Below are 115,343 nucleotides of genomic sequence, written 5' to 3' on the forward strand. Positions count from 1 at the left end.
TCCATGGATACACTACCAAGCGCACAAGCCATAAAAAATTCTATTGCACATGTAGACTATAGAAATATAATACTAGACAGTACCAACAGTACTATTTTCCTGAAAAACAAAGGTATGAAAATAGGTTTTGGTTCGATAGGGAAAGGCTATGCTGCAGACAGAGGAAGAGAGCTCCTGCTCAAACACCATGTCGAAGGTGGTATTGTAAATGCATCTGGAGATCTTTCAACATGGGGCACACAACCAAATAAAAAACCATGGCTAATAGGGATACGCAATCCTTTCAAAAGGAATAAAGTTATCAAAGTATTAAAGCTTAAATATGAAGCTGTAGCCACTTCGGGATCCTATGAAAAGTATGCCGAAATAAATGACATCCGCTATTCACATATCATCAATCCCAAAACAGGCTATCCCGTTACAGGATTGACTAGTGTAACTATATATGGGCCATCAGCAGAATTTGCCAATGCCCTGAGTACATCTATAATGGTATTGGGAGCACAAGAAGGACGAAAATTAGTTAGGAAATACCCTAGCTACAAGTACTTGTTTATTACAGATAACGGTACTGTAATAAAATAACGTTAGTAAAAGAGCTACTATAGTAGATACAGTAAAGCTATAAAAACAAAAAACCTATCAGTGTTGATAGGTTTTTGTATTAATCATTATCATGATCTGCAACAGCTAGTGAGAACTTCACTGCTTTCTGCGGATAAGCTGCTATACTTTTTGCACTGTTATTAGCAATTACTTTCTTAACACTAATACGATCTCCGGTTCTAAAATCAGATACTACTAACTGGTAGTCCAATAATAAAGGACCACAAAAATAATTTCCGTCAGCATCTCTTTCTATAACTCCTTGGTATAAACCTTCACGTGTTTCTCTTGCCATTCTTATTAATAATTTTTTTTCAAAGTTACGAAGATTTATTGCTTTATTTCAATTTATCTGCTGCATCCACTTCACGAAGTTCATCATCAAACAAAATTCGTACCGCTGGCGTATACGTATCTTCATATTGTTTGGTTCTACTAGCCCACAAAAAGGCCACTAAAAAGATCAATGCAATAAAGACCGAAAAACCAATTAACATAAATATAATATTCATATTGTATATTCTTTATATTTTCAAAAGGACACCCTTCAACAGCTACTATAAATTTAATTAAAATAAATCGTATGCAGAAAGGACTATATTATCCCTATATCAAACCGCGTTTCCTTCCATACAAACGCGTCATTAAACTTGTAAATGATATAATCGTCACCGTACTAATAGGCATTAATATTGCAGCTACCAAAGGAGACATTGTTCCTTGTACAGCAAAACTAAGGCCAACAACATTGTATAAAATAGAGATTACAAAACTCATCTTAATCACTTTGACCGTATCCTTACTAAAAGCAAAGAATTGTGGTAACTTCTCAAAAGAAACACCATCTAAAATAGCGTCGCATCCTGGCGAAAAATTATTGATATCATCGGATACTGCGATTCCTAGATCTGCCTTTCGCAATGCTCCAGCATCATTGAGGCCATCTCCAAGCATACAAACCTTTTGTCCTACTTTTTGCCATTCTTCAATTTTCAATAGTTTATCACTCGGATTTTGATTAAATAACAGATTGGCACTCGAAGGAAATATTAATTTTAGGGCTTCTGCCCTGCGTTCATTATCGCCAGATATTAAATGTAAGTTATAATCGCTATTCTTAAAAATGTTGAGCACGTCAGAAAGGCCATTTCGCCAAGATTGTTCCATTGTAAATAATCCTTTTATCTGATTATTTATCTTTACATACACAATAGAGCCTTCTACAATTTTCTTTTCTACTTCGACAAAAGATGCAGACCCTATTTGTATAGTATAATCTAAATAGGTAGCTTTTTGTCCTTTTCCAACGTGTTCTTCATAATTTTCAAGAGGTAATGTTGGGCAATCTCCAAGCCACTTTATAATTTCGCGGCTCAATGGATGATTAGAATTACGGCAAACGGCATAAACAAGGTTCTTCTCCATAGGTGACAGCTCACCTTCAAAATACATACTCGAAGCCGTTGGCGAAGTGATGGTTCCTGTTTTATCAAATACCATTGTATCTATAGCTGCCATCTGTTCAATAGCTGCCGTATTCTTTACATACAGTTTATTTTTATCAAAAATACTTAATGCTGCAGACAAGGTAAATGGTGAGCTCAATGCCAAAGCACATGGGCAAGCAATAATAAGTACAGCTGTAAATGCCCCCCAAGCCTTATCTGTATTACCACCGACCATCCAAAACAAAGCTGCTACAAAAGCTATAGAAATCAGTCCTACCGTAAAATATTTACTAATAGTACCTACGAAAGTATCAAAATTCTTATCGTATGATTTGAAACTATCATTGTTCCATAGTTTAGTAAGATAACTTTGGGATACGGCTTTAACTACTTCTAGCTCTATAGCACCTCCTGTCTGACGACCACCCGCATAAACTACCTCTCCCAAAACTTTATCTACCGCTTTACTCTCGCCAGTAACAAAACTAAAATCTACCGCAGCATCCCCTTTTAGCAAAATCGCATCTGCAGGAATAATCTCATTGTTGCGGACCAAAATACGGTCACCAACATTTAAATCCGCAATCTGCGTAGGTTTTTCTTTATCATCTTTCAATACCGTTACAGCGACCGGAAAATATGATCTGTAATCACGCTCAAAAGAAATATGATAATACGTTCGCTGCTGTACCCATTTACCAATTAAGATAAAAAATACTAAACTGCATAAGGTGTCCATAAAACCGGGACCCGTTTGCGTAATAATTTCTACAGCCGAACGAAAGAATAGGACAAAAATCCCTAATGCTAAAGGTACGTCTAGATTCAGGCGTTTTTGCTTCAGACTATACCAAGCCGATTTAAAATAATCCGATGCCGCATAAAATAAAACAGGTATTCCAAAGGCCAAATTCATATAGCCAAAGAAGCTTGAATACTCTCGTTCAAAAGAGCCCATTCCAAAATAATCAGGAAAACTTATCATCATTGAATTACCGAAGCAGAATCCTGCTACCGTAATTTTTGTAATAAGGCTATTCTGATTGTGTTTCTTTCCTTCTTTAATTACATCTTGCAACGTTATTTTGGGATCATAACCTATATTGTGAAGAAGTCCAACAAGTTCACGCAAGGAAAGCTCCTGCTTGTTAAATGTAATACTAGCCTGTTTTTTCATAAAATCAACTCGCGATGATTTTACGGCTGGAGCTAATTTATATAAGTTCTCTAATAACCAAATACATGAACTACAATGAATAGCAGGCACATAAAAAGTGATTACTGCCATTTCTTCGTCTTGATAATCAACCAATTTGGCTATGATATTGGGTTCATCCAAATAGCTTAAATCTTCTTTTTGAGATTTTTGAGATTTCCCCGGATGTGTATTGTATTTATAATAGCTTGCTAAATTATTTTCATTCAAAATTTGATAAACCGTTTGACATCCTAAACAACAGAATTTGTGCTCTTGTAGAACATACGAGGAATCCTCAATTTTGTCTCCGCAATGATAGCAATTTGTTGCAATTTTCAACGATGAACTAGTAGCCATAATATATCAATTAAATTGCTTGACTAAATAAATTGCTGCGTTCTTTAGTCTTTTGTAGACGCTCATCAAATACCATACATACATTGCGTAAAAATGATCTACCTACTTCTGTTATTTGAATGATATTACCTTCTTTAGTCACTAGTTTGTCTTCAATTAACGGTATCAAGCGTTCGCATATCTTTGAGTTTAAGGAAAAATCTTTCTTCAATATTACTTTTCCACGGCACATCATATCCAAAATATATTGGCGTATTACTAAATCTTCCTCATGTAATAAATGACCTTTGAATACCGGTAACTTACCTTCATTAATTAAAGCATGGTACTCCTCTACAGTTTTCACATTTTGACCAAATGCAGACCAAGCATCTGAAATAGAAGATACCCCAAGGCCGATCATCAGCGGTGTATACCGATCTGCATAGCCCATAAAATTACGGTGAAGAGTCCCATCTTCAGAAGCCGTAAATAAAGCATCTTGAATCTTTGCGAAGTGATCCATCCCTACATCACGATACCCTGCTGCTTGTATCATTTCTTTACCCAATTTATACAGTTTCAATTTATCTTCGCCTTCGGGCAAATCGTGCTCTGTAAAGCCGCGCTGACCAGGTTTGATCCAAGGCACATGCGCATAACTATAGAAAGAAATACGATCAGGCGATAGAGCTAAAGACAATTCAAACGTAGTGTAAATTGTATTCATCGTTTGCTTAGGTAAACCATAAATAAGGTCAAAATTTATGGAATCATAACCTATTTCGCGAGCTGCGTGCATGACAAGTTCAACATCCTCGACGGTTTGACGACGGTTTATCACTTTTTGTACTTGATCATCAAAATCTTGAATACCTAGACTTAATCTTCTAAATCCTAAATCAAACAATGTTTGCAGATGCTCTTTTGTTGTATTTGCGGGATGTGCCTCGAAAGAAAATGAAGCGTTATCAGTTTTCTCATTTCCTAATAAAATGCCATCTATCAAGCGCTCTAAATTTGCAGGGGCAAAAAAAGTAGGCGTACCACCACCGAGATGGATTTCACTAATTTTGATAGCACCATTACCCAATGTTTTTTTATACATATCCCATTCCTTTAACAAGGAAGAGATATAAGGATCTTCTACCTGATGATTTTTGGTGATTCTAGTATTACAACCACAATAAGTACACAGACTCTCACAGTATGGGAGGTGAATATAAATACTTATTCCTTTATCTTTAGAGGAGTTATAACGCTCTAGGACGCGAAATTTCCATTCTTTCTCTGTAAAAAAATCATTCTCCCAAAAAGGAACTGTCGGATAACTTGTGTAGCGTGGAGCGGCAACATTATATTTAGTAATCAAAGAATTTAGCTGCATAATACGTTATTTTAGATCTTCTTTTTTAGCACATTGAAAGGCACAATGACAAGATTGGCCTAGACAATCACCTTTTTCCCAATTATTCAAATTCGCAATCGTCTGATGAGCGATACTTTCTAATGAATCATCTTCTAAAGGAGTATTAGCAAGGTGTAACTGTAACTTACCGGCATATTCTATATCAATATGATTTAGAGTTCTAGAACGACTGATGATTTTTTTTACGCCAACGGCTGCTAGCAAGTCTAATATATCTTTAGTAAGAATATCACGATCTGATACAATAATAACCTCTTTACCTTCAGCATATTGAATAGTACTAGCATCCAAAGGGTTAGATATCAATGTAAAATCATGAACCTTAGCATTTGCCTTAGCTAATGATTTCTTCTCAAAATCTAAAATATTATAAGCGACTACTTTCATAAATAGCTGAATCGTAATTATTGTTCCAAAACTATCTCAATTAGGAGGAAATATCTATGTAGACTATCAAATTAATATGTGACATAAATCACAACTGCCATAAAAAGCAAAAAGACAGTTACTAGAACTGTCTTTTTGCTTTTTATTGCTTTACATTTTTGAGTTTTTCTATGGAATAGATCCGAATAGCATTCCCTTCTTTGACGATTAGTTTTTCGTCCTTAAAGTCTGCTAACATCCGGCTAATGGTTTCATTTGCTGTACCTGCCAGTGCGGCTAGATCATCTCTAGAAATACGAATTAATACCTCATCCTGGTTTGGATTCTCGACAGATTTTAGCGCTACATTGACCAACGTATTAGCTACTCTTTTGCGAACCGAATCATAAGCGAATCCAAGCATCTGCTCTTCCTTTTCCTTAATATTGCCAGACAATAGTTTTATAAACTTCGTTGCAATAGCCGGTTTCTTATACATCAATTCAAAAAATTTATCCTTCGCTATTAAGGCAATTTCAGAATCTTCTAGCGCACCAGCATTATCTGTATATTTTTCATTCAGCAAGACCGATTCATAACCAAAGAACAAATCATCAATATGAATGCCTGTGGAGAGCTCACGTCCATCTTGATAATAAAGAAAAGTACGAATCTTGCCCTTCATCACATAATATATAAATAAAGGACTATCCCCCTCTTCATAGATCAATTGCTTCTTTTTGAATGTTTTTATCCGCGCTTCTTTTAGGAGATCTTTCAGCAAGTAGTTCTGCTCCTCTTCATCTAAAAACAGACTAGGTGCTGTGGAAGGAATTACCGATTGAAAACTATCTCTCTTTTTTAAACGACTCTCTATAGCATTTAATAATTCAATATCATCAAAGGGCTTCACTAGGTAATCATCTGCCCCCATTTCCATTGCTTTACGCATGTCCGAACGCTCAGATTTGGCCGTTAAAAATATAAAGGTAATATGACGTGTAGCCTCATACTTATTAAGCATATACAATACCCCATAACCATCCAGCTCTGGCATCATAATATCACATAGAATAAGATCAGGAACATGCTTAATAGCTAGCTCTACACCGATTTTTCCATTTTCTGCAGTAATAACCTCATAGTCTCCAGTGAGGTTCAATATTTCTGCTGTCCCCTCTCGAATCTCAAAATTATCTTCAATGATGAGTATCCTTCGTTTATTCATAATAGGATGTATGTTTTATTTCTTAAAAGTCATCTTAAACAGCGTTCCTTCATTCACCGCCGAGTGATATACCATTTCACCTCCCATCAGAGAGATGTACCTTTTCACTATATTAAGCCCCAGTCCCGTTCCCGGAATATTACCTATATTATGTGCTCTAAAAAAAGGCTCGAAAAGGTTTTTTTGATCTTCTTCAGGAATCCCAATACCATTATCCTTCACACAAATAGTACATTCATCCCCATTTATCTCCGTTGTAAACTCTATAAAAGTATCTTCACCTGAATATTTTACCGCGTTGGAAATAAGATTAATAATACTACTTTTCAACAGATGAGCATCTAATTCAAATTCAGCCTCAGAGCCAGTATGTTGATATACAATATGTTGATTTTTCTTACAAATCATCTGCATCTCCTCAGATATTTCTTCCCCAAGATGCACTAGATTTATTAACTTCTTATTTACGACGACAACACCAGTATCTAACTTTTCTAAAGATAAAAAGTCATTAAGAATACCATTCAACAATTGAACGGCACTTTTGATCCTTCCGGTATGCTTTACGACAGATTCAAAATCAGCTTTTTCGGTATACTTATTGATTAGAGAAGCTGATAATTGAACGGAACTAAGCGGAGTTCGAAATTCATGTGAAGCCATCGATACAAAGCGTGATTTCAACTGGTTCAATTCACGCTCCTTTTCTAAAGAGTTACTTACCTCAGCTTTTGCAAATTCCAATTCCGACACTAATTTTATTAAGTCTTTCGTACGCTTACGAACGATCTCTTCCAATTCTAACGTATGACTTAACAATTTGTCTTCCGCTTGCTTCTCTTTGGTCAAATCATGTATAAACCCTGTAAATACAGACCTATTATCATAATATACCTCACTTACGGCCAAGCGAAAGGGAAAAGTACTGCCATCCTTTTTGCGTCCTAATACTTCTCTACCTTCCCCAATAATTTTCTTTTCACCCGTTTCTTTATACTTAGCGATATAGCCATCATGACGACTGCTATCAGGCTCTGGCATTAGCATAGAAATATTATTCCCTACGACATCATCTAAACTATATTCGAATAATACTAATGCCGCAGGATTCATAGATTCAATTATTCCACGGCTATCGATAGTAATAATACCATCAATAGCCGTGTCAATCATTGCCGCTAATAGTTTGGACGATTCTAGACTCATAAATAACTACTTAACAAGTTTTTTATATTTCACACGTTTAGGACCGACGTCGCCTAATCTCTTTTTACGGTTTTCTTCATATTCGGAATAGTTACCTTCAAAGAAATACACTTGAGAATCACCTTCAAAAGCTAAGATATGTGTACAAATACGATCTAAGAACCATCTATCGTGGGAAATAATAACAGCACAACCGCCGAAATTCTCTACCCCTTCTTCCAAGGCACGCAATGTATTAACATCTATATCATTGGTAGGCTCATCTAATAATAATACATTGGATGCTTTTTTCAAGGTAATAGCAAGATGAACACGGTTGCGCTCACCACCAGACAATACACCAACTTTTTTCTGCTGATCACCACCATTGAAATTAAATTTAGAAACATAGGCTCTAGAATTGATAGTCTTATTTCCTAAGATCAAATTATCATTACCGCCTGTGATATTTTCCCATACAGATTTCTCAGGATCCAAATCATCATGCATCTGATCTACATAACCCAATACCACAGTCTCACCTACACGGAAAGATCCTGTATCAGGTTGCTCTTGGCCCGTAATCAAACGAAACAAAGTAGTCTTGCCGACACCATTGGGACCGATGATACCTACAATACCTGCTGGAGGTAGAGAGAAGCTTAAATTTTCGAATAAAATACGATCTCCATATGCTTTAGATATATTTTCCGCCTCAATAACGACATTTCCTAAACGCGGTCCTGGCGGAATAAATAATTCTAAGTTATCTTCTCTTTCTTTAGTTTCTTCCGAAGCTAATTTCTCGTAGTTGTGCAGACGAGCTTTAGATTTAGCGTGACGTGCTTTAGGAGCCATGCGCACCCATTCCAACTCACGCTCTAAAGTTTTTTGACGCTTTGTCTCTTGCTTTTCTTCTTGTGCTAGACGTTTTGCTTTTTGATCCAACCAAGAAGAGTAATTTCCTTTCCATGGAATACCTTCACCTCTATCTAATTCTAAGATCCAGCCTGCCACATTGTCTAAGAAATATCTATCGTGGGTAACGGCGATAACGGTACCTTTATATTGTTGCAAATGTTGCTCTAACCAGTCTATTGACTCCGCATCCAAGTGGTTGGTAGGTTCATCCAATAATAACACATCAGGTTCTTGCAGTAACAAGCGACACATCGCTACGCGGCGACGCTCACCTCCTGACAAATTGGCAATCAAAGCATCCGGCTCTGGACAGCGTAAAGCATCCATTGCTCTTTCCAATTTAGAATCTAATTCCCAAGCATTTGTTGCATCTATTTTATCTTGTAGTTCACCTTGACGAGCCAACAACTTGTCCATCTCATCAGCGTTTTCATACACCTCAGGTAAGCCAAATTTTTCATTTATCTCTTCATACTCTTTCAAGATAGCCGTGATTTCTGCGACACCTTCTTCTACAATCTCTTTGACTGTCTTTTCGGGATCCAAAATAGGCTCTTGCGCCAAATATCCTACTGAGTACCCAGGAGAGAACACCACTTCACCTTGAAATGATTTATCTAATCCGGCGATAATCTTCAACAAGGAAGATTTACCAGATCCATTCAATCCTATCACACCTATTTTCGCACCGTAAAAGAAAGAAAGGTAAATATTTTTTAAAACTTGTTTTTGAGGGGGGTAAATTTTATTTACTCCCGCCATTGAAAAGATTATTTTTTCGTCTGACATATTGTGTCGGCTAACAATTAATACTTATTTATATATGTTAACAAATATATCAATTAGAAGCCTAAATAAAAAGCTATTGAAGACAACAAAAGGTAATTCCTTTACAGTAAATTGTAATTTCAACTGTCAATTTGACGAATAATAGATATGGCTTGATTGTTGATAAATAATAGTAAAATATAAGACGGGATAATTATTTATTTCATACATTTATATCATCCGTCATATTTTAATTTAAAGAAAGGTAATTACATGGAAGCAAAATTCTCACCAAGAGTAAAAGACGTTATCTCCTACAGTAGAGAAGAAGCATTACGACTTCGTCACGACTATATAGGGACAGAACACTTATTACTTGGGCTTATTAGAGAAGGTGATGGTGTGGCAATAAAAATTCTTAGAAATTTAAATATAGATACCAGTGCAATCAGACAATCTATTGAGGATGCTGTAAAAGGCTCTTCAGTGTCTCGATCACCTGTAGGATCCGTTCCTCTTACTAAACAAGCTGAAAAAGTATTAAAGATCACCTATTTAGAGGCGAAAATTTTTAAAAGTGATATCATCGGCACAGAGCATCTTTTACTTGCAATCCTTCGTGATGAAGATAATATTGCTTCGCAGATATTACAACAATATAACATCTCTTATGATCTCTTCAAAAATGAAGTAGAACAGAGTAAGACAGGTATTACGGGGGACGTGGGTGGATCGCCAGCTTCTGATGACGATTATGCTGAAGAAGACAATTTTTCAGCTCCAAAGAAGGTTTCAGATATTAAATCAAAAACTCCTGTTTTGGATAATTTTGGGCGTGATCTTACACGTGCTGCTGAAGATGGAAAATTAGACCCTATCGTAGGGCGCGAAAAAGAAATTGAGCGTGTTTCTCAGATATTATCACGTCGCAAGAAAAACAACCCTATTTTAATCGGAGAGCCTGGTGTTGGTAAATCTGCTATAGCGGAAGGTTTAGCCTTGCGTATTGTTCAGCGTAAAGTTTCACGTGTACTCTTCAACAAGCGTGTCGTTACATTAGATCTAGCTTCATTAGTAGCAGGCACAAAATACCGTGGACAGTTTGAAGAACGTATGAAAGCTGTCATGAATGAATTAGAGAAATCACCTGATGTGATTCTATTCATTGATGAGATTCACACCATTGTTGGTGCTGGAGGAGCTTCAGGTTCTTTAGATGCTTCCAATATGTTCAAACCAGCATTGGCACGAGGTGAAATACAATGTATTGGTGCTACAACATTAGATGAGTACCGTCAATTTATTGAAAAAGATGGTGCATTAGATCGTCGTTTCCAAAAGGTAATCATTGAACCAGCTTCACATGATGAAACATTGGAAATATTAAATCGTATAAAAGATAAATACGAAGAACACCATAATGTTAATTATACTCCTGAAGCACTAGAGGCTTGTGTAACATTAACTACAAGATATATAACGGATCGATTCTTACCAGATAAAGCGATCGATGCTTTGGATGAAGCCGGCTCACGTGTACACTTAACTAATATTCATGTTCCTCAAACGATCATCGAAATCGAAGAGAAAATTGAAGAAGTAAAATTAGAGAAAAACAAAGTTGTTCGTTCCCAAAAATATGAGGAAGCAGCAAAACTTCGTGACACAGAGAAAAAGCTATTAGAAGAACTCGATAGGGAAAAAACAGCGTGGGAAACAGAGACTAAATCTAAACGTTATACGGTAACAGCGGATAATGTTGCCGAAGTAGTATCCATGATGACAGGTATACCTATCCAACGCGTAAACCAAACAGATAGTCAAAAACTATTGAATATGGGAGATGCGATGAAAGGACGTATCATTGGACAGGACGACGCTGTAGGCAAATTAGTGAAAGCTATTCAACGTACCCGTGCAGGCCTTAAAGATCCTAAAAAACCAATTGGTTCCTTTATTTTCTTAGGACCTACCGGTGTTGGTAAGACCGAATTGGCTAAGGAATTAGCACGTTTCATGTTCCATTCAGAGGATTCATTGATCCAAGTGGATATGAGTGAATATATGGAAAAATTTGCGGTATCACGTTTAGTAGGAGCGCCTCCAGGATATGTAGGTTATGAAGAAGGTGGTCAATTGACGGAAAAAGTACGTCGCAAGCCATATTCTGTAGTTCTATTGGATGAAATTGAAAAAGCCCATCCAGATGTATTCAATCTACTGTTACAAGTATTAGAGGAAGGACAGTTGACAGATTCATTGGGTCGTAAAGTAGATTTTAGAAATACAATCATCATTATGACATCAAATATTGGTGTTCGCCAGTTGAAAGAATTTGGTCAGGGAGTTGGTTTCACAACGACGGCTAAAGAGAATCAAACAGAGTCACATTCTAGAGGCGTCATCGAGACTGCCTTGAAACGTGCCTTTGCACCTGAATTTTTAAACCGTATTGACGATGTCATTGTTTTCAATTCATTAACGAAAGAGAATATTTTCAAAATCATCGATATCGAATTAAAATCTTTGTTTGGACGTATTGAAGCTTTAGGTCATTCTATTACATTGACAGATAAAGCCAAAAACTATATCGCTGAAAAAGGTTTTGACACTAATTTTGGAGCACGTCCACTTAAACGTTCTATCCAAAAATACCTTGAAGATCCTATTGCTGAAGAAATCTTAAAAGGTGAATTGAAATCTAAAGATATTATTACAATAGATTTAGATGAAGAGAAAAAGGAAATTATCGTTAAAGGTGAAAGCCCTGCAGCATCTGAAGATTCTGTTTCTACGGATGTAAGTGACGAAAAAGAGAAATAATTTCATTCTTTATATCAATAAAAAAGAGGCTGTCCATTTTGAGACAGCCTCTTTTTATTGATATAAAATTTAACTTTTATGGCAACTTAGAAAAATTAACCTTTGGTGCTTTCTTTGTATTATTAAAAGTAAACACAGTACCCGGTTTTTCAACCTCATTAAAGAAACCACCCATCTTTAGGAAATATCCTGTCGACGTAGTCCCACCAGTAGCATCTACACGCTGATTGGCATTATATGTAGCATCAACAGTTAGTTTAGCACTTTCTACTTTTTTCCATGCCCCATCATAAACCCATTGATTATTAAAGTTCACTTGGCGTGTCAAATAGCCTTGATTGGGGTTAAAATTTTCTAAGAAACTATGAAATCTTGTCAAATACGTATTGGTCTTCGGCCTTTTAAAACTAGCGATCAATTTCCACGTTTTCATTTCAGGAGCCAAAAACCAAGCGGTATAAATAGTACTACCATTGCCATCAGGCTTACCTTTTAACAAAAATTTATACGATTGACCAGCTTTCCAATTATAGCGTAAGTAACTCTGCCCACCCGAGCCTTCATTACCAAACTCACCAGTATGTACATCTGTACCTTTTTTCAATAAATGTATTTTCTCATCATCAGGAATCGCTTTCGGATCGTCTGTATGGAAAGGACTCCATACCGAGAATAATATACGTCTTTCGGTAGATGAATTTACTTGTATCCCAAAATATCCTTCTCCAAAGCCATTAGCCATAAAATATGAACCTATTTGATCCTCTCCTTCTGGTACTAATACTTCATTATAATAGTAAGTAATATCAGATTTAGTAGGTACAGTATAGCCTAAATGACATGATGGTCCTCTTCTAGCCCAATAATAATAGCTTGGATCATTCGAATAGATAATACCAGCTTCTACAGCAGTCCCCGAAACAACGATATCCGTAATCTCAGCACTACCAGCTACAGCTGTTAGATCCACATGGTAATAGCCTGCAGATTTAATGTCGAAATCACCCAAAGGTAAAGTTTCCGTAGTCTTGGTAAAATTAACAACCTTGGTTTGATTCATAAAACCAACCTTTACACTAGCCCCATTTGAGGATCTACCTTTTACACTTACTGTCAAAGTACCATGACCTAGTACTTTAAAATAGACATTAGTACTATTTTTTGTACGTTCAGAGATCGTTGCAAAATCCTTTCCTATTGTGGACCTGCCTGCAGTATGACCAATTTCAAAAGCATTGCCTATGAGTGGTATAGTATATATTTTTTCAGGGTTAGAATCAGCAGCGTATCCTACTGAAATATGCATTAGACATAATGCGGTAAATACATATAAATAAAATAATCTTTTCATAAAATAACAGTTTAAGTATCAAATGTAATAGAAATAAAATAGAGATCTATAGCAAACTCATGAAGCAAACGATTGCCCCACAGATTTGTTACTAACGAAAAAATCCAATTTCTTACGAAATTGGATTTACAATATTTATATATTATCCGTTAAAAACCTACAGATTTCAAATTAAGCCCGGTTCTCTCTTCCAACCCAAACATCAAGTTCATATTTTGAACTGCTTGGCCCGAAGCACCTTTTAATAAATTATCTGTAGCATTAAGAATCAACAATTTGCTTCCGTGCTTCTCCAAATGAATAATAGACTTATTAGTATTAACCACTTGTTTTAAATCAATATTGGCTTTAGATACAGTAGTAAACGGATGCGAAGCATAAAATGTAGTATACAAATCATAAGCTTCATCTTCTGTCAAGTCAGTATCAACATAAATCGCTGAAAATATACCTCGCGTAAAATCACCACGTTGGGGAATAAAGTTAATTTTCTCAGCAGCTCTTTCTAATAGAGAACCTCCTTCAGTCGGAAGAAAACCTGATTGCAATTGATCCAATGACTCTGAAATCTCCTGCAAATGCTGATGCTCAAAAGACTTATATGCGGACTGATTATTATTGCGCCATGAGAAGTGAGACGTCGCTGTAGGCTTTTGCCCTGCGCCCGTCGATCCTGTTGTCGCATTGATATGAATCTGATTTGGCAACAATCCTTTGGATGCTAAAGGCAATAATGCCAATTGAATATTCGTCGCAAAACATCCTGGATTTGCAATATACTGCGCGGATTTGATAGCTTCACGATTCAGCTCCGGTAATCCATATACGAATTGTTTCCCTTGATATGCTGTATTAGCACGTAAACGATAATCTTGTGATAAATCAATAATTTTTACGGAAGGATCTACAGGATTAGCATCCAAAAACTTGCGCGCATCACCATGACCAACACACAAAAATAAAACATCAATATTAGAATGAAAATCGGATGAAAACTCTAAATCTGTGTCACCAAACAAATCGTTATGTACATCGTATAACTTATTGCCTGCATTGGAGGCCGAATTAGCAAATACAATCTCCACATTGGGATGATAGATGAGTACACGCAGCAATTCACCACCTGTATACCCTGCTGAACCAACTATTCCTACTTTAATCTTGCTCATAATATTTTTAAGGTTTATAAAAAACGTCATTTTGAGGAATTCAAAATGACGTTTAAGTTATATATTAAAACTACAAATTAGCCTTTATTGTTTACTTTATGCCAAATGTTAGTTTGATTACCAAAGATTTTAGAGAATCCTTTTACATCATCTCCTGTATATCCTTCGTTCATCTCACCGTAGCTACCGAATTTATTATTCATCAAATCGTGTTCTGACTCAACACCTACTACTACAAATCTGTATGGGTGCAATTCAACAATAACACGTCCCGTAACCATCTCTTGAGCGGACGTCAAGAATGCTTCAATATCACGCATTACAGGGTCATGCATTTGACCTTCATGCATCCAGTTACCATAGAAAGCAGCGATCTGGTCTTTCCATGACAATTGCCATTTTGTTAATGTATGTTTCTCTAAAGTATGGTGTGCTTTTACCAAAATAATTGGGCCTGCAGCCTCAAAACCTACACGACCTTTGATACCGATGATCGTATCTCCAACGTGGATATCACGGCCGATACCATATGGTTGTGCGATGTCTTGCAACTGTTGAATAACTTTCACAGCACCAATTTTTTCACCATTTAAACCCACAGGCTCACCTTTTTCGAAATCTATAGTAATCGTTTGCGGCTCCGTAGAAGTTGCTGGCGTAGGCCATGCTGACTCTGGCAAATACTGATTTGAAGTCAATGTTTCAGCACCACCTACAGAAGTACCCCAAAGTCCTTTATTGATAGAATATTTAGCTTTTTCAGCACTATAAGGGAAACCATGTTTACCTAAGTAATCAATTTCAGCCTCACGAGACAATTTCAAGTCACGAATTGGGGTAATAATTTCAACACCTGGAATCAAGGTATTGAAAATCATATCAAAACGAACTTGATCATTACCAGCACCCGTAGAACCATGTGCTACACATTGAGCGCCAATCTTCTTAGCATAATTAGCGATTGCTGTAGCTTGTACAACGCGTTCCGCAGAAACGGATAATGGGTAAGTAGCATTTTTCAATACGTTACCGAAGATCAAATATTTAATAGTATCGCGGTAGTAGTCTTCAGTCTCGTCAATCGTAGTATGTGACTTCACGCCTAATTCGTAAGCGCGAGCTTCGATATTTTTAATTTCTTCATCAGAAAAACCACCAGTATTTACAACTACAGAATGTACTTCTAAACCTAAATCTTTGGATAAATGAATACAACAGAAAGATGTATCCAAACCACCACTAAATGCTAAAACTACTTTTTTCATTATTTTGATGCTATATATTAAATATTTAGAGCTCTTATTTTAAGCTTAACAAATTTACAAATTAAATTTCTTTTACTGTCTTCGCAGCGTCAGGAAGTACAGCAGCTACAATTTTCTTTGTAGACTTCCACAATTTTGCCTCAATACGTTTTAGCAAAGATTGCTTTTTGGAGATCCGTTCCAGACGCTCTTTAGCCTCCGCACGACGCTGAATTTTCTCTTTCAATTCGCGTTCCTTTTCTACAGGATCCCACAACATTGCAGTACACATACAGTTTTTACGCTCTTTGCTGACGAGAATATCAAAATTTATACAACTTTGGCATCCTTTCCAAAATTCTTCATCTTGGGTAAGCTCGGAGTAAGTAACTGGTTCGTAGCCCAAATCGGAGTTAATTTTCATGACCGCTAAGCCTGTCGTCAAACCGAAAATTTTCGACTTAGGGTATTTTTCACGTGAAAGCTCAAAGACGCGTTTTTTGATTGCTTTTGCCAATCCTACTTTACGAAAGTGCGGATTTACAATCAACCCCGAGTTAGCGACATAATCACCGTGTCCCCAAGTTTCGATATAGCAAAAACCAGCCCATCTACCGTCTTTATGCAAAGCAATAACGGCTTTACCTTCCTCCATTTTTTTCGCTACGTACTCTGGTTTACGTCTTGCGATCCCTGTTCCGCGCGCTTTGGCGGACTCAAACATTTCATTACAAATGTTCTCTGCATAACCTATGTGGTTTGCAGTAGCAGGAATAATTAAAAAATCTGAAATTGTCATCTAAGATGTCGACCTAATAATTAATACACTTTCGTGTGATAAAACTAATAACTAATGATTAAGAAATTCATCGAGCTAGATGAATTCTTTGTGAGTGGAAGTAACCTGCCTCTCGAAATCAAGCTCGAGGCAGAATAGGTCGTCGAAATCGCAGAATTGGACAATTTAAACGATTATGACCAGACAACAGCATACTAACAAACTTATTGAAAGTCTGCATTTTGCTATATATATATTCTGTTCTGTAATTCATTTAAATCTTAAATGTTTCTTTCTTAAATCTAACAGCGCAAAAGTATAAAATTTATTTTTTCTTTTATGCAATTTTAGTGTAGTTTTTTTTAAAAATAGATTATACTATTCCATTACCTACGAAAAACTATTAATAAGACATAAAAAACGTTGAAATGTTTAAAATTGTTAGTATTTGATTGGGAAGACCTACTTCCAATACGCATTAATAATGAAGACATAGCATCACAAAAGTCTCATAATAATGATTCTCATTTTGTTAATCTTATTAAATAGACTAATTTTGGCGAATAATTTAATTGACAAATAATATCATGGTAGGACCAAGCATAATCTTCTATTTAATTTTCGCAATTCCATACATCTTCGTTATGTATTGGTTAGTAAAACAAGATAAACAAAAATATGTTTGGGGTATTTCTATTGTTACCATCTTAGCGGTCATTGCTATATACGTATCTCAAAAAGCGAGTAAAAATGCTATAGAGAACTATAAGCAACACCAAATAGATGCTCGTGAACAAGAAGCAGACAACATAAAATAATATTATATATACGGAAAAGTCCTTTATAAATATACCCCGAGAAGTAATTAAACTATCGGGGCATATATATTGTTCTTAAGCTCTTTTTTTTTAATTGATTTTCTCTCCAATTAAATTAATATGGAGGATAAAATCATCTTCAATAGCGCCATCTCCTAATCCAGAGAATATACTTCCCGATTTATATGTGACATCATATTTTGTACGATTAACTTTGACTTCTAAAGCCTTCGCTATGACAGCATCTTTCGTATAAGTAATATCTGCAGGGAACGACAAATCATGTGTAATACCTTTAATCGTCATTTTTCCCTTTACAAGATTACCAGAAACACTCGTTATTACAAATGAAGCTGTAGGGAACTTATCTACAGCAAAGAAATCATCATTTTTCAAGTGCTGAATTAATTTTGCTGGAGCTTTATCAGATGAAATACTCTTCGTATTCATTACAATTTCTCCAGATACCAATTGTTGCTTGCTAAAGTTTAACTTACCACGCTCTAAAGCAATCGTTCCTTCTGTAAGACCACCTACAATCTTCTTGCCCGACCATTTGACGGTTGATTTGGCTGTATTAATTTTAAATTGTTCTGTATTCTGTGCGAATACTACAGTACCTATAAATAACAGTAAAACTGTCAATAAATTCCTAATCATTAATCTGTTATCCCTTCTAATTTTAATATAAACGCGTATTCTAAAGCCTTATCCTTTAGGTAATCAAATCGCCCTGAGGCACCACCATGACCAAAGTCCATGTCAGTTTTTAATAAAATCACATTGTCACCTTTCTTCGTAGCACGTAATTTAGCGACCCACTTAGCGGGTTCAAAATATTGAACTTGACTATCATGCAAACCAGTAGTAACCAATAAGTTGGGATACTCCTTAGCCTCAATATTCTCATACGGAGAGTACGATTTCATATATTCATAGGCCTCCTTATTGTTAGGATTGCCCCACTCGTCATATTCGTTTGTTGTCAATGGAATCGTTTCATCCAACATCGTATTAACGACATCGACAAATGGCACTGCCGATATCACACCATTCCACAACTCAGGTGCCATATTAATAACTGCCCCCATCAACAAACCACCCGCACTACCACCATTGGCGTACAAATGCCCCTGACTGGTGTATTTGTTTTCGATTAGGTATTTGCCACAATCAATAAAATCGGTGAACGTATTAATCTTCTTCATCATTTTACCATCCTCATACCATTGGCGTCCCATCTCTTCTCCCCCACGAATATGTGCTATAGCATATACAAAACCTCTATCCAACAACGCTAACCGTGCAGTACTAAATGTAGGATCCATCGATGCCCCATACGAACCATAAGCATATAAAAACAATGGTGCAGAGCCATCTTTGTTGGTTCCCTTTTTATAGACTAAAGAAATTGGCACTTTGGTACCATCAGTAGCGGTAGCAAAAGTACGCTCAGTAATATATTCCTCTTGGTTATATCCACCCAATACTTCCTGTTGCTTTAATAAAGTCTTCTCTTTGGAATTCATATTATAATCAAAAGTGGACGATGGTGTTACCATTGAAGTATAACCATAGCGTACCACATCAGTATCATACTCTTCATTAACCGAAGGATATACCGTAAATGCGGCCTCACCAAAATCTAGATCATGGGTAGACTTATCCTTCAAATTAAGAATAGATAGATTCGTCAGACCATTCTTACGCTCAGAAATAACTACGAAATCCTTAAACTCATCAATCCCTTGTACCAATACATCTTTACGGTGTGGAATAAATTCTTTCCAATTTTCTTTTGTCGTTTTATTCAAAGGTGTTTCTACGACTTTAAAGTTTTGTGCGTTGTCATTGGTTACGACCAAGAATCTATCTTCTAAAGGAACGACAGAATATAACACATCTTTCAATCGCGGTTGAAAAACCTTAAAAGTACCATTAGGATCATTAGCGTCCAAATACAGCGTTTCAGAACTTAAAGTCCCTTGTGATTCAATAAATATATATTTATTATTTTTGGATTTACCAACACCAATATAGTTTGTATTATCCTTTTCATCGTAAACCGTAACATCAAGATCTTCACTTGTTCCTAAGGTATGACGTTTGATTTTTTCAGACAATAAAGTAATCGGATTTTTGGCGGTATAAAAAATAGTCTTATTATCTGCCGCCCATGTCGCACTACCTTCAGTACGTGAAATTCTATCTTTCAGAATTTCTCCTGTTTCCAGATTCCTAACCTGTATCACATATTCACGGCGTGATACGGTATCTACACTATAAGCCATCAATTTGTTATCTGGACTAATAGAATATCCGCCTAAGGCAAAGTAAGGTAATCCTTCAGCCATCTTATCAACATCTAATAGCACCTCTTCAGGAGCATTTAAATCCCCTTTTTTACGACATATCTTATAATACTGCTTCCCCTCCTCCGTCTTATTATAATAGTAATAACCATTCTTGAAGTAAGGAACAGACTCATCTTTTTCTTTGATACGAGATTTCATCTCTTCAAATAAGCGAGCTTGCAATGGCTCGGTACTTTTCATCATCGTTGCAGTGTAAGCATTCTCTGCCTCTAAATACTTAATAACATTTGTTGAATCATCACCTTTTTTAAAATAATCATTCATCCAATAGTAATTATCTACAACGGTATCACCATGAATGATACGCGTATAAGGTTTTACATCAGCTATTGGAGGAGTGGCATCTGGCCATACTACGCTCATTTTTTCTCTTTTTTGTGCACACGAAGACACAATTACGCCTAATATTATCATGTAATTAAACTTTTTCCCTCTCATACTAGTCTATTCGAATTAAGATCATGATTAGTTAATTAAAGAATAAAGCTATGCAAATAAACCGTTACATAGCTAATTTTAGCTAAATTTAACGCAACAAAAAGTAGAGTAACCTTATATTTGTTAATTAAATTCATACTATGTTTAAATCTAAAGTAGCAATAGCTTTACTAGCAATCAGTATATTACCATTCTCCGGATTTTCCCAATCTACAGGAGATAAAGCCCCTGCCAACTGGTATAATCTAGATTATAAAACCGATAAAGTAATGGGCATAAGCACTGAAAAAGCTTATGATTTATTAAAAGGCAAAAAATCAACTCCTGTAATAGTTGCTGTAATTGATGGTGGTGTAGATGTCAACCATGAAGATCTCAAAGATGTTTTATGGATTAATGAAAAAGAAAATACCAAAAGCAGTAAAGATGGTAATAATAACGGCTATATAGGTGACAAATACGGTTGGAATTTTATCGGCAATGCCAATGGAGAGAATGTCAATTATGACAATCTTGAGGTAACAAGACAAATTGCGCTATTTGAACCTAAATATCAATCGGTACTCCCAAGCACTAAATTATCTGCTAAGGAAAGAAGAGAATTTGTAGCTTACCAAAAAATGGTTGCCGACTATGCAACTAAGATGGAAGAGGCACAATTTGGTGAACTAAACTATTTGAAGCTTAAAGAAAATGTAGATAAAATAATAAAAGCTATAGCTAAAGAACCAAAAGATATTACCAAGAAAGATTTAGATGACTATCAAGCTAATAGTGACTCCGAGAAATTAGCCTTGCGTGTAGCAAAAAAAGAAGCTGATAAAACGAGTTTCAATGACTTCTATAAAGATATTATAGAGGCTACCGAATATTTTACCGCACAGACAAAGTATCACTTAAATAAGGATTATGATTCCAGAGTAATCGTTGGTGACGACTATAATGATGCTTCCGAACGCTATTATGGCAATCCTGATGTAAAAGGGCCTGACGCTAGCCATGGTACACATGTGGCAGGGATCATTGCTGCTAAGCGTAATAATGGCATCGGTATCAATGGCGTCGCTGACAATGCAAAAATCATGTCTATCCGCGTAGTGCCCAATGGCGATGAAAGAGATAAAGATGTAGCTAATGGTATACGTTATGCTGTAGACAATGGTGCTAAGGTAATAAATATGAGCTTTGGGAAAGGCTATGTTTATAATAAAGCAACAGTAGATGAAGCGGTAAAATATGCTATGGAGAATGATGTATTATTAATCCATGCTGCAGGCAATGACGGCAATGACATTGATATTACCCCAAATTTTCCTACAAAATATTTTACAGATGAAGATGACGCCATAACTGGAGAAGCTCCCAATTGGATTACTGTAGGTGCTACATCATGGAAATTGGACGATGGATTATTAGCCGATTTTTCTAACTATGGTTACAAATCTGTAGATGTATTCGCGCCAGGTGTAGAAATTTATTCTACAATGCCAGAAAATGAATATAAAGTTCAACAAGGAACAAGTATGGCCGCACCTGTAGTAGCTGGATTAGCTGCAATATTGCGTTCGTATTATCCTGAGCTAACTGCCAAAGAGGTGAAAGACATCATACTCAATTCAGTAACTAAAGTAGATAAGAAAGTGAAAATCAAAAAAGAAGGATCTACAAAAAAGGTATATTTAGATGAAATATCGGTAAGCGGAGGTATAGTGAATGCCTATAACGCGATCGTAGAAGCTAATAAATATATAGCTAATAAAAAATAAAAAAATGTTAAATATCTATAATAATAATTTTTATTTTTCGTTAACTAATTAAAAGCTAATATAAAATAAAGATTGCTTATGGTAGAAAACTTTACTCCAGTTGACGAAAATGCTTATAAAAGTGATTTAAATGAAGGAATAACAATAGTTGACAAACAGTTTGAAGAAAAAATCAAACTTAGTGTACAAAGCTTAGCCAAAGAGCCCAGTCAAAAAACTATAGATAATATACTTCAATATTCAAAGTCATACAATAAGTAATAACGAAAAAAAGGTCTTCAAAATTTAGAAGACCTTTTTTTATATTCATAAAAAAAGAGCCATCCAACTGGATAGCTCCTTTATATTTAAATAGGATATTAAATATTTTTAGAGAAATTACTTTTTGCTTCCGAAACCTAAGATTCCAAAAACAGTCTTGAAAGCAATGAAAGATGCTACTAAAATAGCAACATTAGCTATTGTAGAAAACAATAAAGTATATTGGTTTAATGCTGTAACCTCATCTGGTACAAATCTAATAAATACACCGATTAAACCGATTACGATAGCAACCGTCAAAGTCACATAATAATGCGTTTCGTTTGCGTTGTTATCAGTAGTTTTTGGTTGTCTATCTGCTGCTCTATTTTCCATGTTAATTAATTGCTATATTTTTCTTCAACAAATGTACAAAGTATATCTACATTTTAAAAATTTTTTACATTTTAAAACTATAGATTTTAGTCTACTCCTAATTATTTTATTATCATTGTGCCAAATTACATATGAAAGCGACACTATTAGTAATCATCACATTAATATATTCTTCATTTGCTTTTGGGCAAGAAGCAGATTTTCAAATCAACAATTTCGAAATAAAAGAAAGCTTAACTTCCAATAGCAAAATTGCTATAATAGCGACGGATTCGTTAGATCAAGCCAAAGAACATATTAATGGCACTTATAAATTTACAATCAACGGTTTCGAGCAAAATTTAGCCTTTCACGGCGGTGTAGCTACGCCTATCCATCCTATCGAAGGTTCTACATTTGTATATTTTAAGCACAAAAATCAAGACAAATCAACAGGTAAGCTTTACTTTTTATACAAAAAAGATACTGAAATTACACCGATCAAAATCAATGGATTACTACTGATTATTATCCCTGCCATACTTTTATTAATAGCATACACATTCAAGCGATTGTTAAGTACCTTTGTGGTATTGGCTATTGTATATGGATATTTTTCTTTCAGTAAAGGATTGTCTGTAGGACATATTCTAGAAAGTGCTTATGAGATAGTAAAAAAAATAATTTAAAAAGGCAATCCAATTCCAAAATTGTACTGAATAAAATTATATCTATCAGGCTTGTGACTATCATAATAAGCATCCTTAAATTCTTTGGCATCAAAGAAATGCTTAATGACCCATTGGTCCTTGCCACTAAACTGCGGGTCTTTTAATTTCAATCCTGCATCTAGTCGCATGGTAAAATAATCCATATCAAAACGCAGCCCAAATCCTGTTCCAATGGCAATCTGTGAAAAGAATTTATTGAATTCTAAAGCACCATTTTGATTTAAGGGATTATCCCTCAATCGCCATATATTTCCCATATCTACAAAGGTAGCTCCATTCAATTTTGCGCCCAAAAAGTTATTAACCATGCGGAATCTATACTCTACATTGGTCTCCAATTTAATCTCTCCCAATTGATCTAGATTACGTAAATTTAAACGCAACTGTTCAGATTGTATACTACTTCTATTATAATTACCTGGCCCCAATGTTCGTGCTTGCCAAGCTCTAATACCATTCATTCCACCTGCAAAGAAGCTTTTTTCAAAGATCAATAATTCGGAGTTATTGCCATAAGGAACAGCCAAACCACCATTAAATCGGAATACAAACTGTCTATTACCTCCTAGATATCTATACAAACGATAATCCACCTCCCCTTTTACATATTGTAAATAAGGAACTTTTAATAACGTTTTTTGATTATCAGCATTTGTTTTGAAATTGAAGAGATGGCTCAATACGCCCAATGTATTTCCACTGACATCCACTGTCCCGCGTATAAATGTAAAATTCTCTAATGATTGTAATTTTGGGGCATTCCAGGTAACAGAATACTGTGATCCTAAACCGAAATATTCTCTATTATTTGACTCTACATACAAGCGATATCCTTCATCAATAAGATTTTGCTTGAATGCTTCATCAAATTTGCCTTGCCTATACTCTAAAACCAATGGCGTATAACTATGCTGTAAGAAAGGCGTCTGCCACCAAGAGTAATTGAGGGTATTAATAAAATATTTGTTAGAATAGGTAGCGTCTTGATTAAACAACTGCAAACTCGAAGAGAAAGTAGTCCTTGGCAATCCATAGCGTGCCGAACTATGATTGGAAAAAGGCAACATCAAACGTGGCACTATTAAGTTTACACCTACTTGAAAATCATTGTTAAATATTTTTTGGGATAAACTACCAGGTAGTCTTGGGTCAAATAACACGCCATATCTCATCTTAACCTCTACCACTTCGGCACCACCAAAAACATTACGATGCGAAAATGTATTACCAATATTAAATCCACTCATCCCGGAGCTAAAAGTAAACTCCCCTTCTACTTGGTTTGACATACGTGCGCGCGGAATCAAATCGTAGGTAACATCCAACAAATTACTGTCCACTTCGGTATAATTGATTTTCACACTTCGAAAACCATTCATCTCATATAGCCTATCATAAGATAGATTTTCATTTGCCAAACTGTATAACTGCCCAGCGCGTAAATACATATATCGAGAAATAGGCTTCAGTCGAAACAATGAGGTATTGTCACGAAATTCGATTTTAGTAGTCGAATCCCGATAGCTATTTGTGGAGACTACTCTATTGTCATGAGGATGAATATTTACACTTACATTATTTATTTTATACACCTGGTGCTTACCCTCATCAGGATTAACCACAGAGAATATCAGATCAGCATTATTGCCTACTACATTAGTATCTACACCGATACGGGTATATTGTCTTAAAAATTTATAATAGCCTTGATCTTTAGCTGCTAAATACAACTTCTCTCTTTCCGCTGTCAATTTAGCACGATCATACTGCTTATCTTTTTTTAATAATGAAGTTGGGTATACTTCTTTGTTGTAAATATCACGTATTGCAGAATCTTGGATTTGATACGAAATGTTATTATAGAAAAAAGGATCGCCCATATTGGCTACAAAATCTATTTTTGCTCTTTTATTTCGTATTGTTAATTCAGGAACAACTGTGGCATTAAAATATCCCTTAGTATGCAAAAAACGCTCTATTTGATTGGCTGAAAGCTCTACTAATGAAGTATCTAAAATATGCGGTGGTTCACCGACTGATCGGATCTTTTCCTTTTTATAGCGTCCGCCTTTAGTATTAAAAATATTATAAATCGTTAGATTAAGCGCTGAATTGGGTCTAATTTCATTTGATATATACGAGGAAGACTGTTCCTTTAGCGCCAATGGAATAGCTGTCATATCAATATGTGTAACTAGCGCTTGATCGGCTTCAACAAATCTTGCAGAACGACAGGACTCGAATATTAGCAACAAAAATGCTATACTTGCATAAAATAAAATAGTTCTTCCTCTAGTAGTCATTTATCAATGTTGTCAAAAGCTCAAATCAGTCATATCAACTCATTACAACAGAAAAAATTCCGTTTACAACATGGTCTTTTTATTGTTGAAGGGATCAAATCTGTTCTTGAATTTGTAAATTCATCGTACAAAGTACAAAAAATATTTTCTACGGCTCAAGCTGCTGCAAAGTTGGGGAAATTACCGCAGATTATAAAGCATGAAGAAATAACAGAAACAGAATTTTCAAAGATAACAAGTCTAAAAACCCCACAGGGCGCACTGGCACTTGTAGAGATACCTACTCAGCCTGAATTTGACCATTCTTTATTAGCTGACAAGCACAGTTTAATCTTAGATGATATCCAAGACCCTGGCAATCTAGGCACGATCATTCGTACTGCAGAATGGTTTGGTATCAAACATATTATTTGTTCTATTGGCACTGTAGATGCCTACAACCCCAAGGTAGTACAAGCCACTATGGGTTCACTTGCGCGTGTTCAAATAGACTATTTGGACATTGAAGAACTCATCGACACGACATCATTACCTACATTTGGCGCATTGCTAGATGGTCAATCAATTTATGAAACTGATTTCACAAATGCCGGATTAATCATAATGGGCAATGAAGGGAATGGTATTCGCAAAGAATTAATTCCAAAGATCAATCAAGCCGTAACTATCCCAAGAATTGGTGCTGCTGAATCATTAAATGTTGCTGTAGCTGCTACCATATTTTGCTCCGAAATAGCAAGACAAAAATTAGATAAGTAAGTTAATGGAAGTTAAAGTAGAAAAATCAATATATACCTTTCAGTTTATATTATTGTGTCTAAGCTCTTTATTGTTTTCTGCGAGTTTCAATATGATAATTCCGGAGCTTCCGAACTACCTAACCACATTAGGTGGTGCAGAGCATAAAGGACTTATTATCGCCCTGTTTACACTTACCGCAGGAATTTCACGACCTTTTAGTGGTAAACTAACCGACCAATGGGGCCGTGTCCCCGTGATGGCTATAGGATCAATAGTATGTGTGCTATGTGGTTTTTTATACCCTATATTAACCACTCTTTCCGGGTTCTTTTTTTTACGCCTTATCCATGGGTTTTCTACAGGATTCAAGCCTACAGCTACCTCTGCCTACGTCGCCGATATTATCCCTTCTAACCGTTGGGGTGAAGCTTTGGGTATGCATGGCTTATGTTTTAGTATTGGTGGTGCTGTTGGCCCTGCTATAGGCAGTTATATAGCCTTTCATTTCGACATCAACACAATGTTTTATACGTCATCCTTATTTGCTTTTTTATCTATTATTATAGTCTTAAATATGAAGGAGACATTGATGACAAAGCGTAAATTTGATGTCAGTATGCTACGTATCAATCGTACAGAAATTATAGAAAAAAGGGCTATCCCTGCTGGCATAGTGACATTATTTTCTTATTCTGCCTATGGTGTTATCCTTACCTTGATACCTGATTGGAGTGAACACCTCGGTATACAAAATAAAGGCTTATTTTTCGCTGCTTATACGATAGCTTCGATTTGTATACGCTTTGTTTCGGGCAAATTAGCAGACAAGCACGGACGTATCAAAGTCATGCTCGTTGGTCTTTTTATTATAAGCTTATCCTTAGCCTTGATCGGTTGGGGCAACAGTATACAAGGCTTGATTATTGGCGCCTGTACGTATGGGATTGGTACCGGAATATTATCCCCTGCACTAAATGCATGGACTATCGATTTATCACTACCACAATATCGAGGTAGAGCGGTAGCGACGATGTATATAGCTTTAGAAATAGGTATAGGTAGTGGCGCGCTATTTGCAGGGTATCTATACAATGATTTCATCTATCGTATTCCCTATATTATGTATGGAAATACAGCCGTAATTTTTATTGCTATATTTTATATATTTTATTGGGATAAAAAGAAGGCTAAAGCAAACTACTAAAGCATTATCTATGGAAAAAGAATTTTCAAAAATACCATATTCTATACAGCTATCGGCACGCTTATTTGCGATTATTCTCATATTGGCAATTGTTTATTATTCGCAAAGCATATTATTACCGATACTTTTTGCAGCTATTATTTCGATTTCATTATTTCCATTAGCCCAATTATTGGAACGACTAAGGATCGGCAAGGCAGCTTCTGCTTTACTTGCCGTCACTGTAGCCATTACTATTATTTCTGCTGTGATATGGTTTATTGTCCATCAAAGCATTATAATAGGCCAAGATGCTACTGCGATTACGAAAAAAGTACTATCTGTACTTGAAGTGGGGGAGCAATGGATAGATAAACAATTTGGAATAGGACGCAATGAGGTATTAAAAAAATTAAAAGAACAAGGTAATAGTTCATTAGAAAATGCTGGCGGAATCATAACAAGCACCTTTGGTTCTATAGGTAATCTCCTAGCTAATTCATTATTAGTCCCTCTTTATAGCTTCTTTATGCTTTATTATAGAGACTTTTTTAGGGAATTTTTCTTTAAAGCATTTAAATCTAGTCCACAGGCCAAAGTAAATGATACATTAAATAAAATATATCAAGTAATACAAAGCTACTTGATGGGCTTAATTACGGTGATGGGCATCGTAGCCCTCCTTAATACTGTTGGGTTAATGGCCTTAGGAATTGACTATGCATGGTTCTTTGGTTCTCTAGCTTCTTTATTGATGTTGTTACCTTATATTGGCATCACCATTGGTTCTATATTACCTGCGTTATTTGCACTAGCTGTCAAAGACAATGCATGGTATGCTATTGGCGTTATTGCTTGGTTTCAAGTTGTCCAATTTCTAGAAGGCAATCTCATCACACCTAATATTGTCGGCAGTAAGGTTAGTATGAACCCCTTGATTGCCATTATAGCGATCCTCGTGGGCGGAATGCTATTTGGCCTTGGCGGTTTGATCCTCGCCTTACCTTTGACTGCTACATTAAAAGTTATCTTTGATGCTATCCCTTCTACTGAAGCATATGGTTTTTTAATAGGTGAACCCGAAAAGGAGCATTTAAAATACAATTCAAAACAAGCATTACTTATAAAATGGGGTATTGTACGAAAAAATAAACGATCCATGAAAACACCTACTACACAGAACAATACAGAAGAGCCTAAAAAATCCGATGTTAGCGAAAAAGAATAGATCTGTCGTGAGAAGATATAGCTACTAGATATTTCTAACTACTAAATCTATAGCCTAATTTTCGCATGGCATTTACTTCAATACTATAGACTCCAAACTCTTCCATCACACGGCCATGTAACTCGTAGAAGCCCATGCCTAAGAATGGATATTGACGTAGTACAGGCGGAAAATGAACTGTATCCAACCAATTACCTTCAGCATCGAGAAATGTACCGAAAGACATACGTTCCTTTTTTATGGTCCACGTATCTTTCGTTGTTACTAACCGACCTATTATCTTTATATTTTGTCCCAGGTATTGTGATAAGTTACCAGCATAAACAGTACCTGTTAAATAGTGCGGATCCAATAATTCAAAAAAATCACCTATCAAAAAACCTAATAAATCAAGCTCTTCCTTCCTATCCTCAAGCCTATCATCTTCAAATGTAGGCAATGTAAATTGTACTGATTCGCTAGCAAATAGTGTTACTTCCGCTTGCTTGTCGACACGTTGCTTATTTCGGAAATTCGATTCCCATAATAATGTTTTCTTATCTACCCCTGTAAAACGAAGTGCACCGATACGGATCAATATATTCAATTGTTCGGGTTTGGGCTGCAATCGCAAGAGCACATCATTGAGATCACGATAAGGCCCTCTACATTTACGTTCTTCTTCTATCTTTCGTCCCAATGTTTCCTCTAAGCCCTGTAGATGAATAAAACCTACATATACCTCATCTCCCTCAATGCTGGTTAGGTATTCACTATGATTCAAACATGGAAGTTGAACTTTCCCACCATTGCGACGAAGCTCATGAAAATAAAACTCCGTGTGGTAGAAACCACCAAAATTATTAATGACAGCGACGTAGAATTCCTTGGGATAATATGTTTTCAAAAATAAACTTTGATAACTTTCGACAGCAAAAGATGCGGAATGCCCCTTTGCAAAAGAATAACCACCAAAGCTCTCCATCTGTCGCCATACCTCCGTGGTCACCGCATCATCATATCCAAAAGCATGACAATTGGCAAAAAACTTCTTTTTCAAATCGTCAAATTTATTCTCAGACCGATATTTACCACTCATTGCGCGGCGCAAAATATCTGCTTCTTCCAGAGAGATGCCCCCAAAATGATGTGCTACCTTGATGACATCCTCTTGATATACCATCACACCATATGTTTCGGAGAGCAGTTCTTTCATCTTAGGATGAAGATATTCTACCTTTTGGGGATCATGATAACGCTCGATATACTGCTTCATCATCCCCGATTGTGCTACACCAGGACGTATAATAGAGCTTGCGGCGACAAGTGTAATATAATCCGAACAGGCCAGCTTTCCTAACAATTGGCGCATGGCAGGACTTTCAATATAAAAGCAGCCTATAGTATTGGCCGTACGAATTTGCTCCGCTAATATAGGATCGTTCAAAAAATCATCTATATTATGTATATCAATGTGCTTCCCTTTATTTTTTAGGATCAAAGCCAATGCATCCTTGATATGACCTAATCCACGCTGACTAAGTATATCCAACTTGTACAAACCTATACGATCTGCCTCAAACATATCCATATGAATCGTCGGAAAGCCTTTTGGTGGCAGTTCAATGACTCCGTATTGACACAATGGTTTTTCAGCAATAAGAACTCCTCCAGCATGTACACTTATATTGGTGGGAAAATCAACCATCAAAGCACCATACTTCTGTATCCATCGTTGTATTTTATCTTGAGCATTCCATTCACGCTGTTTCACCAAGACATCGATCTCCTCTTTAGGTAGTCCAAACACTTTACCCAACTCCCGTACGATGGCGCGTCGTTGCATGGTATTATACATCCCTAATAAGGACACATACTGTCGACCATAACGGACAAACATATATTCAAAAATAGCATCGCGATCTTGCCAAGAGAAATCAATATCAAAGTCAGGAGGAGAAGTACGGTTAGGATTCAAAAAACGCTCAAAATACAAGTCCAATTTTATAGGATCTACATCCGTAATACGCAAACAATAAGCGACGACAGAATTTGCTCCACTACCACGACCAACATGATAAAATCCTTGCTCATTTGCATAGCGCAACATATCCCAAACAATCAAAAAATAAGCGTTAAAATTCTGATCGGCAATCATGTTCAACTCTTTCTCTACACGTTCCAAAGCCTGTTTATCCTTCATGCCATAGCGTATTTTACATCCTTCCAAAGCAAGTTTTCGCAACAAGGCCGCATCATCCTCCGCAGAGCTTGTAAAATACTTTTTATTCTTATCGGTTTGAAACTCCATAGCTATATTACAAGACTTTATAACTTGGATAGTTTTGGAGATAACAAATGGAAAGCGCGCAAATAAGCTTACGATATCTTCCTCAGCATACATAATCTCATTTTTACCCGCTATATCCTCAGGCTTCAATTTGGATAGTAAAGTATTGTGAGCGATAGCACGCAATATACGATGTACGTCGTAGTACGTTTTATCTTGATAGGTCACAGGATGCATGACGACAAAACAATCCCGTCCCTGCGCAAACTGCCAATTCAATTTGCTTATATCATCAATACCTAATCCTATCAATTCATGAGGCCCTAATTCTTCATTCAATTTTTGAGCTGTACACCGATAAATTACCCATACATTATCTAAGGAAAAATTAGGTGTATTCGGAAAATCTTCCTTGCGTTGTTTGTGATACGATAAAAAAGTTTGAATGGCCAAAAGTCCTTCATTATTCTTTGCTAGTAGTACATAACAAAAATCATTGCCATTGCGAATTTCTGCCCCCACAATAGGCTTAATATCCTCTTGAATACATTTCTTCACAAAGTCCCAACAATCGGCAGTAGAATTAATATTCGTAATAGCCAAAGTCTTTACCTGAAGCTCTTTCGCTCGCGCAATCAATTTCTTGGTAGAATATGTACCATAATGAAAACTAAACCAACTCTTACAATTCAAAAACATAGTACAAGATTACGAATTTGAAATCTATTTTACTAAAATTTTTAGCAAAAATACACAAACTAAGCCCTACTTAATCATCATCAATCATCTGCAAATAATAACAAAAGCAAATTTTCACCTACACAGATAGAATAGCTATGTACTAGCATCAACAGATACCAATAAAAAATCAGTAGTGAATGCAATGAATAAGATTGAATACCATTTGAAAATACATTAGGAACATCCTAATAAGGATATTTTATTGCCTTTATCCCGAACAAATAATTCCAAAATTCGTACCTTACGGACATGTTACCTTACATCGACATCCATACGCATCAACATATTGTAGAAAACGAACTTTTTCAAGTTTTAAACACTATAATCGGCAAAGAAGAAGTACCAAATTCTATTTGTTCGGTGGGTATCCACCCTTGGTATTTTGACAATAACCTGGATGAACAATATGCTTTATTAAGAGTAGCTATACAGCAACCAAATGTTATTGCTATTGGAGAATGTGGATTAGATAAAATTTGTAATACCCCTTGGGATAGACAAATTCAAGTTTTTGAGCAACAGATTCAACTCGCCAATACCTCACAAAAGCCTTTGATTATCCACTGTGTACGTGCTTACGAAGAGGTTATATATGTTTTAATGGAACAAAAGGTACAGGTACCTGTTTTATTCCATGGCGTAAATAAGAAGCTTCCCTTAATCCAATCGCTTATCAAATTGGGGTATTATATTAGCTTCGGGGCATTCATCTTAGATGGGCAGCATGACGAAGCCATAAAAACGATAGATTTAACCAAAATTTTCTTAGAAACAGACAATAAATCTACTAATATCATAGATATTTATTCTTACTTTTGTCGCGTTCGAAATATCAGTATTGAACAGCTTAAGCAGCAACTTGTTCAGAATATGTCGAATGTATTCAATTACAAAATAGTACCACAATAGCATCCATGAAAGATTTAGCTTGGTTATCAAGAACAGAAGCATTGATTGGCCGTGAGGCATTAGAAAAATTAGCAAATTCACACGTATTAGTATTAGGTTTAGGCGGTGTTGGTTCCTTTGCTGCGGAATTTATAGCACGCTCTGGTGTCGGAAAGATGACGATCATAGACGGTGACACTGTAGATCCATCGAACCGAAATAGACAATTGCCCGCTTTAGCAACCAATCATGGTGTCTCCAAAGCACAAATCATGAAACAGCGTCTTTTGGATATCAACCCAGAGTTAGACCTAACGGTATACGAAGAATTTATAATCCCTGACCGTGTTGAAAAGCTAATCGCAGAAAAACCTGATTACATCGTTGAAGCTATCGATAGTATCACACCAAAATTATTTCTTATACGTCAAGCTTTTGATGCTAAGATTCCTTTTGTGAGTTCGATGGGAGCTGGAGGAAAAGTAGATCCTACAAAAATAAAAATTGCTGATATTAGCGAGACATACAATTGTAAATTGGCTCACCATATACGTAAGAAACTGCGTAAACACGACATAAGAACGGGAGTTAAGGTCGCTTTCTCTACAGAATTGCACGACAAAGATTCTCTACTATATACGGATGGTACAAACTACAAAAAATCAGCCTACGGTACAATGTCTTACTTACCTGCTGCCTTTGGTGGAGCAATTGCTTCAGTCGCCATTCGAGATTTAATAGATATCAAAACAATATAAAAAAAGCACCAAAGCTAGAAATTGATCTAGCTTTGGTGCTTATGAATACTACCTAACATTAGTATTATTGATTTTATTTCTAAAAGTACTACTTATTCATTTTAACAATAAATTGGCCTAAGGAATAGCCGAAATTATAAATCAAAAATGCGGCTAATAATACAAAGGCTACAACAGCGATATTGGTAATCGTATTCCTACTTATCTTCATAAAGAATAATTTACAATACGCAAAAATAGTATTTTCAATCCTAACTAATATTAATTATTAACACCCCATTTTGAAGGGTACTTTCATTCAAAAATATTAATGATTATATTTATATAAAAGATAATCGTTCAATTAAATAATATCAGCATCATTTTTACCGAAAAATATATCAGTCTTACCGAAGATCTCACTATACTAACCTAAACTTGATATTGAATCTAATTGTACTTATCTACATTTGAAACAGAATCTGAAACACTAAATAAAAAAAGTTATGGCATACAAAGAAACATACAACATTTCGGGAGAAAATTTACTTAAAAAAGTAAAAGATTTATTTAACGAAACTAACGTTACTAAAATCACTATAGCTGACAAAAATGAAAAAGAAATTATAAGCTTCCCGGTATCTATAGGTATTATAGGACTCTTTTTAGCACCAGTATTTGCTGCTGTAGGTGGTATTGCGGCTATCGTAGCAGAGTGTAAGATCATCGTAGAACGCAAGGATGATGAACCTAGCAAAGAGCAGGATACGACAGATGAAGAGGAAATTAATCCTTTAGTTTAATTTTAAAAAAAAATACAAAAATGATATTAATAGCAGTTCTATTTCCGTGGTTATCTTTTTTCTTAAGAGGGAAAATTATTAGAGGCTTTTTATGTCTAATATTACAAATAACATTAATCGGCTGGTTGCCCGCTGCTATTTGGGCAGTAGCATCACAGTTAGACGCTAGAAATAAAAAACGTATTAAAGATCTTCAATACAACGTACAATACAAATAACGTTTATTGTTTAGTTTAGTTAGAAAGGTCCGATCGTTTCTCTCAAAAACATCGGACCTATTTGTTATATTATTACAGGTATATTATTTGGCAATGATTTCTTGAATTTCATTGATAATTTTTTGCGCAACAGCTTCTGCTGCCTCTGCCGATGGTCCTTCCGAATAGATACGAATAATAGGTTCCGTATTTGATTTACGCAAGTGTACCCATTCATTTTCAAAATCAATTTTCAAGCCATCAATAATAGAATGATTTTCGTGTGCATATTTTGCTTGCATAGCAGACAATAAAGCATCAATATCTAAGTCTGGGGTCAACGTAATTTTATTCTTTGACATGTAATACTGAGGCAACTCGGCACGATAAGTAGAAATCTTAGTACCCAATTTTGCTAAATGAGACAATAAAATCGCTACACCTACCAAAGCATCACGTCCATAATGTGAAGCAGGATAAATCACACCACCATTACCTTCACCACCGATTATCGCATCTACTTCTTTCATCTTGGTAACGACATTTACTTCACCGACAGCAGCAGCGAAGTATTCACCACCATGTTTCAATGTCACATCGCGCAGTGCACGTGTAGAAGAAAGGTTGGATACTGTGTTCCCTTTTTTATTAGCAAGAATATAATCTGCAACAGCTACTAATGTATACTCTTCACCAAATAATTCGCCATCTTCCATCATAAATACAAGACGATCGACATCCGGATCAACAGCAATACCTAAATCAGCACCATTAGCTAATACCGCAGCAGAAAGATCTGTCAAATGCTCTTTTAGAGGCTCTGGATTGTGCGGAAACTTCCCATTAGGCTCACAGTGAATTTTAAAAATTGTCTGTACTCCTAAAGCTTCAAGCAAAGCGGGAATAAAAATACCACCTGTACTATTAACAGCATCTACAGCGACCTTAAAATTGGCCTTTTTAATCGCTTCAACATCAACATATTCTAACGCTAGAACTGCATCTATATGCTTTTGCAAATAGCTCTCATCATATTTTACAGTTCCTAAATCTTGCACTTCTGCAAAATCAAAATCCAAACTGTCACCTAAAGCCAATACTTCTTGACCTTCGATATCAGAAATAAATTCACCTTTATGATTTAATAACTTCAAAGCATTCCATTGCCCAGGATTATGTGAAGCAGTCAAAATAATACCACCAGCAGCATTTTCCAATGGAACAGCAATCTCTACAGTTGGAGTAGTAGACAATCCTAGATCAATAACCTCAGCACCTATACTTTGTAAAGCACCAATCACTAGATTATTTACCATCTCACCAGATTCACGTGCATCACGTCCTACAACAAATTTTTTATTACCTGTTTTCTGCATTAAAATTTTCCCATATGATGCTGTAAATTTTACAATATCAATTGGGGTCAAACCTTCTCCAGCACGTCCACCTATGGTACCACGAATTCCAGAAATTGATTTTATTAAAGTCATATTTTTGATTTATTTAAGAAGCCATAAAAATAGGTATTCTTAAATAAATTCAAGTTATTTCTCTAATATAAAAACAAAAACATATCTTTGTTGCAACATTGTGTATTTTAAATACTAAAGATTTATTATTTTAGATCATAAATAAAACAGAAATCAACCTAAATACACAAATTTACAACTTATGTTAGATCAACTTATTCAATTCGATAAGGAGTTTTTCCTCGCTATAAATCAAGGGCTGAGTAATCCGGTATTTGATTGGTTACTTCCAATTTTACGTAATCCGTTTACATGGGCACCGCTCTATTTGTTTATCATTATTTTCTTAATCAAGCATTATGGAAAGATGGGAATACTTATCGTTGCATGCATCTTAATAAATTTTGCAGCTACAGATGGTATCTCCTCACATTTAATCAAAAAAAATATCAAAAGAATACGTCCGTGTAATGATATAGAATTTAAACATGATGTAAACGTAAGAGTACGCTGTGGTTCTGGATTTAGCTTCACTAGTTCCCATGCCACTAATCACTTTGGTATGGCTGTATTTTTGATCGTTTTACTACGTCGCAAGTGGAGACATATAGTCTGGATAGGTCTTGCATGGGCATTTATGATCTCTATATCGCAAATATATGTAGGCGTCCATTACCCTATAGATATATTATGTGGAGCACTACTTGGTTCATTAATTGGATTTATTAACGGTAATATTTTCAAGCGATTTGTACCATCCTTTTTTGAAAACAAAACTGTACTATAAATAACGCATATGACTCCTTTTTTAATTGTAGCTATTCTCTTCATCTCTGCTTTCATCAGTGGATTATCGGTATTCTTTGTAAAGAGAAACAATGCAAATTTTCTAAAGTTAATTCTTTCTTTTAGTGGTGCCTATTTGTTTGCTATAACCGTATTACATCTTATTCCACACGTCTATCATGCCGGAGGCAATACGAGTCCAGAAGTGATCGGCTTATACATCTTGGGTGGTTTTATTTTCCAACTGTTATTAGAACAATTTTCTCAAGGTATTGAACATGGCCATATTCATCATGACGAAAACGCAGGTTTTCCTATTGGTATCATGATTAGTTTATGTTTACATGCTTTCTTGGAAGGAATGCCTTTAGTATCGGGTCATAAGAACGAATTAGTCTTTGGTATTGCTATACATCATATCCCTGCAGCCTTCGCTTTAGGTAGCTTATTACTAAATACATCATTACGTAAAAACAAAATCGTAATCATGTTATTTATTTTCGCCGCTATGACGCCAATGGGATATTTGACAAGTAAAGCATTAAGTCAAGGTGAAGTGAGCAATATTTCACAGTATTTTGATAAGATAATGGCAGTTGTAATTGGTATATTCTTACATATTTCAACGACAATCTTATTTGAATCAGGCTCTGCAGATCATCACCATTTCAACAAGAAAAAAATGGCTGCGGTATTTTTAGGAATTGCTGTTTCACTTACTACATTTTTAATTCCGAGTCATGATCATGGTGACCATGAAGGACATAATCATGAGTCAGCTATTCCCAATACAGAGATAAAAGCACACGACAATCAGCATGGTGAAGGACATACGCATGAAGATCATAGCGACCATAATCATGAAGATCACAGTGACCATAATCATGATGATCATAGCGACCATAATCATTAAAATATAAATAACTACTCTCCTCTTAGCTTATCTAACAATTGGCTAAGCTGGAGAGCTTCAGTTTCCGTTATATTTTGAAAAAGGATATCACCCAGTATCATATCTTCTTCCAAAGATGCTAAAAGCTTCATTCCTAATTCAGTGATCATTAGATCAACGATTCTCTTATCAGCAACATTTTGGGCTCGTACAACCAAGTTTTTTAAGACCAATCTTTCTACCAATCTAGAGATATCAGGAGTTGAATTAATCATCCTTTTCTTGACTAAAGTATTAGAAATTGGATTTGGAAATTGCCCTCTTAAAATACGCAAAACATTAAATTGTTGCAAAGTAATATCTTTGCGATTTGCGCGCAATTCTAACTCTTTGATCAACCAATTATTCGTCAATAATATATTGATTGTTGTCTTATGCCATTCATTTTTAAAATGGCTAATTTTAACTTGGTTATTAAAGCTCATCATTTATAATGAATCTAAATAATACATTTATTTGACAGAAAAATAAGCTCAAAAATGGCTCTATTTAACTATCTTTGCTTAGCAAATAGGTTATTGACACTCGTAAAGTTACAAATTAATTATTATGCAAAATAAAATATCTTTGAACAAACTAAAAAGAGGAGATATAGCGACAATTATTTCTTTTGAAGATAGTAATTTACCGGCTAAGTTCTTCGAATTGGGATTTATGCCAGGTGCAAAGATTGAAATAAAGCACAAAGCTCCTTTAAATGGGCCTATTTGTGTCAATATCATTCAAAACAATACTTTAATTGCCCTTAGAGTAACAGAAGCTTGCACTATTCTGACTGATAAAATATAATGAAAAAAAAAACTATATCGTTACTTGGTAACCCCAATGTAGGAAAAACATCTTTGTTTAATCGTATTACAAAGCTCAATCAAAAAGTAGGTAACTACCCAGGCATTACAGTAGAAAAAAGAGAAGGAAAAATTACCGCTAATGGTAATGAATATCATATCATTGACCTACCAGGAACATATACACTTTTTCCAAATTCGCTTGATGAAGAGGTTGTTCTACGTACATTTATCAACAAAGAAAATAGTGATTATCCTGATTTAGTAGTTGTCGTTTCTGAACCTAATACCTTAAATAGAGGAATAGTAATATATCAACAAGTACGAGAATCTGGCTTGCCGGCGATATTTGTAGTAAATATGGAAGATGAGTTAGAGGACAAAGGGATAAAAATAGATTATCCTAAACTCGAAAAATATCTTCAAACAAAAGTCTTAACAACAGATGCTCGTAATGGTAAAGGAATTGACACATTAATTGAGAATTTTGAACTACAAGTTCCACCCTATTTCGGTGCTCTAGAATTACCTTCAGAATTTTCACCTGCACTAGAAGAAGCAAAAAAAATATTCCCCTTAGAAACAGAGTATAAGACCTGGCTTCATTTGGCACAAGAAGAAGCTGTAGGTCTTAGTGATGATTCAATAGCGCAATTAAAAGCAATTCGCACAAAATATAACATCACTACACAGCAACTTCAAAAAGAAGAAGCTATACTTCGTCACAAAAATATAAACAAAGAATTTGAGAATTTCGTTCAGAAATCTGAGAATAAGAAATTATCAAATACTGAAAAAATAGATAATATCCTTTTACATCCTGTATTTGGTTATATTATATTTTTCGGGATTTTATTTTTCATATTTCAGGCTGTATACGCTTGGTCAGGTCCGCTGATGGATGGTGTAGATAATACATTCTCATCTTTGGGTGAATATGTCGCTACTATCCTGCCAGAAGGACCTCTTAATAGCTTAATAGTCAACGGCATCATAGCGGGTATCGGAGGGATAATTATCTTTTTACCGCAGATTATCATTTTATTTTTGTTTATATCCCTAATGGAAGAAACGGGGTATATGAGCCGTGTGGTATTTCTAATGGATCGCTGGTTAAAACCATTTGGTCTTAATGGGAAATCCGTTATTCCTTTGATGTCAGGAGCAGCATGTGCTATTCCCGCGGTAATGTCAGCTCGAAACATTGAGAATCCTAAAGAGCGCTTACTGACAATGTTAGTAACCCCTTTTATGACTTGTGCAGCGCGTTTGCCTATATATATCGTTATTATTGGATTAGTTATTCCTGACGAGAAGTTTTTAGGTTTCAACTTACAAGGAATTACTTTATTTGGGATGTATATATTAGGCGTTATAGGTGCTTTATTTTCGGCTTTAATTCTTAACAAAATCATCAAATCGGTTCGTAAATCATTCTTAATATTCGAATTACCAATTTACAAAGCTCCAGATTGGAAAAATGTCTTGAATACTGTATGGGAAAAATCATCAGGATTTCTAATTGATGCTGGTAAAATTATTTTGGCTATTTCAATTATACTTTGGGTATTAGGGAATTTTGGCCCTAATGATAAATTCTCAAACCCAGAAAAATATATAGCATTAGAAAATCCACATTATACAGAAGAGCAAATTGAAGATGATATAATCGCATTCAAAACTGAATACTCCTATTTAGGCTATCTAGGTAGAGGTATAGAGCCTGCGATAAAACCACTCGGATATGACTGGAAAATAGGTATAGGTTTATTAGCATCCTTTGTGGCACGCGAGGTATTTGTAGGTACTGTAGCTGTAGTTTATTCACTAGGTGATGAAATAGATATTGAGGATGAAGGACAAAAGCAAACATTATTGGATCGTATGCGTTCTGAAATAAATAGAAATACTGGAATGCAGACTTATAATTTTGCTACAGGAGTATCGTTATTATTATTTTATGCATTTGCAATGCAATGTATGGCTACAATAGGTGTGGTACGCAAGGAAACAGGCTCATGGTCATGGACATTAATTCAAACAGGATTTATGACAGGCTTAGCTTATTTCACAGCATTGATAGCCTATCAACTTTTAAAATAAGTTACTATGTCACTACAATTACAATATATCATCATTGCAATAATCTTCATTATTGCTGTGACATTCGTGATTAAGAAATTTATACCCTCAAAAGATAAAACTCCGGGCTGCGGAAAAAATTGCGGCTGTGATCATACGATGCAAAAAAAATAAGTATTCAATGAAGGTGTCCCAAGAGGACACCTTCATTGAATACTTAAAACAAAGAAAGCTGATGGTCACTAGATTTGACTATTTCTACATCATAAAAATTAGAAATAGAAAGTCCTATTAATCTTACTCTTTTATTATCTAATTCTATCTTGGTTAAAAGACTACATGCTGCTTCAAATAATTGTTCCAAATTAGTATAATAGAGCGCATTTGTACCCCCTCTAGTTACCTGTATAAAATCAGAATACTTAATCTTTAAAGTCAAGGTCCTTCCAATTATAGATTTTGCAGACATCCGCTTTTCCAATTTGACACAAATCACCATTAACTCTTCTTTTACTTCTGCTATGCTCCTTAAATCAGCGCTATAAGTATCTTCTACACCTATTGATTTCGCAATACGATTGGGACGTACGGGTCTATTATCATCACCCCTTACCATATCGTAAAAAAAAAGACCTGATTTACCAAAATAGGTATGCAATTGGTCTTTAGAAAAAAACTTTAAGTCTTTACCGCAAAATATACCTTTAGCTTTCATTTTTGCAGCAGTGACCTTCCCTACGCCAAAAAACTTTTCGATAGGCAATGCCTCTAAAAAAGATACAATCTTTGAAGGCCCAATAAAAGTAATACCGTCTGGCTTATTATAATCAGACGCTATCTTGGCCACAAATTTATTTATGGAAACACCTGCAGACGCAGTCAAATTTAACTCCACTTTGATGGCATTTCGGATTTGCTGCGCAATATCTATAGCAGATCCTATACCCAATTTATCTTCAGTAACATCGAGAAATGCTTCATCCAACGAAAGCGGTTCAATCAAATCAGTATACCGTGCAAATATAGCGCGAATATGCTGCGATACTTCCTTGTATACCTCAAATCTTGGAGATACAAATATAAGTTCTGGACATAATAGTAATGCCTGACGAGAAGACATAGCTGATCTCACACCAAATTTCCGAGCTTCATAACTTGCTGTTGCTACTACACCTCTACCATCAGGCGATCCTCCCACAGCTATCGCTTTACCTAATAACGCTGGAAAATCACGTTGCTCGACAGAGGCGTAGAATGAATCCATATCTATATGGATAATTTTTCTCATTTTCACCCTCCATAATTCATTTAAATATAATTACCGTATTTAATATTTTCACTTCCCTAGATTAAGAAATTGTTAACTAATTATTATAAATAAGTTATAATCTGCAAATATCTTTCATCTACGTCTGAGAATAGTATCTTTGTGTAAAGATAATGTTAACTAACAATATGTTAACACCTAAAATTCGTTATATTTATAGATTTGCAAAATACTACGCTCAATTATGAAACTCATTTACGCAGCTTTAGCCACGACATTTGTCACAGCATTATTTAATAATGTTAAAGCACAAGAACGTGATGATCGCGCGACGATTCTAAATTTTAAAGGTATCCAATATACGTCTAAAGACTCCCTTTTCTATACCAATTTTAGGTTTAGAATGCAAAATAGAGCAGGATATTCTCATGTTTTAAATGGCGAAGACAACAATAAATTTGACGCAAGAGTTCGTCGTTTACGTATGCGTATGGATGGTTATATTTATACTCCAAAAATATCATATTCAGTTCAATTAGCTTTTACCAGAGGAGATCAAGATTTTGATGATACTGGGGTAGCTAATATTGTACGTGATGCCGTAATATTTTATAACTTCACCGATGATATATACATTTCATTTGGACAAAATAAATTACCCGGAAATCGCCAACGCGTTAATTCATCTGGACAACTTCAATTTTCTGATCGCTCATTAGTAAATAGTATTTTCACTTTAGATCGTGATTTTGGTGTAAGTTTTAACCTAAGTAAAAAAATAGGGCAACTACCATTCAATGCAAAAGTCGCCATATCTACAGGTGAAGGAAGACCCGCACAATCTACCGACGACGGTCTTGCTTATACAGGTCGTTTAGAATTTCTACCACTAGGCACATTTACAAATGCTGGTGATTACTCAGAAGGGGATATAGAGCGGGAGAAAAAGCCGAAAGTTTCCATCGGCGGTGGTTACAGTTATAATGAAAATACAATCCGAAGAGGTGGCCAAACGGGACGTTATGTAGCAAATCCTTTTGACCTAACAACCATATTTGCTGATGCTATCTTCAAATACCAAGGCTTTGCTTATCAAGCCGAATATATGCGTCATAATACCGACACACCACTTAATATGACTACAGATGATACTCCTAAAGAAACATATATTTATAAAGGATGGGGATTAAACCAACAAACGTCTTATTTATTAAATCATGGATATGAAATCGCAGGACGATATACATTTGTACAACCCGATGCTGAAATAGCACAATTTGAAGACCAAACCGAAATCATCGAATTGGGTATAACAAAATATATGAAAGCGCATCGATTAAAATTTCAACTAAATGGCAATTATACTTTTAAGGATGGTGCCTTTAATAATTTTAACAAAAAGAGCTCTTGGGGTGCTATGTTCCAAGTAGAACTCGGTATATAAAATAGGATATTAGCGCAATAATAAAATCCATTATAATTAAAAATTATAATGGATTTTATTATTGCGCTATTTTATGAATCCAATATTGGAAATTCATGTACAGAAAGTAACTTCTGATACCGTTGATATTTTTTAAAAAAGTAAATTTCTATACTTTTTAAATATGGAATATTAACACCTTATTCATCCTTGCCTAAAAAGAATACTTATCTTTAGCTTTTTAATTCAATAAAGAATGAAATATTATATCATAGCAGGAGAAACATCTGGAGACCTTCATGGTGCCAACTTGATTAAAGCATTAAGAAAAGAAGATCCTGATGCCGTATTCAAAATTGTTGGCGGTAACCAAATGCAAGAAGCAGCAGATCAAACAGCATTGATACATACTTCTGAAATGGCATTTATGGGCTTCGTTGAAGTGATTAAAAATTTAGGAACAATTGCGAAAAATTTAAAAAAAGTAAAAGCTGATATCGATACCTTCCAACCCGATACTGTTATACTTATTGATTTCCCAGGATTCAATTTAAAAATTGCCGCATATGCCAAACAGCATCATATAAAAACATGCTATTATATCTCTCCAAAAATATGGGCTTGGAATCAAGGCAGAGTTCACAAAATAAAAAGAATTGTCGATCATATGTTCTGTATTCTACCATTTGAAGTAGATTTCTACAAAAAATTTAATATGAAAGTAGATTATGTAGGTAATCCGTTATTAGATGCTATTTCTACCTACCGTTACAATTCGAATTTTAGAGCTGACAATCAACTTTCCGACTTACCCATCATCGCATTATTACCCGGTAGTCGTAAGATGGAAATTGAAGAAATATTACCCGATATGGTTGATTTATATTTTTCATTTCCTAAGCATCAACTAGTCATTGCGGGAGCACAAAACTTTGATCACTCCTATTACAAAAAATATATCGGTGATTTGAATATTCCTGTTGTATTTGATCAAACTTATGATTTATTAAAAAATGCAGATGCTGCCGTTGTCACTAGTGGTACAGCAACATTAGAAACAGGTATTTTAAAAGTTCCACAGGTTGTGGTATACAAAGCGAATCCTCTTTCAGTTTGGTTGGCTCGAAAATTGATTAAAGTAAACTTTATATCGTTAGTAAACCTGATAAATGGATATTTATCGGTGATAGAATTAATCCAAAAGGATTGTAATTCGTCTAACATAAAAGATGAAATTGGCAAAATAATTACGGAGCCCCAACATAAAGCAAGTATAATGGAAAATTATGACTTGTTAGCCGAAAAAATAGGTTTACCAGGAGCTTCTGAAAGAACTGCCAAATTGATTGTACAATACATAAGCAAATAATGGCACACGAATAATTTAGATTATCTGTGCTTAATATTTAAACATTTATATATGAAAACAATTAAATTTTTATTAATCACAGGAACTATATTATTTGGACCTTTAAATTTAGTTCATGCACAGCAAAAAACTGAAGGGGAAGTTATCCATGTCCAAAAACTGACTTTAGACAAAAAGAAAAAGCAAGTTTATCAAGGAAGAGACTCAGTACTTACCCTTTATATTGATACACTTGTCATGAAAGATAAGTCCACGTTACAATTTTTTGGTAAAAAAGATGTCAATCTAATTGTTAAACATGCTGATATTGCTAATGATGTAGCATTTTTAGGGCAAGGCATTAAAAATAATGGTACGAACTTTAATATCGATATTGATTTTGACAAATTAGGATCACTATATATAGTAGCACGTGGTCAAAATGCTAATAATGGTTCTAAAACGTTTCCTAATGGTGATGCTGGAAATGTAACATTAGTCTATGAAAGTGATGGATTTACGCCACAAACAACGAACAAAAAAGGTAAACATTATATTAAAATTGATAATACAGAAGGCGGTTTGAATGTAACACCAACATCTGAAATAAGTAATATTTATTCCCGTATAGCATTATCTGCTCCTGGCCTAAGAGGATTACCACAAGGACAGATTTATTCCGGATCACCAGGTAAGAAAGGTGAAGTAGTTGTAAAAGCTAAAGAGTAGTATTCCAAACAATGTCCTAAGTATCAACTTAGGACATTGCTTTTAGGAACATATGACTATAGTAGAATATCTTTCACTTTAGTACACTTTTTATAAAACCATTAATATTAAAACTATTATTACTTTAAACAGCAACTAATTACCTATTTTTGCCGGTCTAAGATATCATTTATATGCTTGACAAGATTATTAAAAGATTTATTACCTCCGCTATATCCATATATATATTACGCTGTTTGATAGGATTTTGTATTGGATATGCGATGTTTTTAAAATTTCCAGAATACGAATTATTTTGGACATTACTCTCCATTATCTTAGTAATATCACCCGAAGAAAAAGACTCTCGCAAATTATCTATTGAACGTTTCAAATCCAATCTAATAGGTTCTTTGGTAGCATTAGCATGTATACAGACGATAGGTTCCAGTTTCTATTCTATTATTGCCGGTATTATTCTGACTATCATTGTGTGTCGTAGTTTTAAGGTCATGAATATGGCCCGCGTAGCTTTAGTAGCCTTATTGATTATTATGGTACAACCACACCATTCCTCTATAATTGAGGCACCTATATTCCGCTTTGTCTCCGTTAGTACAGGCTGTTTTATAGGCTTATTGATTGTGGTATTTACTTCAATGATGATACGGCCATTAAAAAGAAAATACGGGATACCTTATTAAGGTATCCCGCATTTATAATTTCTATTATAAGTTATTTTCTATTGCTTTCACCTCTTCGCCAAACAAATCTATAGGTCCATCTAACAATACGGCTATTACCGTTTGATACTTGTCCAATCTTTCTTTGGGCACATCGATATATACTATTCCTGGAGTATCACTCCAATATAATTTATTAAATAGTTGGTGACTGATCATTGACCCCTCCCCGACGATTCGAATACGTGCTATTTTATTCTTCAATCCTTTTAGTGCAATTGGGCCCGTAGGCTGCCCATCGACAAAAAGATATAATGTCTGTCTATCCGGTGACAAAACAGATTTTCCAGCATAATGATTAAAATCAACTCCTGCTTGAACATCATGTAATGCTTCAGCATGTTTGGTTATCCATTCTTTTAGATTTGGTTGTGCCGCAGCTAACATCCCAGTAATTTGACTACCATCCTCATAGATCATACCTTTTAATATATTATCCCCGGCAGCATTTGCTGCTACAATATAATCTATAGACTTATTCGTATTAGCACTTGCAAAAACTTCCTGTAATGCTGGAGCTTTTATCGACTCTTCTAACTTAAATACTGGATAACTATCAAAATCAATCGCTAGCACAGAAACTGCAGGATCAAAATCTATATTTGTCAATTTAATAGTTAATTGCGAACCATCATCTTTAGGAATAGCTTTATCTTTACTACTTAAGAAACGGATAGCTTTGGGCTTTGTTTTCAAACCATTTATCTGAACATGATCCTTCACAACATCCAAATAAATGAAAATTGTCTTTCCATCTTTCGAAAAAGCCGTTTTCTCCGCTATATACTTAGCCTCTACTCCAGCTCGAGTACCATAAATAGCTTCCTTGTATTTACGCGTCCATCGTCCCAATTCTTCCAAAATAGTAACCTGCTCCACAGGTATAGTACCATCCTCTTTGGGGCCAATATCGAGTAATAAATTCCCACCCATAGCGATACAATCTACCAATGTCCGTACTATCATATTGGGCGTTTTATAGTTATTATCAAAATGTTGATATCCCCAAGAGTCATTCATCGTATAGCACAATTCCCAGTAGCGATCTTGTGGACGTTTCACGGGAATCCCCTGCTCTGGCGTAGCATAATCACCATGATTATTCAATCGAGAATTAATGATAATATTGGGGTTATACTTACGGAGCAATGCCAAAGACTCTTGTGCCTTCCACTCCTGGGAGCTATGTTCCCAATCCCCATCAAACCAAAGAAGATCGGGTTTAAATTGTTGGGACAACTCCTCCAATTGCCCTTGATAATAATCAACGAACTTTCCCCATCGCTTAGTATCTTGAGCAATATCATAACGCTTTTGTGTACGTGTAATAATATCATAATACGGATGACTCCAGTCGGGCAAAGAAAAATATAGCCCCGTCTTCAAACCAGTGTCTTTAACTGCCGCTATAAATGGTGTCAATACATCCTGTTTTACTTTTGCATCTCTACGAGTTGTCAATGCTTGCTCTTGCTGACTATCCCATAGTGAGATACCATCGTGATGCTTGCTTGTTATGACAGTATATTTAGCGCCTGAATTCTTGATGAGGGAGGCCCAATACTTAGGGTTATAATTCTCAGCAGAAAAACCATCCAATTGTTTTAAATATTTAGGATGATTTATATAATTATTAAAAAAAGCCCAAGATTCTGAAATTCCATTTACAGAATAAATGCCCCAGTGAATAAATATACCCAATTTGGCATCGTCAAACCATTCCATTTTAGTATCGACTGATGTATTTTGGGCATAGGCATTAATGGAGCTGCATAATACCATAATAGGCGCTATAAATTTCTTTAACATAATGAAGGTCACAAAAAAGATTAGGATTAAAAATAAAGGTAATGGGTACGAATAACAAATTTTAAATCCTCTTTTATATTTAATACTGTATTTTTGTGACAATGATTGAGCTTTACACAGACGGTGCATCAAGTGGTAATCCTGGCCCAGGTGGCTATGGAACTATTTTAAGAACAATTTATACAGGTAGCAATCCAGATTACCATGGTAAATTAATAGAAAAAGAATTTTTAGGGGGCTATAGAAGAACCACCAATAACCGAATGGAGTTAATGGCTGTAATCATAGGTCTTGAAGCATTAAAAAATACAAAACAGCAGGTAACTATCTACTCCGATTCTAAATATGTAATAGATGCTATTGATAAGCGATGGGTTTACGGTTGGATGCAAAAAGGTTTTGCTGGAAAAAAAAATAAAGACCTTTGGCTCAGATTAATGCAATCCTACAAATTACATGATGTAAAGTTGGTGTGGGTAAAAGGACATAATGGTCACCCATTGAATGAGCGCTGTGATCAACTTGCGGTAGCAGCTTCCAAAGCTAAAGATTCGTGGCAAATTGACTCTGTATTTGAAATGGAAGAGCAAAAAGGCACTAATTAAATACGATGATAAAGCAATCGTTTACGCCTATCCTACCATTAAATCCTAAAATTTTAATTTTAGGATCTTTACCCGGCGATATATCTATTGCACAGCATCAATATTATGGTCATCCCAATAATCGTTTTTGGAAAATATTATTCCATATATACCAAGAGGAATTCACAAGCGACTATCGCTCAAAAATAGACTTTTTGCATAGACATCATATAGCCCTTTGGGATGTCTGTGCTACCGCACATCGTCCAGGATCAATGGATATTCATATTTCTGAAGTGATCCCCAATCCAATCCCTACTTTGTTGGCGAAAAATCCTACGATACATTCCATCTATTTTAATGGTCAAAAAGCACAACAACTATACGATAAAAACTTTAAGCCTATCAATACGATCCATTATCAAATGCTCCCCAGTAGTAGCCCAGCTAACGCACAATTCTCATTTCAAAAACTAGTAGAATTATGGGAGATCATCCTAAAATAAGCCCTTCGACCAACTACACTACCGTTTATTTAAAAAAGCCAAAAGAATTATTTATAAAAATTATTTTGCGCTCAAAAATAATCACTCAGGAAAACAAAAAACTTTCGCTATAATCATATCCTTTGATTATTTTTGTGGCAAGATGTCAGATTTAAAATACAATCAAAGAGGTGTATCCGCTGGGAAAGAGGACGTACACAATGCAATCAAAAACATTGATAAAGGTTTATATCCTCAAGCTTTTTGCAAAATCATCCCTGATATACTAGGGGCAGATGAAAAGTGGTGTAATATCATGCATGCTGATGGTGCTGGTACAAAATCTTCACTAGCCTATGTTTATTGGAAAGAGACAGGTGATGCTTCGGTATGGAGAGGAATAGCACAAGATGCAATTATCATGAACTTAGATGATTTATTGTGTGTAGGTGCGATAGATAACATCTTATTGTCTTCGACAATTGGAAGAAATAAAAATAATATCCCGGGTGAAGTAATCGCTGAGATAATAAACGGTACCGAAGAGATACTAGCTGAGTTGCGTGAATTGGGTATTGGTATCTATTCTACAGGAGGCGAAACTGCTGATGTAGGTGATATTGTACGTACTATTATTGTCGACAGTACAGTGACATGTAGAATGAAGCGTGAAGACGTCATTTCTAACCATAATATCAAAGCTGGAAATGTAATTGTAGGTCTTGCTTCTAATGGTCAAGCTACTTACGAAAAAGAATATAATGGCGGAATGGGATCCAATGGTCTTACTTCAGCTCGTCATGATGTTTTTAGTAAATATGTAGCCGAAAAATACCCGGAAAGTTTTGACCCAGCTGTACCTTATGATTTAATATTTGCCGGAGGCAAAGCTCTTACTGATATTATTACAGTAGAAACTGGAGAAGAAATTACAGCAGGTAAATTGGTCTTATCACCAACGCGTACTTATGCACCGGTTATAAAACAAATATTAGACAAGTACCGTTCTCAAATCGATGGTATGGTTCATTGTTCTGGTGGAGCACAAACAAAAGTATTACACTTTGTAGACAAGGTTCACATCATTAAAGACAACTTATTCCCAATTCCACCATTATTTGAATTAATACAAAAAGAATCAAATACGGATTGGAAAGAAATGTACAAAGTATTTAACATGGGCCACCGTATGGAAATCTATGTTTCGGAAGAAATTGCAGCAGATATAATCGCTATTTCTGAATCCTTTGGTATTCCGGCACAGATTGTTGGTCGTGTAGAAGAAAGTACAAGCAAAAAAGTAACTATAGAATCACCCAACGGTACATTCATTTACGAATAAAATAATATTTTAACAGAAAGAGATGCTTACTATCGGCCATATTGAACTTGTTGACTTACCCGAGTTAGGTTTATTCAATATAAAAGCAAAGACCGATACTGGAGCTGCTACTTCCGTTTTACACTGTGAGGATTTTCAAATTATCGAAAAAAAAGGCCATAAATTTATCAATTGCCATATCAGAGTAGATTTTGAGAAAGATGAAGTCCTCACATTTACCTTCCCCGTTTATAACGAGCGTATCGTAAAGAGTTCTTTTGGTCAAACAGAAACACGTCAGATATTTATTACCAAAATAAAAATGTTCGATCAATTATTTGATATTAAACTATCTTTACGAGATCGTTCATGTATGACTTACCCAATGTTACTGGGAAGAAATTTTATACATGGTAAATTTTTAGTCGACGTATCCAAACGAAATTTAGCTAAAAATAGCTTATAATAAAATCCTTTATATTTACAGATTGTTTGACAATTTAAACAGTATTTTTTGTGAAAATAGTAGTATTATCCACAAATAAACAGCTTTATTCTACACAAAGGCTTGTAGAATCGGCAACACAACGTGGTCATGAATGTATAGTCATGGACCATACCAAATGCTATGTTGGCATACAACAAGGTAAACCTAGTATTCATTATAAAGGTCAAGATATTACAGATATCGATGCTATTATTCCAAGAATCGGAGCATCTGTCACGTTTTATGGCTCAGCCATCGTACGTCAATTTGAGGTAATGAATGTGATCTCTGCCAATCCGAGTCAAGCAATCACGCGATCTCGCGACAAACTGCGCTGCATGCAGATACTATCTGGAGCAGGTTTGGGATTACCAATCACGGGCTTTGCACGTATGACATCTGATGTGGACGACCTGATCAATATGGTAGGTGGAGCACCATTAGTAATAAAATTATTAGAAGGAACGCAGGGTATTGGTGTTGTATTGGCAGAAACAAAAAAAGCAGCATCCTCAGTTATCGAAGCTTTCTACGGCTTGGGGAATAATATTTTGATCCAAGAATACATCAAAGAAGCCAAAGGAACAGATATCCGTGCTTTTGTAGTAGATGGTAAAGTAGTAGGTGCCATGAAACGTACCGCAAAAGAAGGTGAATTCAGATCTAATTTGCATCGTGGAGGTACAGCAGAAATCGTAAAGCTAACACGTCAACAAAAAGAAACAGCAATTGCTGCCGCTCGTGCTATGGGTTTAACGATAGCTGGCGTTGATATGTTACCATCTTCACGTGGTCCACTAATCTTAGAAGTTAATTCATCTCCTGGATTAGAAGGCATTGAAAAGGCTACTAATAAAGATATTGCAGTAGAAATAATAAAATATCTTGAGCATCAATATGAACAGAAACAAAGCCTCAAGCCTATTATAAAACGAAAAATCAAGAAGGAAAGTAAATTGTAATAATTACTCTTCTATTTCTTATAGATTGGAATTCTCCTTAACGATATTTCATCTCTTCACTAACACCTTTTCGGTTTATTGGAGAGATTCTTCCTTGTCCGTATATATTATCTGCTTAGACTTCAATGCATGGATTTTAACAAAGAATGCCAATAAAAGCGATAATTTTATCATCTCGCCCACAATAGAATTACGATTGATATATATATAACAATAAAAGCCTTTAAAACTGATAAATAATCAATCTTAAAGGCTTTTAATACCGTATAAAAGCTTAGTTATTTCATCAAGAAACCACCGCCAATTAAATCATTCCCTTCATAGAATACTGCGGATTGTCCAGGCGCTATTCCTTTCACAGCATGTGGAAAATCTACCTGCATAATATCTCCATTTTGTGTTAAAATAGATTGTGCACCTGCATCTTTGTAGCGAATCTTAGTAACAGCTTCCATCGGTTCATCCAAAGAAGCATATTTTACTAAATTGATATTACGTACGAATGCTTGTGAACGCTCTAATTCGTGCTCCTCACCTAACATCACAGAATTACTCTCTGGTAATATCTCTATCACAAACATTGGCTTACCTAAAGCTATACCTAGCCCTTTGCGCTGTCCAATCGTGAAATATGGATAGCCAATATGTTTCCCCACTACAGTACCATCAGATAGTATAAAATTACCTGGACCAATCTCTTGATCTAAGGTCGGTCTTTTATTTCTCAAGAAGTCACGATAATCATTATTAGGCACAAAACATATCTCATAAGACTCCGACTTATTCGCTATTTCGTGTTGCCCCATATCCAAAGCCATCTGTCTAATTTCTGTTTTACGGAAAGACCCTAATGGGAATTGTGTACGCGCCAAATTCTCTTGCGATACGCCCCACAGCACATATGATTGATCTTTATTCTCATCTAATCCTTTGGAGATTACATGACGACCGTTTTCATGTTTACGAATATTAGCATAGTGCCCTGTTGCAATAAACTCACAATCTAATTTGTCAGCACGCTTTATCAAGGCTTCCCACTTGATATGTGTATTACACAATACGCATGGATTAGGTGTACGACCAGCAATATATTCATCCACAAAATTGTCGATTACATAATCACCAAACTCGTTACGAATATCTAATATATAATGCGGAAAACCGTAGTTTACCGCCAATGTTCTAGCATCATTAATACTGTCTAAGCTACAACAGCCAGTTTCTTTGGATGAACCACCAGACGTTGCGTAATCCCAAGTTTTCATCGTTATACCGATTACTTCATACCCTTGCTCATGCAACATCACAGCAGCTACTGAACTATCCAATCCACCGCTCATCGCTACCAGTACTCTACCCTTTTTACTCATATCAAATTACAATAAAGTGCAAAGATACCCTAATTAAGATTATGATGTGTTTATTTATTGCAATTTTATTGTAGTCAAAATCAGCGCATTGCAAATTAACCCATTTTTTTTTCAATAAAAGTTTTAAAATTCAAAAAAAGAAGCTAGATTTGCATCGCAATACCCAATAAGGGGACAGCAAAAAAAGGTGCCATAGCTCAGTTGGTAGAGCAAAGGACTGAAAATCCTTGTGTCGCTGGTTCGAATCCAGCTGGCACCACCACAAAACTGAAAGTAACAGTTTCCAATCAAAAACTTAAAGGTGCCATAGCTCAGTTGGTAGAGCAAAGGACTGAAAATCCTTGTGTCGCTGGTTCGAATCCAGCTGGCACCACTAAAAAGCCTTCTCACACCGAGAAGGCTTTTTTTATGTTATTAATTTCTATAAAAAGGTCAGATGGATCATGCACAAAAGTTATGTTTAAGCAAAAATAATAGGTTAAAGCGTAATTTTTATGGGTAAATTGATTCCATTCAAACCCATAAAAAAATTATCACACTCACTAAAAGCACTTTAGTAGCATATCGCAAAAAACATTTTGTTTTCAATCAACATAGTTCTATATTTGTATCGTTGACAACGACAAATAATCAACATGGTGCCATAGCTCAGTTGGTAGAGCAAAGGACTGAAAATCCTTGTGTCGCTGGTTCGAATCCAGCTGGCACCACCAAAAAGCCTTCTCACACCGAGAAGGCTTTTTTTTATGTTATCAATTTCTATAGATATACATCATCAATTTATTAGTAAATTTAACTTATGGCTATTTTAACAGAGAAATTCAATACCATCCATGATACAGCTCCATTTTCTCAAATAAAAAATGAGGATTATCTCCCTGCTTTCGAAGAAGCTATTGCAAGCACTAAGACAGAGATAGATGCTATCGTAAATAATCCAGAATCTCCAACCTTCGCAAATACAATTGAAGCATTAGCCTATTCAGGCATGGCTTTAGATAGATTATCTAATATATTTTTCAATCTTCATTCAGCGGAAACCAATGATGAATTAGAGAAGATAGCGCAAGAAATAGCGCCAAAATTATCAGCTCTAGGAAATGATATCACGCTTAATTTTGACCTTTTCAAGCGTGTAAAAGAAGTATATGATGAAAAGGAAAACTTGAACTTGACGATCGAGCAAAATACATTACTCCTGAAGAATTACAAAGATTTTGTACGCAATGGTGCTTTGTTAAATAACAGCGAAAAAGAAGAGCTCCGTAAAGTTGACGAACAATTAGCTATTCTACAATTGAAATTTGGAGAAAACGTATTAGCGGAAACAAACGCATATCAACTACTGATAACCGACGAAAAAAATCTTGCAGGCCTTCCTGAAGGTACTATTGAAGCTGCTAAAGCATTAGCTATTTCAAATGAAAAGGAAGGCTGGTTATTTACTTTAGACTACCCTAGCTACATTCCATTTGTTACGTATGCAGATAATAGGGAATTACGTAAAGAGATAACTATAGCTGCAGGTAAAAAGGCTTTTCAAGACAACCAGTACAATAATGAGAAAATTGTCTTAGACATCGTTAAACTGCGTTACAAGCGTGCCAAATTATTAGGATATGCTACACATGCCAACTTTGTGTTAGAAGAGCGCATGGCACAAAGCCCACAGAAAGTAAATGATTTTTTGAAAGATTTACTGTTAAAAGCAAAACCTGCTGCTACAGAAGAATTTGATGAATTATCACTTTTTGCAAAACAGACAGATGGCATTGATAAATTAGAAAAATGGGATGGCGCATATTACGCAGAAAAATTGAAACAAGAGAAATTCAATTTAGATGATGAGCAATTAAAACCATACTTCAAACTAGAGAATGTATTACAAGGAGCATTTGAGGTAGCCAACAGATTATTTGGCTTACAATTTCATGAAATAAAGACCATCGATACATACCACGAAGAAGTACAAACTTTCGAAGTAAAAGATGATAATAATAATCTTGTTGCAGTCTTTTATGCTGATTTTTTCCCTAGAAAAGGAAAACGTAATGGGGCTTGGATGACTTCTTTTAAACCACAATATACACTCAATGAAAAACAAGAAAGGCCCCATGTATCTATAGTTTGTAATTTCACGCGTCCCACACCTTCTAAGCCTTCTTTATTAACTTTTCAAGAAGTAACAACCTTATTCCACGAATTTGGACATGCTTTACACGGGATATTAGCCAATACTACCTACCCTAGTCTCTCTGGTACTTCTGTCTATTGGGATTTTGTGGAACTACCTAGCCAAATCATGGAGAACTGGTGCTATGAAGAAGAAGCGCTAAAATTATTTGCTACACATTACGAAACTGGTGCTATAATTCCGATGGAATTAGTAGAAAAAATCAAAGAATCAGCCTCTTTCTTAGAGGGAATGAGTACAGTACGTCAACTGAGTTTTGGATTACTAGATATGGGATGGCACGGAAATGACCCTACTTCAATTCACGACTTGAAAGAATTTGAAATAACTAACTTTGCCGATACGAGTTTATATCCCGATGTAGCAGAAAATGCAATGAGTACTTCTTTTTCGCATATTTTCAATGGTGGTTACTCGGCTGGATATTATAGCTACAAATGGGCAGAAGTATTGGATGCTGATGCATTTGCGTACTTTCAAGAGCATGGAATATTCAATAAAGATATAGCAAATAGATTCAAAGATAATGTACTTTCTAAAGGAGGCACTGATCATCCTATGACATTATATAAAAAATTTAGAGGGCAAGAACCTCAAGTAGATGCGCTACTAAAACGCGCAGGACTATTAAAATAACTATTTATAGCAAGCCACAATTGAAACTCCTATAGGGACGTTTTATAGGAATGTAGAAATATTAAACATTTATAACACTAAAGTTATTGTAAACAAAAAGGTTCACTAATCATAGATTAGTGAACCTTTTATATAAATGTAAAGGTTACTATTTCTTAGCAACTAAAGTAACTTTGAAATTGATCTCTTTAGAGATTAAATCATCTTTTTTACCAGCGTAGCTAACGCCCCAATCTTCACGTAAGATATTGAAATCTGCAGTAGCTTTTACTGAAAACTGAGAGATTTCTTCTACTTTAGCATCAAAAGTAATATTTTTTGTAATGCCTTTGATTGTTAAGTTACCAGAGATAACAACATCATTTGCTGTAGCGCCAGCTTTTACTTCTGTGATAGCGAAAGTAGATTCTGGATTAGTTGATACTGCGAAAAAATCATCAGCTTTTAAATGTCCATCTAATTTTTCTTTATACTCACCTGTAAGGTCTGTAGAAGAAATAGTATTCATATCTAAAGTAAAATCACCCGCTGCAATAGCATTATCAGCAATAGTAATAGTACCCGATTTAATAGAAATTGTACCTGTATGAGCACCTGACACTTTTGTACCTGTCCATACTACAGTAGACGCTGCAGTATCTACTGCTAATGCTTCACCTACTGCTGTTACACTTGCTGTTTCAACTGAATCTTTAGTTTCAGCTTTTTTACCTTCTGGATTACCAGCACAAGATGCTAAAACTATAGCAGCCACAGCTGAGAATAATACTAACTTTTTCATTTTATTAATTTTAATGTTTAAACATTTAGTCTTACAAAAATAATATTCTTTCTAGAATAACAAGTATCTTTTAAATATATTAACAATTAAAAGACAATTCATTAATGTCCTGACGGTATGGCTTCTACTCGTTTTATATCAGCACCTAAAGCTTTCAAACGCTCTTCAATATCTTGGTAACCGCGCTCAATCTGCTCAATATTAAAAATTGTAGATTTTCCTTGCGCTGACAAAGCAGCTATTAATAAGGATACACCTGCTCTAATATCAGGAGAAGACATCTGAATACCACGCAATTGCGTTTGTTTATTTAGTCCTATCACTGTAGCACGGTGTGGATCACAAAGAATAATCTGAGCCCCCATATCTATCAACTTATCTACAAAGAACAAACGACTTTCGAACATTTTTTGATGTATCAATACATTACCTTTAGCTTGAATCGCCGTCACCAATACAATACTCAATAAGTCAGGGGTAAATCCTGGCCACGGCGAATCCGAAATCGTCAAGATTGAACCATCAATGAACGTATCTATTTCATATGAATCTTGGGCAGGTATAAATATATCATCACCTCTCAACTCCATCTTTATTCCCAATCGTGAGAACACTGAAGGGATAATCCCTAGCTCTTGATAATGTACATCCTTGATAGTAATCTCTGATCCTGTCATCGCTGCTAAACCAATGAAAGAACCTATTTCAATCATATCTGGTAACATACGATGCGCTGTTCCGCCCAATTTTTCTACACCTTCGATTGTCAAAAGATTAGAACCGATTCCAGAGATATTAGCCCCCATACGGTTCAACATTTTGCACAATTGTTGTAAATATGGCTCACAAGCGGCGTTATAAATTGTCGTTGTACCCTTTGCTAATACTGCAGCCATTACAATATTCGCTGTCCCCGTTACGGAGGCTTCATCCATCAAGATATAAGCACCTTGCAATTCGGTTGCATCCACATTGAAGAAATGATTTTCGGCATCATATACAAACTTAGCACCTAACTTTTCAAAACCTAAAAAGTGAGTATCTAATCTTCTACGGCCAATTTTATCCCCTCCAGGTTTAGGGATAGCAGCTTTACCAAATCGTGCTAATAAAGGGCCTACGATCATAATAGAGCCACGTAAACTACCGCCTTTTTCTTTAAATTCTTCGGATGTAAAGTAGTCAATATTTACATCTTTAGCTTCAAATTCGTATGTATCTTTATTTAATTGATTAACCTTAACTCCTAAGGAACGCAATAAGTCGATTAGTTTGTTAACGTCCTTAATATTAGGAACATTACTAATCGTCATTTTTTCTTCTGTTAATAATACGGCTGATAAAATTTGAAGAGCCTCATTCTTTGCTCCCTGAGGAATGATTTCTCCTTTTAATGGTTTTCCACCTTGAATTTCAAATGCGTTCATAGTCTGTATTTGTAGTAAAATACGAATATTTCTTAAATAAGAAAAGTAACCAATACATTGAGATTAGTTACTTATCAAAGAACGAAATATGTCGTTACTTTTATTTCTTGTAATTATTATTTTGATAAGGGCGCTTATTAGTAGTATTAGAGCTACTTGATGAATTGGTATTATTCATGCGTCTCTTACCATTATTATCCCTATTGTTATTATCTCTATTGTTATCCCTATTGTTGTTATTATTGCTATAACTACCACCGCTATGTGTTCTTTTATTATTATAACCCGTAGATTGTTGTCTATGATTATTATTGTTTGAGTTATTAGCAGGAGTATTTGTTCCCTTCGCACGATTTCCTGGAGGCGGTGTACGGAAATCCGACTTCGTTAATACCGTATCTTCCGCTAAACGCAAAACTCCACCCGATAAATCAGATAAGTCTTGAATAATATGTTGATCCGTAACTGAATCTTTGTTCCACGTAGAATATGCCATTTTCATAAAATTAGCAATACTTGTTGCCATTTTAAGCTTCGTTTCATCTGTTGAAGCAGCCATTGCCTTAGCGATCATTTTCTCTACAATATGACCATAATGCTTAAAGCGGATTCTATTTTGAGGATAAGCGATAGGCTGAGGCTTATGTCTGATCTCGTCTCTATTTGGTATTGGATAAGGCGAGTCAACATCGATTTTAAAATCGGAAATAATATATAAGTGATCCCAAAGCTTATGCTTAAAATCAGAGACATCTCTTAAATGCGGGTTTAATACCCCCATCATATCTATAACTACCTGAGCTAATCTATTACGTTCTTCCTTGGAAGGCACTGTACAAATATAGTCTACCATATTTTGTACATTCCTACCATATTCCGCCAAGATTAGGTTAGGACGCGTACTGTTATAATCAAAATTCATATTGTGATATTAAACGTTTTTAATAATAACGTTATTTATTGTTTTCTATTTTATAGTTGCTAAATAACTATTCTAAGTTTTGCAAATTTAAGCAACAATTGTTTCTGTCCCAACTCTTTGAAGAAAATAGTTGCTTTAATATCTGGCTTATTCCCTTCAAGATTAATGACCTTACCAAAACCAAAGCGTTCATGCTCTACATCCATACCTACTTGTAATCCACTTGTATCCGAAGGAGCAAATCCTTCTGTAGGTACATGGGCCTTCGGTAATATAGAAGTCGTCTTTATGACTTTGGGCTTAGGCTTACTAAAAGTATCCTTATCCTTTTGTTGCCACGCTATTTTATCAGACTTAAACCCTTCATCAAAATTAGATGGCATCCGTGGTTTGAAATCAAGGTTCAAACAAGCAGGGTTTAATTCATCTAAGAAACGACTCGGTTCGCAATTATTTAATGAACCCCAACGATATCTGGACGTGGCATAAGAAAGGTGCAATTTCGTTTCTGCACGTGTTACCGCAACATAAAACAAACGTCTTTCTTCCTCTAGCTCAGAACGCGAATTTACGGATAATTGGGAAGGGAATAAATTCTCTTCCAATCCAACAATAAATACATTTTTAAATTCCAATCCTTTAGAAGAATGAATTGTCATTAAAGAAACTGTATCTGCATTAGGATTTTTATCGTTATCATCATTTGTCAATAATGCTACGTCTTGCAAAAATATGTCCAAACTTTTTTCTTCAAGATCTTCGCGCTCAGAAAATTCCTTAATACCATTCAGTAATTCTTGAATATTCTCATATCGAGCGAGGCCTTCTACAGATTTGTCTTCATACAAATCTTTAAGAATACCCGAATGCTGTGCAATATGCATCGCTGTATCAAAGGCATTACCACTATTACCGATGGCCTGAAAACTTTTAATCATCGTTGCAAAATTCACAACCGATGTGGCACTTCTACCATCCAAGAACATCTGCGCATTACCAACGACATCCCAAAGACGATATTTATGTTGATCTGCAGCAACAATAATCCTATCTAAAGTGGTATCACCAATCCCTCTACGCGGGTAATTGATCACTCGCTTCAAAGCTTCCTCGTCATTTGGATTATAAGTAAGCCTAAAATACGAAATTAAATCCTTAATTTCCTTACGCTGGTAAAAAGAAGTTCCTCCGTATATCTTATAAGGTACGTTTAATTTACGTAAAGACTCCTCCATAGCACGTGACTGTGCATTGGTACGGTACAAAATAGCAAAGTCTTTATACAAGCCACCACTCAACGCTTGCTCTTGCACAATTGCTTCGGCAACAATCTTCCCTTCTTCATTATCAGAATATGCTCTTGCTACTTTTATCTTTTCCCCTTCTTCATTATCTGAGAACACATTCTTCTCTAGCTGATTCTTGTTATTTGCTATAATGCTATTCGCGGCATTAACAATCATCTTCGTAGAGCGGTAATTTTGCTCTAATTTGAAGACTTTAACATCAGGATAATCTTTCTGAAAATTTAATATATTCTGAATATTAGCCCCCCGAAAAGCATATATACTTTGGGCATCATCACCAACGACACATATATTTTCATTTACCGCAGCTAATCGCTTAACAATCAGATACTGTGAAAAGTTAGTATCTTGATACTCATCCACCATCAAATACCTAAATTGATGCTGATACTTGTGTAATACTTCAGGGTGCTTATTTAACAAAACATTAGTCTTGAAAAGCAAATCATCAAAATCCATTGCGCCAGCACGATAACAACGCTGGGCATAAGTCATATAAATCTCCCCGAGCTGAGGGCGCCCATTTTCACGGTCTTCCGCTAATAGGGCTTCATTTTTATTGTACTCCTGCGGAGAAATCAAATTATTCTTTGCAGAAGATATCCTACCATATACTTGATTGACATTATACAATTTATCGTCCAAATTCATCTCTTTGAGAATAGCACGCAATAAACTTTTTGTATCGTCAGTATCGTAGATAGTAAAATTCTTAGGATAACCAATCAGCTCCGCTTCTACACGCAATATACGTGCAAAAATAGAGTGAAAAGTACCCATCCATATATTTTTCGCTTCCGAGCCTACCACTTTTGTGATACGCTCTCTCATTTCTTTTGCTGCCTTGTTTGTAAACGTCAGTACTAAAACATTAAAAGGATCTATACCTTTTCGTATCAAATGGGCTACTCTATAAGTAATAACACGTGTTTTTCCTGAACCTGCACCTGCCACAATCATCACCGGCCCTTCGGTTTGTTCTACCGCTGCTCGTTGTGTAGGATTTAATCCTGCTAAATAATCCAAAGTATGTCGAATTTTTATCCGTTAGAAAATAGGTTGTAAAGCTACACAATTTGTAGCAATAAGCGTTAATTTACTATCATTTATTAACATAAATATATACCTTTAGAAAGACTACAATTACAGACAAATGAAAAACCTATTTATAGTATTTACCTTACTACTCGTATCGTCTAGTTATGCACAGCAAAAAACGAATAAGCTACCCCAAGGATTCGTCTATATAACAGATTACATCCCTAATATACAGACCGATATCCGATATTACGGGAGTGACAATTTTATTGGCAAACCAGTGAAAGGCTATACCAAAGAGGTGGCTATTTTTACAAAGTCTGCTACTGAAGCATTAGCAAAGGTAGAAAAAGAGTTAAATAGCAAAAATTTAGGCCTCAAAATATTTGACGCCTACCGTCCGCAGCGTGCCGTAAATCATTTCAAACAATGGGCCACGGCCATAAATGACACCTTGACAAAGGCCAAGTACTACCCATCCGTAGACAAAAGAAACCTCTTTAAAGATGGTTATATCGCTAGCAAATCTGGTCATAGCAGAGGAAGCACGATAGATCTAACAATAATAGATCTTAAAACAAAAAAAGAGCTTGATATGGGCACTATTTTTGACTTTTTAGGGCCCCAATCAGCACATGATTATACAGGAGTAAATACTACGCAGAGAAAAAATAGAGCGCTTTTAAAATCAGTAATGGTAAAATATGGCTTCAAACCGTATGCTAAAGAATGGTGGCACTATACCTATAAAAATGAACCCTACAAAGAAACATACTTTGATTTCATAATACAATAGTACCAATTCTAATGTACGTCTCTACCCCACTTTATTAGGCACATAGCCAAAATGTTTTTTAAATGCTGCAGAAAAATGATTAGCGTGTTTATAGCCGATTACACGAGCTACTTCATTGATATTATTTTTCTGCATTAATAATTTACGGGCACGTTCCATCTTCACTTGTTTGATATACCCATAAATCGTGGAGCCAAAAACCAATTTAAAATTTTGCTTCAAATAACAGGCATTTGTCCCTAACAATCGAGCCAACTCTACAATTGTAGGCGGAAACAACAGATTGGCGAGTATGATATCTTTAGCCTCCATCATTCTTTGTCTTTCTATTTTAGAAACTACAGTCGTTGTAGTTAATGCTATTTTATTCTCCATTTGAATTTGTAGCAAGGCAAAAAATTCAAGCAGCTTACCTTTTATATACAAGTTTTTTGCCACTTCGGAATACCGACAATATATCATATCATACAATATAGATTTCATCTTTGGATCCAATACCGTTGGAAAATCATAGAGTAAAGAAGAATTTAACCTGTCCCTAGAAATATTCAACTTTTGATATAAAAAATGCTTCTCAGATAAGAGATCTAATAAATAATCCACAGAAAAACTCATTTCAAAAACAGTACTTGGTTTGTTTTTATCAAGATGTAGGTGCATAAAAGACCCCTTCTTCCGGATAAAAGCCATTTGTTGTAATGAAAAAATAGGGATTAGCTGTATCAAACTTTCATCATCAATAATACCATAAGAACGATTATTTTCTAATACAAATACAAAATATACATAATCACTTTTAGCTTCGATTTCAATACATACTATTTCATGCGGTATGATTGTACCATGCATCAAGTACATCCCCGCCCCAACAATTACCTCATAGACATCTAGTTTATTCCCTATATCGGTTAGGTAGCTAGTATAGTATTCATTCAAAAAGCTCTTTTTCACCTCATTAATATCAAAACTCAGTGCAACCATATTACGTGATGTGTTAATATTCAATGGTATATTTTCAATTTTTCCTATTTGCGTATTTAATATTCCCCTTTTCATTATCTATAAACGATATTTTTATAATCTTAATTAGACTAATTAAATTTAAAGTTAACAAAGTTATTGAAATAAAACACAAATTCATGAAAAAACTAAGAAACAAAGGTCAATTATATAAGTATACGGCCATTTGTATATTTAGCAGTATAACGATTACTGCAATAGCGCAAGAAAAAGAACGAGATACTACAAACTTAGCACAAGTAAGAGTGGTAGCTGAAGATCCAAAACGTGTTTTTAAAAATGTCCCCGGCACAGTAAATATCATCTCGAACAAAGAGATAAAAGAAATAGCACCCATAAGTGCAGGTGATTTATTACGTAAAGTGCCAGGCATCTATATTAATGATGAAGAAGCGGCAGGCTTACGATTAAATATCGGTATACATGGTCTAAATCCACAACGGTCTACCAAAGTATTAGTACTGGAAGATGGTATCCCAGTCACATTGAACCCATATGGAGAGCCACAGATGTATTTCAGCCCTACTATCGACCGTATGACAGGTGTTGAAGTATTAAAGAGTAGCGGCCAACTTCTTTTTGGACCACAAACAGTAGGTGGTGTAGTAAACTTTATCACAGCCAACCCTCCTACAGAGTTAACGAATAGGGTAAAAATAAACGGTGGAAAAGGAGGTTTCTTTACTGCTTACGGAAGCCATGGCAATACAATAGGAGATGCAGGATATACCATCAACTACCTACATAAACGCGCAGACAATCTAGGCCCGCTTAATTTTGTGGTGAACGAAGCTACCGCAAAGTTTAATTATAAAGTAAGTGAGAAATCGCAGTTAGGCTTTAAATTTGGATTTTATAATGAAGAATCCAACGCTACCTACATAGGTCTTACACAAACCATGTATGATGCAGGCAATTGGGATCAGGTAAATATCGCACCAAATGACCTAATGCTACTTGATAAATACAGCGCTTCCTTAGTTCATAATTATAAAATTAATGCCAATATTGATTTGCAAACCAATGCATTTGCTTATTATATCCGTCGAAATTGGAGAAGACAGAATTTTGACCGCGTGAATAACCCTGATCGTACTTATGAACGAATCATAGGAGATGGAGCAGATCAAAATTCTATATTTTTTAGAGAGGATGCATTATGGCGTAATAGACAATACGTAGTCAAAGGTATTGAGCCTCGCTTCAACATTAGACACCAATTATTTAATATTGATAACACCCTAAAAACAGGCGTTCGTGCCATGTGGGAAACCGCGTACGAACAAGCAGTGACGTCCAGATATGATGGCTTCAATGGGCCTAGTAACAATAATGAAAAACGATCGGGTTTTGCCTTAAGTATGTACGCTGTAAATGATTTTCAAATAACAAAAAAACTATCTGCTAATGTAGGTTTTAGAATAGAAAATTATGATATGAAAAGACTAATATACAAAACAACAGACAACCCACTTGACGTCACCAATGAGAGATCAGTGTTTGCATTTATCCCTGGCGCTGGCGTCAACTACACGATAAATAATGAAATCGTATTATTTGCAGGAGTACATAAAGGATTTGCTCCTCCAGTACTACGTAATGCGATCAATGTGGCAGGATCTGTTGATTTCATCAATAAAGAAGAAAGTGTCAACTATGACCTTGGGGCAAGAATTGCTCTTGGCGACTACCTTAATATTGCTCCATCTATATTTTACTTAGATTTTCAAAATCAACAAATCCCAGTTACACTAGCTACTGCAGGAAGTGGATTTGCTGATGGAGGAAAAAGTAAACATAAAGGGGCAGAAATAAGTATAGATTACGATATAGCACGCGCTATGGGTTCTTTTAATTCCTTGGTAATAGGTGGTACATTTACCTATACTGATGCGCAATTTGGGGACAATGGGGTGACCGAAAATCGTGCTGGTGAACCAATTAACAGTGTATTGAACAACCAACTCCCCTATTCTCCTAAAGTGATGATAAACAATTACGTGAGCCTAAATCTACATAATGGACTGGGCGTCAGGGTATCGGGAAATTATATTGGTAAACAATTTACGGAACGTGATAATATCATTATTCCATCCTCAAATGGTACAACAGGACAATTAGATGCACGCTATCTATTGGATGGTAATCTATATTATACCCTAAAAAAGAAATATACCTTCAATATAGCGGGTAAAAATCTAACCAATAGCCGTGCTATAGTGACACGTCATGCTCAAGGCATCCGTGTTGCCCTAGATAGATTCATAACGGCTGGTGTAGATATAACATTTTAAAAAACAACCCATTTAACAATTAATCGTATAGCGAGAGTTTACAAAAAACAATCGTTGTACGATTACCTATTATATGTCAAGTGTGGCTACTAAAAACATAAAATTAACGTATACTATTTCTCAACTATATAGCAAGCAGCATATAATCTCAAGGCAAGCTATATATTAAAGGTAAATAGGTAGGACAATAATCACACGAATAGCTTAGCTGCTAGACATGGAAACAGTTATTCAGCTGTAAGTAATTCTAAGCGATGTTTGCGCCCCCATTCTACTAAGCTATCGATGATATCAGCTGCACCCCTACCGTACATTGTAATGGAATATTGTACCGTCTTAGGTTTAGTATTCATTTCTTCTCTATGAATCAACTTATTCTCTTCTAAACTTTTCAATTCCTTAGAAAGCATTTTGGCAGATATCCCTACAATATTGCGCTCCATTTCTTTGAAAGAGTTAGACTCACCATCTCTAGTAATAAGGTAATGTAATATTAATAATTTCCACTTTCCACCCAACACTTCCAACGTATCACGCATAGCTAAAAGATTTCCTGTACAAGCGGGTGGATCATTTTTTAATGTTTGCATAGTTGTAGATAACATCAAGGTTACTAGTTACCAAAGGTTAACTCATGGTAAATATATTAAAAAATGACCATAATTTTGATTAACAATTAATAAAGATAAGTAATCATGAAAGATACAGTTTTGATCACAGGTGCTACGAGTTTTATAGCACAGCATATCGTTAAGCTCTTAAATAACGATTACACCCTAAAATTTTTAACACGCAACCCGAAAGATGCCAATCACTACGCTTGGGATATTGCATCAAATACGATAGATGAAAAAGCATTAGATGATGTTCAACATATAATACATTTAGCTGGCGCCAAATTAAATGATGGAACACCCTTAACCGCAGCAAGGAAACAAATTGTTAGAGCGTCTAGAATTGATGGAGCAACGTTAATATTAAACAATTTGAAGCGCAAAAATCAGTCTATTAAAACATTTATTTCTGCTTCAGCATTAGGATATTATGCATTTGATGATAAGACATTAGAAATTACCGAAGATGGGAACAAAGGATATGGATTTGCGGCACAATTAAGTGATGACTGGGAAAAAGCAGCTGATTTATTCCAATCAGAAGCTATCGCCGAGCGTGTTGTTAAACTCCGAGTGAGCTTGGTTCTTGGCAATGAAGGAGGCATCTATAAAGATTTCAAACAGCAGCTACATCATCATCCGAGCAAATTTAAAATTGCCAGCGGGACTACATACTTCCCTTGGGTACATGTAGAGGATATGGCAGCTATGTTTGTATTTGCCATTCACAACAGAAATATGGCAGGTGTGTATAATACAACAGCACCATTTCCAACTTACCAAGAGACGATGTTTAACAAAATGTACGCTCTATATAGTGATGACATGAAGGAATTCAACAAGAGCAGTATAGAATTTAATGGACAATATCTATCCTCAAAAAAAATCCAAAATGTTGGCTTCACCTTCAAATATCAAACTATTGAGAGTGCTTTACTAAATTTAAAATAACAATGAAAACACGAAATATTGAAAGAATAATTGCACCTGCAAACTACAATTGGGTGGGTGACGCATTTTACACTACATCTTTTGTAGGCCAATCAACGGGCATAACACGTCGCCGCATGGACCCCTTCATCGGTATAGGTTATAACTCACCAATAAACTTTCCACCTAGAGCAGTACCACGCGGTGTAGGGGCTCATCCGCACAAAGGTTTTGAAACTGTAACCTTAGCCTATCAAGGAAAAATCGCTCATCATGATAGCAAAGGAAATTATGGCATTATTAGCGAAGGTGATGCGCAATGGATGACAGCAGGGGCTGGAATACTACATAGCGAATACCATGAAAAGGAATGGAGCCAACAAGGAGGAATATTCCAAATGGTACAACTGTGGGTTAATCTACCTGCAAAAGACAAATTAACAACTGCACATTATCAAGACATGATACATGACAGTATACCAAAAGTAATATTAGACAATAATAGCGGTGTTGTAGATGTGATTGCAGGTAACTTTAACGGTCAAAATGGTAAAGCAAAAACTTATACACCCATCCATGTATACAATATAAGATTAAATAAAGATGGACTGGTTTCATTGGACCTACCAAATAATTACAACACTGCATTCATCACAATACAGGGTTCGGTAAGTGTAAATGGAAACCAAGTTGTGCCTACAGACAACTTTGCTATGCTTGAAAATAACAAAGGAACAGTCTTTGCTATTAAAGCGTTAGAAGAGCACACTATTATATTACTATTAAGTGGAAAACCACTAGATGAACCATTAGTAATGCACGGTCCTTTTGTTATGAATACAGAAGAGCAAATAAAAGAAGCATTTACCGAATTCAAAGAAGGTAAATTTGGCATTATATAGCAATAAAAAAACGTAGTAATTTAATTACTACGTTTTTTATATATTATTAATATTGTTGATTAAAAAGGTGCATCATCAGGCATATCATTCATGCGTGAAGGCATCGTGATACCACCACCAGCCGAGAAGCTGTCGAAAGATCCCGAAGGCATCATTGCAGAAGGAGCGCCGAAAGGAGAATCACCAGCGCTAGCGCTAAATGAATCATTACCCATTCCTGAAAAATCCTCTTCCAAATCTACGAATTTAACATACTTACCTACGAATTTAAGAGGTACAATTCCAGTTTCACCATTACGGTGCTTAGCGATGATAACCTCCCCCACACCGGCAGTAGACCTACCTTCTTCATCCTCTGTCAATCCATAATATTCAGGACGGTACAAAAACAGCACCATATCCGCATCCTGCTCAATAGATCCAGACTCACGTAAATCGGATAGCATAGGACGTTTACTATTGCCGGGACGAGATTCTACGGCACGACTCAATTGAGAAAGTGCTAAAACAGGAATATTTAATTCTTTAGCAACAGATTTTAGTGCACGAGAGATACTACCTATCTCTTGTTCACGGTTACCACCACCCTTACCTTCAGCTTTACCATGCATCAACTGTAAGTAATCGACGATCACCATTTGTATATCATGTTGTGCCTTTAGACGACGACATTTAGCCCTAAATTCGAAAACATTAAGTGCAGGCGTATCATCTATAATAAGTGGCGCAGCAGTCAAGCGACCAATTCTAGAGTGCAATTGTTGCCACTCATGATCCGCGAGATTACCTTTTTTCAATTTTTCTTGTTCAATTTCTGTTTCTCCAGCGATCAGACGATTCACCAACTGAACAGAAGACATCTCTAATGAGAATACAGCGACAGGCTTATCGTGATCTACCGCAGCATTACGTGCTACCGACAAAACGAAAGCTGTCTTTCCCATCGCCGGACGTGCCGCAATAATTACTAAATCTGATGGTTGCCAGCCTGATGTCATTCTATCGAGTGCTGTCAACCCCGAAGGAACCCCCGTAAGGCCATCTGTTTTATCACGAAGTAGCTCTAAATTATTGATAGCTTCACGCATGATATCGTCCATCTTACGTGAATCACGACGTAAGTTATTTTGGGCTATATCAAATAAACTTTTTTCGGCATGATCTAAAAGGTCGAAAATATCACTTGTTTCATCATAAGATGAATTAATAATTTCAGTAGACACCTTGATAAGCTCTCTTTGAATATATTTTTGGGATATTATACGGGCGTGATATTCTATATTAGCAGCAGATACAACACGATCCGTCAACTGTGTAATATAGTATGCACCGCCTACCATTTCTAATGCCCCCAATTGACGCAACTCAGCCGTTACGGTCAAAATATCGATTGGTGATGTTTTTTGAAATAAACTAAAAATAGCCTCGAATATTTTCTGATGTGATTCCTTGTAAAAAGATTCAGGTTTTAAAATATCGATAACTTCAGTTAATGCATTTTTCTCTAACATCAATGCACCGAGAACAGCTTCTTCTAAATCAACAGCCTGTGGCGGTAATTTCCCCAAGCCACTCACTAAGTTATTTAAACTTGTACGTTTCTTGTTAAAATTGCCACGCCCAACGTTTGTTGATTGCCCTGAAAAATCTTGTTCCATATTGTTTTAATTATTGTTTTATTTCTAAACTAAGGAAATAGCTTAAATGACTTATTTCGATGAATATACAAAAGTAAAAAATAATACTATGTTTTACTCATTCTAATTCTTAACAACAGTTAAAAGTTGCAAAAACAAGCACCGCCTTTCAGCTATAACCCAAGGTATTATTATTAACAACAGATGTTTATAACTTGTTGATAAAGCAAAAATCACGCTGTAAATCAATTAATTACATCAATGTTAATAACTTTACAATATGTTAACAATTATACATTAATTCAATGTTAATTTCAAAATAAGGCAAAAATCGGTTAACTTTTCATTATCAGTTAGTTAAGGAAATAGTGTAAAAAAATCGTCTAGATAAAATCTTTTATTGTACATAAATATTATAGTATCTTTGTATTATGTCAAATGAAGCTTCAACATTAAAACCATACAAGTCCAAAGAAGGTGGAAAGAAGGAACAAGTCGCTGATATGTTCAACAACATCTCTCCCAAATATGATTTATTAAACCGTATGATGACCATGCGTATAGATATTATTTGGCGCAAGAAAGCGATTCGTGCATTATTACCATTGGCACCACAATTGATCTTGGATGTTGCGACAGGCACTGGTGATTTTGCGATTGAATCTATTCAGATTTTAAAACCAAAAAAAATTATAGGTGTTGACATTTCTCAAGGCATGCTCGATGTCGCTAAAGAGAAGATTATCAAAAAAGGATTGCAGGACCAATTCGAGGTAGTTTTAGGCGATTCAGAACAATTACAATTTGAAGACAACACGTTCGATGCTGTTACTGTAGCATTTGGTGTTCGCAACTTCGAAAATTTAGAAAAAGGATTATCTGAGATACATCGTGTATTGAAACCTGGAGGAAAGGCTATTATTTTAGAACTATCTAATCCTACAGCATTTCCCGTGAAACAGCTCTTTCATTTATATTTTCATAAAATCGTCCCTGCTATGGGCAAATTAATTTCTAAAGATTCAAGCGCTTACACCTACTTGCCTGAATCAGTAGCAAAGTTTCCTGATGGCAAACGATTTTCAGCGATAACAGATAAAGTAGGCTTTAAGGACACCAAAGTAAGACCACAAACATTTGGTTTTTGTACGATCTACGAAGCTACAAAGTGAGTGTATTCTATTTAATATTGATATTTTTATTCTTCAATATTAAAGGATATACGCAACAAAAGATATCATTCCCATTTAGTGGATATTTCGACAAAAATTCTACTGTTTCTTTTGGTATACAATACAATTATGTATACCAAAATTTTCAATTAGGTTTAAAAAATAATTGGCAGCAAGATTATCCTTTAGATTACCCGATAGATAATATTCTTTATCTAGGCAATCTAAAAAGTATCCGTTCTAAAGCGGGGGCTGGTTTTTCGGTAGGTATTCCTATAGACATCCTTATGCATAGAAATATATACCTATCCACCCAACCCTCTTTTTTATTTATTAACAATCTAGGAATAATCTATGAATCGCTAGATGTGGAGAAAGAAACATTGATTCGAAAAGGTAAACATGAAATAAACACCGCAAAAGGCACTAATTTTAACGCCTTTGAAATACCAATAAATATAAAATTACGTTCAGAGGATAAGTATTTAAAAAACAAATTCGACTATTATAGCGTTTATTTCACAACAGGTATTCGTTATAGTAAATGGATTGGCCTAAATCAAGCGTATAAAAACATCGCCAATCGTAAAGATCAATCACTAGATCCTTTAATCTTCAAGACAAGTTATATTTCATGGGAAGGTGGCGTTGGTATAGATATATATCTTGACAAGTTTAAAATATCTCCAGAGATTAAATTTAACCAGAGCTTTAATACGGTTTTAGACCATAAGCATACGTTAAGTACAAACAATAAATTTATGAACCCCATTGAAAAAGCGCTTGTACGTAATATATATGTGGGATTAATATTTCAATAAAATGAGAACAGTTTTAATTACAGGAGCAAGTTCTGGCATTGGCGCTGCCACAGCTGAAGTTTTAGCCCGTGAAGGCAATTATCGTTTATTATTGTGTGCACGTCGTCAAGAGCGACTCCAAGAACTTAGCACAAAAATATCTTCCGAATATCCCGATACAGCGATCCATACCTTCATCCTAGATGTAAGAGATGCTAATGCTGTTATTGACGCTATAGGACAACTGCCCGCAGCATGGAAGAATATTGATATATTAATAAATAATGCAGGCTTAAGTCAAGGCTTAGATCCTATTCAAGATGGGGACTTTGGGGATTGGGACAGAATGATTGACACTAACATAAAAGGCTTATTGTATGTTTCAAAAACTGTAGCACCCCTATTAAAACAAAGCAAAAATGCACATATTGTAAATATTGGCTCTATCGCTGGAAAAGAAGTATATCCCAATGGAAATGTATACTGTGCTACAAAGCATGCTGTTGACGCCTTGAATAAAGCAATGCGTATAGACTTATTACCTTTCGGCATAAAAGTGACCGCTATCAATCCAGGCATGGTAGAAACAGAATTTTCGGAGGTACGTTTTAAAGGTGATACTGATAAAGCAAAAAATGTTTATACAGGCCTTACACCTTTAAATGGTCATGATATCGCAGAAACTATTAGCTTTGTACTTTCTAGACCAGCACATGTCAATATTAATGATTTATTAATAATGCCTACTGCTCAAGCTAATGGAACAATCGTAAATAGAAAATAATTAAAAATAAATATTATGTCATTAGAACAAACAATAAACCAAGATATTAAAGCTGCTATGATTGCAAAAGACAGCGTACGTCTTAGAGGTTTGCGTGCTATCAAATCGGCTATTATTTTAGCCAAAACAGAAAAAGCAGGTATTGATGAATTAGATCAAGATGTAGAAATCAAAGTACTTCAAAAATTAGTCAAACAACGCAAAGAATCTGGTGATATCTATAAATCTCAAAATCGTGAAGACTTATTTCAAATTGAGTTTGAGGAACAACAAATAATAGAGGAGTATCTACCTAAACAATTGAGCAAAGAAGAAATTGAATCAATTGTTAAAGCTATTATTATAGAAACTGGTGCTGCAGGAATGAAAGATATGGGCAAAGTAATGGGCTTAGCAAATCAGAAATTAGCAGGTCAAGCAGACGGAAAAACTGTTTCTGAAGTTGTGAAAAATTCTTTGTCCTAACTATGGATATGATAAACTGGAGAATAAAAAGATTTGATGAATTAAATAGCATGGAATTATACAAAATCCTACAATTAAGGATTAATATATTCATGTTAGAACAAAACTGCTTATATCCAGAATGTGATGATAAAGATTTTCATGCTAAACACTTGTTTGGTATGGATGAAAATGAAATCATAGCATATGCGAGGTTGCTACCTCCAGGGGTATCTTATCCGGACGCATCTATAGGTCGGGTGATCATTACCACCAAATATAGAGGTCAAAAAATAGGGTACCAATTAATGAATAAAGCTATTGAAGGAATACATTCAGAATTTACGCCTATTGACATACGTATTAGCGCACAAGCTCATTTACAAAAATTCTATGAGAACTTAGGTTTTAATTGTGTGAGTGAGCCCTATTTGGAAGATGACATACCCCACATAGAAATGCTCCTTAAAGCATAAAACAAAAAAGAGGAATAGTGCTACTATTCCTCTTTTTTGTTTTATGCTTCTACTCTACTTCCGTAGACTTTATCTCTATCATAGGTTGCCATATGTCTTTCCTTTTTGGCAGGATATACATCACCCAAGGTAATCAATATACCTGTTTCTTCCACTTCGCCAAATTCGTCATTCAGCGCCGTTCCAAAAGTCATCATTGTAGGAGAAAGATTCATGTATGTATTGATTAACGGAGGTACATTCTCTCCTAAATCCCTAACATGCTTATTCAATATTTTATACCCTTCTTTATATGTTAGGCCATCAAATATCCCCAAAAAAGGCGTTATATCCGTTTTATAACCTAAGGCTATTTTAGCATAAGGCTGTACTAATTTATTATGATCAGGGAAGTATGTTTCCATAAAATAGATCAATAAATCACGAGCTTGCTCATTAAAATGAGGATACATTGTCACTTTACCAAACAAATATTTAATATCCGAATTGATTACTACTAAAGCGCCCAATCCATCCCATAAATTATCCAAAGAGAACAGCCCTTTTCTATTATCAATAGAAGGTTGATACTTTGGTTGTACCCACGATCTACCCAATTCTATAGTATAAGGCAAATAATCATTTATAAACTCTTCAGAAAACTGAAAATAATGAGATGTAGATAAGTGTAATACCCCTTCATTATCCATTGCTTGATCACAACGAATCACCCGATATCCCGCTATAATCTCTTCATCTTCGGTATTCCAAGCAATCAATTGATCGTAATTATTTACACATGTATCATTTTCATCAATATCGATTGACAATCCTGTTCCACCACCTGCATTACGAAATGTAACCTCTCTCAGTCTACCTATTTCCTGCATAATATTTGGTGCAGAATGATAGTTAACTAAGTAAACTTCATTATTACCATTATTGGTATATCGCAAAAAAGCATCTTTAGTTAACTCTGACTTTATCAGTTCTCTATCAACTGGAGCTATTATCTCTTCCATAAATTCCATTCTACTTCTTCAATTCATATACCAACTGCTTAACATCAGCAGCCCATTGTCTTTCATTCCTAGATGTGTCAAAGTGCGTATAAGGTATACGTTTGCCTATTCTAATAGTCACTCGTTGACCACGTTGAGCAAAAAGCTCATCTGCTAAATATAGCATTTCTAGATTAAATTTTATCCCTAATTTATTTCTCCATCTAGAAAGATTATAAAAAAAACTAGAATTCTTACCTTCTATATAAACAGGAACAACATCCTTTTCGTATTTTTTCGCTTTAGTGATAAAGCTTTTTTTCCATTCTAAATCTACAATTTTGTCGTCTATTTTTCGTGATACAAGCCCCGCTGGGAACACCAAAAGTGCATGCTCTCCCGCATATGCTTCATCTACAGCAGATATAGCGGATTTACTTTGTCCCCCTATTTTATTTACCCCAATAAATAATGGTTCCAAATTCACTATGTTCATTAAGAAATCATTTACGATGAATTTTACATCTCTACGATAACGACCTATTGCCTCCATAAAGGCAATACCATCCAATCCACCTAAAGGATGATTGGATGCAAAAATCACACTATCTGTCAATGGAATATTTTCTTCGCCCTCGATAACCACATCTATACCTAAATCTTTAATCAAGGCATCTACAAAATCTAAACCGCTAAGATCACGAAATCTATACATGATATCATTAATATCATCTTCGTGAATCGTACGTTCCAAATATTTTATTAAAATATTTGGAATCCATTTGGCAAATTTTGGGCTCTTTTTTCTAATAACTTCCCTTACTTGTATAAACTTCTTCCCTGTTTCTATCGACATAGTTATGATTTGTTATTTAACCCCAGTACAAATCAGTACGCGTAAAAATAAAAAAATATTAGCTCATTTAAGAGAAAAAACACAATTAAACCAATGTTTTTTACCTTTATTACATATATACACCGTATATTAAAACTATTTATCTATTCATCTGTATACAATTTAACGAAGTTCAATATGCTAACATCCAGCCACATAAGCGCGAATTACTATGACATTTCCTTGTCTAATAGAATATCATCAGTTTTAGATAAAATGAATGAATTATATAGTAAACAATTAGCCGTTGTAGACCAAGGAATCTATTATGGCTTAATAGATGAAGACCAACTATGTGATCAAGCGAATACGGATTTAAATCTTGAGGCACTAAAACACCTGTTTCAATTTATATATATATTCGATTATCAACACATTTACGATGCGTTGCCATTGATGGTATTGAATAACCTTTGCATCGTTCCGGTTGTAGATAAAAATCTTACTTACTTAGGTACGCTAACAAGAGAAAGTCTATTAGCAGATCTAAATAGTAAAATAGGTAAACCAGATGCTGCTATTATCTGTATTGAATTAGGCGCATATGACCATTCATTGTCACATATATCACGAATTATAGAAGCTGAGAATACAGCGATCTACAGTAGTACCATACATCAGATCCCAAATTCAACAAAATTAGAACTGACGCTACAAGTTAATAAAGCAAATATATCAGCTGTAGTAGCTGCCTTATGGAGGCACGATTACCAAATAAAAGCCACCTTTGGTGAAAGCTATGATCAGTCAACTATCCAAAGTAGATATGATCATTTGATGAATTATTTAGATATGTAAGCAAATCTTTGCACATTTGTATTAGATTAAGCATACAAAAATGCCTCAGACAAAAATTGCAATATTCGGAAGGGTTTTCAATTCTTCGGTTACACCTTATGTTAATAACCTTATCAACTACTTGGTAGAAAGAAAAGTAGAGATTATCGTATTTGACGAATTTTACACTTTCTTAAAAAAAGAAAGCAACTGTCCAGCACATTTCAGTACATTCAACAATAACGAAGATCTACCCAAAGATATCAGTTTCATGCTTTGTCTTGGTGGTGATGGTACAATGTTAGCCGCAGTTTCGTTGATTAGAGATTCAGGGATTCCTATTGCAGGGATTAATTTTGGACGTTTAGGATTTTTAGCAAATATTCCAAAAAATGAAATTGAAGAGGCGCTTAATCAAATCTTATCTGGCAACTATGGTATTCAAGAAAGGGCCCTTCTGTCTGTAGAGTCAACCAATAAAACGCTGTTTGAGGGAGAAAACTTTGCCCTCAATGATATCACGGTATTTCGTCATGATACATCGTCGATGATAACAATTGATGCAAAAATAAATACGGAGTTATTAAATTCATATTGGGCAGATGGATTGATTATTGCGACGCCAACAGGATCTACTGCCTACTCCTTAAGTTGTGGTGGTCCAATTATCATGCCTGGCAGTGGTAACTTTGTCATCACTCCAATATCACCGCACAACTTGAATGTAAGACCACTCGTTGTTTCAGAAAACATTACCTTACGTTTGAAAATCGAAAGTCGCACCGAAAAATTTATTTTGAGTTGTGACTCCAAGAGTGAGACATTAAATACGGACACCGAGTTGACAATAAAGAAAGCACCATTTAAAGTACGATTGATACGTTTGGAGAACGATAGTTACTTTACTACGCTTCGCGAAAAACTATTATGGGGTATTGATGTGAGAAACTATTAGCAGAATTATTGTAGTAATCGTAAAATTTACGCTATACAATTCTTCTAAAAGCTTTATCTTTACATCCAAAACAAGTTAAGTTGATTATTCTCCGTGTATTAATATTAACCATTTGTATCCTAATTTGTAGGGATACTTCTGCTCAAAAATATGAGTTTGGAACAATTGGCTTCATGACTAGTTATATGGGAGATATTAATCCTAACAATCCATTTAACTACAATGGTTTTGGTGGTGGATTATTCGCTAAATATAATTTCAATAGCACTTGGGCTATTAGGTTAGGATTTGACTATTTAACATTATCGGGTAATGATAAAAACAGTAATAATTCTAATCAACAGCAAAGAAATTTATCTTTCAACAATCATTTATCTGAATTATCCCTTCTAACTGAATTTAATTTCTTTAAATTTAGCACTAAAAGAAAATTTAGACACTTTACTCCTTATTTATTAGGAGGATTGGGAATTATAAAACATGATCCGTTTGTATATTATTCAAATAATAAAATATATTTAAGAGAATTAAAAGTTGAAAGAAACAAACAAGATCAACCTATTAATTATAGCGCATTAGCGTTTGTAATTCCATTTGGATTAGGGTTTAAATACAAATGGAAAAGAAATTGGGGTATTGGAATTGAAATGAATTATAGAGTTGCATTAACTGATAATATCGATAATGTAAGTGGTTATTATCCACTGACTATGTCAAACAGTAACACTACGCTCCCTCGTATTGACATAATAAATGAGGATGGTACTAAAAGAGCTTTTGACAATAGCGATTGGTTAAGAATAGCCGACCCGAGTACCCCCAACCTCAGCAATAAAGGAACCTTACGTGGGGATGGTAAAAAATGGGACGGATACATGACTACAGGCATTACATTAATCTATTCCATACAAAACACTAAATGTACATGGTAAAAATAGATTTGAATCGAATATAAAATGAACATAAAGGATAAAATAGATCGTGCTAAATTACCTCAACATATTGCTATCATTATGGACGGTAACGGTAGATGGGCAAAAGGATTAGGAAAATTAAGAGTATTCGGACACAAAAATGGAGTTTCTGCTGTTAGAGAAGTACTAGAAGGTGCTATAGAAATAGGTGTACCTTACTTGACATTATACGCATTTTCGTCAGAGAATTGGAATAGGCCAAAATTAGAGGTCCGCGCTTTGATGGAACTATTAATATCATCACTAACGAAAGAATTGAAGACATTTCAACAGAATGGCGTTAAGCTGAAAGCTATAGGTAATCTTAATGATTTGCCAGATAATATCCAAAAGACGCTTAATGACACCATGGAAGCTACAAAAGAAAATTCAAAATGTACTTTAACTTTAGCATTAAGCTATGGTTCACGTACAGAGATATTAGATGCTACAAAAAGAATAGCAGACCAAGTAGCTCAAGGTACCCTTAAACCGGAAGACATTACCGAAGATTTATTTTCACAATATCTATATACCGCAGATATACCAGATCCTGATTTGATGATTCGAACAAGTGGAGAGCAACGTATCAGCAACTTTTTACTATGGCAATTAGCCTATACTGAATTATGGTTTTCTGCAAAAATGTGGCCTGAATTTACTAGAAATGATTTATTTGAAGCTATATTTGACTATCAATCAAGAGAAAGAAGATTTGGAAAAACGAGTGAACAGCTCTAAAAACACTACTAAAACACTGATATACAGTCGTGTGTTCAAAAATTTCTTTTAACAAAAATTAACAAGAGTTTGATGTACTTTAGCATCCATAATAAAAAATAAATGAAGCAATTACTTATACTGACCACATTTTTATTGTTAAATTGGACTTCCTCTATTGGACAAGTTGGTAATCCAGGTGCTATAAACCTATCAGATCCTGATGAAATAAGTTTTCTTGCTCCCAAAGATTATATAATTGGTGGCGTTACTGTCACAGGTGCTAAATACCTTGACGCAGATGTATTAATTACAATTTCTAAATTAGTGGTAGGTCAATACATTCAAGTTCCTAGTGAGGCGACTTCTAATGTAATCAAGGATTTAATGGCACAAAATCTTTTCGAGAGCGTTGAACTATGGGCTACTCGTATAGATGGTGAAAATATATACTTTGAAATCCGTGTAAAAGAGCGTCCACGTTTAAGCCGTATTGAACTTAATGGTTTGAGTAAATCACAAACAACAGAAGTAAACAAACGATTGAATGCTAACGCAGGTAAAATTGTGAATGACAATTTAATACAGTCAACGCAAGCAACCATAAAAAAATACTTACGTGAGAAATCATATATGTATCCTGATATTAAGATCGATACTAAAAAAGATTCTGCACAAACAAACAATGAAATTGTCATTGTTGATGTTAATAAGAACAATAAAATTAAAGTCAATAGTGTAACATTTGAAGGTAATGAGGTATTCTCTAATGCGGAATTAACGAAATATCTGAAAGGTGTAAAACCACGTAAATGGTTTAGAATATTTGGTCCTGGAAAATTTAAGGATGACAAATATACTGAAGCACAAGAGAAATTAATTGCTAAGTTACACGACAAAGGATATCGTGATGCGCAAATCATAACTGATAGCGTGTATAGATATGGTGACAAAGAAGTACGTATCAAACTTGATATTTATGAGGGTCCCAAATATTATGTAGGTAATATTGATTGGACAGGTAATACGAGATATAAAGATTCTATCTTAAACATATTATTAGGTATTCAAAAGGGAGATGTATATAGTGAGGAAAAATTAAATACCAAATTAATGGGACCAACACGTAATAGTGATGATATATCATCATTATATCAAAATGATGGTTACTTAACATTTAACATTACCCCTATTATTAAAAAAATACATAATGATTCTATTGACATAGAAATTCAAGTAAGTGAGGGTAAGCAATACAACATTAATAATGTAATCGTAAAAGGTAATGATGTCACTAATGAACGTGTCATCTTACGCTCTATTTATACTAAACCGGGTCAAAAATATTCAAGAGAATTAATCATGCGAAGCATACGTGAGATCTCTCAATTGGGTATGTTTGATGAACAAAAAATAACACCTGATATTCCTTCATCTTCCATGAATCATGAAGATGGAACAACAGATATCGTATTCAATGTCGTTGAAAAGCCTTCTGATCAGGTAGAATTATCTGGTGGATATGGAGCTGGACAAATTATAGGTACATTGGGATTAACATTCAATAACTTCTCCACTAGTAACTTCTTTAAGAAAGATGCTTGGCGCCCTCTTCCACGTGGTGATGGACAAAAACTAAGTATTAGAGGACAAACTTCAGGTAAAAGATACCAATCGTATAGTTTCTCTTTTACGGAGCCTTGGTTAGGTGGTAAAAAACCTATTTACTTTGGATTAAGTGCATATACATCAAACTCATCTTACGGTGGATTTAACTATTATACTGGGGAGCAAACGGTTTCCGATGCACAATTGAACCGTATTTGGATGACAGGGGTTACTGCTTCTTTAGGTAAGCGTTTACAATGGCCTGACAACTATTTCCAAATTAATAGTTCTTTATCATTTCAACGTTACAAATTACAGAACTATGGTAATTACTTCTTATTCTCTGACGGAACAGCGTACAACGTAAACTTTACACAAGAGATCAGTCGTAACTCAGTAGATGCACCGATCTATCCTACATCAGGATCTAACTTCAAGCTTTCGGCATCATTTACGCCTCCTTATTCAGCGTGGAATGATATTAATTATGAGACAGCACCAGATAATGAGCGTTATAAATGGACAGAGTACTACAAGATTAAATTTGATGGTCAGTGGTTCACAAAAATAGCTGGTAAATTAATCTTAAAAACACAAGCACAATTCGGTTATTTAGGAAACTATACGAATAGAACACAAACATCCACATTCGAACGTTTCAAATTGGGTGGTGATGGTATGCAAGGTTTTGACTTTTTACAGGGATCTGAGATTATCGCTATGCGTGGTTATGCAAATGGTACTATCATCCCAGAATCTACAGGTAATGGTTTCCAAAATATAGCGATCAATTCAGGTAGCCCGATTTATTCGAAATATCAAATTGAGTTGCGTCATCCCATCATGTTAAATGATCAAGCTACAGTATTTGCGTTAGCATTCGCTGAAGCTGGTAATACATGGAACAAATTCTCAGAGGTAAATCCATTTAAAGTTCGTCGTTCGGCAGGTGTTGGTGCTCGTATATTTTTACCTATATTTGGTATGTTAGGTATTGATTATGGTCATGCATTTGATCCTATTCCAGGATTATCAACATCACAATGGAGACAAAACTTTACATTTAGTATTATTCAAAACATGGGAGGTTTTTAATAATTTAAACTTTTTAGTATAATTATTGTCTTAATAAAAAAGAAAAATTTTATGAAAAAGATATTTTTAGTTTTAGCACTTTTAACATTTAGTATTAGCACTATCTTTGCACAGCAACGCATAGCTTATGTAGACTCAGAATATATTTTGAAGCATATTCCAGCATACATTACGGCACAAAAACAATTGGATGATCTATCTACTCAATGGCAACAAGAAGTAGATAAGCAATACGCGCAAATTGAAAAATTGTACCAAGCTTATCAAAATGATCAATCTTTATTGAACGAAAACATGCGTAAAAGAAGAGAAGATGAAATTGTAAATAAAGAAAAACAAGTAAAAGACTTTCAGAAACAAAAATTTGGGTATGAAGGAGAGTTATTTCAAACAACAGCTACCTTAATGAACCCTATCAAAGATCGCGTTTCAAAAGCGATTCAAGATGTTGCTAAAGCACAATCATTAGATCTTATATTAGATAAAGGAACAGAATTAACGTTTCTATTTGCTAATCCTAACATTGATAAGAGCAATGATATTATTATAAAATTAGGTTTAAAACCAAATCCTGCATTAGCAGACAATAAAAAGTAAAACAAATTATTAACATATTATTTTAATTATAGAGAATTACATTTGTAATTGCATTGTCAACACATGAAAAGAATGAAAAATTTAGTAAAGGGTGCGATTTTAGCAGTAGGTTTATTTGCAACAGCAAGTGTTGCTCAAGCTCAACAAAAAATTGGTTATGTAAATGCTGATGAGGTTTTTCAACAAACAACCGAATTCAAAACAGCAACAGATCAATTAAAAACGTTAAGCGATGCTAAACAAAAAGAACTTGAAAGTATGGTAAAAGTACTTCAAGACAAAAATGCTGCCGCTGAGGAAAAATATAAAAATCGTAGTGAAGCAAATAAAACAACTGTAGATGCTGAATTAGCAACTTTAGGTCAAGAGATTCAACAAATGCAACAACGTCTTCAAGATGTTCAAAAAGTAGCACAAGAAGAAGTTGGTAAAAAACAACAAGAATTAATGGCTCCTATTCAAACGAAAGTTATGAATGCTATCAATGCTGTAGCTAAGGAAAAGAACTTCGCTTATATCTTAGATATCGGTACAGGTGCTGTTATTTACTACCAAGGTGGTGAAGATATCACTCCAGATGTTAAAGTAAAATTAGGTATCAAATAAGAATTATAATTTTTCCAAAAAAAGCCGGCTTATTAAATATATTTAATAAGCCGGCTTTTTTTGTGCGTCAATATATGGATATATTGACGCACAAATAATAGCATAGAATTCAAATAGCTAAGGATTCGGCCAATCGAAGTTATATGCTTTACTATTTGGTAAAAGGTTGCTTCGTACCTCGCAATGACGGTATAGTCGCAACGACGATTATTATTTCGTCATTGCGAGAAGGAACGACGTGGCAATCTGAAGTTCACCAAGTATAATAGGTATTAATAGCACATCTACTATGATAATTATTCCTCCAAGGGCTACTTAACGTACTATTCCATAAAGACAATTATTTTTAATTACTCTAAATAGTTATTATGCATGCATAATATTAGCTGAATTTATATATTTGTATATAACCACATTAAACAGCTTATGATTAGTCAATTAGTATTTGCTATTCTACTATTAGGTGCAGGCTATTACTTTTACCTAAATGCAGCTAAAATTTATCGTAATATTAAATTAGGCAAAAAAATAGATCGATTTGATAATCCTTCAGAACGCCTAAAAACAATGTTACTCGTTGCTTTTGGACAAAAAAAAATGTTTAAAAAGCCAATTCCTGCCCTTCTTCATTTATTAGTATATGTTGGATTCTGTATTATCAATATCGAAATGATAGAGATCCTAATAGATGGCATATTCGGAACACATCGTATTCTCTCATTCTTAGGTGACCTTTATGCTATTTTGATTGGTTCTTTCGAAATACTAGCCTTTGCGGTATTAATATCGTGTTTGATATTTTTGATTCGAAGAAATATATTGAAAGTAAATCGACTTAATCAAGCCGAATTAAATAAATGGCCAAAAACTGATGCCAATCTAATATTGATTGTTGAAATATTATTAATGACAGCATTTTTAATGATGAATGCTGCCGATTACAAATTGCAACAATTGGGTGTTGCCGGCTACCATACAGTGGGATCCTTCCCTATTAGTTCACATTTATTTGCGATGTTGCCCGATAACAGCAGTAGTTTAATAAGTATAGAGCGGTTTTGTTGGTGGTTTCATATCATTGGTGTATTAGCATTCTTAAATTATCTTCCCTTTTCCAAACACCTTCATATCATACTGGCATTTCCGAATACCTACTTCAGTAAACTAGAGCCTAAAGGAAAATTTGAGAATATGCCTGCGGTAACAGCTGAAGTAAAATCAATGCTCGATCCCAGTATACCTCCGCCAATAGGTGAAGTATCACGATTTGGGGTCAAGGATGTACAAGATCTTACGTGGAAAAACCTTCTCGATGCCTATACCTGTACCGAATGTGGTAGATGTACTGCAGCATGTCCCGCAAATATAACTGGCAAACTATTGTCACCACGGAAAATCATGATGGACACAAGGAGTCGTCTAGATGAAGTGGGGAAGAACATAGATGCTAATAAGAGCTTCATAGACGATAGTAAAACATTATTGGACACATACATTAGAAGGGAAGAAATATGGGCTTGCACAAGCTGCAATGCTTGTGTAGAACAATGTCCCGTAAACATCAATCCGCTTGAAATAATAATGGGCATACGTCAATATATTGTAATGGAAGAATCTCAAGCCCCAAGCACCATCAACAATATGTTGAGTAACCTCGAAAATAATGGCGCACCTTGGAAATATGCACAAGCAGATAGAGCGAATTGGTCACAACAATAAACAAACGCAATATGGAAAACCAACTATATATACCTACTGTAGCCGAATTGATTAGCAAAGGCGAAACACCAGATTTATTATTTTGGGTTGGCTGTTCGGGTTCATTTGATGAGCGAGCACAACGTATCACTAGAGATATTTGTAAGATTTTAAATCATGTAGGCATTAAATATGCGATTTTAGGAACCGAAGAAAGTTGCACAGGTGATCCGGCCAAACGTTCGGGAAACGAATTCCTCTTCCAGATGCAAGCGATGATGAATATCCAAGTATTGGATGGATATGAAATCAAAAAAATAGTAACAGCCTGTCCACATTGCTTCAATACAATTAAAAATGAATATCCCAATCTAGGTGGACATTATGAAGTAATTCATCATACCCAATTGATACAAGCATTGATTGATGAAGGACGTTTGAAACCAGCGGATGGGCATGAATTTAAAGGTAAAAAAATAACCTACCACGATCCCTGTTATCTAGGCCGTGCCAATGAAGTATATGAAGCACCACGTAAGGTGTTAGAATCACTAGATGCTGACCTTATTGAATTGAAACGATGCAAAAGCAATGGTCTATGTTGTGGTGCGGGCGGTGCCCAAATGTTTAAAGAGCCTGAAGCAGGAAATAAAGATATCAATATAGAACGAATGGATGATGTAATAGCATCACAAGCTACTGTAGTGGCCTCTGCATGTCCCTTCTGTATGACCATGCTTAGTGATGGGGTCAAGATCAAAGAAAAAGAACAACAAATAACTGTTCTAGATATCGCTGAAATAACAGTCAGATCTAATAAAATATAAGATTATAAATAGCGGCAAAAACAAAAAAGGATCGCTATAAATTTGCGATCCTTTACTTTGTTATGTACCTAGAAGCAGATTCGAACTGCCACGCCCTTGCAAGCGCCACCCCCTCAAGATGGTGCGTCTACCAATTTCGCCACCTAGGTATTAATACGAACAAAAATATATCTTTTTTTTGAAGGTACAAGAGTTTTTGAGCAGATTATTTAATAAAATTTTTATTTATTAGTGTTTGAATAATACCATCAACCATACCTACTCTAGGAGCGACTATATTTTTGAGATGTCCAACTTTCATTATAGTCAAAAAAATCTCAGATGCTGGGATAATAACATCTGCACGATCCGAACGCAATCCTAAATTCTGAATACGATCTTTCATCGAAAATGAATTTAGGTAAAGATATATAGCATTCAACTTTGCGTATGTAATAGGCATATCATCCTTTGCATTAGCAATTCTTGAGAGCTTATTTATATTACCACCAGTACCAATACCATATATATTTTTATACCCTTTAGTTATCTCTTTCACCCATATACGCATGTCATCCCAAGTTTCAGGGTTATCTTGATTATCAAGGATACGAATCGTACCTAGATTAAAAGAACGCGATGACACAAGAGTTCCATTTGCAAATAGTGAAATCTCTGTACTACCACCACCTACATCAATATATAAATACACCTTATCTTTATCTATTTTATCCGATAGATTCGAATTAAAGATAATTTTTGCTTCTTCGGAGCCATCAATAATTTGGATATCAATACCCGATTCTTTACATGCCTTAACTATCTCTCCCCCATTTTCAGCATCACGCATTGCTGAGGTAGCGCAAGCGATATAATCAGATACTTTATAAACATCCATCAGACTACGAAAAGCACTCATAGTCTTGACCATATCCTCAAACTTACCCTTAGAAATACGCTTATCAATAAATGCGTCGTCCCCAAGTCGGAGCGGTACTCGTAAGAGTGTATTTTTAGTATAAATTACCTCACTACCTTTGTCAATAATGTCTGCAATCAAAAGCCTAACCGCATTTGAGCCAATATCTATCGCTGCGTATCTCACTATGATAATATAAATTAATTAATAATTACAAGTATACTACTGTCCTATTATACTTGTATTAATAAATTGTAAACTTACAATTTGCTTTACAATTTAATAAAAAAAGCATCCTTTTGAGATGCTTTTTTTATATTAAGATTATTTTTTTCTTTTAATGGTGAGCGTGTGCTTCTGCTTTACCACCAATTTGCGTGTATAGTTCTTCTGCTTTAGCTAATTGCTCTTTACCAAACTTTTGTAATGTCGGATTTGTATTTTTTGTAAGTCGACCTAGTTGTAGCTTTACAAAAGCAATTTCTTCTTGTGCACGATGCACATAATCAATGTGCTCCTGGGCTAAAAATGCATTTCCTGTTGTATCAACAGAAGGCGTAATAGTAGATGGTACAGGATTCAATATAACATCAAATTCCGTAGAAACACTATCTAACTGTGGTAAAAATTGTGTGTAGAAATCTTTTACCTTAACAGCTACGTCCTTTGACTCTGCCGCATTTTCTGCATTCTCTGCATACTTAGTACCTTCTATAGCAACCTCATTTACATGTTGAATAATTACATAAGCATCTCCATCCACTAATGATGTATGTGTATATTGTAATTGATTTTCTTGAGCAGTCTTGAAAACACAAGAATTAAGCAAAGTACTTGCACAAATGGCTGCTACGAATAAAGTATTTAATTTCATTTCTATTCTTTTTTACGTCTACAAAAGTATAAAATATCTATTAGAATTCCGCATTATGCTAAATTTCTTCCTGCATTTACTACACCATATAGCGTTCTACTAATCAATTTTCTATAAATCTGTTCTTGTTTTTCGTCTAGATTTTCTTTTTCTAGTGATCGTGTTGCGTACTGTTGAATAATTAATAGCGGTAGAACGATTTTTTCCCTTTGCAAGATTGATTCTCTTTCAACCGGATAATTCTCCATTAACACCGAAAAACCTGTCAACTTCTTTAGGTATTTTTTAGTCTTCTCAAACTCTTCATTCAAGTTCATCCAGAATTCACCGAATACAGCATCATCTTTCATATACGATGTAATATCAAAATTAGATTTTGTCATAGACATCATACAATTATCTAATAATGTATTAAAGAAGCCTGAATTTTGATATAAATTATGAACGTATGACCATAAGTTGTTTTCCTCTGCCCATTGCAAAGCTGTACCTACACCATAGAATCCTGGGATATTCTGTTTCAATTGGCTCCATGCTGTAACAAATGATATAGCGCGTAAATCTTCTAAACGAAGCTCTTTATCTGAATTACGTTTTACAGGACGACTACTGATATTGATGGATGATAGGGACTTCAACGGGCTCAATGTTTCCAAATATTTAAGAAATTGCGGGTGATTACGCAAACTCATAAATTTATTATAGCTCACTAAAGCAATATCATTAATAATTTCCTTTTGTTTTTTTGTTAATGTATCACCTTCATTTTGCTTCAATTCGGAGATTAATCCGGCGTGTACCAGCTGTTCAATATTGTATTGAGCAGTATCCAGAGAACCATATTGGCTACTGATTGTCTGTCCTTGTATTGTCAATTGAATATGCTTATTTTCAATATCTTTACCCATTGAAGCATAGAATCGCTGTGTCTTACCTCCACCACGTGCTGGAGGGCCACCACGACCATCAAAAAATACTAAATCTACATCATATTCACGCGCCAAGGCTGTTAATTCAATCTTAGCCTTATAAATAGACCAATTGGCCATCAAATAACCACCATCTTTGGTACTATCCGAAAAGCCTAACATAATCGTTTGCTTATTTCCTCTTTTCTTTAGATGACTAGCATAATTTGTATTTGTATATAATGTACGCATTACATCTGACGCTCTAGATAAATCATCTACCGTCTCAAACAATGGGACAAAATCAATAGTAAGATCCTCTTTCGTCCATCCTTGCCATAAAAACAATTGCATCAAAGCTAATATATCTGATGCTTGTTGGCAGTTAGAAATGATAAATCGCTGTGCTGCGCGCTCACTTCCTGAGGCTTGAATATTTTTTAGGTGGCGAATTACGCCAATTGTATCTTGAACCAAAGCTTCGGCATCTTCTTTACAATCGAGTGTAGCTTCAGTAAATTTTAGCGATGCTTGTTTATTCTCTTCAGATCCGTTTAAATCAGCAATATTGATTCTCGTTTCATCCGGATAATGTTTAGCCAAATAGGTTGTCGTTTCACGTAACACAGAACTATCTTGGCGGATATCTAATGTTGCAAAGAAGCAACCAAATGTTTTCACTTTATGTATTAAATCCTCTACCAACTCGATGAATAAACCATTATGAAGATCATTCAAAACTGATTTAATAGCTTCAAGATTTGTCAAAATCTCCTCTGTATCATTCGTTGGGTTATCTATCGGATTAAAACTATTTTCATAAAACAGATTTTGAAGATTATCCAAGTATTGCTCTGCCCCTCTGAAAGTAATTCTTCTTTTTACGATTCTAAAATCACGATAATAACAACGGAAAAGTATCGTTCTAAGCATTGAAGCTACACGTTTAGTACTTTCAACAGTCACGTTAGGATTTCCATCTCTATCACCTCCTGGCCAAAAGCCTAATTCTACAAGTTGCTTCACTTCTTTACCATCAACATCCAATTCGCTATCTATTTTTGATTGAATACCAGAGGTAACTTTATAAAATACATTCTCCAAGTACCAAGCTAAGCTAATTGCTTCATCAACAGGTGTTGGCTTTTGCTTTTTAATAAATGGTGTTTTACCCAATTGTTGTAATAACAAATTGATATTAGAAATATCATTTGCTTTAATAGCTTCAATCAAATCATTTATAATCCCTAATACAGGACCAGGATAAAACTGCGTAGGGTGTGCTGTTAGTACTAATCTTACAGAGAAATCCTTTAATTTTTCGACGATACGACCTTTTAATTTATCATCATTCCTTACTAAAGAGAACAATGCATCCAAACCAACACTTTCATCGGAACGACCCACCGCTTGAAATGCAGAATCTTCGATAGCATCAAATAAAACAACCTGTCTCTCGATATATTGTACGATTCTAAAAAGCAAATCTATACGATCTTCAGCAAGAACATATTGTTCGTATTGCCCAAAGAAACTATCAATAATAACCTCAGGTGAAAGATGCTTCTCTACCCCTTCTTCACAATGGGTCGTAAAGAAAGGTAATAATGTACCAGTATGCTTAACACGCTGGAATGGCAGGGTTAAGAATAAACTTTTAAATAAATCAAAACGTGTTAAAACCTCTGATTCGAAAAGCGCCTGTTTCTGACTTAATTTCATTAATAATGAATAATTAGTATCTGTAATTTGTTAAAACTCTTAACCAAATATACGACATTAATATAATTTAGTGTCTATTATTATCATTTTTATATTTTTAATATTATTTTTTTACAAATCGTACAAAAATAAACTATATAATTCTACATAACTACCATAATAACGAATTACATACCGTCTGTTAATCAAAATACCCTCAAAAGTATTGATATGTTAAGCGTATTGATATTCAAAAAATAAGAGGAAGTGCCAATGGTATAGCCTACTTATTCGAGGATAAACAAGACCAACGTAAAAAACGAGGTTATCAGCTTGATCAAAATAAGCTGATAAGGAAAGCTCCAAGTGAGCTTTTTTCGGAAATCAAACAATGGAATTAAGACAATCCGAAAGAATTAATTAATGAAGTATTTTTCCATGGTTTTAGCTCCTGCAGGTGATGACGGCTAGTAATTAACTAACAAGGAACTTCGTAAATTATCAAAAAAAATTATTGCAAAAACATTGAATATTGACCCCAATAAATAGCCTTACTATATGCATGTTCATGATGATAAAGAAAACAAGCATGTGTATATATACTTACCTCGAACCGATTATAATGATAAGACTATAAATGATAAACATAGTATGTATAGAGCTATTAATTCAACTGATGAAATAGCAAAAAACAATCTAACCAGGGCAAAATATGGTATATTTAGGCACATTTGGAATAAAATATGGTTCAGGTTTTGAGCAAGAGAAAAAAAATACCAAGCTGTAAATTGCACTAATTGTCCGTTAAAAAGAGCTTATCATCAAAGTACAGGAAATAGAATTATTCAAGTAAATGAAATCCTGAACCGACACAAAGAAATAGCACATGAACTGCTCAATAGCGAAGAAGGAATTGCTAAACGCAAAAAGTGATGTTGTGATGTGGAACGGGTCTTCGGAAACATAAAAAAAATCAAAAATTCCGCCGCTTTATGCTTCGCGGTAAAACCAAAGTGTCCATAGAATGGGGTTATTGGCAATAGCACCAAACATTAATAAGAAAGCGGTCTGAAAAGACCATTTTCATACCTGTTTTTTCTAAATATTGAAAGGATGATCAACTTAAAGCTCACACAAGTAGCTATACGCTGACAGATTCATTTAAAACTAAAAAAGGCCGCCTCAATTATTTTGAGACAGCCTCTTATTTCCTAAAAAAGTATGAATTAACCTCTACTATTGTAATTAGGTGCCTCTTTAGTAATTTGAATATTATGTGGATGAGATTCTCTCAAACCTGCACCTGTAATACGTACAAATTGGGCTTCTTGAAGTTTTTCTATCGTCGCAGCACCACAGTAGCCCATTGAAGCACGAAGACCACCAATATATTGGTATACTACTTCAGCAAGCGTACCTTTATAAGGTACACGACCTACGATACCTTCGGGCACTAATTTTTTGATATCATCTTCAACATCTTGGAAATAACGATCTTTAGAGCCTTTTTCCATTGCCTCTACAGAACCCATCCCACGGTAAGATTTAAACTTACGCCCTTCTAATAATATGGTTTCGCCTGGTGCTTCTTCGACACCTGCAAACAAAGAGCCAGCCATAATCGTACTTGCCCCTGCTGCAATTGCTTTAGCAAAATCACCTGTCTGTTTGATACCACCATCCGCAATTAAAGGAACACCCGTTCCTTTTAAGGCTTTGGCTACTTCATATACAGCATACAACTGAGGTACGCCTACACCTGCTATAATACGAGTAGTACAAATTGAACCTGGACCAATACCTACTTTTACGGCATCAGCACCCGCTTCAGCTAACATTGTAGCTGCTGCTGCTGTCGCTATATTTCCAACGATAACCTGAAGTTCAGGATATTTTGCTTTTACTTCTTTTAACTTATTAACAACACCCAAAGAATGACCATGAGCAGTATCAATAGTGATTACATCGACTCCTGCTTTTACTAGCGCATCAACACGCTCTACAGTATCAGCAGTTACTCCTACAGCTGCACCTACTAAAAGACGCCCGTGTTCATCTTTAGCTGCATTAGGATAATGTTTATATTTTTGAATATCTTTAAAAGTAATTAAGCCTTTAAGTATATAATTGCCATCGACAACAGGTAATTTTTCGATTTTTTCATTTTGCAATATCTCTTCAGCCATTACTAAATCAGTACCTTCTGGAGCTACGACTAAATTATCTTTAGTCATCAAATCACTAATCGGTCTAGTCATATCCTTTTGGAATCGCAAGTCACGATTGGTCACGATACCGACTAATTTACCTGCATTATCAATAACAGGAATACCGCCGATTTTGTGTTCTCTCATAATACTGAAAGCATCTCCTACAGTTGCAGATTCTAATAAAGTAACAGGATCCTGAATCATCCCACTCTCCGAACGTTTTACTTTACGTACCTCAGCTGCCTGTTCATCGATAGTCATATTCTTATGCAACATACCAATTCCGCCCGCTTGAGCAATAGCAATTGCTAAATCAGCACCTGTAACCGTATCCATCGCTGCAGATACTAAAGGAATATTGAGTTTAATTTTTTTCGTTAAATATGTACTTGTATCTACGTCTCTAGGTAGAATCTCTGAATAAGCTGGTATTAATAATACATCGTCGTATGTAAGACCTTCAGCTACGAATTTTTGTGGATCTAATTGCATGGCAAATACCTTTGTGGGTTTTCTATTTGCCAGACAAAATTACAAAAAAAAAATCGAATTACAAATTCCTATGCAACAAAACAGCATCCAAAACTATGAATTACGATAAAAAATCTTTATAATTGTTGCCAATGCTCTAAATCATGGCAAGAACTTTGCTGTTGATTTAGACAACAAAACAATTTTATAATACAAATTCTATGAAAAAATTATTCTTACCATTATTAGCTGCTGTATCTTTCTGTGTACTTTCGCAAGAGGCAAAAGCACAGACGCCTTTCAAATCTGCCTTAGGTATTGTTTTTGATGGAAATGATGGATCGAATGTAGGTATTCAATACAAGACAGCATTAAAAGGCCCTCAAGCTTTACAAATTCAAGCAGCTTTCCGTAACAATTGGGTTAGTGTTGGCGCGGATTGGCAGTACGAAAAAGCAATCAACGGTGCTGAAGGTTTGGCATGGTATGCAGGTATCGGTGCTCAATTAGGTTTTTGGAATTATGATGGACACTCTGAAACATATATAGGCTTACGTCCTCAAATCGGTTTAGAGTACAAAATCCCTACTATTCCTATCGCAATGCACTTAGATTACAAACCATTATTAGGTGTAAACCACAATACAGGTTTCCAAGGTGATGGTTTCACATTTGGTGTTAAATACATCTTAAAATAAAAAATTATAAAGGGACGTTATTAAATTAATGTCCCTTTTTTTTCAATCTATACTATTGTTAGCTCCCACAGCAACAGACAATCTTGCTTCGGTAGGATTAATCCATTTTTATAGTATTTAGATAAACCTCCTACAGATATAAAAAACAATTAAGTAAATTAAGAAGAAATAAATCGCTATAAATCGATATATTCTTTATACATTTTTTTTATACCTTTGCGATTCTTGGTAAATTATGTTATCATTACAGCGCAATAAAATATAAACTATATCAAACTAATAGAAACAATAAGAAAATGCAGAGTAAAGGGCTGATTAAATTTTTGGTAGTAATAGTGACATTAGCTTGTCTCTATGCGCTATCATTCACTTTTTTCACTAGAAAAGTGGAACGTGATGCTGCATCATACGCAGGAGGTGATATTGCAAAAGAAAAATCTTACTTAGATTCTATCGCAGGTGAACCAATTTACAATTTAGGTTTTGCTAAGTTTACGTACAGAGAGGCTAAAGCTCAAGAATTAGCTTTGGGTCTAGACCTTAAAGGTGGTATGAACGTAACTATGGAAATTTCGTTAGATGAGTTAATATCAAATCTAGCAAACAAACCTAAGGATGAAAAGTTCAACCTTGCATTAGCTAATGCAATTCAAAAAAGTAAATCGGTAAATAAATCCGTTGTTGATTTATTTATTGAAGAATACAAAACATCAGGAGCGTCTACTCCATTAGCTTCATTCTTTGCAACAAATGATAACTCAAATTTCATTAAATCTACTAGTTCAGATAGTGATGTTAGAAATTTCTTAGCTAAAGAAGCAGATAATGCTATCCAAAACTCCTATAAGGTACTACGTACACGTATTGATAAATTTGGTGTAACTTCTCCAAATATTCAAATTCAACAAGGTACAAATCGTATCTTAATCGAATTGCCAGGCGTAAATGATGAAAGTCGTGTTCGTAAGTTATTACAAGGTTCCGCAAAATTAGAATTTTACGAAACATTTGATAATGGACAGATCTATCCTTTATTGGACAATGTTAATAAAACATTAGTATCCTCTTTAAAATCGACTACTAAGCCCAGCACAGATTCTACGAAAGTTGATTCTACGAAAAATGAAAAAAGCTTATTAGCTAATCTATCTGGAGATAAAAAAGACTCTACAGCTTTAGCAAGTAATCTAGCCGCTGAGAATCCGCTTTTTGCGGTTCTAATGCCTTCTACTTATCAAGCAGAAAATGGTCAACAACAATTAGCACCTGGCCCTCAAGTCGGTATTGCTAATCTAAAAGATACAGCTAAAGTTAATGCTTATTTGGCAAGACCAGAGGTTAAAAATCAAATCCCAGCCAATTTAAAGTTAATGTGGGCGGTTAAGCCAGAGCAAAACTCACCTAACTTCTTATCGTTATACGCGATCAAATTAGCACCGGGAGAAAATCCTTCTGTCTTGACAGGAGATGTAATCACTGATGCTAAAGATAATTTTGATCAGCAAACAAATGCGCCTGTTGTAAACATGCAAATGAACTCTTATGGTTCAAAAGAATGGCGTAAAATCACTGCAAAAGCAGCACAAAATAGAGAAGCTATTGCTATCGTATTAGATGGTGTTGTTTATTCTGCACCTTCGGTAAATCAAGAAATTCCAGGTGGTAGTTCAGTAATCTCTGGTAGCTTCACTATTGAAGACACGAAAGATTTAGCGAATGTATTGAAAGCAGGTCGTCTACCTACTACCGCAAAAATCGTTGAAGAAGCTATCGTAGGTCCATCATTAGGACAAGCAGCTATCGATGCAGGAGTTAACTCTGCTATCATCGGTATCATCGTAGTAATGATTTTCATGGTTACTTACTACAATAGAGCTGGTTGGGCTGCAAACATCGCTGTATTATTCAACGTATTTTTCTTAATGGGTATATTAGCGTCATTAAACGCTGTATTAACATTACCTGGTATTGCCGGTATTGTATTGACAATGGGTACCGCTGTAGATGCCAACGTCCTCATATACGAACGTATCCGTGAGGAGCTACGTAATGGAAAAAGTATGCGTCAAGCTATTGCTGACGGTTACAAACATGCATTACCATCAATCCTTGACTCTCAGATCACTACATTCTTAGTAGGTGTTGTATTATTCTTCTTCGGAACAGGTCCGATATTAGGTTTTGCAACGACATTAATGATAGGTATTATAACGTCATTATTTACGTCGATCTTTATCTCTCGCTTGATTTTCGAATTCATGTTGGATAGAGATATCAAGATTAGTGTTTCTTTCCCTTGGTCAGCAAACACATTATTGAATGCAAATTTCCAATTCATTAATAAGCGTAAAATATTCTATATAATTTCTGGAATAGCGGTTATTATTTCAATTGCAAGTATTGCTATTAAAGGTTTCTCTTATGGTGTTGATTTCCAAGGAGGACGTACTTATACAGTAAGCTATGATGAAGCTGTAAATGTAGAAGATGTAAGAAAACACCTAGATGATGTATTCCAATCAACTACAGAGGTGAAAACTTTTGGTAATTCGAATCAAGTACGTGTAACAACAACTTACCATATCCAAGAAACAACAGATGAAGCCGATGCAGAGGTATTAGCGAAATTAAATGATGGACTATCAAAAATTGAAGGTAACAAATACGAGATCTTATCATCCCAAAAAGTAGGGCCTTCAATCGCTACAGATATTAAAGAAAGAGCAATCTGGTCATCAGTATTATCTATTGCAATCATAGCGATATATATCTTAATTCGTTTCCGTAAATGGCAATATTCAGCAGGTGCTGCAGTAGCAACAATCCATGATGGTATCATCTTATTAGGTCTATTCTCTATATTAGATGGATTAGTACCTTTCTCTTTAGATATTGACCAACACTTTGTTGCAGCCTTCCTGACGGTATTAGGCTACTCCGTAAATGATACTGTAGTTGTTTTTGACCGTATCCGTGAAGATGTAAGCAAAGCAAAAGGACAACATAAAAATTTCGGAGATGTAGTTAACCATGCGATCAATACTACATTAAGTCGTACAGTTATTACATCGTTAACCATAATATTTGTATTAGTTGTATTATTTATATTCGGTGGAGAAGTAATTAGAGGTTTCTCTTTCGCGATTTTAGTAGGTATTATAGTAGGTACATACTCTTCTATCATCTTAGCTTCACCTGTAGTTTACGACTTAGGTAAAAATAGCTTATTAGAAGATGCTGAAAAGGAAGGAAATAAAGTTAAAGTGGTAACACCTTAATCGTAAATCTATTCTTTAACAAAAAAGAGGCTTATCTAACTATAGATAAGCCTCTTTTTTGTGCTATAGCAGATAACATAGCATAATTATGACGTAAAGCAGTTATTATTTTTTATAGATTTGCATATATTCAAAACTATAAAAGTATGAAGAAAATATTAACTCCAGCTTGCTTTGTTATAGCATCAGCATTAGCTCTATCAAGCTGCTCAAATGCACAAAGTAATAATACCTCAGCGGCAACAGAACAAGCAGCTCAAGATCCACATGCAGGCCATGATCACAGTGCGCATAGTGCTTCAGAAGATCATGCTTCAGCACCTACATCAGCTGCTCAAACAGCACCGGCACAAGCTATACCTGCCTTCACATTTTACAAAGTAAAATCAGGCATGTCTTTTAGCAATAATGATATTCCTCAAGGGAAAAAGACAGTTTTTATATTATTTGATCCAGGCTGTTCACATTGCCAAACAGAAGCTGCAGCATTAGGTAAAAACTATAATAAGATAAAAGATATAAATATCTATTTCGTATCGATGAATGACCCTGCAATGCAAGCTTCATTCTTAGAAACATTTGGTAAAGAATTAGTAGGTAAGCCCAATATTGAGGTTTTATATGACAAGAACCAAGATTTCATTCAGAAATTTCATATTCCTAAACAATTCCCAGCAAACTATGTCTATGGTGCAGATATGAAATTACAAACCTCATGGGATGGCGAACGCGATATCAACCAAATTATAGAAGCATATACTAAATAGCAGCTATACAATGAGATTAGCGATAAACGGGTTTGGAAGGATTGGCAGACATACCCTAAGAAATATAGTAACACGCGCATTGAAAGATGTCGAAATCGTTGCTATAAATGATTTAACGGATGCTAGCACCCTTGCTCATTTATTAAAATATGATTCCGTTCACGGACCATTCCCTGGCGAAATCAGTAGTACAAAAGATTCCATCATTGTAAATGGGAAAACTATAAAAATTATTCAAGAGAAAGACCCTGTAGATTTACCTTGGGATGATCTAAGTATTGATGTCGTAATTGAATCTACAGGACTTTTCACAAGCAAAGAAAAAGCCAACAGACACTTAATCGCTGGCGCTAAACAAGTGATCATCTCTGCTCCTTCAGCAGATAAAGAAATACCTACTGTAGTATTAGGTATCAATGATAAAGATTTTGATTGGCAAGCGCCAATCTTTTCTAATGCTTCTTGTACGACAAATAATGTCGCACCTTTAGTAAAAATATTAGATGAAAACTGGGGTATTCAAGATGGTTATATCACTACTGTACATTCAATGACAGGAGATCAAAATCTGCATGATTCACCACACAGAGATTTACGCAGAGCACGTGCAGCCTCGTCCTCTATCATCCCTACTACAACAGGTGCCGCAAAAGCAATCACAAATGTTTTTCCACATCTTGAAGGTAAGCTCGGCGGTGCAGGTATTCGTGTACCAGTATTGAACGGTTCGCTTACGGATTTCACATGTACATTAACAAAAAAAACAACGGTAGCGGAAATCAATCTTAAATTTAAAGAAGCTGCTGCAAAGGAGTTAAAACAAGTTCTTTATTATACCGAGGATCCCATTGTATCTATTGATATCATCAACAATCCATATTCATGCGTATTCGATGCGCAGCTGACATCTATTGTTGGAGGATTAGTAAAAGTAGTAGGATGGTATGATAATGAATTTGGTTATTCTAACCGTTTAGTAGATATCATAGAAAAAATAAGTAAATAATGATCCGTTTTATTCCTGCTGAACAGACATTGGCATTGCGCTCCCTGGTATTACGTAACGGATTGGCAGAGCAAGAATGTTTATTTGACCATGACCATTTACCAAGTACTTTTCATTTAGGGTATTTTGATGATACTAATACCCTTCGATGCGTACTTACCTGCATGCGCGAAAAACATGGTAAATTGGCCAAAGAAGCCTATCGTTTGCGTGGGCTGGCAACGCATCCTGAAGCGCGTCGCAAAGGCTATGCTAAAGCGCTACTAAACGCCGCTATAGCGCACCTAAAACTACAATTGGAGGTAGAATATCTATGGTTTAATGCGCGCACTGTAGCCTTTCCATTTTACGAATCTTTAGGCTTTGAATTTATGTCCGACGAATTTGATATTCCAGGAATAGGTCCACATCGTGAAATGTTTAAATACCTGTAGTATTCTTACATTTCACGTTCAACACCAAGTCCAAAGAGCGCAAAATCATACTTTACAGGATCTCTAGCATCTAATAGGGCGAGATTTGCGGTCAACTCAACAGCCGTTTTCCAATTGACCTTATCCAATGTTATGAGTTGAAATTTGCGGGCTACCCGCTCTACATGCACATCACAGGGGCATATCAATTGAGAAGGTGCAATTCTATTCCATATTCCAAAATCTACGCCATTATCATCTACACGCACCATCCATCTCAAAAACATATTCAATCTCTTACAGCTCGACTTTTGCATGGGCGAGCTCACATGCTTTCGGGTTCGAATAGGATAATCTGGTAAAGAGAAAAAATAACTTTTAAAATTATCCAATGCTTTCTCTATCGCTATCGCTTTGGGTTTTACCTTCTCTTGACCTATCAAAAAAGCATCTTCTAAGGAGTCGAATCGTTCATAATGATACCTAAAGAAAGCTACAAAATAAAGTAAATCAGTATCGTTGAAAGTACGATGCTTGAAGCCTAGGAGATTTTTCAAATCATCGTCATTATGGTTCATAACAAAAAAATAGGGAGTCCCTCCCATCCTATCGATTAGTTCCTTACATTTATTGATGATAGTCTTACGCTGCCCCCATGCCAATATAGAAGCAATAAATCCCATTATCTCTATATCCTGCTTTTGGGTAAAAAGATGTGGTATACAAACTGGATCATTAGCAATGAAACTGGTTTGATTATACTCTTTTACCTTTTTATCTAAAAATTTCTTGATATTAAAATCTGACATATACAAAGATAACGGCGTACATTGGATTTTGTGTTATAAGCAGGTAAATAAAGAAAGCGCCACACTAACGAGTAGCTGTATTTTTAGCATTTTCCTTACCTTTGCACTTTAATCGCTAACAATCAACCGACGAGAGCATATAAATGCCGAAAACGTTATTTTTTATGAAACATATTTTTATCATTCTAGCACTACTCCTTTCCTACAGTTTTAAAATAAAAGCTCAAGACAGCAAATTGCTCATCACAGAATCTAAATTAATTCAATTAGTAAGTCACCCCGTTAATATACAGAACCATCTGCTTAATATGGCTTATCGTAAACAGAATGATAGTTCTTACACGATGATACAAAGCAATACATTCGGCCAACGTATTTCCAAAATAACCATACCCAAAAACAATCAAAATATTTCGTTCATATTAGAAGAAAATGTTGATGCTGTTTCAGAAATATTAAAAATATTGCAAAAAAATAATTTCCTAGCCAAAGAGAAGTCCACAAAAAAATTTGAGTTTATCACCTCCAGATATCCCATGCTAATAAAATTAGATATCGGTGATAAAACGTTTAGACTGACGGCGACAAATATCCGTCAAAATATGAATACGCTATACGCGAGTTTCCCAAAAACTATAGAAAGTAATACTAAAATATATAACAATATAAAATTGTTGTCAGAAGAAGAAGTGCAAAAGATGCTGGAAATAAAAAAGAAAACAGCCAAACAAAATGAATTATTAAGGGAAAAATACTATTACCTACAAATGCCTTTTAATTTGGAAACATTGTGCACATATTTTGGCTCGACAACGCAACATTTATCTGACAATCTTATCTACAAAAATAGCTATAATGCGACTTCAGACAATAGCACGGCCAATTTAAGTAGCATATACTTCAATTACCTTTCGACACAGAATAATAAAAAGTATACAGAATTTTGTTATACTAAAAAATTAAACCGCAACCAACCTATTTATACCGTTGTAGATCCTTTCAATAAATTAGTAGCTATACAATATAATATTCTTTCCAGCAATTCAATTGCTTACCTAGCGGAATGGGAAAGGATGGGCGCCAAAAAAGTAGGTAATAATGATAAATTTGAATTTTACGAATACGACTACACAAAAAAAAGGGAGACTAATTTTCGTAGTGAATATATCACATTAACTATTGTAGCTGAGAAGCCTATTGCCAATAGTATAGAAACTACAGTAAGAATATTCTTGAAGAATATCAAAGGAAACTAAAATATAATACGAAAGATCAGTAATGCAAACCACGAAAGGTAAATGTACTACTGATCTTGATTTATATTAACATCGAAGCCCAGCTAACGCTTGAAAACTATTCGATAATGCATATTTAAAATAGTAATGGATCAGCGTATAGGAAGCTGTAATCCAATTCTTGGGTTATCCGCGTACCATGGACTAATTTTTGGAACGAATCGTTAGGCTCCCAGGCCAAAGGCACTTGATAACCATGCTTCATGGCTGAAGCTATTATAACATCTTTCTTTTTCGGATGTAAAGGCGCTACAATATTATATATAGTACATTTCAGATCAACTTGAAAACCTTGACATATCAATTGTACAACATCATCGACATGCACAAAATTAGACAACTGATCACCTGTAGTACATATCCTATTTTCAAAATACTTAGCAAAAATACGGTTCTTACCAAATAAACCTCCCAAGCGATAAATTACCGTACTATCCAACGACAGCATAATATCTTCGGCAACGATCAATCGTTCATTCATGATATCATCATAATCTTCATCAAAAATATAGTCAATATTTGGATAAACACCGATAGAACTTAAGTATATATTTTTGGTATAATTAATACGCTGCAAATAGGCCTTAACATTTTCAAATCTCGCTTTCGTTTGTTGAAGATCTATCTTTGATGAAGCGGGTACAGAAGTCAGTACATAATCAAATGATACTGGTATAGATGGAAGATCATTGTCAGTATCAAAATTAACCCTTATAGCATTGATGCCTAGATCATAAAGGCGTGAAGCCTTTTCTTCCTGTGTAGTAGTAGCCCATACCTGATGGCCGTCAGCTAATAGTTTGGTCGCTAAATCTTCAGCTACCCAACCGCAACCTAAAATCAATACTTTTTTCATTCATCTAAAGATAAAAAACAAAAGAAGGAATAAAAGCTAAACTTTTATTCCTTCTTCTATTTATAGTAGTAATAATGTATATACTAGTATGCTCTAGCAAATAGAACACGCTTATTCGTTGCTTTACCGGTAAAGATACAAACACCCTCTTGGTCTTCCGTATAATCTAAAGGAATACAACGTGTTGTAGCTTTCGTTTCTTCTTTAACGCGTTTCTCCGTATCTACTTCACCATCCCAGAAACAAGATACAAACCCACCTTTAGTATCCAATACCTCTTTGAATTCATCATATGAAGCTACCTCAGTAATATGAGAATCACGGAAATTAAGCGCTTTTTGGAAGATATTCTCCTGAATAGCATCTAATAAAGACTCTATATTATCTGCTAATCCTTCTTGAGAAACGGTTTCTTTGGTTTGTGTATCACGGCGGGCCAATTCAACTGTACCATTCTGCAAGTCACGTGCACCGATAGCTAAGCGCAAAGGCACTCCTTTCAATTCCCACTCCGCAAATTTGAAGCCTGGACGTTGGGTATCACGGTCATCATATTTTACAGAGATACCTTTAGCTTTCAATTCTGTATTCAAATTGTCTACAAAAGTATCAATATTAGCTTTCTCTTCTTCCGTTTTAAAGATAGGAACGATAACAACTTGAATGGGTGCCAACTTTGGAGGAAGTACCAAACCTTGATCATCCGAATGCGCCATGATTAACGCACCCATCAGACGTGTAGATACACCCCATGAAGTAGCCCAAACATACTCTTGCTTACCTTCTTTAGATGTAAATTTAACATCAAAAGCCTTAGCAAAATTTTGACCCAAGAAGTGAGAAGTACCTGCTTGTAAAGCTTTACCATCTTGCATCAATGCCTCGATAGTGAACGTATCTAAAGCACCCGCAAAACGCTCATTCTCCGTTTTACGGCCACGAATCACAGGAACAGCCAATGTGCCTTCCGCAAAATCAGCGTATACATTTAGCATTTGCTCCGCTTCAGCAATTGCTTCAGCGCTAGTAGCGTGTGCTGTATGTCCTTCTTGCCACAAAAACTCCGCTGTACGCAGGAATAAACGCGTACGCATCTCCCAACGTACTACATTCGCCCATTGGTTTACCAAAATTGGAAGATCACGATAGGATTCAATCCACCCTCTATATGTATTCCAAATAATAGTTTCAGAAGTCGGTCTTACGATCAACTCTTCTTCCAATTTAGCATCTTCGTCCACAACAATATTACCATTGCCATCATTTTTAAGACGGTAGTGCGTCACTACAGCACATTCTGTAGCAAAACCTTCTACGTGCGAAGCTTCTTTGGAGAAGAATGATTTGGGGATAAACAAAGGGAAATAAGCATTACTATGTCCTGTTTCTTTAAAGCGCTTGTCCAAGATAGCTTGCATACGCTCCCAAATACCATATCCATATGGCTTAATCACCATACACCCGCGCACTGCAGAATATTCTGCAAGATCTGCCTTAATAACTAGGTCATTGTACCATTGTGAATAATCTTCACTACGACTTGTTATTCCTTTGCTCATCGATTATTTAACTATTTAATATTAAAAACTTTATCCCAAAATGGGCTATATATATCTTTTCATTGGTCAAATCATAATATTATTTATAATTTTGATACTACGATTAAACCTTTGTAAAAAACTGCGTCTAAGATAGTAAAAAGACACTGGATTATCTAAACACTTAGAGATAAAGATATATGAAAACGAATAGATTATTAGTTGGAGGATGGGCATTAGCAGCGATACTATCGCTTGGCGCTTGTTCTACAAGTCAGCAAATAGCTACTAAGGATGATATGTATAATAATAAAACCCCACAACGCGTAAGCAATGTGTACCAAAGTCCTGATTATTATTACACTGACAACAGTAAGTTAGCAGAGCCACAAGATAACAATAAATATTATAACGACGATTATTCGGATCAAGAATACTATGAAGGAAATGAATATGAAGATCTAGAATACGCAAACCGTATCAATAGATTCTACTACTCATCTCCAGGCATGACATACTTTGATCCATTCTTTAACCCTTGGTATGGTTATGGTGGTTTTGGAATGGGATTTGGATGGAATAATTGGGGCTGGGGCAATGGATTTGGATTTGGCTTCGGATGGAATAGTCCATATTACGGATTTGGTGGTGGCTGGGGCTACCCATATTATGGCTACGGTTACGGCGGTGGCTATTGGGGAGGTAACCCATACTACAACTCCTGGGGACATCCATACTATGGTGGCGGCGGCTACTATGGTGGTGGATACTACGGTGGCGGAGGCTACTATGGTGGCGGATATGCATACAACCCTAGGGTAAATCGTACTTCCGTGCGTTCGGAAAGCAGAGACCGATTCAATGCTAGAGTTGGAAACAACGGTAACACGATCAATAGAGGTACTAATACTACCGTAACTAGAGATAACAATGGTCGTATTGTAACAGGCACAAGAGCAGCCGCAGCGAATGTAGTAGATCGTACTTCTACAACGACGACATCAGGCAATAGAGTTTCTTCACCTGATTCACGTAGAGGAGCTGTAGGTACAATTACACGTTCAAACACCAATACTACAGGTGATAGAAATTCAAATAATGCAATTAACAATAGTCGTCCTGCGACTGGCAACACCAGCATGACAAATAGAGCTACTACAACAGAAAGATCATCATCTGCTGCAAATAGCTCCCGTAGATCGACAAGCTCGCCAATAACGAGTAGAGGTCAATCATATACACCTCCAAGCAGTAATAACTCAAACTCGTCATCAAATAGAGCGTCATCGAATTCTTCAAACTCGACAATATCTAGAGGATCAACAAGTAGTTCATCTTCAGGTATGTCTAGATCATCAGGAAGTTCTTCAGGCGGTGCCTCAAGATCATCAGGATCATCGAGAAGATAATTTTAAATCATTAGCTATACAAATATTAGCTACCCTATGGTAGCTAATATTTTCACATAAATATTCTACTTATTATGCAACTAAAATATATTGTACTTTCTGTTTTTATCTCTAGCATTTATTGGGGTTCTGTACAAGCACAATCAATAGATGATGCTGTAAAATTTTCAAAAGATGACAACCCTGGATCTGCTCGCATCAAGGCTATGGGTAATGTACAGACTGCAGTGGGTGGGGATATATCTTCAATCAATGGCAACCCTGCAGGCTTAGGATTTTACTCTAGATCGGATGTTTCGGCTACTTTTAATCTATTAGGCAACAAAAATAAAACGGATTATTTTGGTACAAAAAGCAACAGTAACAAGACTAATTTTGGAGTAGATCAAGCAGGTGCTGTATTCAACTTCCCTACGTATAACAATTCAGGTTGGCACAATTTCAATATGGGGATAAGCTATAATAAAACGCAAAATTACAATAGCAACCTTATCTATGACGGAAATAACAACACATCAACTATCGTAAATACACTAACAGACTTGATGGCAAATGACAATACTTTTGCTAATGATTTTTACTTAGGATCAGGTCTTGTAGAAAAATTTGCGAATACTAATGATGGTTTTTTTCCTATCACATCTGAAAAAGATACTAAAAACCAATATAACGAAATATTAACAAGAGGCAACAAAAGCAAAACAGCGCTATCATTTGGTACAAACTATAATGACAAGTTATATTTAGGTGCTAGCTTTGGGATAACTACCTTTAACTACGAAAAAAGAACTAAATTCATAGAGAATGGTTTCACAAAAACCCCAGACCAAATAAAAGTAGACAACCCAAATTCTAACTTCGCCAATCCAGACAGTGCCGATTATCAATTTGCCAATAAAAGCTACGAACTGTTTGATAATTTCATTCAAAATACTGCCGGAACAGGTGTTGATCTCAAGATAGGTGCTATATATAAACCTACAGCGGATTGGAATCTTGGTATTACAGTCACTACCCCAACATGGATGACTGTTCAAGATGATACTAGAGCATTCACAGATGTTTATTATTATGAAACGTCAACATCCTCAAATCCTTTTTATGTATATGAGCAACCAGCTTATTACGATAGTTCTTCAGATTATAATATGACTACACCCTGGAAATTTAGTGTGGGTGCTACGAAATTATTCTCTAGAGGGTTATTATCTGCAGATGTAGAATATGTAACATACAATACGATACGCTATTCTTCAACAAATGGCACGCCTGTACAAAGGTATAAAAACACCAACGAATCCATAAAGAATAATCTACAAGGAGTAGTCAATGTACGTTTAGGCGGAGAGTACTTAATCAATAATATCCTTAGTGGACGTGCAGGATTTAATTACTTTGGTAATCCCTACAAATATGCCAATGACACCAATTACAGTGGCAGTTTAGGCTTAGGTGTAAAGCTAACAAATACAGTATACCTAGACTTAGCGGTGGTACATCAAGTAAATAAATACAATGATGCGCCATATGTATTAAGTGATTTCTGGATTAATAGAGGTATTAATCAACCAGTGGCTAAAATAACTAATCAACGTACATCAGGTATTTTAACTATAGGAGCAAAATTTTAATTTAATACTAGTTAGATAAAATAATAGGGTTACTTTTAAGAAGTAGCCCTATTATTTTTTACATACAATAGTTTCAATACCTAAAGAATTAAAATGCTCTAAAAAATTTTTAGGTATTTCATCCGATATAATAACATCGACATTAGCAAAATCTGCTATTTTCCCAAAGCCTTTGCGGCCAAATTTACTAGAGTCAGCGAGAACAATTACTTTTTGTGCAACATCGATCATTTTCTGATTTAATATAGCTTCTTGAGCACTCGTAGTAGATATTCCATACTCCAAATCAATACCATCTACACCCAAAAAAAATTTAGAACAGAAGAAATTATCTAAGATACTATTCGCATACTGCCCAACTACAGAAGAAGATGTCCTTCTTACAGAGCCTCCTAATTGAATAACTTCGACATTTTGATGCTTGAGTAATTCAAGCGTCACGTTGAGTGCTGAAGTAACAACAGTAAGATTTCCTTGAGGGTTAATTTCCCGTGCCAAAAACTGTGTCGTTGTTCCTGATCCTATGATTATAGAATCATTATTGTCCACAAGCAAGGCTCCTGCCCTACCAATCAACACTTTCTCTGATTCATAAATTTTCGCCTTTTCATTGACAGGTCTATCTGTTTGATAAGGATTAGTACTCGTTGCCCCACCGTGTGTACGGTACAATAATCTACTATCTTCCAAAAATTGAAGATCCTTTCTAATTGTTACAGAAGAAACATGAAGGCTTTCACATAATTCTATTACAGAAACATGACCTTTATCATTTATTTCTTTTATTATATATTGGTGACGCTCTACGTTATTCATATTTGAAAGTTACAAACTTATTCACAAATACATAAAATTTAGAATTATTTTTTTTCATAACCTTTCGTTTGTTTACGTTTTTTATTATTTTTATAAAACAAAACTAATTAAATAAAGCAAATCACAATGAATTTCAATAGAAACGAAGCGTTAAAAAACTTATCCACTATTCCAGAATGGGATATTGTGATTATTGGCGGAGGAGCTACAGGACTCGGTACCGCATTGGATGCTGCATCTAGAGGATACAAAACTCTTTTAATTGAAAAATATGATTTTGCAAAAGGCACCTCAAGTAAAAGTACAAAGTTAGTTCACGGCGGTGTGAGATACTTAGCAAATGGAGATATTAAATTGGTTTTATCAGCGTTAAAAGAGCGTGGATTAATTTTTAAGAATGCGCCACATGTTTCCTTTGTGCAAAGTTTTGTTATTCCTTCTTACAGTATTTTCAATAAGCTAAAATTCTTAATAGGATTAAAGCTATACGATTGGATGGCAGGAAAACTGCGTATCGGTAAATCAACACTCCTTAGTAAGGAAACGGTTATAGAGAAGTTACCTAAAATAAAAACTAAAGGTCTTATAGGTGGTGTTCAATATTATGACGGTCAATTTGATGATGCTAGATTAGCATTAAATTTAGGTCAAACAGCAGCAGAACAAGGCGCAACAATCCTCAATTATACAGAGGCAAAATCTATAGAAAAGGATGTCAATGGCAAAGTAATAGGCTTAACATTTGTAGATACTGAAACTAATGAATCTTATAGTGTTAAATCTAAAGCCATCATCAATGCTACAGGCATATTTGTGGATGACATTTTAAAATTAGATACGCCTACACACAAAAATTTAGTCCGCCCAAGTCAAGGAGCACATATTGTTATAGATAAGAAATTTTTAGGCAACGAAGATGCATTGATGATTCCTGAAACTAGTGATGGTCGTGTATTATTTGGTGTACCATGGCACGGTAAAGTTTTATTAGGTACTACAGACACACCACTTAACGCGCATCAAATAGAACCTAGACCTTTGGAAGAGGAGATTGCCTTTATACTATCTACAGCTAATGATTATCTGGAGCATGCGCCAACACGTAAAGATGTATTAAGTATATTTGCTGGTCTACGCCCCCTAGCTGCCCCTACTGCAGGGAATGAAAATAGTACGAAAGAAATTTCTAGAGATCATAAGCTTATAAAGAGTGATTCCAATTTGGTAACCATAACAGGTGGTAAATGGACTACCTACCGAAAAATGGCTGAGGAAACTGTTGACATGGCGATTAAAGCAGGTAAACTTGCTCCTAGCCCTTGTCGAACTACAGATTTACACATCCATGGCTTCACGCATGATAAAAGAGAAGGACATTGGCAGATGTATGGTACTGACACGGATAAAATTCAAGCCTTAGCCAAAGAATCCCCTGCATTAGCAGAAAAATTACACCAAGACCATGAATATATAGCTGCCGAAGTAATCTGGGCTTGCCGCCACGAGATGGTCGTAAAAGTAGAAGATTTTTTAGCACGTCGTATTCGACTATTACTTTTAGATGCGGAAGCATCACTAGCAGTAGCTCCTAAAGTTGCTGAATTGATGGCTACAGAATTAGATAAAGATCAAACATGGATTGACGAAGAATTACTGAGTTATCAAAAATTAGTAGCGAATTATATGTTATAAGAAGAATCCAAAATAAACAATTATGAGAAAAGAATATATATTATCGATAGATCAAGGAACTACTAGCTCACGTGCGATTCTATTTAATCCCAAAGGAGAAATTGTAGAGGTAGCACAAAAGGAATTTAAGCAGATTTATCCAAAATCAGGATGGGTAGAACATGATGCTTTGGAAATTTGGGCGACACAATTTTCTGTAATTACAGAAGTGATAACAAAAGCTAACGTTAAGTTAGACACTATAAAAGGTATTGGTATTACCAACCAACGCGAGACAACGATTGTATGGAACCGTAAAACAGGACAGCCGATTTACAATGCTATTGTATGGCAAGATAGACGGACATCAGAATATTGCCAAGAACTCGTCAAAAAAGGTTTAGCAAAAACCATCCAAGAAAAAACTGGATTACCGATAGATTCTTACTTCTCGGCATCTAAGATCAATTGGATCCTAAATAATGTCAAAGGAGCAAGAAAATTAGCCGAAAAAGGAGAACTAGCATTTGGTACGGTAGACTCATGGTTAGTATATAACCTTACAGATGGAAAGACACATGTAACAGATGTTTCTAATGCTTCACGTACATTACTCCTAAACATTCATACCTTAGAATGGGATAAGGAATTGTTAGATATATTTGAAATACCCGAATCCATGCTTCCTAAAGTATGTAGTAGCTCAGAAGTATATGCACATACCTCCGTAGAAATCGGCAATGTACAAATCCCTATTGCCGGTATTGCGGGAGACCAACAAGCAGCCTTATTTGGACAGTTGTGTACAAAAAAAGGAATGGTTAAAAACACCTATGGCACTGGCTGTTTCTTATTGATGAATATCGGCAATAAACCTGTTATCTCTACCAATAAACTTGTAACTACAGTGGGTTGGAAAATTGGCAATGAAGTGGCCTATGCTTTGGAAGGCAGTATATTTATCGGTGGAGCCGTAGTACAATGGTTAAGAGACGAGCTTGGTATCATCAAAAAATCTAGTGATGTGGAAAAACTAGCTACAAGTGTTCCAGATACCAATGGTGTATACTTAGTACCTGCATTCTCTGGATTAGGAGCCCCACACTGGAATGCGGATGCACGAGGTACACTCGTAGGATTGTCCCGTGGTGCTAATGATGCCCATATTGCCAGAGCATCATTGGAAAGCATTGCATTTCAGACCTATGATATCCTGAAAGCAATGGAGATAGATTCTAACTCTAAGATAAAGGAATTAAGAGTAGATGGTGGAGCTACACAAAATACATTCTTAATGCAATTTCAATCAGATTTATTAAAAACGAAAGTAATTAGACCATCCGTTACAGAGACTACTGCATTAGGAGCTGCTTTCTTAGCAGGCCTCGCTGTTGGATTCTGGAAAGATATTAAAGAACTAGAGGAATTATGGACGGAGGATAGAACATTTATAGGTACAAAATCATCAAAACTTCCTCAACAGTTACATGAATGGAAACGAGCAACCGAAACAGCTAAGTTTTGGGCTAACTACAAATAAATATTAACTAAGAAACCAAACATTATGACACCATTTTTAGCTGAATACATCGGTACAGCCATTATGATACTACTAGGGGGAGGTGTAGTAGCCAATGTTGTACTAAACAAAACTAACGGAAATAACTCCGGATGGATAGTTATTACTACAGCATGGGCGCTCGCTGTATTTGTAGGCGTTACCATAGCAGGCCCATATAGCGGAGCACACTTAAATTGTGCTGTTACTGTGGCCAATTTGATCATAGGGAAGATGGATACACCAACTTCATTATCCTATATAACTGCGCAATTATTAGGTGCCATGACTGGCGCTGGATTAGTATGGTTATTTTATAAAGATCATTTTGCTGCTACCGAAGACCCGGGACCAAAACAAGCGGTATTCTGTACAAGTCCATCCATCAAAAATTTACCTATCAATTTATTTAGTGAAACACTTGGTACGTTTGTATTGATATTTACCATCTTGCACTTTAAAGATGCTACTATGGCTGACAACACAACGATAGGATTAGGTAGTATTGGCGCTATTCCCGTAGCATTATTAGTATGGGCAATAGGATTATCTTTGGGTGGAACAACGGGTTATGCTATTAATCCTGCTCGTGATCTAGGACCTAGAATAATGCATGCAATATTACCTATTAAGAACAAAGCTTCATTCAACGCTAGCTACGCTTGGGTACCTGTATTAGGTCCTATTTTGGGAGCATCATTAGCAGCAATAGCATACCTTTTGATTTATTAATAAAGCAAAAATATATTGTAATGATATCGTATATGTAGTAATAGACTATATCATTACCTACCACACTTCGCTATCCAGCATAAAAGATTCTAGGTAACCCCAAACCTAGAAAAATAAAACTATTCTATTAAATAATGCACTAAAGTGCGCATTTTGAATTTCCCAATATGTAAAATACCAACATATTGGGAATTTATTTGGCACAATAATAAGCTTTTATGCAGTTATTAAGTGTAGAAACGCAAAAAACATCATAAGTTAATATTCTGTTAACATTACTTTAGCAATTTAGCACCAATTTATTATACATCACATATGTTAAAACCAATAGAAGAAAAGTGTATTAATCCAAAAATCACCTCAAAGGTTCTTTGGATTACTTTGGCTATTGCTTGTTATTCACCAAACCAAATATATGCTAACACATATCATACGGTTGAAAAACACATTAGTCAGCAGCAAACAATTAAAATCAAAGGTAAAATTGTAGATAGTACTACAAAAAAAGCATTAAGCGGAGTATCAATAAGAAGTAATAACAAGGTATTAACACAATCAACAAATGACGGATCCTTCGATATCACTATTCCAGTAGATGATAAAATCACGTTCAATCTAATCGGATATCAAGAAATATCGCGACAATTTAGTACATCCAACAATAATGTACAAATTGCATTAGAAGAAAGTGCTCAAGATATCGATGAAGTCGTTGTAACAGCATTAGGCATCAAGAGAGATCAAAAAGCATTGGGTTATGCATCTACTACAGTGGGTGGAGAAGAATTAACGAATGCTATATCAAACAATTGGTCTGATGCTTTAACAGGTAAAGTAGCAGGATTAAATGTCGTAAAATCAGGTGGTGGACCACTTGGGTCAAACAATATAATCCTTAGAGGAGAGACATCACTTTCGGGAGATAATACAGCTCTTATTGTAATTGATGGAATAGTAATGGAAGCTGGTCGCAAAATGACAACTAGCGGAAGCTCGAATTACTTGGATGGAGATTCTCCTGTTGACTTTGGAAGTTCATTATCTGATTTAAACCCAGATGATATTGAATCTATCACTGTATTAAAAGGTCCAGCTGCGGCAGCACTTTATGGATCTAGAGGAAGTCGTGGTGCAATCATTATAACAACAAAAATTGCAGATAAAAATAAAGGTAAAGTTGGTGTTTCTATAAATTCAAATACTGCTATAGGCACCATTAATAGATGGCCGGAGTATCAATATGAATATGGCCAGGGTGACGAGGGCCAAGACTTATATTATTCCTACGGACAAAGTGAAGACGGTCCTTCTACATTAAGTACCTCCTCTGCATGGGGTGCAAAATTTAACGATCAAATGTTCTATCAATACAATCCTGAATACTATAGAGTATTAGCTCCAGAAAGAACATTATGGCGTCCTTACAAAAACAATAGAAAAGAGTTATTCACTAACGATTTCACGTCTACGAATAGCATTTCATTATCTGGAGCCAGTGAAAAAACATCAGCTCGTTTTTCGTACACCAATGTATACAATTCATGGATTATTCCAAATACAGGATACAAAAGAAACTCTATTGCCGCTAATCTAAACAATCAGATTACCAACAAACTAAGCATTGCTACAAAAATAAATTACAATAACCGTAGTTCGGATAACTTACCTAATACAGGCTATAACAACCAAAGCTACATGTACTTTATTCGTGGTATGACACCGAATATGGATGCTGCCTGGTTTGATAACAACTGGCGTCCTGATAAATATGGTATAGAACAGACAACACCATTTTCTAATCTATTGGATAATCCTAAAACCATGTCTTATGATATGTTGAATGGTCAAAACAAAAATCATATTATTGGAAATATCCAAGCGAACTATAAATTCAATGATGAATTAAATGTAATGGTACGTACAGGTATTGATTTGAGTTACGATAAGCGAACACAGCAAAGGCCTTTCGATACCTATAAATATGCGTATGGCTACTACAAAGAGCAGGGAATCAATGCGCAAGAAACAAATGCTGATTTCTTAATTACTTACAACAATAATAGACATCAAGATATCAAATTTGGCGTAAATGTAGGTGGTTCAATGATGAATAATAAATATTCTAGAGAAGATGCATCAACGAACAAGCTGTCATATCCTAATGTATACTCTTTTGCCAATTCGGCAACGACCGTTGTTTATAAACCACTGCGTGAAGAATATGCTGTTCACAGTTTATATGGTTTAGCAAACTTTAGCTACAAAGAGACATTCTTTATCGATGGAACATTACGCGTTGATTGGTCTAGTACCCTTGCTTCTCCCCTCAAGAATGAGGTATCACCATTTTTCTATCCTTCCGTAAACGGAAGTGTTCTACTATCCCAATTGTTTGAATTACCGACACAAATATCATTTTGGAAATTTAGAGCTTCGATAGCTGGAGTAGGTGGTGGCGGTAAGAACCCTTACCTTAATAGTTATACGTACCAAAGATTAGCCCAATTTTCGGGAGGAACATCTAATCCTACAACCATTCCTGATTTAAACTTGAAATACGAAAACACTGTTTCCTATGAGTTAGGTACGGATTTTCGTATGTTCAAAAATAGATTGAAAATAGATCTTACAGCTTATAAGAACTTTTCATACAATCAAATCTTAAAAACACCAATCGATCCGTCAAGCGGTTATCAAACACAGATCATCAATGCTGGTAAAGTTCAGAATACAGGATTTGAGTTAGAAGCGAATTTTGATATTCTCAAAAATAAAGATGCCTTTAACTGGTCATTATTTGGTAATTATACCAAATACAACACCCGCATCAATGAATTACCAAATATGGTAGACAACTTAGTGCTATCTACAATCTATGGATCTAGAGGTACGGTTGAAGCGCGAGTTGGTGGACGTTTTGGGGATATGTACGGCTTAGGCTACCTACGTAATGAGGAAGGACAGATAATCTATAAAAATGGATTACCCGAATATACCGAAGACTTAATCTACATAGGCAATGCTAATGCGACCTCAAAATTTGGTATTGGAAGTCAATTTAGATATAAAAACATAGGCTTAAACTTCTTAGTCGATGGCCAATTTGGTGGTGTAGGATATTCCCTAACGCATGCTGTATTAATGGAAGAAGGAAAATTGACCAAAACAATTCCCGGAAGAACAAATGGTATAATAGGTGTAGGTGTTGTTGATAATGGTGATGGTACATTCTCCCCAAATACCACGATTGTTACCGCACCGAGCTACTATAGAAAACATTTCAACAGAGATAATATTGAATCTAATACTTTTTCTACTGATTACATCAAATTAAGGGAAGTAAGAATTGACTATACCATACCAAAATATGTGTTATCAAAAATGAAATTGCAAAGAGCAACAATAGGCTTATATGGTCGCGACCTATTTGTATTTTCTAAATGGCCTTCTTTTGACCCTGAATTTGGATCTTTAAATAGTAGTGGTGTTGAAAAAGGAGCTGAAATAGCACAATTCCCTTCTACACGCAACTATGGTATCAACCTATCCCTATCTTTTTAAGCATTAGATTATGAAAGCATTTATTAAATCAACTATACTATGTACCGCTTTAAGTATAAGCTTATCTAGCTGTACCAAGGATTTTGTTAAAATCAATACAAATCCCAATGAAAGCACTGCCGTAGCACCTCAAAGTCTATTAGGTCCTGCAATATATAGTGTTATCACGGCGAATCTAGATCGTAATTTCCGTATAAACAATGAGTTTATGCAAGTAACGGTTACCCGAAATGATAACCGCGAATTTCATAGATATGAAGTTAGAGCTACAGAAACAGAGTATATGTGGAAAAATTGGTACTTACAATTGACTAATATCCGTGATATCTATAACAAAGCAGAAATCGGTCGTCAAACTGGATACCAAACTTACCAAGGGATCTCTTTAATATTGGATGCCTGGGTAACATCACTTTTGACAGACACCTATGGAGATATTCCTTATTTTGAAAGTAATCTAGGCTATACAAACAATAATACAACGCCTTATTTTGATAATCAAATAGATATATACCGCGATATATTATTAAAGTTAGAACGCGCAAATGAATTACTTAAAGAAAATGTTGCTGTTGAGTCAGGCAATAATGGTTTTGACCCTATATATGGTAGTGATCCAACAAAATGGAGGAAACTAGGCAATTCATTATATCTACGTCTTTTATTGAGAACTTCTCATAAGCCAGAACTAAACTCCGTCGAGAAAATTAAAGAAATAGTAGACAATAATCCTGCAGAGTATCCAATAATGAATTCAAATGATGAGTCTGCGATTCTAAAATTCATTTCTCAAGAGCCTTATTTAAATCCTTTTTACAATGCTAGAGATTTAGATTTCAATGGTGATAAAGGATATTCGGAATTCTTTATTAACAATTTATTAGAGTTGGGTGATCCTAGGTTAAGCATTTGGGCGACAGAAGCTACTTTAGGCGTATATGGAGGTATAGAATCAGGATACCCTAAAGGAAGTATCCCCGAACTTCAATCTAGATTTCAACTCACATTGAAAGGACCATTATTGCCCGGAATAATAATGAGTTATCCGGAGTTACTATTCATATTAGCAGAATTGGGAGAAAGAGGAATAA

At 35.3% G+C, this 115,343-nt stretch carries 99 protein-coding genes, 4 tRNA genes and 1 pseudogene (2 of these 104 only partly in view); 63 read left to right on the forward strand and 41 right to left on the reverse strand.

The window, feature by feature from the left end; all coding sequences use genetic code 11:
* Positions 1-585, forward strand: partial view of an FAD:protein FMN transferase gene (locus IP023_RS01315; protein ID WP_241788443.1) — the 3' portion only. Its footprint begins 402 nt before the window's first position; the window shows 585 of its 987 coding nt (coding positions 403-987); the start codon falls outside the window, past its left edge; it ends in the stop codon at positions 583-585.
* A gap of 79 nt (positions 586-664) precedes the next feature.
* On the opposite strand, the gene IP023_RS01320 is transcribed toward IP023_RS01315, so the two are convergent.
* From IP023_RS01320 to ettA, 8 genes are all read right to left on the reverse strand, one after another.
* Positions 665-901, reverse strand: a complete 237-nt coding sequence (locus IP023_RS01320; RefSeq protein ID WP_241788444.1) for a hypothetical protein — start codon at positions 899-901, stop codon at positions 665-667.
* Positions 902-944: 43 nt separating this feature from the next.
* Positions 945-1,118: a cbb3-type cytochrome oxidase assembly protein CcoS gene (gene ccoS / locus IP023_RS01325; RefSeq protein WP_241788445.1), complete on the reverse strand. Its 174-nt coding sequence runs from the start codon at positions 1,116-1,118 to the stop codon at positions 945-947.
* Between the two features lie 94 nt (positions 1,119-1,212).
* Positions 1,213-3,609 carry a heavy metal translocating P-type ATPase gene (locus IP023_RS01330; RefSeq protein ID WP_241788446.1) on the reverse strand — a complete coding sequence of 799 codons (2,397 nt, stop codon included), beginning with the start codon at positions 3,607-3,609 and terminating at the stop codon, positions 1,213-1,215.
* Positions 3,610-3,619: 10 nt separating this feature from the next.
* The gene (gene hemN / locus IP023_RS01335) at positions 3,620-4,975 is read right to left on the reverse strand and encodes an oxygen-independent coproporphyrinogen III oxidase (RefSeq protein ID WP_241788447.1); all 1,356 of its coding nucleotides are present in this window, start codon (positions 4,973-4,975) and stop codon (positions 3,620-3,622) included.
* Between the two features lie 6 nt (positions 4,976-4,981).
* Positions 4,982-5,404 (reverse strand): Rossmann-fold NAD(P)-binding domain-containing protein, encoded by a 423-nt coding sequence (locus IP023_RS01340; RefSeq protein WP_241788448.1) that lies wholly within the window; start codon positions 5,402-5,404, stop codon positions 4,982-4,984.
* Positions 5,405-5,546: 142 nt separating this feature from the next.
* Entirely contained in the window at positions 5,547-6,611 is a 1,065-nt protein-coding gene (locus IP023_RS01345) for a response regulator (protein WP_241788449.1), read from the reverse strand.
* A gap of 15 nt (positions 6,612-6,626) precedes the next feature.
* A complete protein-coding gene (locus tag IP023_RS01350; protein WP_241788450.1) occupies positions 6,627-7,817 on the reverse strand; it encodes a PAS domain-containing sensor histidine kinase in 1,191 nt (396 codons plus the stop codon).
* 6 nt (positions 7,818-7,823) lie between these two features.
* Positions 7,824-9,506: an energy-dependent translational throttle protein EttA gene (ettA, locus tag IP023_RS01355; RefSeq protein ID WP_241788451.1), complete on the reverse strand. Its 1,683-nt coding sequence runs from the start codon at positions 9,504-9,506 to the stop codon at positions 7,824-7,826.
* A 252-nt stretch (positions 9,507-9,758) separates the two neighbouring features.
* Between ettA and IP023_RS01360 the strand changes: the two genes are divergently transcribed.
* Positions 9,759-12,308, forward strand: a complete 2,550-nt coding sequence (locus tag IP023_RS01360; protein WP_241788452.1) for an ATP-dependent Clp protease ATP-binding subunit — start codon at positions 9,759-9,761, stop codon at positions 12,306-12,308.
* Between the two features lie 76 nt (positions 12,309-12,384).
* On the opposite strand, the gene IP023_RS01365 is transcribed toward IP023_RS01360, so the two are convergent.
* The 4 genes from IP023_RS01365 to IP023_RS01380 all read right to left on the reverse strand — a co-directional run bounded on the left by IP023_RS01365 (position 12,385) and on the right by IP023_RS01380 (position 16,871).
* Positions 12,385-13,659, reverse strand: a complete 1,275-nt coding sequence (locus IP023_RS01365) for a DUF3472 domain-containing protein (protein WP_241788453.1) — start codon at positions 13,657-13,659, stop codon at positions 12,385-12,387.
* Between the two features lie 149 nt (positions 13,660-13,808).
* Positions 13,809-14,828 (reverse strand): N-acetyl-gamma-glutamyl-phosphate reductase, encoded by a 1,020-nt coding sequence (gene argC / locus IP023_RS01370; RefSeq protein WP_241788454.1) that lies wholly within the window; start codon positions 14,826-14,828, stop codon positions 13,809-13,811.
* A gap of 77 nt (positions 14,829-14,905) precedes the next feature.
* On the reverse strand, positions 14,906-16,093 hold the full coding sequence (argG, locus tag IP023_RS01375) for an argininosuccinate synthase (protein WP_241788455.1): 1,188 nt from the start codon (positions 16,091-16,093) through the stop codon (positions 14,906-14,908).
* A 61-nt stretch (positions 16,094-16,154) separates the two neighbouring features.
* Positions 16,155-16,871, reverse strand: coding sequence for a GNAT family N-acetyltransferase (locus tag IP023_RS01380; RefSeq protein ID WP_241788456.1), 717 nt, complete (start codon positions 16,869-16,871; stop codon positions 16,155-16,157).
* A 623-nt stretch (positions 16,872-17,494) separates the two neighbouring features.
* Here IP023_RS01380 and IP023_RS01385 point away from each other — a divergent pair.
* Entirely contained in the window at positions 17,495-17,668 is a 174-nt protein-coding gene (locus IP023_RS01385; RefSeq protein WP_241788457.1) for a hypothetical protein, read from the forward strand.
* 90 nt (positions 17,669-17,758) lie between these two features.
* Here IP023_RS01385 and IP023_RS01390 read toward each other — a convergent pair whose 3' ends face one another.
* Both IP023_RS01390 and IP023_RS01395 read right to left on the reverse strand, forming a co-directional pair.
* Positions 17,759-18,328, reverse strand: coding sequence for a YceI family protein (locus IP023_RS01390; RefSeq protein ID WP_241788458.1), 570 nt, complete (start codon positions 18,326-18,328; stop codon positions 17,759-17,761).
* Entirely contained in the window at positions 18,328-20,406 is a 2,079-nt protein-coding gene (locus tag IP023_RS01395) for a S9 family peptidase (protein ID WP_241788459.1), read from the reverse strand. Before IP023_RS01395 ends, IP023_RS01390 begins: the two co-directional genes overlap by 1 nt.
* A gap of 215 nt (positions 20,407-20,621) precedes the next feature.
* On the opposite strand from IP023_RS01395, the gene IP023_RS01400 reads away from it, so the two are divergent.
* Together IP023_RS01400 and IP023_RS01405 are read left to right on the forward strand one after the other, a co-directional pair.
* Positions 20,622-22,247, forward strand: a complete 1,626-nt coding sequence (locus tag IP023_RS01400) for a S8 family peptidase (protein WP_241788460.1) — start codon at positions 20,622-20,624, stop codon at positions 22,245-22,247.
* A 78-nt stretch (positions 22,248-22,325) separates the two neighbouring features.
* A complete protein-coding gene (locus IP023_RS01405; protein WP_241788461.1) occupies positions 22,326-22,508 on the forward strand; it encodes a hypothetical protein in 183 nt (60 codons plus the stop codon).
* A 117-nt stretch (positions 22,509-22,625) separates the two neighbouring features.
* Here the strand turns inward: IP023_RS01405 and IP023_RS01410 are convergent, their stop codons facing one another.
* Positions 22,626-22,883 carry a hypothetical protein gene (locus tag IP023_RS01410; RefSeq protein WP_241788462.1) on the reverse strand — a complete coding sequence of 86 codons (258 nt, stop codon included), beginning with the start codon at positions 22,881-22,883 and terminating at the stop codon, positions 22,626-22,628.
* Between the two features lie 131 nt (positions 22,884-23,014).
* Between IP023_RS01410 and IP023_RS01415 the strand changes: the two genes are divergently transcribed.
* Complete coding sequence (locus IP023_RS01415) at positions 23,015-23,551, forward strand: hypothetical protein (protein WP_241788463.1); 537 nt, start codon at positions 23,015-23,017, stop codon at positions 23,549-23,551.
* On the opposite strand, the gene tamL is transcribed toward IP023_RS01415, so the two are convergent.
* Positions 23,548-25,896 carry a translocation and assembly module lipoprotein TamL gene (gene tamL / locus IP023_RS01420; protein ID WP_241788464.1) on the reverse strand — a complete coding sequence of 783 codons (2,349 nt, stop codon included), beginning with the start codon at positions 25,894-25,896 and terminating at the stop codon, positions 23,548-23,550. The genes IP023_RS01415 and tamL overlap by 4 nt on opposite strands.
* Positions 25,897-25,902: 6 nt before the next feature.
* Between tamL and IP023_RS01425 the strand changes: the two genes are divergently transcribed.
* The 3 genes from IP023_RS01425 to IP023_RS01435 are packed head-to-tail and all read left to right on the forward strand — an operon-like array spanning position 25,903 to position 29,048.
* The gene (locus IP023_RS01425) at positions 25,903-26,655 is read left to right on the forward strand and encodes a TrmH family RNA methyltransferase (protein WP_241788465.1); all 753 of its coding nucleotides are present in this window, start codon (positions 25,903-25,905) and stop codon (positions 26,653-26,655) included.
* A 4-nt stretch (positions 26,656-26,659) separates the two neighbouring features.
* Positions 26,660-27,841 carry an MFS transporter gene (locus IP023_RS01430; RefSeq protein ID WP_241788466.1) on the forward strand — a complete coding sequence of 394 codons (1,182 nt, stop codon included), beginning with the start codon at positions 26,660-26,662 and terminating at the stop codon, positions 27,839-27,841.
* Between the two features lie 10 nt (positions 27,842-27,851).
* Positions 27,852-29,048, forward strand: a complete 1,197-nt coding sequence (locus IP023_RS01435) for an AI-2E family transporter (RefSeq protein WP_241788467.1) — start codon at positions 27,852-27,854, stop codon at positions 29,046-29,048.
* Between the two features lie 34 nt (positions 29,049-29,082).
* Here IP023_RS01435 and IP023_RS01440 read toward each other — a convergent pair whose 3' ends face one another.
* On the reverse strand, positions 29,083-32,016 hold the full coding sequence (locus IP023_RS01440; RefSeq protein ID WP_241788468.1) for a DNA polymerase III subunit alpha: 2,934 nt from the start codon (positions 32,014-32,016) through the stop codon (positions 29,083-29,085).
* Positions 32,017-32,307: 291 nt separating this feature from the next.
* Here IP023_RS01440 and IP023_RS01445 point away from each other — a divergent pair, with 291 nt between their 5' ends.
* The gene (locus tag IP023_RS01445) at positions 32,308-32,967 is read left to right on the forward strand and encodes a TatD family hydrolase (protein ID WP_241788469.1); all 660 of its coding nucleotides are present in this window, start codon (positions 32,308-32,310) and stop codon (positions 32,965-32,967) included.
* A 5-nt stretch (positions 32,968-32,972) separates the two neighbouring features.
* On the forward strand, positions 32,973-33,704 hold the full coding sequence (locus tag IP023_RS01450; RefSeq protein ID WP_241788470.1) for a tRNA threonylcarbamoyladenosine dehydratase: 732 nt from the start codon (positions 32,973-32,975) through the stop codon (positions 33,702-33,704).
* 88 nt (positions 33,705-33,792) lie between these two features.
* On the opposite strand, the gene IP023_RS15805 is transcribed toward IP023_RS01450, so the two are convergent.
* Positions 33,793-33,915: a hypothetical protein gene (locus IP023_RS15805; RefSeq protein WP_262914363.1), complete on the reverse strand. Its 123-nt coding sequence runs from the start codon at positions 33,913-33,915 to the stop codon at positions 33,793-33,795.
* Between the two features lie 274 nt (positions 33,916-34,189).
* On the opposite strand from IP023_RS15805, the gene IP023_RS01455 reads away from it, so the two are divergent.
* Both IP023_RS01455 and IP023_RS01460 read left to right on the forward strand, forming a co-directional pair.
* Positions 34,190-34,486, forward strand: coding sequence for a DUF4342 domain-containing protein (locus IP023_RS01455; RefSeq protein ID WP_241788471.1), 297 nt, complete (start codon positions 34,190-34,192; stop codon positions 34,484-34,486).
* A 20-nt stretch (positions 34,487-34,506) separates the two neighbouring features.
* On the forward strand, positions 34,507-34,704 hold the full coding sequence (locus IP023_RS01460; RefSeq protein ID WP_241788472.1) for a YqaE/Pmp3 family membrane protein: 198 nt from the start codon (positions 34,507-34,509) through the stop codon (positions 34,702-34,704).
* An 83-nt stretch (positions 34,705-34,787) separates the two neighbouring features.
* On the opposite strand, the gene glmM is transcribed toward IP023_RS01460, so the two are convergent.
* Positions 34,788-36,173: a phosphoglucosamine mutase gene (gene glmM / locus IP023_RS01465; protein WP_241788473.1), complete on the reverse strand. Its 1,386-nt coding sequence runs from the start codon at positions 36,171-36,173 to the stop codon at positions 34,788-34,790.
* Between the two features lie 181 nt (positions 36,174-36,354).
* Between glmM and IP023_RS01470 the strand changes: the two genes are divergently transcribed.
* Positions 36,355-36,939 carry a phosphatase PAP2 family protein gene (locus IP023_RS01470; RefSeq protein ID WP_241788474.1) on the forward strand — a complete coding sequence of 195 codons (585 nt, stop codon included), beginning with the start codon at positions 36,355-36,357 and terminating at the stop codon, positions 36,937-36,939.
* 9 nt (positions 36,940-36,948) lie between these two features.
* Positions 36,949-37,851 carry a ZIP family metal transporter gene (locus IP023_RS01475; RefSeq protein ID WP_317224521.1) on the forward strand — a complete coding sequence of 301 codons (903 nt, stop codon included), beginning with the start codon at positions 36,949-36,951 and terminating at the stop codon, positions 37,849-37,851.
* An 11-nt stretch (positions 37,852-37,862) separates the two neighbouring features.
* Here the strand turns inward: IP023_RS01475 and IP023_RS01480 are convergent, their stop codons facing one another.
* On the reverse strand, positions 37,863-38,318 hold the full coding sequence (locus tag IP023_RS01480; protein WP_241788475.1) for a MarR family winged helix-turn-helix transcriptional regulator: 456 nt from the start codon (positions 38,316-38,318) through the stop codon (positions 37,863-37,865).
* A gap of 121 nt (positions 38,319-38,439) precedes the next feature.
* Between IP023_RS01480 and IP023_RS01485 the strand changes: the two genes are divergently transcribed.
* Genes IP023_RS01485 through IP023_RS15920 form a run of 3 tightly spaced genes read left to right on the forward strand, consistent with a single transcriptional unit; the run spans position 38,440 to position 40,934 of the window.
* A complete protein-coding gene (locus tag IP023_RS01485) occupies positions 38,440-38,679 on the forward strand; it encodes a FeoA family protein (protein WP_241788476.1) in 240 nt (79 codons plus the stop codon).
* Positions 38,679-40,781 (forward strand): ferrous iron transport protein B, encoded by a 2,103-nt coding sequence (feoB, locus tag IP023_RS01490; protein ID WP_241788477.1) that lies wholly within the window; start codon positions 38,679-38,681, stop codon positions 40,779-40,781. Before IP023_RS01485 ends, feoB begins: the two co-directional genes overlap by 1 nt.
* A gap of 6 nt (positions 40,782-40,787) precedes the next feature.
* A complete protein-coding gene (locus tag IP023_RS15920) occupies positions 40,788-40,934 on the forward strand; it encodes a FeoB-associated Cys-rich membrane protein (RefSeq protein ID WP_394801841.1) in 147 nt (48 codons plus the stop codon).
* Positions 40,935-40,977: 43 nt separating this feature from the next.
* Here IP023_RS15920 and dinB read toward each other — a convergent pair whose 3' ends face one another.
* Entirely contained in the window at positions 40,978-42,048 is a 1,071-nt protein-coding gene (gene dinB, locus IP023_RS01495) for a DNA polymerase IV (protein ID WP_241788478.1), read from the reverse strand.
* A gap of 223 nt (positions 42,049-42,271) precedes the next feature.
* On the opposite strand from dinB, the gene IP023_RS01500 reads away from it, so the two are divergent.
* From IP023_RS01500 to IP023_RS01515, 4 genes are all read left to right on the forward strand, one after another.
* Complete coding sequence (locus IP023_RS01500) at positions 42,272-43,471, forward strand: porin (protein ID WP_241788479.1); 1,200 nt, start codon at positions 42,272-42,274, stop codon at positions 43,469-43,471.
* A gap of 235 nt (positions 43,472-43,706) precedes the next feature.
* Entirely contained in the window at positions 43,707-44,819 is a 1,113-nt protein-coding gene (gene lpxB, locus IP023_RS01505) for a lipid-A-disaccharide synthase (RefSeq protein ID WP_241788480.1), read from the forward strand.
* A gap of 51 nt (positions 44,820-44,870) precedes the next feature.
* On the forward strand, positions 44,871-45,527 hold the full coding sequence (locus tag IP023_RS01510; RefSeq protein ID WP_241788481.1) for a hypothetical protein: 657 nt from the start codon (positions 44,871-44,873) through the stop codon (positions 45,525-45,527).
* A gap of 173 nt (positions 45,528-45,700) precedes the next feature.
* Positions 45,701-46,210 carry an FUSC family protein gene (locus IP023_RS01515; protein ID WP_241788482.1) on the forward strand — a complete coding sequence of 170 codons (510 nt, stop codon included), beginning with the start codon at positions 45,701-45,703 and terminating at the stop codon, positions 46,208-46,210.
* A 24-nt stretch (positions 46,211-46,234) separates the two neighbouring features.
* Here IP023_RS01515 and IP023_RS01520 read toward each other — a convergent pair whose 3' ends face one another.
* Positions 46,235-48,058, reverse strand: coding sequence for an alpha-L-fucosidase (locus IP023_RS01520; RefSeq protein WP_241788483.1), 1,824 nt, complete (start codon positions 48,056-48,058; stop codon positions 46,235-46,237).
* A gap of 101 nt (positions 48,059-48,159) precedes the next feature.
* Between IP023_RS01520 and rnhA the strand changes: the two genes are divergently transcribed.
* The 5 genes from rnhA (at position 48,160) to rimK (ending at position 51,897) form a co-directional block, all read left to right on the forward strand.
* A complete protein-coding gene (rnhA, locus tag IP023_RS01525; RefSeq protein ID WP_241788484.1) occupies positions 48,160-48,663 on the forward strand; it encodes a ribonuclease HI in 504 nt (167 codons plus the stop codon).
* Positions 48,664-48,668: 5 nt separating this feature from the next.
* Positions 48,669-49,148 (forward strand): DNA-deoxyinosine glycosylase, encoded by a 480-nt coding sequence (locus IP023_RS01530; RefSeq protein WP_241788485.1) that lies wholly within the window; start codon positions 48,669-48,671, stop codon positions 49,146-49,148.
* A gap of 142 nt (positions 49,149-49,290) precedes the next feature.
* Positions 49,291-50,469 (forward strand): AIR synthase related protein, encoded by a 1,179-nt coding sequence (locus IP023_RS01535; RefSeq protein ID WP_241788486.1) that lies wholly within the window; start codon positions 49,291-49,293, stop codon positions 50,467-50,469.
* A 22-nt stretch (positions 50,470-50,491) separates the two neighbouring features.
* Complete coding sequence (locus tag IP023_RS01540) at positions 50,492-50,914, forward strand: ATP-dependent zinc protease family protein (protein WP_241788487.1); 423 nt, start codon at positions 50,492-50,494, stop codon at positions 50,912-50,914.
* A 50-nt stretch (positions 50,915-50,964) separates the two neighbouring features.
* On the forward strand, positions 50,965-51,897 hold the full coding sequence (gene rimK / locus IP023_RS01545) for a 30S ribosomal protein S6--L-glutamate ligase (RefSeq protein ID WP_241788488.1): 933 nt from the start codon (positions 50,965-50,967) through the stop codon (positions 51,895-51,897).
* A 278-nt stretch (positions 51,898-52,175) separates the two neighbouring features.
* On the opposite strand, the gene mnmA is transcribed toward rimK, so the two are convergent.
* Positions 52,176-53,267, reverse strand: coding sequence for a tRNA 2-thiouridine(34) synthase MnmA (gene mnmA / locus IP023_RS01550; protein WP_241788489.1), 1,092 nt, complete (start codon positions 53,265-53,267; stop codon positions 52,176-52,178).
* 186 nt (positions 53,268-53,453) lie between these two features.
* Between mnmA and IP023_RS01555 the strand changes: the two genes are divergently transcribed.
* The 4 genes from IP023_RS01555 to IP023_RS01570 all read left to right on the forward strand — a co-directional run bounded on the left by IP023_RS01555 (position 53,454) and on the right by IP023_RS01570 (position 56,097).
* Positions 53,454-53,529 (forward strand) — tRNA-Phe (locus IP023_RS01555).
* Between the two features lie 38 nt (positions 53,530-53,567).
* A tRNA-Phe gene (locus tag IP023_RS01560) sits at positions 53,568-53,640 on the forward strand.
* Between the two features lie 264 nt (positions 53,641-53,904).
* Positions 53,905-53,980, forward strand: a tRNA-Phe gene (locus IP023_RS01565).
* An 86-nt stretch (positions 53,981-54,066) separates the two neighbouring features.
* Positions 54,067-56,097, forward strand: coding sequence for a M3 family metallopeptidase (locus IP023_RS01570; protein WP_241788490.1), 2,031 nt, complete (start codon positions 54,067-54,069; stop codon positions 56,095-56,097).
* 148 nt (positions 56,098-56,245) lie between these two features.
* Here IP023_RS01570 and IP023_RS01575 read toward each other — a convergent pair whose 3' ends face one another.
* The 4 genes from IP023_RS01575 to IP023_RS01590 form a co-directional block, all read right to left on the reverse strand.
* The gene (locus IP023_RS01575; protein ID WP_241788491.1) at positions 56,246-56,878 is read right to left on the reverse strand and encodes a YceI family protein; all 633 of its coding nucleotides are present in this window, start codon (positions 56,876-56,878) and stop codon (positions 56,246-56,248) included.
* Between the two features lie 101 nt (positions 56,879-56,979).
* Positions 56,980-58,305 (reverse strand): UDP-N-acetylglucosamine 1-carboxyvinyltransferase, encoded by a 1,326-nt coding sequence (murA, locus tag IP023_RS01580; protein WP_241788492.1) that lies wholly within the window; start codon positions 58,303-58,305, stop codon positions 56,980-56,982.
* A 100-nt stretch (positions 58,306-58,405) separates the two neighbouring features.
* Positions 58,406-59,227 carry a DUF4290 domain-containing protein gene (locus IP023_RS01585; protein ID WP_241788493.1) on the reverse strand — a complete coding sequence of 274 codons (822 nt, stop codon included), beginning with the start codon at positions 59,225-59,227 and terminating at the stop codon, positions 58,406-58,408.
* A 59-nt stretch (positions 59,228-59,286) separates the two neighbouring features.
* A complete protein-coding gene (locus IP023_RS01590) occupies positions 59,287-61,560 on the reverse strand; it encodes an ATP-dependent helicase (RefSeq protein WP_241788494.1) in 2,274 nt (757 codons plus the stop codon).
* Between the two features lie 127 nt (positions 61,561-61,687).
* Here IP023_RS01590 and IP023_RS01595 point away from each other — a divergent pair, with 127 nt between their 5' ends.
* On the forward strand, positions 61,688-62,368 hold the full coding sequence (locus IP023_RS01595) for a M15 family metallopeptidase (protein WP_241788495.1): 681 nt from the start codon (positions 61,688-61,690) through the stop codon (positions 62,366-62,368).
* 21 nt (positions 62,369-62,389) lie between these two features.
* On the opposite strand, the gene IP023_RS01600 is transcribed toward IP023_RS01595, so the two are convergent.
* Positions 62,390-63,424, reverse strand: a complete 1,035-nt coding sequence (locus tag IP023_RS01600) for a helix-turn-helix domain-containing protein (protein ID WP_241788496.1) — start codon at positions 63,422-63,424, stop codon at positions 62,390-62,392.
* An 83-nt stretch (positions 63,425-63,507) separates the two neighbouring features.
* Between IP023_RS01600 and IP023_RS01605 the strand changes: the two genes are divergently transcribed.
* Positions 63,508-65,682 carry a TonB-dependent receptor family protein gene (locus IP023_RS01605; RefSeq protein WP_241788497.1) on the forward strand — a complete coding sequence of 725 codons (2,175 nt, stop codon included), beginning with the start codon at positions 63,508-63,510 and terminating at the stop codon, positions 65,680-65,682.
* Between the two features lie 227 nt (positions 65,683-65,909).
* Here IP023_RS01605 and IP023_RS01610 read toward each other — a convergent pair whose 3' ends face one another.
* Entirely contained in the window at positions 65,910-66,272 is a 363-nt protein-coding gene (locus IP023_RS01610) for a winged helix-turn-helix transcriptional regulator (protein ID WP_241788498.1), read from the reverse strand.
* A gap of 105 nt (positions 66,273-66,377) precedes the next feature.
* On the opposite strand from IP023_RS01610, the gene IP023_RS01615 reads away from it, so the two are divergent.
* A complete protein-coding gene (locus IP023_RS01615; RefSeq protein ID WP_241788499.1) occupies positions 66,378-67,247 on the forward strand; it encodes an NAD-dependent epimerase/dehydratase family protein in 870 nt (289 codons plus the stop codon).
* Between the two features lie 2 nt (positions 67,248-67,249).
* Complete coding sequence (locus IP023_RS01620; RefSeq protein WP_241788500.1) at positions 67,250-68,128, forward strand: pirin family protein; 879 nt, start codon at positions 67,250-67,252, stop codon at positions 68,126-68,128.
* Positions 68,129-68,187: 59 nt separating this feature from the next.
* On the opposite strand, the gene dnaB is transcribed toward IP023_RS01620, so the two are convergent.
* Positions 68,188-69,786, reverse strand: coding sequence for a replicative DNA helicase (dnaB, locus tag IP023_RS01625; RefSeq protein WP_241788501.1), 1,599 nt, complete (start codon positions 69,784-69,786; stop codon positions 68,188-68,190).
* 410 nt (positions 69,787-70,196) lie between these two features.
* On the opposite strand from dnaB, the gene ubiE reads away from it, so the two are divergent.
* The 5 genes from ubiE to IP023_RS01650 are packed head-to-tail and all read left to right on the forward strand — an operon-like array spanning position 70,197 to position 73,441.
* The gene (gene ubiE / locus IP023_RS01630; RefSeq protein WP_241788502.1) at positions 70,197-70,937 is read left to right on the forward strand and encodes a bifunctional demethylmenaquinone methyltransferase/2-methoxy-6-polyprenyl-1,4-benzoquinol methylase UbiE; all 741 of its coding nucleotides are present in this window, start codon (positions 70,197-70,199) and stop codon (positions 70,935-70,937) included.
* Positions 70,934-71,758 (forward strand): PorT, encoded by an 825-nt coding sequence (locus tag IP023_RS01635; RefSeq protein WP_241788503.1) that lies wholly within the window; start codon positions 70,934-70,936, stop codon positions 71,756-71,758. The genes ubiE and IP023_RS01635 overlap by 4 nt, the downstream gene beginning before the upstream one ends.
* A gap of 1 nt (position 71,759) precedes the next feature.
* Positions 71,760-72,521 carry an SDR family NAD(P)-dependent oxidoreductase gene (locus tag IP023_RS01640; protein WP_241788504.1) on the forward strand — a complete coding sequence of 254 codons (762 nt, stop codon included), beginning with the start codon at positions 71,760-71,762 and terminating at the stop codon, positions 72,519-72,521.
* Between the two features lie 15 nt (positions 72,522-72,536).
* Complete coding sequence (locus IP023_RS01645) at positions 72,537-72,986, forward strand: GatB/YqeY domain-containing protein (protein ID WP_241788505.1); 450 nt, start codon at positions 72,537-72,539, stop codon at positions 72,984-72,986.
* Positions 72,987-72,988: 2 nt separating this feature from the next.
* Complete coding sequence (locus IP023_RS01650) at positions 72,989-73,441, forward strand: GNAT family N-acetyltransferase (RefSeq protein ID WP_241788506.1); 453 nt, start codon at positions 72,989-72,991, stop codon at positions 73,439-73,441.
* Between the two features lie 41 nt (positions 73,442-73,482).
* On the opposite strand, the gene IP023_RS01655 is transcribed toward IP023_RS01650, so the two are convergent.
* Both IP023_RS01655 and IP023_RS01660 read right to left on the reverse strand, forming a co-directional pair.
* Positions 73,483-74,442 (reverse strand): GNAT family N-acetyltransferase, encoded by a 960-nt coding sequence (locus IP023_RS01655; RefSeq protein ID WP_241788507.1) that lies wholly within the window; start codon positions 74,440-74,442, stop codon positions 73,483-73,485.
* 10 nt (positions 74,443-74,452) lie between these two features.
* Positions 74,453-75,277, reverse strand: coding sequence for a 1-acyl-sn-glycerol-3-phosphate acyltransferase (locus IP023_RS01660; RefSeq protein WP_241788508.1), 825 nt, complete (start codon positions 75,275-75,277; stop codon positions 74,453-74,455).
* A gap of 255 nt (positions 75,278-75,532) precedes the next feature.
* Here IP023_RS01660 and IP023_RS01665 point away from each other — a divergent pair, with 255 nt between their 5' ends.
* From IP023_RS01665 to IP023_RS01705, 9 genes are all read left to right on the forward strand, one after another.
* A complete protein-coding gene (locus tag IP023_RS01665) occupies positions 75,533-76,114 on the forward strand; it encodes a CBS domain-containing protein (protein WP_241788509.1) in 582 nt (193 codons plus the stop codon).
* 40 nt (positions 76,115-76,154) lie between these two features.
* The gene (locus tag IP023_RS01670) at positions 76,155-77,048 is read left to right on the forward strand and encodes an NAD kinase (protein ID WP_241788510.1); all 894 of its coding nucleotides are present in this window, start codon (positions 76,155-76,157) and stop codon (positions 77,046-77,048) included.
* Between the two features lie 80 nt (positions 77,049-77,128).
* Complete coding sequence (gene porG, locus IP023_RS01675) at positions 77,129-77,980, forward strand: type IX secretion system protein PorG (protein WP_241788511.1); 852 nt, start codon at positions 77,129-77,131, stop codon at positions 77,978-77,980.
* A gap of 24 nt (positions 77,981-78,004) precedes the next feature.
* Positions 78,005-78,742, forward strand: a complete 738-nt coding sequence (locus tag IP023_RS01680; protein ID WP_241788512.1) for an isoprenyl transferase — start codon at positions 78,005-78,007, stop codon at positions 78,740-78,742.
* A 102-nt stretch (positions 78,743-78,844) separates the two neighbouring features.
* Positions 78,845-81,424: an outer membrane protein assembly factor BamA gene (gene bamA / locus IP023_RS01685; protein ID WP_241788513.1), complete on the forward strand. Its 2,580-nt coding sequence runs from the start codon at positions 78,845-78,847 to the stop codon at positions 81,422-81,424.
* Between the two features lie 51 nt (positions 81,425-81,475).
* Positions 81,476-82,021, forward strand: coding sequence for an OmpH family outer membrane protein (locus tag IP023_RS01690; protein WP_241788514.1), 546 nt, complete (start codon positions 81,476-81,478; stop codon positions 82,019-82,021).
* Positions 82,022-82,093: 72 nt separating this feature from the next.
* Complete coding sequence (locus tag IP023_RS01695) at positions 82,094-82,627, forward strand: OmpH family outer membrane protein (protein ID WP_241788515.1); 534 nt, start codon at positions 82,094-82,096, stop codon at positions 82,625-82,627.
* 426 nt (positions 82,628-83,053) lie between these two features.
* Positions 83,054-84,346, forward strand: coding sequence for a (Fe-S)-binding protein (locus IP023_RS01700; protein WP_241788516.1), 1,293 nt, complete (start codon positions 83,054-83,056; stop codon positions 84,344-84,346).
* An 11-nt stretch (positions 84,347-84,357) separates the two neighbouring features.
* Positions 84,358-85,152, forward strand: a complete 795-nt coding sequence (locus IP023_RS01705) for a (Fe-S)-binding protein (RefSeq protein ID WP_241788517.1) — start codon at positions 84,358-84,360, stop codon at positions 85,150-85,152.
* 65 nt (positions 85,153-85,217) lie between these two features.
* On the opposite strand, the gene IP023_RS01710 is transcribed toward IP023_RS01705, so the two are convergent.
* The 4 genes from IP023_RS01710 to IP023_RS01725 form a co-directional block, all read right to left on the reverse strand.
* Positions 85,218-85,301: transfer RNA gene (locus tag IP023_RS01710), tRNA-Leu, on the reverse strand.
* A 56-nt stretch (positions 85,302-85,357) separates the two neighbouring features.
* A complete protein-coding gene (locus IP023_RS01715; protein ID WP_241788518.1) occupies positions 85,358-86,236 on the reverse strand; it encodes a Ppx/GppA phosphatase family protein in 879 nt (292 codons plus the stop codon).
* A gap of 151 nt (positions 86,237-86,387) precedes the next feature.
* On the reverse strand, positions 86,388-86,924 hold the full coding sequence (locus IP023_RS01720; protein WP_241788519.1) for a hypothetical protein: 537 nt from the start codon (positions 86,922-86,924) through the stop codon (positions 86,388-86,390).
* A 53-nt stretch (positions 86,925-86,977) separates the two neighbouring features.
* Positions 86,978-89,554 (reverse strand): phosphoenolpyruvate carboxylase, encoded by a 2,577-nt coding sequence (locus IP023_RS01725; RefSeq protein WP_241788520.1) that lies wholly within the window; start codon positions 89,552-89,554, stop codon positions 86,978-86,980.
* Positions 89,555-90,358: 804 nt separating this feature from the next.
* On the opposite strand from IP023_RS01725, the pseudogene IP023_RS01730 reads away from it, so the two are divergent.
* A pseudogene (locus IP023_RS01730) lies at positions 90,359-90,466 on the forward strand (hypothetical protein); the annotation flags it as partial.
* A 293-nt stretch (positions 90,467-90,759) separates the two neighbouring features.
* Here IP023_RS01730 and guaB read toward each other — a convergent pair.
* Entirely contained in the window at positions 90,760-92,235 is a 1,476-nt protein-coding gene (gene guaB, locus IP023_RS01735) for an IMP dehydrogenase (protein WP_241788521.1), read from the reverse strand.
* Positions 92,236-92,435: 200 nt separating this feature from the next.
* Between guaB and IP023_RS01740 the strand changes: the two genes are divergently transcribed.
* The 5 genes from IP023_RS01740 (at position 92,436) to IP023_RS01760 (ending at position 98,397) form a co-directional block, all read left to right on the forward strand.
* Complete coding sequence (locus tag IP023_RS01740; RefSeq protein WP_241788522.1) at positions 92,436-92,912, forward strand: hypothetical protein; 477 nt, start codon at positions 92,436-92,438, stop codon at positions 92,910-92,912.
* Positions 92,913-93,208: 296 nt separating this feature from the next.
* Positions 93,209-96,190: a protein translocase subunit SecDF gene (secDF, locus tag IP023_RS01745; RefSeq protein WP_241788523.1), complete on the forward strand. Its 2,982-nt coding sequence runs from the start codon at positions 93,209-93,211 to the stop codon at positions 96,188-96,190.
* A gap of 146 nt (positions 96,191-96,336) precedes the next feature.
* Positions 96,337-96,957, forward strand: coding sequence for a redoxin domain-containing protein (locus IP023_RS01750; RefSeq protein WP_241788524.1), 621 nt, complete (start codon positions 96,337-96,339; stop codon positions 96,955-96,957).
* A 10-nt stretch (positions 96,958-96,967) separates the two neighbouring features.
* Entirely contained in the window at positions 96,968-97,963 is a 996-nt protein-coding gene (gap, locus tag IP023_RS01755) for a type I glyceraldehyde-3-phosphate dehydrogenase (RefSeq protein ID WP_241788525.1), read from the forward strand.
* Positions 97,963-98,397, forward strand: a complete 435-nt coding sequence (locus IP023_RS01760) for a GNAT family N-acetyltransferase (RefSeq protein ID WP_241788526.1) — start codon at positions 97,963-97,965, stop codon at positions 98,395-98,397. The genes gap and IP023_RS01760 overlap by 1 nt, the downstream gene beginning before the upstream one ends.
* Before the next feature lie 5 nt (positions 98,398-98,402).
* Here IP023_RS01760 and IP023_RS01765 read toward each other — a convergent pair whose 3' ends face one another.
* Positions 98,403-99,185, reverse strand: a complete 783-nt coding sequence (locus IP023_RS01765) for a TIGR02757 family protein (protein ID WP_241788527.1) — start codon at positions 99,183-99,185, stop codon at positions 98,403-98,405.
* Positions 99,186-99,349: 164 nt separating this feature from the next.
* Here IP023_RS01765 and IP023_RS01770 point away from each other — a divergent pair, with 164 nt between their 5' ends.
* Entirely contained in the window at positions 99,350-100,441 is a 1,092-nt protein-coding gene (locus tag IP023_RS01770; protein WP_241788528.1) for a hypothetical protein, read from the forward strand.
* 115 nt (positions 100,442-100,556) lie between these two features.
* Here the strand turns inward: IP023_RS01770 and IP023_RS01775 are convergent, their stop codons facing one another.
* Positions 100,557-101,336 carry a Rossmann-fold NAD(P)-binding domain-containing protein gene (locus IP023_RS01775; RefSeq protein ID WP_241788529.1) on the reverse strand — a complete coding sequence of 260 codons (780 nt, stop codon included), beginning with the start codon at positions 101,334-101,336 and terminating at the stop codon, positions 100,557-100,559.
* An 83-nt stretch (positions 101,337-101,419) separates the two neighbouring features.
* Positions 101,420-102,895, reverse strand: coding sequence for a proline--tRNA ligase (gene proS / locus IP023_RS01780; protein ID WP_241788530.1), 1,476 nt, complete (start codon positions 102,893-102,895; stop codon positions 101,420-101,422).
* Between the two features lie 179 nt (positions 102,896-103,074).
* Here proS and IP023_RS01785 point away from each other — a divergent pair, with 179 nt between their 5' ends.
* Positions 103,075-104,283, forward strand: a complete 1,209-nt coding sequence (locus tag IP023_RS01785) for a hypothetical protein (RefSeq protein ID WP_241788531.1) — start codon at positions 103,075-103,077, stop codon at positions 104,281-104,283.
* 74 nt (positions 104,284-104,357) lie between these two features.
* The gene (locus IP023_RS01790) at positions 104,358-105,914 is read left to right on the forward strand and encodes an OmpP1/FadL family transporter (protein ID WP_241788532.1); all 1,557 of its coding nucleotides are present in this window, start codon (positions 104,358-104,360) and stop codon (positions 105,912-105,914) included.
* 51 nt (positions 105,915-105,965) lie between these two features.
* Here IP023_RS01790 and IP023_RS01795 read toward each other — a convergent pair whose 3' ends face one another.
* Entirely contained in the window at positions 105,966-106,730 is a 765-nt protein-coding gene (locus IP023_RS01795; protein WP_241788533.1) for a DeoR/GlpR family DNA-binding transcription regulator, read from the reverse strand.
* A gap of 126 nt (positions 106,731-106,856) precedes the next feature.
* Here IP023_RS01795 and IP023_RS01800 point away from each other — a divergent pair, with 126 nt between their 5' ends.
* The 5 genes from IP023_RS01800 to IP023_RS01820 all read left to right on the forward strand — a co-directional run.
* A complete protein-coding gene (locus IP023_RS01800) occupies positions 106,857-108,422 on the forward strand; it encodes a glycerol-3-phosphate dehydrogenase/oxidase (RefSeq protein ID WP_241788534.1) in 1,566 nt (521 codons plus the stop codon).
* Between the two features lie 22 nt (positions 108,423-108,444).
* A complete protein-coding gene (gene glpK / locus IP023_RS01805) occupies positions 108,445-109,941 on the forward strand; it encodes a glycerol kinase GlpK (RefSeq protein WP_241788535.1) in 1,497 nt (498 codons plus the stop codon).
* 24 nt (positions 109,942-109,965) lie between these two features.
* The gene (locus tag IP023_RS01810; protein ID WP_241788536.1) at positions 109,966-110,691 is read left to right on the forward strand and encodes an MIP/aquaporin family protein; all 726 of its coding nucleotides are present in this window, start codon (positions 109,966-109,968) and stop codon (positions 110,689-110,691) included.
* A 315-nt stretch (positions 110,692-111,006) separates the two neighbouring features.
* The gene (locus IP023_RS01815) at positions 111,007-114,252 is read left to right on the forward strand and encodes a SusC/RagA family TonB-linked outer membrane protein (RefSeq protein ID WP_241788537.1); all 3,246 of its coding nucleotides are present in this window, start codon (positions 111,007-111,009) and stop codon (positions 114,250-114,252) included.
* A gap of 10 nt (positions 114,253-114,262) precedes the next feature.
* Positions 114,263-115,343, forward strand: partial view of a SusD/RagB family nutrient-binding outer membrane lipoprotein gene (locus IP023_RS01820; protein WP_241788538.1) — the 5' portion only. The gene runs 389 nt beyond the window's last position; 1,081 of the gene's 1,470 nt are visible here — the first part of the coding sequence; the start codon lies at positions 114,263-114,265; the stop codon falls past the right edge of the window.

Origin of the sequence: Sphingobacterium rhinopitheci (genome assembly GCF_022627575.1) — a bacterium.
GTDB lineage: Bacteria > Bacteroidota > Bacteroidia > Sphingobacteriales > Sphingobacteriaceae > Sphingobacterium > Sphingobacterium rhinopitheci.

Bases quoted from the DNA above. Each gene is read 5' to 3' on its own strand.
- IP023_RS01320 (WP_241788444.1), bottom strand. From the start codon at position 901: ATGGCAAGAGAAACACGTGAAGGTTTATACCAAGGAGTTATAGAAAGA.
- ccoS (WP_241788445.1), bottom strand. From the start codon at position 1,118: ATGAATATTATATTTATGTTAATTGGTTTTTCGGTCTTTATTGCATTG.
- IP023_RS01330 (WP_241788446.1), bottom strand. From the start codon at position 3,609: ATGGCTACTAGTTCATCGTTGAAAATTGCAACAAATTGCTATCATTGC.
- hemN (WP_241788447.1), bottom strand. From the start codon at position 4,975: ATGCAGCTAAATTCTTTGATTACTAAATATAATGTTGCCGCTCCACGC.
- IP023_RS01340 (WP_241788448.1), bottom strand. From the start codon at position 5,404: ATGAAAGTAGTCGCTTATAATATTTTAGATTTTGAGAAGAAATCATTA.
- IP023_RS01345 (WP_241788449.1), bottom strand. From the start codon at position 6,611: ATGAATAAACGAAGGATACTCATCATTGAAGATAATTTTGAGATTCGA.
- IP023_RS01350 (WP_241788450.1), bottom strand. From the start codon at position 7,817: ATGAGTCTAGAATCGTCCAAACTATTAGCGGCAATGATTGACACGGCT.
- ettA (WP_241788451.1), bottom strand. From the start codon at position 9,506: ATGTCAGACGAAAAAATAATCTTTTCAATGGCGGGAGTAAATAAAATT.
- IP023_RS01360 (WP_241788452.1), top strand. From the start codon at position 9,759: ATGGAAGCAAAATTCTCACCAAGAGTAAAAGACGTTATCTCCTACAGT.
- IP023_RS01365 (WP_241788453.1), bottom strand. From the start codon at position 13,659: ATGAAAAGATTATTTTATTTATATGTATTTACCGCATTATGTCTAATG.
- argC (WP_241788454.1), bottom strand. From the start codon at position 14,828: ATGAGCAAGATTAAAGTAGGAATAGTTGGTTCAGCAGGGTATACAGGT.
- argG (WP_241788455.1), bottom strand. From the start codon at position 16,093: ATGAAAAAAGTAGTTTTAGCATTTAGTGGTGGTTTGGATACATCTTTC.
- IP023_RS01380 (WP_241788456.1), bottom strand. From the start codon at position 16,871: ATGACAATTTCAGATTTTTTAATTATTCCTGCTACTGCAAACCACATA.
- IP023_RS01385 (WP_241788457.1), top strand. From the start codon at position 17,495: ATGTATTGGTTAGTAAAACAAGATAAACAAAAATATGTTTGGGGTATT.
- IP023_RS01390 (WP_241788458.1), bottom strand. From the start codon at position 18,328: ATGATTAGGAATTTATTGACAGTTTTACTGTTATTTATAGGTACTGTA.
- IP023_RS01395 (WP_241788459.1), bottom strand. From the start codon at position 20,406: ATGAGCGTAGTATGGCCAGATGCCACTCCTCCAATAGCTGATGTAAAA.
- IP023_RS01400 (WP_241788460.1), top strand. From the start codon at position 20,622: ATGTTTAAATCTAAAGTAGCAATAGCTTTACTAGCAATCAGTATATTA.
- IP023_RS01405 (WP_241788461.1), top strand. From the start codon at position 22,326: ATGGTAGAAAACTTTACTCCAGTTGACGAAAATGCTTATAAAAGTGAT.
- IP023_RS01410 (WP_241788462.1), bottom strand. From the start codon at position 22,883: ATGGAAAATAGAGCAGCAGATAGACAACCAAAAACTACTGATAACAAC.
- IP023_RS01415 (WP_241788463.1), top strand. From the start codon at position 23,015: ATGAAAGCGACACTATTAGTAATCATCACATTAATATATTCTTCATTT.
- tamL (WP_241788464.1), bottom strand. From the start codon at position 25,896: ATGACTACTAGAGGAAGAACTATTTTATTTTATGCAAGTATAGCATTT.
- IP023_RS01425 (WP_241788465.1), top strand. From the start codon at position 25,903: ATGTTGTCAAAAGCTCAAATCAGTCATATCAACTCATTACAACAGAAA.
- IP023_RS01430 (WP_241788466.1), top strand. From the start codon at position 26,660: ATGGAAGTTAAAGTAGAAAAATCAATATATACCTTTCAGTTTATATTA.
- IP023_RS01435 (WP_241788467.1), top strand. From the start codon at position 27,852: ATGGAAAAAGAATTTTCAAAAATACCATATTCTATACAGCTATCGGCA.
- IP023_RS01440 (WP_241788468.1), bottom strand. From the start codon at position 32,016: ATGTTTTTGAATTGTAAGAGTTGGTTTAGTTTTCATTATGGTACATAT.
- IP023_RS01445 (WP_241788469.1), top strand. From the start codon at position 32,308: ATGTTACCTTACATCGACATCCATACGCATCAACATATTGTAGAAAAC.
- IP023_RS01450 (WP_241788470.1), top strand. From the start codon at position 32,973: ATGAAAGATTTAGCTTGGTTATCAAGAACAGAAGCATTGATTGGCCGT.
- IP023_RS15805 (WP_262914363.1), bottom strand. From the start codon at position 33,915: ATGAAGATAAGTAGGAATACGATTACCAATATCGCTGTTGTAGCCTTT.
- IP023_RS01455 (WP_241788471.1), top strand. From the start codon at position 34,190: ATGGCATACAAAGAAACATACAACATTTCGGGAGAAAATTTACTTAAA.
- IP023_RS01460 (WP_241788472.1), top strand. From the start codon at position 34,507: ATGATATTAATAGCAGTTCTATTTCCGTGGTTATCTTTTTTCTTAAGA.
- glmM (WP_241788473.1), bottom strand. From the start codon at position 36,173: ATGACTTTAATAAAATCAATTTCTGGAATTCGTGGTACCATAGGTGGA.
- IP023_RS01470 (WP_241788474.1), top strand. From the start codon at position 36,355: ATGTTAGATCAACTTATTCAATTCGATAAGGAGTTTTTCCTCGCTATA.
- IP023_RS01475 (WP_317224521.1), top strand. From the start codon at position 36,949: ATGACTCCTTTTTTAATTGTAGCTATTCTCTTCATCTCTGCTTTCATC.
- IP023_RS01480 (WP_241788475.1), bottom strand. From the start codon at position 38,318: ATGATGAGCTTTAATAACCAAGTTAAAATTAGCCATTTTAAAAATGAA.
- IP023_RS01485 (WP_241788476.1), top strand. From the start codon at position 38,440: ATGCAAAATAAAATATCTTTGAACAAACTAAAAAGAGGAGATATAGCG.
- feoB (WP_241788477.1), top strand. From the start codon at position 38,679: ATGAAAAAAAAAACTATATCGTTACTTGGTAACCCCAATGTAGGAAAA.
- IP023_RS15920 (WP_394801841.1), top strand. From the start codon at position 40,788: ATGTCACTACAATTACAATATATCATCATTGCAATAATCTTCATTATT.
- dinB (WP_241788478.1), bottom strand. From the start codon at position 42,048: ATGAGAAAAATTATCCATATAGATATGGATTCATTCTACGCCTCTGTC.
- IP023_RS01500 (WP_241788479.1), top strand. From the start codon at position 42,272: ATGAAACTCATTTACGCAGCTTTAGCCACGACATTTGTCACAGCATTA.
- lpxB (WP_241788480.1), top strand. From the start codon at position 43,707: ATGAAATATTATATCATAGCAGGAGAAACATCTGGAGACCTTCATGGT.
- IP023_RS01510 (WP_241788481.1), top strand. From the start codon at position 44,871: ATGAAAACAATTAAATTTTTATTAATCACAGGAACTATATTATTTGGA.
- IP023_RS01515 (WP_241788482.1), top strand. From the start codon at position 45,701: ATGCTTGACAAGATTATTAAAAGATTTATTACCTCCGCTATATCCATA.
- IP023_RS01520 (WP_241788483.1), bottom strand. From the start codon at position 48,058: ATGTTAAAGAAATTTATAGCGCCTATTATGGTATTATGCAGCTCCATT.
- rnhA (WP_241788484.1), top strand. From the start codon at position 48,160: ATGATTGAGCTTTACACAGACGGTGCATCAAGTGGTAATCCTGGCCCA.
- IP023_RS01530 (WP_241788485.1), top strand. From the start codon at position 48,669: ATGATAAAGCAATCGTTTACGCCTATCCTACCATTAAATCCTAAAATT.
- IP023_RS01535 (WP_241788486.1), top strand. From the start codon at position 49,291: ATGTCAGATTTAAAATACAATCAAAGAGGTGTATCCGCTGGGAAAGAG.
- IP023_RS01540 (WP_241788487.1), top strand. From the start codon at position 50,492: ATGCTTACTATCGGCCATATTGAACTTGTTGACTTACCCGAGTTAGGT.
- mnmA (WP_241788489.1), bottom strand. From the start codon at position 53,267: ATGAGTAAAAAGGGTAGAGTACTGGTAGCGATGAGCGGTGGATTGGAT.
- IP023_RS01570 (WP_241788490.1), top strand. From the start codon at position 54,067: ATGGCTATTTTAACAGAGAAATTCAATACCATCCATGATACAGCTCCA.
- IP023_RS01575 (WP_241788491.1), bottom strand. From the start codon at position 56,878: ATGAAAAAGTTAGTATTATTCTCAGCTGTGGCTGCTATAGTTTTAGCA.
- murA (WP_241788492.1), bottom strand. From the start codon at position 58,305: ATGAACGCATTTGAAATTCAAGGTGGAAAACCATTAAAAGGAGAAATC.
- IP023_RS01585 (WP_241788493.1), bottom strand. From the start codon at position 59,227: ATGAATTTTGATTATAACAGTACGCGTCCTAACCTAATCTTGGCGGAA.
- IP023_RS01595 (WP_241788495.1), top strand. From the start codon at position 61,688: ATGAAAAACCTATTTATAGTATTTACCTTACTACTCGTATCGTCTAGT.
- IP023_RS01600 (WP_241788496.1), bottom strand. From the start codon at position 63,424: ATGAAAAGGGGAATATTAAATACGCAAATAGGAAAAATTGAAAATATA.
- IP023_RS01605 (WP_241788497.1), top strand. From the start codon at position 63,508: ATGAAAAAACTAAGAAACAAAGGTCAATTATATAAGTATACGGCCATT.
- IP023_RS01610 (WP_241788498.1), bottom strand. From the start codon at position 66,272: ATGCAAACATTAAAAAATGATCCACCCGCTTGTACAGGAAATCTTTTA.
- IP023_RS01615 (WP_241788499.1), top strand. From the start codon at position 66,378: ATGAAAGATACAGTTTTGATCACAGGTGCTACGAGTTTTATAGCACAG.
- IP023_RS01620 (WP_241788500.1), top strand. From the start codon at position 67,250: ATGAAAACACGAAATATTGAAAGAATAATTGCACCTGCAAACTACAAT.
- dnaB (WP_241788501.1), bottom strand. From the start codon at position 69,786: ATGGAACAAGATTTTTCAGGGCAATCAACAAACGTTGGGCGTGGCAAT.
- ubiE (WP_241788502.1), top strand. From the start codon at position 70,197: ATGTCAAATGAAGCTTCAACATTAAAACCATACAAGTCCAAAGAAGGT.
- IP023_RS01640 (WP_241788504.1), top strand. From the start codon at position 71,760: ATGAGAACAGTTTTAATTACAGGAGCAAGTTCTGGCATTGGCGCTGCC.
- IP023_RS01645 (WP_241788505.1), top strand. From the start codon at position 72,537: ATGTCATTAGAACAAACAATAAACCAAGATATTAAAGCTGCTATGATT.
- IP023_RS01650 (WP_241788506.1), top strand. From the start codon at position 72,989: ATGGATATGATAAACTGGAGAATAAAAAGATTTGATGAATTAAATAGC.
- IP023_RS01655 (WP_241788507.1), bottom strand. From the start codon at position 74,442: ATGGAAGAGATAATAGCTCCAGTTGATAGAGAACTGATAAAGTCAGAG.
- IP023_RS01660 (WP_241788508.1), bottom strand. From the start codon at position 75,277: ATGTCGATAGAAACAGGGAAGAAGTTTATACAAGTAAGGGAAGTTATT.
- IP023_RS01665 (WP_241788509.1), top strand. From the start codon at position 75,533: ATGAATGAATTATATAGTAAACAATTAGCCGTTGTAGACCAAGGAATC.
- IP023_RS01670 (WP_241788510.1), top strand. From the start codon at position 76,155: ATGCCTCAGACAAAAATTGCAATATTCGGAAGGGTTTTCAATTCTTCG.
- IP023_RS01680 (WP_241788512.1), top strand. From the start codon at position 78,005: ATGAACATAAAGGATAAAATAGATCGTGCTAAATTACCTCAACATATT.
- bamA (WP_241788513.1), top strand. From the start codon at position 78,845: ATGAAGCAATTACTTATACTGACCACATTTTTATTGTTAAATTGGACT.
- IP023_RS01690 (WP_241788514.1), top strand. From the start codon at position 81,476: ATGAAAAAGATATTTTTAGTTTTAGCACTTTTAACATTTAGTATTAGC.
- IP023_RS01695 (WP_241788515.1), top strand. From the start codon at position 82,094: ATGAAAAATTTAGTAAAGGGTGCGATTTTAGCAGTAGGTTTATTTGCA.
- IP023_RS01700 (WP_241788516.1), top strand. From the start codon at position 83,054: ATGATTAGTCAATTAGTATTTGCTATTCTACTATTAGGTGCAGGCTAT.
- IP023_RS01705 (WP_241788517.1), top strand. From the start codon at position 84,358: ATGGAAAACCAACTATATATACCTACTGTAGCCGAATTGATTAGCAAA.
- IP023_RS01720 (WP_241788519.1), bottom strand. From the start codon at position 86,924: ATGAAATTAAATACTTTATTCGTAGCAGCCATTTGTGCAAGTACTTTG.
- IP023_RS01725 (WP_241788520.1), bottom strand. From the start codon at position 89,554: ATGAAATTAAGTCAGAAACAGGCGCTTTTCGAATCAGAGGTTTTAACA.
- guaB (WP_241788521.1), bottom strand. From the start codon at position 92,235: ATGCAATTAGATCCACAAAAATTCGTAGCTGAAGGTCTTACATACGAC.
- IP023_RS01740 (WP_241788522.1), top strand. From the start codon at position 92,436: ATGAAAAAATTATTCTTACCATTATTAGCTGCTGTATCTTTCTGTGTA.
- secDF (WP_241788523.1), top strand. From the start codon at position 93,209: ATGCAGAGTAAAGGGCTGATTAAATTTTTGGTAGTAATAGTGACATTA.
- IP023_RS01750 (WP_241788524.1), top strand. From the start codon at position 96,337: ATGAAGAAAATATTAACTCCAGCTTGCTTTGTTATAGCATCAGCATTA.
- gap (WP_241788525.1), top strand. From the start codon at position 96,968: ATGAGATTAGCGATAAACGGGTTTGGAAGGATTGGCAGACATACCCTA.
- IP023_RS01760 (WP_241788526.1), top strand. From the start codon at position 97,963: ATGATCCGTTTTATTCCTGCTGAACAGACATTGGCATTGCGCTCCCTG.
- IP023_RS01765 (WP_241788527.1), bottom strand. From the start codon at position 99,185: ATGTCAGATTTTAATATCAAGAAATTTTTAGATAAAAAGGTAAAAGAG.
- IP023_RS01770 (WP_241788528.1), top strand. From the start codon at position 99,350: ATGAAACATATTTTTATCATTCTAGCACTACTCCTTTCCTACAGTTTT.
- IP023_RS01775 (WP_241788529.1), bottom strand. From the start codon at position 101,336: ATGAAAAAAGTATTGATTTTAGGTTGCGGTTGGGTAGCTGAAGATTTA.
- proS (WP_241788530.1), bottom strand. From the start codon at position 102,895: ATGAGCAAAGGAATAACAAGTCGTAGTGAAGATTATTCACAATGGTAC.
- IP023_RS01785 (WP_241788531.1), top strand. From the start codon at position 103,075: ATGAAAACGAATAGATTATTAGTTGGAGGATGGGCATTAGCAGCGATA.
- IP023_RS01790 (WP_241788532.1), top strand. From the start codon at position 104,358: ATGCAACTAAAATATATTGTACTTTCTGTTTTTATCTCTAGCATTTAT.
- IP023_RS01795 (WP_241788533.1), bottom strand. From the start codon at position 106,730: ATGAATAACGTAGAGCGTCACCAATATATAATAAAAGAAATAAATGAT.
- IP023_RS01800 (WP_241788534.1), top strand. From the start codon at position 106,857: ATGAATTTCAATAGAAACGAAGCGTTAAAAAACTTATCCACTATTCCA.
- glpK (WP_241788535.1), top strand. From the start codon at position 108,445: ATGAGAAAAGAATATATATTATCGATAGATCAAGGAACTACTAGCTCA.
- IP023_RS01810 (WP_241788536.1), top strand. From the start codon at position 109,966: ATGACACCATTTTTAGCTGAATACATCGGTACAGCCATTATGATACTA.
- IP023_RS01815 (WP_241788537.1), top strand. From the start codon at position 111,007: ATGTTAAAACCAATAGAAGAAAAGTGTATTAATCCAAAAATCACCTCA.